The 104328-nt window shown below is 54.2% G+C and carries 100 protein-coding genes, 1 tRNA gene, 1 pseudogene and 1 riboswitch; of the genes and pseudogenes, 77 read left to right on the top strand and 25 right to left on the bottom strand.

The annotated features are described in order from the left end of the window. Nucleotides 1-305: 305 nt before the first annotated feature. The gene (locus ACQ4N8_RS12465) at nucleotides 306-1232 is read right to left on the bottom strand and encodes a hypothetical protein (RefSeq protein WP_430704683.1); all 927 of its coding nucleotides are present in this window, start codon (nucleotides 1230-1232) and stop codon (nucleotides 306-308) included. A gap of 150 nt (nucleotides 1233-1382) precedes the next feature. Here ACQ4N8_RS12465 and ACQ4N8_RS12460 point away from each other — a divergent pair, with 150 nt between their 5' ends. The 4 genes from ACQ4N8_RS12460 to ACQ4N8_RS12445 all read left to right on the top strand — a co-directional run bounded on the left by ACQ4N8_RS12460 (nucleotide 1383) and on the right by ACQ4N8_RS12445 (nucleotide 5519). Beyond that, complete coding sequence (locus ACQ4N8_RS12460; protein ID WP_430704688.1) at nucleotides 1383-2189, top strand: sulfite exporter TauE/SafE family protein; 807 nt, start codon at nucleotides 1383-1385, stop codon at nucleotides 2187-2189. A gap of 1 nt (nucleotide 2190) precedes the next feature. Further along, a complete protein-coding gene (locus ACQ4N8_RS12455) occupies nucleotides 2191-2568 on the top strand; it encodes a DUF1634 domain-containing protein (protein WP_430704682.1) in 378 nt (125 codons plus the stop codon). 261 nt (nucleotides 2569-2829) lie between these two features. After that, entirely contained in the window at nucleotides 2830-3498 is a 669-nt protein-coding gene (locus ACQ4N8_RS12450; protein ID WP_430704681.1) for an NAD(P)-dependent oxidoreductase, read from the top strand. Between the two features lie 308 nt (nucleotides 3499-3806). Then, nucleotides 3807-5519, top strand: coding sequence for an NAD(P)H-hydrate dehydratase (locus ACQ4N8_RS12445; RefSeq protein WP_430704680.1), 1713 nt, complete (start codon nucleotides 3807-3809; stop codon nucleotides 5517-5519). 24 nt (nucleotides 5520-5543) lie between these two features. Here ACQ4N8_RS12445 and ACQ4N8_RS12440 read toward each other — a convergent pair whose 3' ends face one another. Next, nucleotides 5544-6443 carry an SDR family oxidoreductase gene (locus ACQ4N8_RS12440; RefSeq protein ID WP_430704679.1) on the bottom strand — a complete coding sequence of 300 codons (900 nt, stop codon included), beginning with the start codon at nucleotides 6441-6443 and terminating at the stop codon, nucleotides 5544-5546. 211 nt (nucleotides 6444-6654) lie between these two features. Between ACQ4N8_RS12440 and ssuE the strand changes: the two genes are divergently transcribed. The 6 genes from ssuE to ACQ4N8_RS12410 all read left to right on the top strand — a co-directional run bounded on the left by ssuE (nucleotide 6655) and on the right by ACQ4N8_RS12410 (nucleotide 14060). Further along, the gene (gene ssuE / locus ACQ4N8_RS12435) at nucleotides 6655-7197 is read left to right on the top strand and encodes an NADPH-dependent FMN reductase (RefSeq protein ID WP_430704678.1); all 543 of its coding nucleotides are present in this window, start codon (nucleotides 6655-6657) and stop codon (nucleotides 7195-7197) included. Between the two features lie 225 nt (nucleotides 7198-7422). Then, on the top strand, nucleotides 7423-8025 hold the full coding sequence (locus ACQ4N8_RS12430) for an AAA family ATPase (protein ID WP_430704687.1): 603 nt from the start codon (nucleotides 7423-7425) through the stop codon (nucleotides 8023-8025). 433 nt (nucleotides 8026-8458) lie between these two features. After that, the gene (locus ACQ4N8_RS12425; protein WP_430704677.1) at nucleotides 8459-10228 is read left to right on the top strand and encodes an ABC transporter ATP-binding protein; all 1770 of its coding nucleotides are present in this window, start codon (nucleotides 8459-8461) and stop codon (nucleotides 10226-10228) included. Continuing rightward, nucleotides 10209-12143, top strand: a complete 1935-nt coding sequence (locus ACQ4N8_RS12420; protein WP_430704676.1) for an ABC transporter ATP-binding protein — start codon at nucleotides 10209-10211, stop codon at nucleotides 12141-12143. Before ACQ4N8_RS12425 ends, ACQ4N8_RS12420 begins: the two co-directional genes overlap by 20 nt. Nucleotides 12144-12241: 98 nt before the next feature. Further along, entirely contained in the window at nucleotides 12242-12994 is a 753-nt protein-coding gene (locus ACQ4N8_RS12415) for an AAA family ATPase (protein ID WP_430704675.1), read from the top strand. A gap of 199 nt (nucleotides 12995-13193) precedes the next feature. After that, entirely contained in the window at nucleotides 13194-14060 is an 867-nt protein-coding gene (locus ACQ4N8_RS12410; RefSeq protein ID WP_430704674.1) for an SDR family oxidoreductase, read from the top strand. Nucleotides 14061-14353: 293 nt separating this feature from the next. Here the strand turns inward: ACQ4N8_RS12410 and ACQ4N8_RS12405 are convergent, their stop codons facing one another. Next, entirely contained in the window at nucleotides 14354-14659 is a 306-nt protein-coding gene (locus ACQ4N8_RS12405; RefSeq protein ID WP_430704673.1) for a putative quinol monooxygenase, read from the bottom strand. 227 nt (nucleotides 14660-14886) lie between these two features. Here ACQ4N8_RS12405 and ACQ4N8_RS12400 point away from each other — a divergent pair. From ACQ4N8_RS12400 to ACQ4N8_RS12360, 9 genes and pseudogenes are all read left to right on the top strand, one after another. Then, a pseudogene (locus ACQ4N8_RS12400) lies at nucleotides 14887-15770 on the top strand (TIGR01777 family oxidoreductase). Between the two features lie 152 nt (nucleotides 15771-15922). Continuing rightward, nucleotides 15923-16699, top strand: coding sequence for a class I SAM-dependent methyltransferase (locus tag ACQ4N8_RS12395; RefSeq protein ID WP_430704672.1), 777 nt, complete (start codon nucleotides 15923-15925; stop codon nucleotides 16697-16699). Then, the gene (locus tag ACQ4N8_RS12390) at nucleotides 16696-17067 is read left to right on the top strand and encodes a VOC family protein (RefSeq protein WP_430704671.1); all 372 of its coding nucleotides are present in this window, start codon (nucleotides 16696-16698) and stop codon (nucleotides 17065-17067) included. The genes ACQ4N8_RS12395 and ACQ4N8_RS12390 overlap by 4 nt, the downstream gene beginning before the upstream one ends. Before the next feature lie 937 nt (nucleotides 17068-18004). Beyond that, on the top strand, nucleotides 18005-19324 hold the full coding sequence (locus ACQ4N8_RS12385; protein WP_430704670.1) for an extracellular solute-binding protein: 1320 nt from the start codon (nucleotides 18005-18007) through the stop codon (nucleotides 19322-19324). Between the two features lie 101 nt (nucleotides 19325-19425). Then, nucleotides 19426-20304, top strand: a complete 879-nt coding sequence (locus tag ACQ4N8_RS12380) for a carbohydrate ABC transporter permease (protein WP_430704669.1) — start codon at nucleotides 19426-19428, stop codon at nucleotides 20302-20304. Nucleotides 20305-20321: 17 nt separating this feature from the next. After that, a complete protein-coding gene (locus ACQ4N8_RS12375) occupies nucleotides 20322-21206 on the top strand; it encodes a carbohydrate ABC transporter permease (RefSeq protein WP_430704668.1) in 885 nt (294 codons plus the stop codon). A gap of 42 nt (nucleotides 21207-21248) precedes the next feature. Further along, nucleotides 21249-23075, top strand: a complete 1827-nt coding sequence (locus tag ACQ4N8_RS12370; RefSeq protein WP_430704667.1) for a cache domain-containing sensor histidine kinase — start codon at nucleotides 21249-21251, stop codon at nucleotides 23073-23075. Then, nucleotides 23072-24634 (top strand): helix-turn-helix domain-containing protein, encoded by a 1563-nt coding sequence (locus ACQ4N8_RS12365; RefSeq protein ID WP_430704666.1) that lies wholly within the window; start codon nucleotides 23072-23074, stop codon nucleotides 24632-24634. The genes ACQ4N8_RS12370 and ACQ4N8_RS12365 overlap by 4 nt, the downstream gene beginning before the upstream one ends. 603 nt (nucleotides 24635-25237) lie before the next feature. Beyond that, nucleotides 25238-27913, top strand: coding sequence for a beta-mannosidase (locus ACQ4N8_RS12360; protein WP_430704665.1), 2676 nt, complete (start codon nucleotides 25238-25240; stop codon nucleotides 27911-27913). A gap of 29 nt (nucleotides 27914-27942) precedes the next feature. Here the strand turns inward: ACQ4N8_RS12360 and ACQ4N8_RS12355 are convergent, their stop codons facing one another. The 6 genes from ACQ4N8_RS12355 to ACQ4N8_RS12330 form a co-directional block, all read right to left on the bottom strand. After that, nucleotides 27943-28983, bottom strand: a complete 1041-nt coding sequence (locus ACQ4N8_RS12355; protein WP_430704664.1) for a hypothetical protein — start codon at nucleotides 28981-28983, stop codon at nucleotides 27943-27945. A 132-nt stretch (nucleotides 28984-29115) separates the two neighbouring features. Continuing rightward, nucleotides 29116-31134: a Na+/H+ antiporter gene (locus tag ACQ4N8_RS12350; protein ID WP_430704663.1), complete on the bottom strand. Its 2019-nt coding sequence runs from the start codon at nucleotides 31132-31134 to the stop codon at nucleotides 29116-29118. Nucleotides 31135-31290: 156 nt separating this feature from the next. Next, nucleotides 31291-32322, bottom strand: a complete 1032-nt coding sequence (locus ACQ4N8_RS12345) for a ribonucleotide-diphosphate reductase subunit beta (RefSeq protein ID WP_430704662.1) — start codon at nucleotides 32320-32322, stop codon at nucleotides 31291-31293. 726 nt (nucleotides 32323-33048) lie between these two features. Then, nucleotides 33049-35382, bottom strand: coding sequence for a ribonucleoside-diphosphate reductase subunit alpha (locus ACQ4N8_RS12340; RefSeq protein WP_430704661.1), 2334 nt, complete (start codon nucleotides 35380-35382; stop codon nucleotides 33049-33051). A gap of 192 nt (nucleotides 35383-35574) precedes the next feature. Continuing rightward, entirely contained in the window at nucleotides 35575-36093 is a 519-nt protein-coding gene (gene nrdG, locus ACQ4N8_RS12335) for an anaerobic ribonucleoside-triphosphate reductase activating protein (protein WP_430704660.1), read from the bottom strand. Further along, the gene (locus ACQ4N8_RS12330) at nucleotides 36090-38069 is read right to left on the bottom strand and encodes an anaerobic ribonucleoside triphosphate reductase (protein ID WP_430704659.1); all 1980 of its coding nucleotides are present in this window, start codon (nucleotides 38067-38069) and stop codon (nucleotides 36090-36092) included. Before ACQ4N8_RS12330 ends, nrdG begins: the two co-directional genes overlap by 4 nt. A 177-nt stretch (nucleotides 38070-38246) precedes the next feature. Beyond that, a riboswitch (cobalamin riboswitch) is annotated at nucleotides 38247-38486 on the bottom strand. Between the two features lie 503 nt (nucleotides 38487-38989). Here ACQ4N8_RS12330 and ACQ4N8_RS12325 point away from each other — a divergent pair. Further along, nucleotides 38990-39289, top strand: a complete 300-nt coding sequence (locus ACQ4N8_RS12325) for an MTH1187 family thiamine-binding protein (RefSeq protein ID WP_430704658.1) — start codon at nucleotides 38990-38992, stop codon at nucleotides 39287-39289. Nucleotides 39290-39360: 71 nt separating this feature from the next. Next, a tRNA-Thr gene (locus ACQ4N8_RS12320) sits at nucleotides 39361-39433 on the top strand. Nucleotides 39434-39526: 93 nt separating this feature from the next. On the opposite strand, the gene ACQ4N8_RS12315 is transcribed toward ACQ4N8_RS12320, so the two are convergent. The 3 genes from ACQ4N8_RS12315 to ACQ4N8_RS12305 form a co-directional block, all read right to left on the bottom strand. Then, nucleotides 39527-40699, bottom strand: a complete 1173-nt coding sequence (locus ACQ4N8_RS12315; protein ID WP_430704657.1) for a tyrosine-type recombinase/integrase — start codon at nucleotides 40697-40699, stop codon at nucleotides 39527-39529. Between the two features lie 17 nt (nucleotides 40700-40716). Further along, nucleotides 40717-41595 carry an ImmA/IrrE family metallo-endopeptidase gene (locus ACQ4N8_RS12310; RefSeq protein ID WP_430704656.1) on the bottom strand — a complete coding sequence of 293 codons (879 nt, stop codon included), beginning with the start codon at nucleotides 41593-41595 and terminating at the stop codon, nucleotides 40717-40719. A 69-nt stretch (nucleotides 41596-41664) separates the two neighbouring features. Further along, nucleotides 41665-42042: a helix-turn-helix domain-containing protein gene (locus tag ACQ4N8_RS12305; protein WP_316549965.1), complete on the bottom strand. Its 378-nt coding sequence runs from the start codon at nucleotides 42040-42042 to the stop codon at nucleotides 41665-41667. A gap of 201 nt (nucleotides 42043-42243) precedes the next feature. Here ACQ4N8_RS12305 and ACQ4N8_RS12300 point away from each other — a divergent pair, with 201 nt between their 5' ends. From ACQ4N8_RS12300 to ACQ4N8_RS12110, 39 genes are all read left to right on the top strand, one after another. Next, nucleotides 42244-42471, top strand: coding sequence for a hypothetical protein (locus ACQ4N8_RS12300; protein ID WP_430704655.1), 228 nt, complete (start codon nucleotides 42244-42246; stop codon nucleotides 42469-42471). Next, complete coding sequence (locus tag ACQ4N8_RS12295) at nucleotides 42472-42681, top strand: hypothetical protein (protein ID WP_430704654.1); 210 nt, start codon at nucleotides 42472-42474, stop codon at nucleotides 42679-42681. 137 nt (nucleotides 42682-42818) lie between these two features. Continuing rightward, complete coding sequence (locus ACQ4N8_RS12290) at nucleotides 42819-43334, top strand: helix-turn-helix domain-containing protein (protein ID WP_430704653.1); 516 nt, start codon at nucleotides 42819-42821, stop codon at nucleotides 43332-43334. A gap of 12 nt (nucleotides 43335-43346) precedes the next feature. Next, the gene (locus ACQ4N8_RS12285; RefSeq protein WP_430704652.1) at nucleotides 43347-43664 is read left to right on the top strand and encodes a hypothetical protein; all 318 of its coding nucleotides are present in this window, start codon (nucleotides 43347-43349) and stop codon (nucleotides 43662-43664) included. Between the two features lie 10 nt (nucleotides 43665-43674). Then, on the top strand, nucleotides 43675-43878 hold the full coding sequence (locus ACQ4N8_RS12280) for a hypothetical protein (RefSeq protein WP_430704651.1): 204 nt from the start codon (nucleotides 43675-43677) through the stop codon (nucleotides 43876-43878). A 67-nt stretch (nucleotides 43879-43945) separates the two neighbouring features. Next, a complete protein-coding gene (locus ACQ4N8_RS12275) occupies nucleotides 43946-45055 on the top strand; it encodes a DUF4373 domain-containing protein (RefSeq protein WP_430704650.1) in 1110 nt (369 codons plus the stop codon). 623 nt (nucleotides 45056-45678) lie between these two features. Beyond that, nucleotides 45679-46038: a hypothetical protein gene (locus ACQ4N8_RS12270; protein ID WP_430704649.1), complete on the top strand. Its 360-nt coding sequence runs from the start codon at nucleotides 45679-45681 to the stop codon at nucleotides 46036-46038. A 324-nt stretch (nucleotides 46039-46362) separates the two neighbouring features. Beyond that, nucleotides 46363-46653: a hypothetical protein gene (locus ACQ4N8_RS12265; RefSeq protein WP_430704648.1), complete on the top strand. Its 291-nt coding sequence runs from the start codon at nucleotides 46363-46365 to the stop codon at nucleotides 46651-46653. Nucleotides 46654-46960: 307 nt separating this feature from the next. Next, nucleotides 46961-47332: a hypothetical protein gene (locus tag ACQ4N8_RS12260; protein WP_430704647.1), complete on the top strand. Its 372-nt coding sequence runs from the start codon at nucleotides 46961-46963 to the stop codon at nucleotides 47330-47332. Between the two features lie 470 nt (nucleotides 47333-47802). Then, complete coding sequence (locus tag ACQ4N8_RS12255; protein ID WP_430704646.1) at nucleotides 47803-49110, top strand: PIN-like domain-containing protein; 1308 nt, start codon at nucleotides 47803-47805, stop codon at nucleotides 49108-49110. 96 nt (nucleotides 49111-49206) lie between these two features. Then, nucleotides 49207-49752, top strand: a complete 546-nt coding sequence (locus tag ACQ4N8_RS12250; RefSeq protein ID WP_430704645.1) for a site-specific integrase — start codon at nucleotides 49207-49209, stop codon at nucleotides 49750-49752. A 264-nt stretch (nucleotides 49753-50016) separates the two neighbouring features. Beyond that, a complete protein-coding gene (locus tag ACQ4N8_RS12245; RefSeq protein ID WP_430704644.1) occupies nucleotides 50017-50376 on the top strand; it encodes an HNH endonuclease signature motif containing protein in 360 nt (119 codons plus the stop codon). A gap of 149 nt (nucleotides 50377-50525) precedes the next feature. Further along, nucleotides 50526-51143, top strand: a complete 618-nt coding sequence (locus ACQ4N8_RS12240; protein WP_430704643.1) for a P27 family phage terminase small subunit — start codon at nucleotides 50526-50528, stop codon at nucleotides 51141-51143. Between the two features lie 31 nt (nucleotides 51144-51174). Continuing rightward, a complete protein-coding gene (locus ACQ4N8_RS12235; RefSeq protein ID WP_430704686.1) occupies nucleotides 51175-52908 on the top strand; it encodes a terminase large subunit in 1734 nt (577 codons plus the stop codon). 14 nt (nucleotides 52909-52922) lie between these two features. Then, nucleotides 52923-54182, top strand: a complete 1260-nt coding sequence (locus ACQ4N8_RS12230; protein ID WP_430704642.1) for a phage portal protein — start codon at nucleotides 52923-52925, stop codon at nucleotides 54180-54182. After that, complete coding sequence (locus tag ACQ4N8_RS12225) at nucleotides 54182-54820, top strand: HK97 family phage prohead protease (RefSeq protein WP_430704641.1); 639 nt, start codon at nucleotides 54182-54184, stop codon at nucleotides 54818-54820. The genes ACQ4N8_RS12230 and ACQ4N8_RS12225 overlap by 1 nt, the downstream gene beginning before the upstream one ends. 46 nt (nucleotides 54821-54866) lie before the next feature. Continuing rightward, nucleotides 54867-56051: a phage major capsid protein gene (locus tag ACQ4N8_RS12220; protein ID WP_430704640.1), complete on the top strand. Its 1185-nt coding sequence runs from the start codon at nucleotides 54867-54869 to the stop codon at nucleotides 56049-56051. Between the two features lie 31 nt (nucleotides 56052-56082). Then, a complete protein-coding gene (locus ACQ4N8_RS12215) occupies nucleotides 56083-56427 on the top strand; it encodes a hypothetical protein (protein ID WP_430704639.1) in 345 nt (114 codons plus the stop codon). Next, nucleotides 56411-56965 carry a hypothetical protein gene (locus tag ACQ4N8_RS12210; RefSeq protein ID WP_430704638.1) on the top strand — a complete coding sequence of 185 codons (555 nt, stop codon included), beginning with the start codon at nucleotides 56411-56413 and terminating at the stop codon, nucleotides 56963-56965. The genes ACQ4N8_RS12215 and ACQ4N8_RS12210 overlap by 17 nt, the downstream gene beginning before the upstream one ends. A gap of 9 nt (nucleotides 56966-56974) precedes the next feature. Further along, nucleotides 56975-57457, top strand: a complete 483-nt coding sequence (locus tag ACQ4N8_RS12205; protein ID WP_430704637.1) for a hypothetical protein — start codon at nucleotides 56975-56977, stop codon at nucleotides 57455-57457. Next, nucleotides 57458-57829 carry a hypothetical protein gene (locus ACQ4N8_RS12200; protein WP_430704635.1) on the top strand — a complete coding sequence of 124 codons (372 nt, stop codon included), beginning with the start codon at nucleotides 57458-57460 and terminating at the stop codon, nucleotides 57827-57829. Then, nucleotides 57816-58289 (top strand): phage neck terminator protein, encoded by a 474-nt coding sequence (locus ACQ4N8_RS12195; protein ID WP_430704633.1) that lies wholly within the window; start codon nucleotides 57816-57818, stop codon nucleotides 58287-58289. The genes ACQ4N8_RS12200 and ACQ4N8_RS12195 overlap by 14 nt, the downstream gene beginning before the upstream one ends. Nucleotides 58290-58294: 5 nt before the next feature. Then, the gene (locus ACQ4N8_RS12190; protein ID WP_430704632.1) at nucleotides 58295-59293 is read left to right on the top strand and encodes a DUF3383 family protein; all 999 of its coding nucleotides are present in this window, start codon (nucleotides 58295-58297) and stop codon (nucleotides 59291-59293) included. Between the two features lie 16 nt (nucleotides 59294-59309). After that, complete coding sequence (locus ACQ4N8_RS12185) at nucleotides 59310-59708, top strand: phage structural protein (protein WP_430704631.1); 399 nt, start codon at nucleotides 59310-59312, stop codon at nucleotides 59706-59708. Continuing rightward, complete coding sequence (locus tag ACQ4N8_RS12180) at nucleotides 59674-60039, top strand: hypothetical protein (RefSeq protein ID WP_430704630.1); 366 nt, start codon at nucleotides 59674-59676, stop codon at nucleotides 60037-60039. Before ACQ4N8_RS12185 ends, ACQ4N8_RS12180 begins: the two co-directional genes overlap by 35 nt. After that, nucleotides 60002-60196 carry a hypothetical protein gene (locus ACQ4N8_RS12175; RefSeq protein ID WP_430704629.1) on the top strand — a complete coding sequence of 65 codons (195 nt, stop codon included), beginning with the start codon at nucleotides 60002-60004 and terminating at the stop codon, nucleotides 60194-60196. The genes ACQ4N8_RS12180 and ACQ4N8_RS12175 overlap by 38 nt, the downstream gene beginning before the upstream one ends. Nucleotides 60197-60243: 47 nt before the next feature. Further along, on the top strand, nucleotides 60244-62433 hold the full coding sequence (locus tag ACQ4N8_RS12170) for a phage tail tape measure protein (protein ID WP_430704628.1): 2190 nt from the start codon (nucleotides 60244-60246) through the stop codon (nucleotides 62431-62433). A gap of 2 nt (nucleotides 62434-62435) precedes the next feature. Continuing rightward, nucleotides 62436-62954, top strand: a complete 519-nt coding sequence (locus ACQ4N8_RS12165; RefSeq protein WP_430704627.1) for a phage baseplate protein — start codon at nucleotides 62436-62438, stop codon at nucleotides 62952-62954. Beyond that, entirely contained in the window at nucleotides 62951-63271 is a 321-nt protein-coding gene (locus ACQ4N8_RS12160) for a phage baseplate plug family protein (protein ID WP_430704626.1), read from the top strand. Before ACQ4N8_RS12165 ends, ACQ4N8_RS12160 begins: the two co-directional genes overlap by 4 nt. Further along, the gene (locus ACQ4N8_RS12155) at nucleotides 63264-64055 is read left to right on the top strand and encodes a phage protein (protein WP_430704625.1); all 792 of its coding nucleotides are present in this window, start codon (nucleotides 63264-63266) and stop codon (nucleotides 64053-64055) included. Before ACQ4N8_RS12160 ends, ACQ4N8_RS12155 begins: the two co-directional genes overlap by 8 nt. Beyond that, nucleotides 64052-64429, top strand: coding sequence for a Gp138 family membrane-puncturing spike protein (locus tag ACQ4N8_RS12150; RefSeq protein ID WP_430704624.1), 378 nt, complete (start codon nucleotides 64052-64054; stop codon nucleotides 64427-64429). Before ACQ4N8_RS12155 ends, ACQ4N8_RS12150 begins: the two co-directional genes overlap by 4 nt. Then, complete coding sequence (locus tag ACQ4N8_RS12145; RefSeq protein WP_430704623.1) at nucleotides 64426-64791, top strand: DUF2634 domain-containing protein; 366 nt, start codon at nucleotides 64426-64428, stop codon at nucleotides 64789-64791. Before ACQ4N8_RS12150 ends, ACQ4N8_RS12145 begins: the two co-directional genes overlap by 4 nt. Further along, entirely contained in the window at nucleotides 64781-65950 is a 1170-nt protein-coding gene (locus ACQ4N8_RS12140; protein ID WP_430704622.1) for a baseplate J/gp47 family protein, read from the top strand. Before ACQ4N8_RS12145 ends, ACQ4N8_RS12140 begins: the two co-directional genes overlap by 11 nt. After that, complete coding sequence (locus ACQ4N8_RS12135) at nucleotides 65943-66584, top strand: hypothetical protein (RefSeq protein WP_430704621.1); 642 nt, start codon at nucleotides 65943-65945, stop codon at nucleotides 66582-66584. Before ACQ4N8_RS12140 ends, ACQ4N8_RS12135 begins: the two co-directional genes overlap by 8 nt. An 11-nt stretch (nucleotides 66585-66595) precedes the next feature. Continuing rightward, a complete protein-coding gene (locus ACQ4N8_RS12130; RefSeq protein WP_430704620.1) occupies nucleotides 66596-67687 on the top strand; it encodes a phage tail protein in 1092 nt (363 codons plus the stop codon). Nucleotides 67688-67767: 80 nt separating this feature from the next. Further along, nucleotides 67768-68052: a hypothetical protein gene (locus tag ACQ4N8_RS12125; protein ID WP_430704619.1), complete on the top strand. Its 285-nt coding sequence runs from the start codon at nucleotides 67768-67770 to the stop codon at nucleotides 68050-68052. A gap of 72 nt (nucleotides 68053-68124) precedes the next feature. Then, on the top strand, nucleotides 68125-68427 hold the full coding sequence (locus ACQ4N8_RS12120) for a hypothetical protein (RefSeq protein ID WP_430704618.1): 303 nt from the start codon (nucleotides 68125-68127) through the stop codon (nucleotides 68425-68427). 2 nt (nucleotides 68428-68429) lie between these two features. Then, nucleotides 68430-69356 carry a peptidoglycan recognition protein family protein gene (locus tag ACQ4N8_RS12115; RefSeq protein ID WP_430704617.1) on the top strand — a complete coding sequence of 309 codons (927 nt, stop codon included), beginning with the start codon at nucleotides 68430-68432 and terminating at the stop codon, nucleotides 69354-69356. A 23-nt stretch (nucleotides 69357-69379) separates the two neighbouring features. Further along, on the top strand, nucleotides 69380-69655 hold the full coding sequence (locus ACQ4N8_RS12110; RefSeq protein WP_430704616.1) for a holin: 276 nt from the start codon (nucleotides 69380-69382) through the stop codon (nucleotides 69653-69655). Between the two features lie 39 nt (nucleotides 69656-69694). Here the strand turns inward: ACQ4N8_RS12110 and ACQ4N8_RS12105 are convergent, their stop codons facing one another. Next, on the bottom strand, nucleotides 69695-70774 hold the full coding sequence (locus ACQ4N8_RS12105; RefSeq protein WP_430704615.1) for an XRE family transcriptional regulator: 1080 nt from the start codon (nucleotides 70772-70774) through the stop codon (nucleotides 69695-69697). Then, nucleotides 70758-71375 (bottom strand): hypothetical protein, encoded by a 618-nt coding sequence (locus tag ACQ4N8_RS12100; RefSeq protein WP_430704614.1) that lies wholly within the window; start codon nucleotides 71373-71375, stop codon nucleotides 70758-70760. The genes ACQ4N8_RS12105 and ACQ4N8_RS12100 overlap by 17 nt, the downstream gene beginning before the upstream one ends. A gap of 259 nt (nucleotides 71376-71634) precedes the next feature. On the opposite strand from ACQ4N8_RS12100, the gene ACQ4N8_RS12095 reads away from it, so the two are divergent. Both ACQ4N8_RS12095 and ACQ4N8_RS12090 read left to right on the top strand, forming a co-directional pair. Further along, a complete protein-coding gene (locus ACQ4N8_RS12095) occupies nucleotides 71635-72414 on the top strand; it encodes a hypothetical protein (protein ID WP_430704613.1) in 780 nt (259 codons plus the stop codon). Nucleotides 72415-72874: 460 nt separating this feature from the next. Beyond that, nucleotides 72875-73219: a PH domain-containing protein gene (locus ACQ4N8_RS12090; protein WP_430704612.1), complete on the top strand. Its 345-nt coding sequence runs from the start codon at nucleotides 72875-72877 to the stop codon at nucleotides 73217-73219. Between the two features lie 361 nt (nucleotides 73220-73580). On the opposite strand, the gene ACQ4N8_RS12085 is transcribed toward ACQ4N8_RS12090, so the two are convergent. Continuing rightward, on the bottom strand, nucleotides 73581-74510 hold the full coding sequence (locus ACQ4N8_RS12085) for an AraC family transcriptional regulator N-terminal domain-containing protein (protein WP_430704685.1): 930 nt from the start codon (nucleotides 74508-74510) through the stop codon (nucleotides 73581-73583). 194 nt (nucleotides 74511-74704) lie between these two features. On the opposite strand from ACQ4N8_RS12085, the gene ACQ4N8_RS12080 reads away from it, so the two are divergent. After that, a complete protein-coding gene (locus tag ACQ4N8_RS12080) occupies nucleotides 74705-75577 on the top strand; it encodes an SDR family NAD(P)-dependent oxidoreductase (RefSeq protein WP_430704610.1) in 873 nt (290 codons plus the stop codon). Nucleotides 75578-75661: 84 nt separating this feature from the next. Next, nucleotides 75662-76081 carry a hypothetical protein gene (locus ACQ4N8_RS12075; RefSeq protein ID WP_430704609.1) on the top strand — a complete coding sequence of 140 codons (420 nt, stop codon included), beginning with the start codon at nucleotides 75662-75664 and terminating at the stop codon, nucleotides 76079-76081. A 56-nt stretch (nucleotides 76082-76137) separates the two neighbouring features. Here the strand turns inward: ACQ4N8_RS12075 and ACQ4N8_RS12070 are convergent, their stop codons facing one another. From ACQ4N8_RS12070 to ACQ4N8_RS12050, 5 genes are all read right to left on the bottom strand, one after another. After that, nucleotides 76138-77226: a Ger(x)C family spore germination protein gene (locus tag ACQ4N8_RS12070; protein WP_430704608.1), complete on the bottom strand. Its 1089-nt coding sequence runs from the start codon at nucleotides 77224-77226 to the stop codon at nucleotides 76138-76140. Beyond that, nucleotides 77223-78302 carry a GerAB/ArcD/ProY family transporter gene (locus tag ACQ4N8_RS12065; protein ID WP_430704607.1) on the bottom strand — a complete coding sequence of 360 codons (1080 nt, stop codon included), beginning with the start codon at nucleotides 78300-78302 and terminating at the stop codon, nucleotides 77223-77225. The genes ACQ4N8_RS12070 and ACQ4N8_RS12065 overlap by 4 nt, the downstream gene beginning before the upstream one ends. Next, nucleotides 78295-79638 carry a spore germination protein gene (locus ACQ4N8_RS12060; RefSeq protein WP_430704606.1) on the bottom strand — a complete coding sequence of 448 codons (1344 nt, stop codon included), beginning with the start codon at nucleotides 79636-79638 and terminating at the stop codon, nucleotides 78295-78297. The genes ACQ4N8_RS12065 and ACQ4N8_RS12060 overlap by 8 nt, the downstream gene beginning before the upstream one ends. A 129-nt stretch (nucleotides 79639-79767) precedes the next feature. After that, entirely contained in the window at nucleotides 79768-79926 is a 159-nt protein-coding gene (locus ACQ4N8_RS12055; protein WP_430704605.1) for an asparagine synthase, read from the bottom strand. A gap of 452 nt (nucleotides 79927-80378) precedes the next feature. Continuing rightward, entirely contained in the window at nucleotides 80379-81470 is a 1092-nt protein-coding gene (locus ACQ4N8_RS12050; RefSeq protein WP_430704604.1) for an FAD:protein FMN transferase, read from the bottom strand. A 241-nt stretch (nucleotides 81471-81711) separates the two neighbouring features. On the opposite strand from ACQ4N8_RS12050, the gene ACQ4N8_RS12045 reads away from it, so the two are divergent. The 8 genes from ACQ4N8_RS12045 (at nucleotide 81712) to ACQ4N8_RS12010 (ending at nucleotide 90318) form a co-directional block, all read left to right on the top strand. Continuing rightward, the gene (locus tag ACQ4N8_RS12045) at nucleotides 81712-82104 is read left to right on the top strand and encodes a NusG domain II-containing protein (protein ID WP_430704603.1); all 393 of its coding nucleotides are present in this window, start codon (nucleotides 81712-81714) and stop codon (nucleotides 82102-82104) included. Continuing rightward, complete coding sequence (locus ACQ4N8_RS12040; protein WP_430704602.1) at nucleotides 82088-82642, top strand: Gx transporter family protein; 555 nt, start codon at nucleotides 82088-82090, stop codon at nucleotides 82640-82642. The genes ACQ4N8_RS12045 and ACQ4N8_RS12040 overlap by 17 nt, the downstream gene beginning before the upstream one ends. 40 nt (nucleotides 82643-82682) lie before the next feature. Then, complete coding sequence (locus ACQ4N8_RS12035) at nucleotides 82683-83504, top strand: ATP-binding cassette domain-containing protein (RefSeq protein ID WP_430704601.1); 822 nt, start codon at nucleotides 82683-82685, stop codon at nucleotides 83502-83504. Beyond that, on the top strand, nucleotides 83504-84436 hold the full coding sequence (locus ACQ4N8_RS12030) for an energy-coupling factor transporter ATPase (protein WP_430704600.1): 933 nt from the start codon (nucleotides 83504-83506) through the stop codon (nucleotides 84434-84436). The genes ACQ4N8_RS12035 and ACQ4N8_RS12030 overlap by 1 nt, the downstream gene beginning before the upstream one ends. After that, on the top strand, nucleotides 84426-85226 hold the full coding sequence (locus ACQ4N8_RS12025; protein ID WP_430704599.1) for an energy-coupling factor transporter transmembrane component T family protein: 801 nt from the start codon (nucleotides 84426-84428) through the stop codon (nucleotides 85224-85226). The genes ACQ4N8_RS12030 and ACQ4N8_RS12025 overlap by 11 nt, the downstream gene beginning before the upstream one ends. Nucleotides 85227-85597: 371 nt before the next feature. Then, complete coding sequence (locus tag ACQ4N8_RS12020; protein WP_430704598.1) at nucleotides 85598-87688, top strand: peptidase U32 family protein; 2091 nt, start codon at nucleotides 85598-85600, stop codon at nucleotides 87686-87688. A 126-nt stretch (nucleotides 87689-87814) separates the two neighbouring features. Next, a complete protein-coding gene (locus ACQ4N8_RS12015) occupies nucleotides 87815-89098 on the top strand; it encodes an aspartate aminotransferase family protein (RefSeq protein ID WP_430704684.1) in 1284 nt (427 codons plus the stop codon). A gap of 347 nt (nucleotides 89099-89445) precedes the next feature. After that, entirely contained in the window at nucleotides 89446-90318 is an 873-nt protein-coding gene (locus ACQ4N8_RS12010) for a UbiA-like polyprenyltransferase (RefSeq protein WP_430704597.1), read from the top strand. Between the two features lie 249 nt (nucleotides 90319-90567). Here the strand turns inward: ACQ4N8_RS12010 and ACQ4N8_RS12005 are convergent, their stop codons facing one another. The 4 genes from ACQ4N8_RS12005 to ACQ4N8_RS11990 all read right to left on the bottom strand — a co-directional run bounded on the left by ACQ4N8_RS12005 (nucleotide 90568) and on the right by ACQ4N8_RS11990 (nucleotide 95259). Further along, nucleotides 90568-91548 carry a polyprenyl synthetase family protein gene (locus tag ACQ4N8_RS12005; protein WP_430704596.1) on the bottom strand — a complete coding sequence of 327 codons (981 nt, stop codon included), beginning with the start codon at nucleotides 91546-91548 and terminating at the stop codon, nucleotides 90568-90570. A gap of 130 nt (nucleotides 91549-91678) precedes the next feature. Next, nucleotides 91679-92131: a hypothetical protein gene (locus ACQ4N8_RS12000; protein ID WP_430704595.1), complete on the bottom strand. Its 453-nt coding sequence runs from the start codon at nucleotides 92129-92131 to the stop codon at nucleotides 91679-91681. 306 nt (nucleotides 92132-92437) lie between these two features. Then, a complete protein-coding gene (locus ACQ4N8_RS11995; protein ID WP_430704594.1) occupies nucleotides 92438-94315 on the bottom strand; it encodes an NAD(P)/FAD-dependent oxidoreductase in 1878 nt (625 codons plus the stop codon). Nucleotides 94316-94356: 41 nt separating this feature from the next. Next, complete coding sequence (locus tag ACQ4N8_RS11990; RefSeq protein WP_430704593.1) at nucleotides 94357-95259, bottom strand: FMN-binding protein; 903 nt, start codon at nucleotides 95257-95259, stop codon at nucleotides 94357-94359. A 676-nt stretch (nucleotides 95260-95935) separates the two neighbouring features. On the opposite strand from ACQ4N8_RS11990, the gene ACQ4N8_RS11985 reads away from it, so the two are divergent. The 3 genes from ACQ4N8_RS11985 to ACQ4N8_RS11975 are packed head-to-tail and all read left to right on the top strand — an operon-like array spanning nucleotide 95936 to nucleotide 99359. After that, a complete protein-coding gene (locus ACQ4N8_RS11985) occupies nucleotides 95936-97441 on the top strand; it encodes an HD-GYP domain-containing protein (protein ID WP_430704592.1) in 1506 nt (501 codons plus the stop codon). Nucleotides 97442-97481: 40 nt separating this feature from the next. Then, on the top strand, nucleotides 97482-98927 hold the full coding sequence (locus ACQ4N8_RS11980; RefSeq protein ID WP_430704591.1) for a sensor histidine kinase: 1446 nt from the start codon (nucleotides 97482-97484) through the stop codon (nucleotides 98925-98927). 54 nt (nucleotides 98928-98981) lie between these two features. After that, nucleotides 98982-99359: a RidA family protein gene (locus ACQ4N8_RS11975; protein WP_430704590.1), complete on the top strand. Its 378-nt coding sequence runs from the start codon at nucleotides 98982-98984 to the stop codon at nucleotides 99357-99359. A 475-nt stretch (nucleotides 99360-99834) separates the two neighbouring features. Here the strand turns inward: ACQ4N8_RS11975 and ACQ4N8_RS11970 are convergent, their stop codons facing one another. Beyond that, the gene (locus ACQ4N8_RS11970) at nucleotides 99835-100602 is read right to left on the bottom strand and encodes a tryptophan-rich sensory protein (protein ID WP_430704589.1); all 768 of its coding nucleotides are present in this window, start codon (nucleotides 100600-100602) and stop codon (nucleotides 99835-99837) included. 236 nt (nucleotides 100603-100838) lie between these two features. On the opposite strand from ACQ4N8_RS11970, the gene ACQ4N8_RS11965 reads away from it, so the two are divergent. Then, nucleotides 100839-104000, top strand: a complete 3162-nt coding sequence (locus ACQ4N8_RS11965) for a DEAD/DEAH box helicase (RefSeq protein ID WP_430704588.1) — start codon at nucleotides 100839-100841, stop codon at nucleotides 103998-104000. Further along, the coding region (locus tag ACQ4N8_RS11960; protein ID WP_430704689.1) for a hypothetical protein at nucleotides 103997-104328 on the top strand (332 nt) is incomplete at its 3' end. The genes ACQ4N8_RS11965 and ACQ4N8_RS11960, both read left to right, overlap by 4 nt.

Raw genomic sequence — 104328 nt, 5'->3', positions numbered from 1 at the left:
CAAAGCAGCATGCAGAGACAACAAGACTTGAACCCTATAGACCGCCACGCCTTGGCCTGCCTTTATGCACATCGGGTATCTTGTTAGTTTTATGCAATGCCTATGCTGAAAAAGATCTATTTTGATGTCTAACGAACCGTAGAGCCGCTATTTGCCCGAAAAGGGCCGGATGTGGAAGCATTAGTGGCAAATAAGGTCCGTGGTGTCCGTTAAACCTTGGCATTATGGTTGTCTCTCCCCCGATCCCGGACGGCGTCTGGCTGGAAAGCCAAGCGTCCCGCAAGGAATCGGGGGTTTTTGCGCGTTCAGGGCGACGTCTCGCTTTCTTCGGACCGGCCCTGGGCAGTGCCGGACACGGCTTCGCCAGGCGGCAACGGTGTCTGGGCGTGTCCCACGTAAGGCCGCGCTTTTCGCGGCTTGCGGCCGTTCAGGCGGAATCCGGCGAGAAACAGCAGTACTTGCGCGCCTAGTACGTAAGGGGCAAAGAGGCTGCCGGCGAAATGAACCACGGCGAGCATGGCGATCGCTGCCGCCAGCAGACGCGCCGGCGCCGTGTCGGCGTGCTTGTACGTCCCGCCCGCGGCTACCGGATAGAGCAGCAGAAGCGAGAACCACGTCGAGACCAGCTGCATCCAAGCTAACGCCAATTCCCACGAACCTCCGGTTCCCGTGCCGCCGGCGATGGAATCCTCCAGCAGACGCCACAGCCAGATCAGGGTCACGAAGAAGCCGGCGGCGAACAGCGCCGGCAATGCGTGGCGAATCGTGCGCCACAGCCATCTGCCCCAGCCCGGCCGCTCGATCTGGCGCAGCAGCTTGTCCCGTTCGGCGATGAGGCTTTCGCTTTCCCGCTCGATCGTTCGGAGCAGCAAGGACAGGCGGGTTTCATCGCCATCGGCGGCGAACGCGGTGATCTGCGCGAGGGCGTGTTCCGTTGCGTAAGGGGCAGCCCGGCAAGCCAAGAGCTTACCCAGCAATTCGCTTTTCTCCGCCGCCGTCAGCGGGGGCTTGTCCAAAGCGGACATCAGCGGCCCGGTGGCCGCGGCATACAGCTCCAGGCTGGACTTTACATAGTCAAGCCGGCTTCGTTCCTCCCGGGCGGATTTGCGGCGGGATGCCTGGTACAGCCCCAGAAACGTCGCCAGCGTCAGGAAGGCGGCTAGCGCGGAATGATCGTGCTGCTGCAGCCAAGTTACCCATTCCGGTAGTGACACGACTATCACCCTTTCCATTTTCCTCCTTCCACTATTGCACACGAGCCCGCCGGATTCAAGCTTGGGCCTTGGGGAAGTGAAAATATGATATACTTGGAAACTGGCGATGCAACGAATAGATAAAGGGGATGCGATCCACAATTGACTGCGACAGTGATTGAAATTTTCATGATCGCCATCCTGGCGGGGATCGTCGGTTCGATTCTTGGCCTGGGTGGAGGAATCATCGTTACACCGGCTTTGACGCTGCTCTTCGGCGTCGACATTAATCATGCCATCGGGGCCAGCATTATCTCCGTCATCGCGACGTCGAGCGGTTCGACGGTGGCCTATATCCGCGACCGGATCACCAATTTGCGGGTCGGCATGTTCCTGGAAATCGCCACGACCGTCGGGGCGATCACGGGCGCTTTCGTGGGGGCGCTGGTTGCCCCGAAGTTCTTATATTTCATTTTTGCTTTACTGTTGCTGTATTCCGCCTACGCGATGATCAAAAAGGGCAAGCAGGAGGTTCCGACGGATGTGCCGCTGCATCCGGCAGCCGCCAAGCTTGGCCTGCAGGGAGAGTATTACGATAAAGCGCTCGGCAAAACCGTCGCCTACAACGTCGATCGGGTATACGAGGGCTTCGGGGTGATGTACGGCGCGGGCGTCATATCCGGGCTGCTCGGCATCGGCAGCGGCAGCTTCAAGGTGATGGCGATGGACGTGTTCATGAAAATGCCGCTGAAAGTGTCCACCGCCACCAGTAACTTCATGATGGGAGTCACGGCGGCGGCCAGCGCGGGCATTTACCTGCTGCGCGGCGACATCATCCCGGTTATCTCCGCGCCGGTGGCGCTAGGCGTGCTGATCGGGGCGACCGCGGGTTCGCGCATCATGCAGCGGCTGAAGAGCAAAACGATCCGCAAGCTGTTTATCCCGGTGATGGTATACGTCGCGTTTCAAATGATCTACCAGGGATGGAGGGGTTGACATGGACGAAAATAAGGCTCCCGTCAAAAGCCGCATTATTGAAGTGGAGACGATCGTCAGCAAAATGCTGCGGATCGGCGTTATAGCGGCCGCCTCCGTCATTGTGATCGGCCTGTTGCAATATCTCGTCACCGGCGACAGCGGCTATCCGGGGGACGCGTATCCGACCAGCTTCGGTGCCATCGTGGACGGTCTGCTCGCGTTCAAGGCGGCCGCGGTCATGCAGGTCGGCCTGCTGCTGCTCATCCTGACGCCTGTGCTGCGCGTATTCGTCTCGCTATTCGTGTTCTGGGCGGAGCGGGATTACCGCTACGTGATCATCACGGCGATCGTGTTTGCGATATTGATCGTCAGCTTCACGTTGGGCAAAGCGGGATAAGCAGGTTGACCTGCTGCGGCATGTGCCCGCCTGCCCGGAGCTACCCGGCGCTTTTTTCGTCTCCTCCCGGAAGCTGCATGAAATGGTTAACATGCCGCAATCCCGGGAGAACCGGACTTGAACCTTGGCTTTCTTGGCTGCGCGGCGGCGGGGAGAGCCTTCTTCGGTTTGGATTTGCCTTGACGTGATGATTATAATGAAAACAGCAAATACTGGAATGGCACGCATCACCATGACAGCTACAGAAAGGGCGTTACATAGATGAGAATATTGTTGTTTGGCGCGACGGGCACGATTGGAAAAAGAATAGCGGCGGAAGCGCTGCGGCGAGGCCATGAAGTGACGGCGGCGGTTCGAGACCAGGCGCGTGCCGCGGAAACGGGATTGCAGGACTTCGTTCCGGCGGGCGAGAAACAAAGCGGCCGGCTTGTGTTGGCCGAAGGGGACATTCTCGTCCCCGACTCCATTACCAGGCTGGCGGAGGGACAAGACGTGCTGATTAGCGCGTACGGGCCGCGCTTCGGGGACGAAGACGAGCTGCAGGAGGCGACGCGCTGCCTGATCGAAGGCGCGAAACGCGGCCGGGTAAGCCGGCTGATCGCCGTCGGCGGGGCGGGCAGCCTTGAAGTGGAGCCTGGCGTCCGGCTGATGGATACGCCCGAGTTCCCGGAGGAGGTGCGGCCGCTGGCCCGGGCCCATCAGGAGGCGCTCGAAATTTACCGCGCTTCCGATTTGGACTGGACGGTGCTGAGCCCGCCGGCGGTCATCGAGCCGGGGAAACGCACGGGCATGTTCCGGGTCGGCTTGGATCGACTTGTGACGGATGAACGGGACAACAGCCGAATTACGGTTGAGGACTACGCGGCGGCTTTGCTCGATGAGGTGGAGAATCCGTTTTATCTCCGGGCGCGCTTTACGGTCGCGTACTAAAAGAGGTTGTTCAGATCAGGGAGGGAATCGACGTCGAATCTTGAATTCAGCCGGGCCTTCCGTTGCTCACGTAGATCTGTCTACGCTCCGCTACTCAGTCCCTGGCTTCATCCAACCTTCTCGGTCCTGAAAACCCGACTTTTTGAACATGCACTAAAATGGGAGACGGTGTAAGGGCTGGAACGGCGGATGCGGTTCGAGAGCAAACGGAAGCCGGAGCACGATGGAGTGCAAGCTGGAGAGCAAATGGAGAGCAAGCCGGAGAGTAAGCAAAAGATCAGAAGCGCGGGCAAGGGGGAGGAGAGCACATGAAATTCGTAACGTCGGAGCAAATGCGGGAGGTGGACCGTCATGCGATCGAGCAGACGGGCATCCCTGGGGTCGCATTGATGGAAAACGCCGGCCGGGCAATCGCCGAGGAGGTGCTGGCGTTTTGCCGGCTTCGCCGGGCCGGCCGGCTGGCGGAGACGCCGGTGGAGGCGATTCGCGAGCGCCCGGCCGGGGCGGGCACCGAACGCGAGTGGGACTGGAGCGGGGATCCGCGCAGGCCTGGTCACGGCGCGTCCGGCGGCGCGGGGGACTTTGCGCCGCACTGGGGGGACGGCGAGCCGCTGCGGCAGGCGGAGCATTGGCTGATCCTCGTCGGCAAAGGCAACAACGGCGGCGACGGATTGGTGTGCGCGCGCCATTTGGCGGATTCGGGCGTGCGGGTGAGTTTGTTGTACGCCGAGGCGCCGGAACGGCTCGGCGGCGAAGCCAAGCGGCAGCAGGGCATTGCTGCAGCGCTGGGACTGCCGGGCGAGGTTTATGCGCCCGGCGCGGTGGCGGCGGCGCAATCCCGGGGGGTGACCGGGATCGTCGATGCGCTGCTCGGCACCGGGGCGAAGGGAGCGCCCCGGGGGGCTTACGCCTCCCTGATCCGGGAGGCGAACGACAGCGGCCTGCCGATCGTGGCGGCCGATATCCCCAGCGGGCTGGACGCCGATACCGGCGAAACGCACGACCCGTGCATCCGGGCCCGGATCACGGTATGCCTCGCCTTCCTGAAGGCGGGGCTGACGCAGTATCCGGGGGCCAAGGCGGCGGGGGAAGCGATCGTGCGCTATATCGGCATCCCACGCGCGCTTCCGCCGAGCGTGACGGAAGCGGGCCTGCTGCTCACCGAGGAGACGCTGCGCGGCGAGCTCGGGGTGGACCCCGGCCGGCGGCGCGAGACCGACGGACATAAGGGCACGTACGGGCACGTGCTGCTCGCGGCGGGCAGCCTCACGATGAGCGGCGCCGGCCTGCTGGCCGCCAAAGCCGCGCTCCGCGCCGGCAGCGGCCTCGTCACGTGGGCGCTGCCGGCGGAGCTGCTGCCGCATGTGCTCGGGGCCGTGCCCGAGCTGATGCTGGCGCCGGCCGCCCCGGGCGAGGCCGGCGTCTGGGACGCCGCAGCCGCCGCCGAGGTGCTGCGGCTGCTGGAGGCGCGCGACGTGCTCGCCGTCGGCCCGGGGCTGGGCCGCTTCCCGGGCGAGGACGCCTTCTTGCGCGCCGTGTGGGAGGGCGCCCCGCGTCCCCTCGTGTTGGACGCGGACGCCCTGAACATCCTCGCCGCCGCGAACGGCCTGGCGGCGTGGCCGCGCCGGAATGCGGCGACGATCCTGACGCCGCATCCCGGCGAAATGGCCCGGCTGGCCGGCCTGTCCACGGCCGAGGCGCAGCGGGACCGCATCGGGCTGGCGCGGCGTTTCGCGGAGCAGCACGGCGTCACGCTCGTGCTGAAGGGCGCGCGCACCGTAGTGGCGGCCCCGGACGGCCGCGTCTTCGTCAACGTCACCGGACACCCCGCCATGGCGACCGGGGGCTCGGGGGACGTGTTGACCGGCCTGATCGCCGGGCTGCTGGCCCAGGGCCTGGACGCCGTCCAAGCGGCGGCGTTCGGCGTCTACCTGCACGGCCTGGCCGGCGAGCGCGCCGCGGCCGCCCGTACGGGCAACCCGGCCTCGCTGCTCGCCGGCGACATCGTCGAAGCGCTGTAACGAGCCGTGCCGTGGACGTCCGCCCTAAGCCGTGACCATTGCTCCGCCGTTCACGTGGATCGTTTCGCCGGTGGTGTAGATGGAGTCGCCGCTCGCCAGGTAAACGTAGGCCGGGGCGACCTCATACGGCTGCCCCGAGCGGCCCATCGGCTCATTCGTCCCGTAAGTCATGATCTGCTCGGAGGAAAAGGTCGCGGCGATCAAGGGCGTCCAGAAGGAGCCGGGCGCGACGGCGTTCACGCGGATGCCGCGGTCGATCAGGGAAAGGGCCAGGGAGCGGGTGAACGAGACGATGGCTCCTTTGGTGGAGGAGTAATCGATTAGCGCTTTGTGTCCGGTATAAGCGACGCGCGAGGCGGTGTTAATGATCGTACTGCCGCGCGGCAGGCGGGGCAAGGCGGCCTGAACGAGGAAAAAGAACGGGAAAATATTCGTTTGGAACGTTTGATAAAGCTGTTCCTCGCTGATGTCGGCGATGCTCTGCCGTTGGAACTGGATGGCATGGTTGTTGACCACGACATCCAGCCGCCCGAAAGCGGCGACGGCTTCCTGAACCACCCGCTCGCAGTTGTTTTTGCGGCGCAGGTCGGTTTCGATCGGCAGGCAGCGTTGCCCCAGCTTCTCGATATATTGCTTCGTTTCCAGCGCATCCGAGGTCTCCGACAGATAGGGGATGACGAGATCCGCGCCTTCTTTGGCGAAAGCGACGGCTACCGCCCGTCCGATCCCGCTGTCGCCTCCGGTGACGATCGCCGCCTTGCCTTGCAGTTTGCCGCTGCCGCGGTATTCCGGATTGTCGAAAATCGGCCGCGGCTTCATTTGGCTTTCCAGGCCGGGCTGCCGCGGCTGGTGCTGCGGCGGGAATGCGATCGGCTGCTCCTTGCAGACCGTCTCTTTGCCGATATACGGGTATACGGGATTCATGGTACCTCGCGGGCCCCTTCCTAAAAAGCAAAATCGAAATTTAAGATAGTTAATCGTATGCACGCGCCCATGGAGTTGTGCCCGGACCGGCGGAGCGCCCCGGCTTGGATTGACTTTTCAGGCGAATATTGATAGCATTTTTTTAAACTTTAGGGAGTTCATCGGAATTTATGGAGGGCGAACATTCGCACAGACAAGGGGAGAATCCGACATGAAGGTAACGGTCATCAACGGTAGCCCGACGCCGGGATCGCGGCTCACGGCGGTCATCGCGCTGACGGAGGAACTGCTGGTTAAAGAGGGCTTGGAAGTAAGCCATTTGAATGTAGGAGAACTGCCGCCGGAGGATTTGATCCATACCAAATTCGAAAGCGAGGCCATCGTTAAAGCGAATGCGCTGGTGGCCGGCGCGGATGCGGTGATCGTGGCCAGCCCGGTGTATCAGGCATCGTATACCGGCGTCCTCAAGACGTTTCTGGACCTGGTGCCGCAAAAAGGATTGGCCGGCAAAGTCGTGCTGCCGCTCTTTATCGGAGGCAGCCTGGCGCATTTGCTGTCGATCGATTACGCGTTGAAGCCGGTATTGTCCGTGCTGGGCGCGCGTTATATTTTAGGCGGCGTGTACACGGTCGATTCTCAAGTGGCGCGCACCGAGGCAGGCGGCTTCGAGATTGCCGGCGAGCTGAGAGGGCGGCTCGAGGAGAACGTCAAGGAGCTTGTTCGGGAAACGCGGCTGCGCCAGGGGCAATCGTAAGGCAGAACCTGTTGCCGGTCCTTGCTGCCGGCCACCCGCAACTTCGGCGGCCCCGGCCCCATGATTGCATAAACCGTCAGACCGGTCATTCGGGAGACTTCCCGGATACCGGTCTTTTTTGAGGAGGCGTTTTTTCTTAAGGTAGGGGATGGTTACAAAGTATAGTACACATAGTAAAATAGGATTAGCTGCAGGTTTATTTCCGAAGGAGGATAAATGGACATCATGTTGAAGTTGGTCTTTTTCGTAGGGGTCGCCGGAACGGGGAAAACGACGGTCGCCCGGAAGCTGGCAAGACGCATGCCGGTCGCTTTTTTGGACCGCGATACGGTCGGAGGATGTTTTGTGGAGAAAATGCTGGAGATGAACGGTCTGGACGTCAACGACCGGGACTCCGATTTCTACAAGGAGCATCTGCGCGACCTGGAGTACGACACGACGCGGGACATTTGCATCGAAAACCTGGCCGCCGGCCAAAACGTATTCATGATCTCCCCGTTCACGGCGGAACTGAAGAACAAGGACTGGATCGAAACGCTGCTGCGGGACGCGGGGTTGTCCAAAAAAGAGGTGGACGTCAAGGTCGTCGTCGTCGCGCTCAAGGATATGGAAACCCAAAAGGAACGCATCATCGACCGCTGCACCGACCGCGATACCTGGAAGCTGGAGCACTGGGACGACTTCAAGCACCGGGTGCAATTCGTGCCGGAAATGAACTGGGACATCCCGGCTTCGTCCATCCTCGTGTTCGACAACAGCGGGGAGCTGACGGAGGAGAAGGTAGAACAAGTCTACCGCTTTATCCAGGGAGAAAACGGACAAGCCTAACTGAAACGAAAAGCCCTTTCTACGGTTCAAACCGACCGGGAAGGGCTTTATTTGTATCTTAACGAACTCCAGATGCGTTATTCGCTGATTAGAGGGGCGTTTCGGGACGTAATGAATCGAGAAAACGTTATTCCCGTCAATCTCCCGGTAAAGCTGCCGGATAGGGCGAATTAGCGTTTGCCGGATTCGTTAGCTCAGGAGAGTGCCGGAGACGAGGTCAATAGCGTTATTACGGTTCGTTGGGGGGCAAAGCGACGCGGGAAGCGCGGGGCAGGCAGTCTCGTTTCGCAAACCGCGCCGTCGGTTTTAGCTCTCGGCTCCCGAGCGAAAGTCTCCGTAAATTACACAAGCCGTCTCATCTGAATTATAATAAAACCGCATATGTTTATCATTGTTGGTAAAATTCGGAATCGTGCGGACTGGAGGAATCTTGATGGCCATCATATTTTCTTTTCTTAAAAAATACCGCATCGCCGCGTTCTCCGCGCTGGCCATGCTGCTGATCGAACTGGCGGTCGAGCTGATTCAGCCGCTGATCATCTCCCGGATCATCGACCATGGAATCCGTCAGCATGACGTTTCCGTCGCCTGGCTGTGGGGCGGCGTGCTGATGGCCAGCGCCCTGGCGGCTTTTATCGCCGGGATTTCCAGTTCGTTTTTCGCCTCGCACGCGAGCCAGGGCTTTGGTTACGACTTGCGCGACAAGCTGTACGAGAAGGTGCAGTCTTTTTCCTACGAGGTGTTTAACCGTTTTGCCGCCTCGTCGCTAATTACCCGGTTGACCGGGGACATTACGGTGCTGCAGGACATGATCTTCATGAGCTTGCGCTTCGCCACGCGCGTGCCGCTGGTCGTGCTTGGCAGCGTGGCGATGGCGTTGGTCGTGCACGTGAAGCTGGGGCTACTGCTGACGGTCACCGTGCCCGTGCTGCTCTGGTTCGCGTTATGGATGATCAAAAAAGCGGCCGCCTTGTTCCGTACGGTGCAGCGCCGGACGGACAGCGTCAACGGCCTGATCCAGGAAAATCTGACCGGCATGCGGCTGATCCGCGTCTTCGTGCGCATGCCCCACGAAATCGGGCGCTTCGAGCAGCGCAACCGCGATTTGCGCCAGGGGACGGTGAAGGCTTTGCGGCTGACGGAGACGACGATGCCGTTCCTGCTGTTCATCATGAACGCCGGCATCATCGCGGTGCTGTGGTTCGGGCGGCTGGAGATCGAAAGCGGCGGCGCCAGCGTCGGGGAAGTGGTCGCGGTAATGAATTACTCGCTGCGGACGATCGGCGCGCTGTCGGCTTTGTCCTGGATCATGAGCTCTTTCTCCCGGGCTTCGGCCTCGGGGGGACGGGTACGCGAGGTGCTGGAGGCGGACGACCCGGCCGCCGATCGCGAGGCCGGCGCGGACGAAGCGGAAGCCGTGTCGGAGGTGGACGAGGGAGCCCCGATCCGCGGCAAAATCGAATTCAGCGACGTTTCCTTCCGGTATCCGGGCCGGGAAAGCGCCGTGCTGGAGCATATCTCGTTTACGGCCGAGCCCGGCCAGCGGGTCGCCATCATGGGCGCGACCGGATCGGGGAAATCGTCGCTGGTGCAGCTGATCCCCGGGATGTACGAGCCGACGGGCGGAGCGATTCGGATCGACGGCACGGACATCCGCGAGCTTGACCGGAAGCGGCTGCGCCGGGCCATCGGCTACGTGCCCCAAGAGGTATTGCTGTTCACGGGGACGATCCGGGAGAACATCGCTTGGGGACGCGAGGATGCCGGGCCGGAGCGGATTCAAGCCGCGGCGCGGCAGGCGCAGATCCACGAGACGGTTTCGCATCTGCCGCTCGGCTACGAGACGCGGCTCGGGCAGCGGGGCGTCAACCTGTCCGGCGGCCAGAAGCAGCGTTTGTCGATTGCGAGGGCGCTGGTGCGGCAGCCGGCCATCCTCATCCTGGACGACAGCACGAGCGCGCTGGACGTCCGGACGGAAGCGGCTCTGCTGGAGGAGGTATCGCGCCTGTCCTGCACGACGCTGCTGATCACGCAAAAAATCAGCTCGACCGCTTCGGCGGACTTGATCCTCCTGCTGGACGAAGGCCGGCTGATCGCCAGCGGCAAGCATGAGGAACTGCTGGAGCGGTCGGAGCTGTACCGGCGCATCTATGAGTCCCAATACGGGAAGGAGGAGCCGCATTATGTTCAAGACCTTCACTGAGCCGTTTCGGCATCCCTATCCGAAGCTGAATCCGCCGCAGGCGCAGACCGGCGCGGAGCCGCAAGGGGGACGGGAGGCGCAACAGGAACCGCGCCGCCGGCCGGGCCATAGCGGCGGCCCCGGCGGACGGCCGAAGGTGCGGGCCAAGAACTGGTCCGGCGCGCTGGGCCGGATCTGGAGTTATCTGTCCGCGCATAAAGCCCGGCTTGCGGCCGTCCTGCTCATGGTGGTGTTCAGCTCGGCGCTGGCGCTGCTCGGGCCTTATCTGGTCGGGATGGCGGTGGACGATTATCTGGAGGGCAGCGGGGGCCGCCCATGGGCGCTTTTTCTCGTCGGGCTGACGCTGGTGTACGCCGGTTCGTCGCTGACCTCCTGGCTGCAAAACATCTGGATGATCGAAATCGCGCAGGAAACGGTCTATCGGATGCGTTCCGAATTGTTTGCCCAGCTGCATCGGCTGCCGATCCCGTTTTACGGCAAACGGCAGCAAGGCGAAATCATGAGCCGGTTGACCAACGACATGGATAACGTCAGCTCGACGCTGAACAGCTCGGCGATCCAAATTTTCTCCAGCGTGCTGACGCTGGCCGGAACGCTCGCCGTCATGCTGTATCTGAGCCCGCTCCTGACCCTGCTGACGTTCCTCGTCGTGCCGCTGATGGCGGCGGGGATGCGCTGGATTACGAAGCGGACCGGGCCGCTGTACAAGAAACGCCAGCAGGATCTCGGCAGCCTGAACGGCTATATCGAGGAGACGCTATCCGGGCAGCGGATCATCAAGGCGTTCTCGCAGGAGCAGCGGGTGCTGCGCGGTTTCCGCGAACGCAACGAGGCGATCCGCAGCTCCGGCTTTTGGGCGCAAACGATTTCCGGCTTCATTCCGAAGCTGATGAACGGACTGAACAACCTCAGCTTTGCGATCGTGGCGGGGATCGGCGGGGTACTGGCGGTGCGCGGCAACGGCGCGGTGACGGTCGGGGTGATCGTCGTCTTCGTCGAGTATGCCCGTCAGTTTACCCGGCCGCTGAACGATTTGGCAAACCAGTGGAATACGCTGCTGTCGGCGATCGCCGGGGCGGAGCGGGTGTTCGAAGTGCTCGACGAAGAAGTCGAGGCAAAGGACGAGGCAGGGGCAGCGGACCTGGCTTCGGTGCAAGGGGCGGTTCGGTTTTCCGGCGTTTATTTCTCTTATGAGCCGAATAAGGCCGGGGATGGAAATGAGGACGGAGACACGCTGGAGGATATCAGCTTTGCGGCGAAGCCAGGGGAAATGGTGGCCCTGGTCGGGCCGACGGGGGCAGGCAAAACGACCCTGATCCAGTTGCTGTCGCGCTTCTACGATCCGTCCAGGGGTACGATTGAGGTAGACGGCTGCGACATCAAGACGATCCGGCGGGAAAGCCTGCGCTCGCATATGGCTTTCGTACTCCAGGATTCGTTTTTGTTCCAGGGCACGATCCGCGACAATATCCGCTTCGGGCGGCTCGATGCGACCGACGCGGAGGTGGAGGAGGCCGCGAAGCTGGCGAACGCCCACGCTTTCATCGTGCGGATGCCCGGCGGGTACGACAAGCTGCTGGGCACGGACGGGGGCGGGATCAGCCAAGGGCAGCGGCAGCTGCTGGCGATCGCCCGGGCGATCCTGGCCAATCCCTCGATCCTGGTCCTGGACGAAGCGACGAGCAGCATCGATACGGTGACGGAGATCAAGATCCAGGAAGGGCTGCAGCGGCTGATGCAGGGGAGAACGAGCTTCGTGATCGCCCACCGCCTGAACACGATTCGCCAAGCGGACAACATCCTCGTCTTGAAGGAAGGGCGCTTGATCGAGCAGGGATCGCACGACGGGCTGCTGCGGCAGCAAGGCTTCTATTACAGCCTGTATCACGGCGGGTTGGAAACGGAACATCCGTAGCCCTGGAGGAGACGTGTGTGTTATGCCGATAACCGCGCTTGCGCGCAACCCAACGGAGTTGCGGACCAGAACTTTATATGCAGGAGGCCAGGCGTTCTATGGAGATGAATGCTTATTTGCGGGGGATCGCGCTGCAGCGGGACGAGGTGCCTTCGTTTGCGGAGTATCCTTTTCAACTGCCGGCGGTCGCTACGCTGGGACAACTGAAATTCCATCCCAAAGTGACGTACATCGTCGGGGAAAACGGCATGGGCAAGTCGACGCTGCTGGAGGCGATCGCCGTCGCGCTGGGCTTCAATCCGGAGGGCGGCACGCTGAACTTCAGCTTCGCGACGGCGGAAACCCATTCCGAGCTGCACCGTTATCTCCGCACGGCGCGGGGGGCGGTGCGGCCGCGGGACGGGTTCTTTTTCCGAGCGGAAAGCTATTACAACCTGGCGACGGAGATTGATGCGCTGGACCGGGAACCGAGCTTCAGCCGGCCCATCAAGGACTCCTACGGCGGTCAATCGCTGCACACAATGTCGCATGGGGAGTCGTTCTTTGCGACCTTCCTGAACCGGTTCGGAGGCCGTGGGCTTTACATTTTGGACGAGCCGGAGGCGGCTTTGTCCCCCTACCGCCAAATGGCTATGCTGTCGCGGATCCACGAGCTGGTCGGCCGGCACTCCCAGTTCATTATATCCACGCATTCGCCGATTCTGATGGCGTACCCCGACAGCCTGATGTACCGGCTGACCCCGGAAGGCATCGAAGAGACCACCCTGGAAGAAACCGATCATTACATCATCATGAAGGAGTTCGTGAACAATCGCGAGGGTATGCTAAAGGAGCTGCTGAAGGAGGAGTAGAAGGGCGAACGTCATCCCGCTGCGAGGGCGATCCCGCTGCCTGGGGCGGTTGTCCGGGCAGGCTTCCCCTTCCGCGAATTTCAGCTAAAAAAAGGCATCGGCAAAGTTATCTTTGACTTATCGCCTACTTGCAACTACAATGGTTACAGGTTAGTTCGTTTCTCGATGGGACGCCCAAACGATAAGGAGGAATCCAGGGATGAAAATTTTAGTGACCGGGGCTACGGGTCAGCTCGGAGCCAAAGTGGTGGAGGCGCTGCTGGCTTCGCTGCCGGCGGAGCAATTGGCGGTGAGCGTGCGCGATCCGCAGAAAGCGTCCGCGCTCAGGGCGCGCGGCGTGGAAGTACGCCGGGGGGATTTCAACGATCCGGCGTCGCTGGATGCTGCTTTTGCCGGCGTGGATCGGTTGTTGATCGTGTCGACGCAAGACGACAATGATACCCGGATACGTCAGCATTCGGCGGCCGTATCGGCGGCGCAACGTGCGGGCGTTCGCTTTATCGCCTACACCAGCGTGGTCGATGCCGTGAATAGCTCGTTAGCGTTGGCGCCGGTACATAAGGCGACCGAAGAAGCGATCTTGCAGACGGGAATTCCGTACGCGTTCCTGCGTAACAATTGGTATATCGAAAACGAGATCGGCACGATCCAGGGCATTCTGGCGGGCGCACCTCTCGTAACCTCCGCGGGAGAAGGCAAGGTCGGCTGGGCCACCCGCGAGGATTACGCGTTCGCCGCCGCGGCCGTACTGGCCGGCAGCGGCCATGAAAACAAGGTTTACGAGCTGTCGGGCACGCTGCTCACGCATGATGAGTTCGCCGGCATCATCGGCGAGGTGCTGGGCCGTGAAGTCCCCGTCCATCACGTGGATGACGCTGCATACGCAGAAACGATGCGCGGCGTCGGCGTACCGGATCCGGTTATTCCGTTTCTGGTATCCATTCAAAGCGCGATCCGCGAAGGGGCACTCGACGTACCGAGCGGCGATCTGGAAACGCTGCTCGGCCGTCCGGCGACCCCGCTGGCCGAGGCGATCCGCGGAATCGTGAGCGATTTGCAGAAGTAAGCCAGCGTTAAGTGAAAGGCCATGCTCCTAAGGCGGGAGCATGGCCTTATTTTTATTTAAAGATGCCATGTGTCGGCGGGGCGGAAGACATCCGATTAGTATCAACCGCAAACCCAACTGTAATCCCAACTCAAAACAACCAACTATCAACTCAGCGGTACCAACTCAACATTGCCAAACTGCAAAAGTACACTTGATTCTCCGCAAATTTGGATATTCGGGCGAACGGAGTGCAAAAGCTTTTACGTTTCGCGGCTAGCCGCACCGAATCCGTACTAAGTCTGGGAGAATGTTTAGCAGATGCCTTTTCCGCCGACAGGCAGGATCGGGATAGACTCTACGCCGGCGATAAGCGGCATGGCACGCTGGATGGAGGCTTGCGTAGCTTCCTGCTTCAAAGAGGCGGCGTGGGCCTCCGCATCGCTCCAGACCTCCGTAACCCATACCGCATCGGGGTCCTTATCGGAAATATTCACGATGTAGAGCTCGCATTCCCGGATGGCCTCCGCTTCGGCGGCAGCCTCCAGCAAAATACGGACAAGCTCGTCACGCTGTCCGGGTTTGGTCGTAAATTTGGCGTACATTCCGAATTTTTGCATGGCGAATCCTCCAACTCTTTTGGATGAAAATGGGATAGCTTATTATCTCCTAAATTTTGAAGCATCGCAATCCTGGAGTAGGCGGAGACACGCTTTTAAGAGAGGCGGGGCGGGGCCGGTTAAGCCAAGTTGAAGCGAAATTTGGAAAAATCAGCCTCCGCGGCATGGTATAATATCGACAAAGAAGACGAAACCTTACCGATCTTGTTAGCGGAGGAGAGGATAACATGCCTAAAGTGGTGCTGGCCGGAGGCACGGGATTTGTCGGCCGGGCTTTTGCGTGCCGATTCGGGGAACTGGGATACGAAGTGATCCTGATCTCCAGGCAAGCCCCCCACGTCTCTTGGAACGACCGGGCGGGAATCGAGCGAGCGCTGGAGGGGGCGGATTTGCTGATCAATTTGGCCGGCCGATTGGTGAATTGCCGTTATACTGCGGAGAACCGCAAGCTTATCCTGGAATCCCGAACGGAAACGACGCGTTTACTCGGAGAGAGCGTGCGGGCATGCCGCCGCCCGCCCGCACTGTGGATCAATTCGAGCACGGCGACGATTTACCGGCACGCGGAGGATCGGCCGATGACGGAGGAAGGCGGCGAGATCGGCAGCGGATTCTCGGTCGAGGTAGCCAAGGCGTGGGAAAAGGCATTTTTTGCCGGCGACCTTCCGGCCACGCGACGGATCGCGCTCCGCATCGCCATTGTGCTGGACGACGGCGGGGTCATGGATCCATTGCGCAACCTGGTCCGCTTCGGGCTCGGCGGGCCGCAGGGTTCCGGGGGCCAGCGGTTCAGCTGGATTCACATGGAAGACCTGTTCCGGATCATGCTTTTCCTGCAGCAGCATTCCGAGCTGGAGGGCGTCTTCAATGCATCCGCGCCCCATCCGGTCACCAATCGGGAACTGATGGCCGGCCTCCGCCGGGCGCTCGGCATCCGTTCGGCTTGCCCGCGCCGCGCTGGATGCTGGAGCTCGGCGCGCGCCTCATCCGCACCGAAACCGAGCTGGTGCTGAAGAGCCGCTGGGTGTTGCCCGAACGGTTGCAGCATGAGGGGTTCGCGTTTCGGTACGATACGCTGGAGAAGGCGTTGGACGAGATCGTATCGCGTTAGCGCAGAACATGGCGTTCCCTGCAGTGCATCGCGGTGGCGTAAAGCGTGACGTTAGGGGCTGAGTGCATCGCGGTAGCCGTAAAGCGTGACGTTAGCTATAAGCGGGCACCCCCTTGCTTTTTTTTACCATAGTCATAGGAGGACAAGGCACGATGAATACGATGAACCGGGAAGCATGGCGGTCGATATGGAAAGCGGAAGAGGCAAAAACCTTTCAGGGCTGGGATTTTTCTTATCTCGAGAGGCGCATGGAGGAGCAGGAGTTGCCGTGGGATTATCGGGCTATGGTACAAAATGAGATGGACGGCGGGAAAGTGATGCTCGATATGGGCACCGGGGGAGGCGAGTTTCTGCTGTCGCTTTCTCCGCCGCCGGGAAACACCTATGCGACGGAAGCTTTCTTGCCAAACTATGAGCTGTGTCGTGAGAAGCTGCCCCCTCATGGTATAGAGGTAAAACTAGTAGAGGACGACGACACGTTGCCGTTTGCCGACGGCATGTTTGATCTGATTATCAATCGGCACGAAACGTTTTCTGCCGATGAGGTTAACCGTATCCTCAAACCGGGCGGGGTATTCATCACCCAGCAGGTTGGAGGCCGGAACAACCGGGAGCTGTCGAGGTTTCTGCTCGGCGAAGCGGGAATGGTCACGGCGGTTGATTTCGCTTTGGCCCACGCCGCTAATGCTCTGGCCAAAGCGGGATTGAGCGTTGAGGAGCAGCAGGAGTTTTTTCCGGAGCTGAGGTTTCGGGATATCGGCGCGCTCGTCTATTTTGCGAAAATCATCGAATGGGAATTCGCCGGCTTTTCCGTGGACCGCTGTTTCGAGAAGCTTTGCGGGCTGCAGGAAAAGGTGGAGCAAACCGGATTGGTATCGAGCCGGGAGCATCGATTCTTGGCGATAGCGCGTAAGGGGGGGAAGCGATGAAATTCGTCGATGTAGGCATTATTACGGAACAAGTGGCGGTATTGGCCGAGTTTTATGAGACGATCCTGCAAACGAAGGCCGTAGGGGACGAGGTTCATACGGAAGTGAAGATCAATGGCATAGGGTTAGCGATTTATTCGCGGCAGGCCGCTGAACGGGACATGGGCTTCGACTTTTCGCAGCATTGGGGAGCGGGGAATTTCACCTTGGGCTTTAACGTCGATGACGTCGATGCGGAATACGGGCGGTTGAAGGCTTTGAATGTAGAATTCGTGGCACTTCCTACGACGTATCCCTGGGGAGCCAGATCCATGCATTTCCGTGATCCGGACGGCAATATCGTTTGTTTTAGAAGCATGCTCTCCTGAGTTTTTCTAAGCCTAACGAAACGTAGGAGCCTTATTTTGCGGAAATAGGGCCCGATAATAATATAACGAATCTAGATACCGCTATTTGGCTCACTAGGCAGCAGAACTTGCCCGAAATCGCGAATAGCGGTTCTAAAGTTCGTTAGGTGTTGAGGCAGGCGTTTTTGGGCTCGATAACGATACTGAGGTCCGTTGCAGCAAACCCTGGTACTCTTCATGGAGATACAGAGGTTCGTTGCAGCAAGCCTGGCGTCCTCGCTGGAACCACCCGGCTGCACTCCCCGCAAACGTATTGTTTCACGAATTCATTCACAGTAATGCATTAGTGTGCACTCATCCGATCCCCCCGTCTTGTTGTACTAAGTGAATGTACTTCCTGTCGCCTCGAACGAAAGAGCTCTCCGACCGAAGAAGACTGCCCCTCCTGAATGGTGTGCAGGGCAATTCCACGCTAACGTAACGGACTGTACGGACCTTATTCGGGCCCAAAAGGGCTGAAAAAAATTCTAACGGACCCAGATGACGTTATTCGGCCTGATTTGTCCGGAATTCCGCCCAAAATCGCGAAATAAGGGCTCTCGTGTCCGTTAGATTTTGAAAAAGGTGTTTTAGACCTGAATAACGTTACTGAGGTCCGTTAGAGTAACGTCGATAACGGGGAGCGGCCGTGGCCGGACGCTGACGGCGGAGCAGATAATTAGAAGTTGGAGATGAAGGGACAGCGATGGCGAAACAGCCGTGTCGATTCATACGTGTCTTCAACCTCCGCTGCCGTGCCCTCCGCCTTCGCTCCCGCGAGCGCTGCGAAGGTGACGGCCGGCACGTCGCGCCCACCGTCCGAAATTTTTCACCCCTGGTGCCGCGATTCGTCACCTTACGATTTGGTAGCGCTAACATTACAATGGGGTTAATCAAAGCAAGGGGGGAATTACCAACGATGAAAAAATGGATATCACTGATATGCAGCGCCGCCATGCTGGCGATTCTGCTGGCCGGTTGCGGCGGGGGGGACGAGGCTTCCGGCAGCGGCGATGGCGGCGGGGAGAAGGTGAGCATCTCCATCTGGCATAACTGGACGGGCCAGGATGCCAAGGCGGTGGCGATGCGGAAGATCATCGAGGATTTCCGGGCGGCTCATCCGGAGATCGAGGTAATCGACGAAGGGCTGCCGACGGACGGGCTGAAGACCCGATTGCGGACGGTGGCCGCGGCGGACGAAATGCCGGATTTGTTCGTGATGTGGCCGGACGCCATGACGAAGGAATTCGTCAAGGGCGACCTGCTGCAGCCGATCGACGACGAGCTCGCCGCCAACCCGGAATGGAAGGACAATTTTATTCCGAACGCGCTGGACGGCTACACCGTGGACGGCAAAATCTATTCCGTGCCGATGAATCTGGCTCCGAGCTCATTTATCTTCTATAACGATGCCTTGTTCAAGAAACACAACGTCAAAGTGCCGGAAACGTGGGAAGAACTGGAGGCCGCCGTCAAAACGTTCAACGATAACGGCGTGATCCCGATCGCGCTCGGCAACAAAACGAACTGGGTGGCGCAGTCGACGTTCTTCAGCACCGTGGCGGACCGGATTACCGGCACCGACTGGTTCCTGAAGGCGGTTGAGCAGGACGGCGCCAAGTTTACGGATCCCGAGTTCGTCGAGGCGCTCGCCACGTTCCAAAAGCTTGGCGGGATCAAGGCCTTCCAGGAAGGTTTCAACAGCATCGACGAAACGCAGATGATGCAGCTGTACTTCCAGGGGAATACCGCGATGGTCGTCAACGGCGGCTGGGCGCTGGCCAATCTGGTCAACAATGCGCCGCCGGAAGTGCTGGACAATACGCACATTACGATCGTCCCGACGATCGCGGGCGGCAAGGGCGCTCCGGATACGACCTCGGGCGTCGTCGGCACCGGCCTTGGCGTCAGCAAGAAGCTGACCGGCACCAAGAAGGAAGCGGCGATGAAGCTGTTCTACGCGATGGCGGGTCCCGACGGACAAAAAGCCACCTTGGGCAGCAGCACCCTGGTCAGTTACAACATCGAGCTTGACAAAAGCAAAGCGCATCCGCTGTTCGTCGAGCTCTACGATTTGATCCAGCGCGTCAAAATCATCCCGGTCTATGACTCCAAGCTGGGCTCGGCAACGGTCGAAGTGGTCAACAACGGGCTGCAGGAGCTGCTGATGGGCGGCAATCCCGAGGATATCGCCCGCAAGATCCAGGACGCGCAAGCCGCGGCCATCGCCGCGAATTAATAGATACCCCCTTCCCCTTAGGGGAGGGGGATTATTTTTTTCCTAAGAGGTAGTTCAAAAAGTCATTTTTTGATCAATTCATTTTAAGGATGTGAGAGAGCATGAACGCTTTGCGCAGCAAAAGCTTCATCGTTACCGGGCTGCTGCCCGCGCTGGTCATTTATTCGCTGTTTGTCTTCGTGCCGGTCATCTGGTCGGCGTATTACGGTTTCTTCAACTGGTCGGGCATCGGCGAAGCGAAATATGCCGGCCTGAGCAATTATGCGGAAATCCTGCAGGATCCCGTGTTTTGGCGGGCGCTGAAAAATAACGTCGTGTTCGTGCTGGCCTCGGTGTTCGGGCAAATCCCGCTGGCCCTTGCGCTGGCGGTGCTATTGCATAAAAGCAACCTGCTGCAGCGCTTCCTGCGCTCGGCGGTGTTTCTGCCGATGGTGCTGTCCACGGTCGTGATCGGAATGATCTGGCAGTATATTTACCATCCGCAGATCGGGATCCTGAACTTTCTGCTGGACGCGTTGGGGCTGCCCGGCTGGAAGCTGCAGTGGCTGTCGGACGGCGACATCGCCATTTATTCGCTGATTCCGCCGCTGATTTGGAGTTACGTCGGGCTATATCTGATCATTTTCATGTCCGCGCTGCAAAACATTCCCGGCGAAATCCACGACGCGGCTAAAATCGACGGCGTTTCCGGGGGGCGCAAACTGCTGTCGATCTCGCTGCCGATGATCAAGAACACCTTCCAGGTGGCGGTCGTCCTTTGCATTTCGGGCAGCCTGAAGTCGTTTGATCTGGTCTACATCATGACGAAGGGCGGACCGGCCCATGCGACCGAGCTGCTGGCGACATACATGTACAACTCCACATTTTCGACTTACCGTTACGGGTTCGGCAGCGCGATTTCCACCAGCATCATGATCATCAGTTTGCTATTGATCGGCACCAGCCAATGGTTGACGAGCCGCAAAAAAGACGCCGTTTGAGGTGAAAGGAGGAGCTTATGAACATGAATACGACAACGCCCTTATCGATGGGAACCGCGAGGCCCGGCGGCAGAACGGCGCTGCGCAAACCGGGCAAGGTTTTGTTTTGGGGCCTGCTGACGCTGTATGGCGCGCTTACCTTGTACCCGTTTTTTTGGCTGGTCATCAGCGCGTTCAAAACGAACGCGGATTTTTACGCGCGGCCCTTCGGGCTGCCGCAGGTGTGGCACGGAGACAACTTCGCGCGGGCTTGGGAAAGCTCGCGGCTGGGCACGGCGTTCGGCAATTCGCTGATCGTGGCGATCGGCTCGCTGGCGCTTACTTTGTTCATCGCCGCGCTGACGTCGTTCATCCTCGCCCGCTTCCAATTCCGCTGGAAAGGCGGGGTGCTGGCCTTTTTCGTAATCGGGATGCTGATTCCCATTCACAGCACCCTGGTTCCGCTGTTCATTCTCATGAAGCAGATGTCGCTGCTGAACACGTATTGGGCGCTGATTTTGCCCTACACCGCGTTTGCGCTGCCCACGGCCGTGTTCGTGCTGACGGCGTACCTGACGAGCGTGCCGCGCGAGCTGGAGGAGGCGGCTTTTATCGATGGCACCGGGCTCTGGGGGTTGTTCTTTCGCATCATGCTGCCGATGTCGGTCCCGGCGCTGGCGACGGTGACGATCCTCAGTTTCCTGCATGCCTGGAACGACTTCTCTTTTGCGCTCGTGTTCATTAACAAGACGGCGCTCAAGACGCTGCCGCTCGCCATCGCCAATTTCGCCGACGGCTATCAGACGGATTACGGCTTGACGCTGGCAGCCATGACGCTTTCGGTCATTCCGACGATCGTCCTATATTTGCTGTTTCAGGAGCAGATGATGAAGGGGATGACCGCCGGCGCGGTGAAAGGATAAGCAGGGGAATTATCCTACACCGGATCGAAGGGGGAGCACAATATGCAGAAATGGCTGGGCACGTCGCTCCAGCGCAAGCTATCGGTCGTCGTTGCGGGCTCCATGATCGTGCCGATGCTGGCCCTGGGGTTGTTTGCCTTCGTGATCTCTTCCAACATTACCGAGGAAAAAACCAAGCTGACCGGCAGCGACATGCTGAAGCAAATGGACGCCAACCTGCGCTTTATGCTGGAGGACATCGAAACGCTGTCGATCTTCCTCATCGGGGAACGCGATTTACAGGCTTACCTGAGCCAGCCCGAAGACGACGATGCCGAACGGACCGCGCTGGTCGGGAGGATGACCAATCTGGCGGCCTCCAAGCCGTATATCGCCAATATCGCCGTCTATCCGGCGCGGTTCGAGGGGAGCCTCTCCACGGCCGCGTGGTATGAAAGCGAATTGCCCGCCGAGGCGGAGCAGGCGTTTGCCGGCGGCGGGAAAACGTGGTCCGGCGTGTACGGGATTCGCGATTACGCCGGAATGGAGCAGGTGATCACCTTGTTCCGGCCGATCCGCAGCATCTACGATTTCCGCCGGCTGGGTTGGCTGGCGATCAGCCTCGACGAACGGGAGCTGGCCCGCAACTGGGAGTCGCCGGAATTCGGCCAAGGGACGGGCAAGGTGGAGTTGGCCGGAGCGGACGGCACGATTTTGTCCTCCGCCGACAAGTCCAGGCTGGGGCAGCCGTTGGATGCCTATGCGCCCGGGTTGCTCGGGTTGATCGCGGGCGGCGGCGCGGAAGCGGACGGGAGCGATGGGCGCAGCATCAACGTTAGCGGGAGCGTCATCTACGGCGAAGGGGACGGCAAAACGACGGTTCTGTACCGCCGGGAGCCGCTGACCGGCTGGATGCTGGTCGGCAGGGTGCCATATGACCGGTATCGCGCCGAAAACCGCTACATCCTCACGTTAACCGCCGCCGTCGTGGGCGTTTCCGTGCTGGCATGCGCGCTGCTGATCTGGTTTACGGTGCGCCGGATCACCCGGCCGCTGCGCGTGTTGACCCGCCACTTGTCTCGGATCGATCCGGAGCGGCCGCTGCCGCATTTTCCGGCGACCTCGGACGATGAGATCGGCCGGCTGGGGCGAAGCTACAATAGGCTCGGCGCCCATATTGAACGGCTGAAGCGGGAGGTCATCCGCGGCGAAGCGCGCAAGAAGGAAGCCGATCTGCGGGCGCTGCAGGCGCAGATCAACCCGCATTTTTTATACAATACCTTGTCTTCGATCCATTGGATCGCCCTGATGTCGGGGGAGCGGCGGATCGCGGATATGGTCGAGGGGCTGAGCGACTTTTTGCGGATCAGCCTGAATCAGGGCAGGGACTATTGCCCGGTCGAGCAGGAGCTCGCGCATATCCGCAACTATGTGCGCGTGCAGTCGATCCGCTTTCCCGATAAATTTTCCGTCGATTATATCGTGGACGACGGGCTTCTGGATAAATGGATGCTGAAGCTGCTGCTGCAGCCTTTGGTGGAGAACGCCCTCATCCACGGGATTCAAAAACGCGACGGGGCCGGAACGATCACGATCTTGATCCAGCCGGAGGGAAAAGGCATGGGCGTGATGGTCATGGACGACGGCCTCGGCATGTCCGCGGAGCGCTTGCAAGAGGTCCGGCGGGCGCTGTCGCTTCCGGCCGACGAAGGGGCGGAGGCCTCGCAAACGACGGCGTCGGCCGCCCCGGCGGCCGGGTACGGGCTAAGCAACGTGAACGAACGCCTGCTCCTGCATTACGGGCCGGAGGCGAGGCTTGACGTGGACAGCCGGGAAGGCGAGGGTACGCAGGTTTCATTTTCTATCCCGATCATGGAGGTTTCGCCATGAACATACTGATTGTCGACGACGAGGTCATTATCCGGACCGGGCTGGCCAGCGTCATTTCCTGGAGCGAGCTGGGATTGACCCTGCTGCCGCCAGCCGCTTCCGCCGAAGAGGCGCTGGGGCGGCTTACGGCGGAACGGCCGGATATTTTGATGACCGATATCCGCATGAACGGGAAAACCGGCCTGGAGCTGGCGGAGGAAGCCGCAAGGCTGCTGCCGGGGCTGGCGGTGATCATTTTGTCGGGATATGGGGATTTTGCCTATACCCAGCAGGCGATCCGCCAGGGCGTGAGCGATTATTTGCTCAAAACGAGCAAACCGGAAGAAATCATCAAAACGGTGCTGCAAGCGAAGCAGCGGCTGCTGGAGCGCCGGGCCGAGGACTCGCGCGCGCAGATGCTGGCCCGGGAGGAGAGGCGGCGGCAGCTGCATAAATGGGTCATCGAAGGGGACACGGCCCCGGTTCTTCCCGATAACGAGGACGAAAGGGAATTGCCGGGCAAACCGGGGTATCGGCAGGTATTGATTTTATCCGCCGAAGGCTGGGGCCATGAGGACACCGCCGATGCGCTGCTGCGGTTTGCCGTGCAGAACATGCTGGAGGATCTGCTGCCCGGGGCCGCCGTCTTGATCCACCAGGGCCGAATCGTTTGCGTGGCCGGCTCCGGCGGGGGCGATGAGAACCCCATGGCCGGGCGGTTCAAAGGGGTGCTCGAACGGATTCAAAGTCTACTGAATTGCCGGCTGCGGCTTGCCGCAGGCATCGTCGTGGCCGACCCGGGGCAGGTGCATCGGAGCTATGTTACGGCGGCGGCCGCTTTTGCCTATCATGACCTGCTGCCCGGCGTGGCATTGCTGGATTATCGCCAGATCGCCGGACGCAAGGGCGGAAGGGCGGTGCTGTCCCAAGAGGAGGAGAACGGGCTCGGCTCGATTTTGCTGGAACATGATCCGATGGCCTTGAGGGCCTGGACGCACAGGCTGGCCGACGAGCTGGCCGCAGATCCCGAGTGCACGCCGGAGTCGTATAAGGCCTGCCTGCAATCGGCGGCGGTCGCCGCGCACCGTTGGCTGGAGCGGACGCTCCGGGCCATCGGGCGAGAGGGGGGAGTGCGCTTCGAGCCGTGGCTGCAGCAGCATCCCGAGGGGGCGAAGCTGAAGGATGAGCTGTTCCGCCATCTGCATGCCGTGATGACGCTGTATCACAGCCGCCTCGGCGAGGGGCAAGCCTCCCACGTGCAGCGGGCCAAGGCTTACATGGCGTCCTGCCCGGCGCAGGAGCTTAGCTTGCAGCAGGTCGCCGCCTACGTGCATCTGCATCCCGGCCATTTAAGCGAGCTGTTCAAGAAGGAGACCGGCAGCGCGTTCGGCGATTACGTGACCGGCTTGCGGATGCGCCGGGCGATGGAACTGCTGGCCGTATCTCCGGCCAAGGTGAGCGAAATTGCCGGCCTGACCGGTTATGAGGACGTGAAATATTTCAGCCGCCTGTTCAAAAGGCATACAGGCAAGACCCCCAGCGAATTTCGCGATGAAGCGCTGGACGGCGGTATTCTTTGAAAGCCCCCTCGCGGGTCGCCTCGCCGGGAAAGTGTAAGTGCGGGAGGAAAAGTGCGAGAGGGTATGGGGGCGAAAAGGTGTGTGTGTACGAGAGGTTGTAGGATGCAAGGCGTAGCTAACGGACTACGGAGCCGCTAATTAGGCAAAAACTTAGGATCCCCAATTGTAACGGACTCAGGAGTCGCTAATCCCTGCAAATCTGCAAAAATAGCCCCATTGGGAGCTAAATAGCGTCCATGGAGTCCGTTAAATCAGGAAATATCCGGGAAATGAGCGATTAGCGTCATTTCGGTCCGTTACGGAGTACAAACCTAACAAGGTACTCTGGGATCATGAATTTTGAGGCCGCACCTGAACGTACGGAATACGAGAAACTGCAAAAGTGCAGGTATTTCGGCCATTTTTTAGATCGCGGCGAAATTGATGCAAAATGCAGGTATTGGGACTGATATTCGGATTAATAGCGCCTTCTCTTTAAAGTAACTGCAGTTTTGCAGCAATTTCTATGGATCCTTCCTTGCGCAACCCGTTTCATGCATCGCCAATGGTTACAGAGATGGAATCCGGGCGTTATTTTATCATCATCGGAAAGAGGGACGTATCATGATCATATCGGGGCCATGGAAGCTGCAGCATTTTGAGGTAGGGGAGAAACCGCCCCTGGAGCTGGCCGCTCCCGGGCTGGACGACCGCTTCTGGATCGACGCCGCCGTTCCGGGCGACGTGCATTCGTCGCTGCTGGAACGCGGTATCATCGATCCACCGTATTTCGGGCATAACGATGCGAAGTGCCGCTGGATCGAACGGAAGGAATGGTGGTACCGCACGACGTTTGCGCTGGATGCCGCCCCTGGGGAAGGCGAGCGGATCGAGCTGGCGTTCGAGGGGCTGGACACGTTTGCGACCGTTTATGTCAACGGACATGAGATCGGCTCCGCGTCCAATATGTTCCGCGAATATACCTTCGACATCACGCGGATCGTTCGCGAAGGCTGGAATGCGCTTTCGGTCCGATTCGATCCGCTCTACCTGCATCACCGGGACAAAGAGCAGTTCGAATGGTCTTCCTATACGAAGGAGCGGCCGTGGATCCGCAAGGCCGCGATGAACTTCGGCTGGGACTGGGGGCCGCGGATCGTGACGGCCGGCATTTGGGGCCGGGTTCGGCTGGAGCGCAGGAAGCTGGCGAAGCTCACCGGCGTTTATGCCGCGACGCTGTCCGCAACGGCGGAGGCGGCGGCCATCCGGGTGAGCGCCGAGGCGGAAGCGTACCGTTACGGGACGCAGGCGGAGGCTGCGGTGAGGCTGCTGGACGCCGGCGGGGCCGAGGTAGCGTCCGCCGTACTGCCCGTTCTGGCCGGCGGCGCGGGGGGAGGCGGCCAGAACGGCCGGCAAGCGGAGTTTTTGCGCGATTTTCCGAATGCGGTCCGAACCAAGGGTCACGCCTCGGCCGAACTGCATATCGCCATGCCTCGGCTGTGGTGGACGCATGATTTGGGCGAGCCTTATTTGTACACGCTGGAGGTGGCGCTGCGCGCCGGCGGCGAGGTGCTCGACCGCTACGAGCAGCCCTTTGGCATTCGGACGCTGGAGCTATCCCTGCAAAATCCGGATGGCGGCCCTGCGTTTGCGTTCATTCTTAATGGCATTAAGGTTTATGCCAAAGGGGCGAACTGGATCCCGGCGGACCATCTGATCGGGGCGATCCCGGCATCCACGTATCGCGGTCTGGTCGAACTGGCCGTGGAAGGGCATATGAACATGCTGCGCGTATGGGCGGGCGGCATTTACGAAAAGGATGTTTTTTATGAGGAATGCGACCGGCGCGGCGTGCTCGTGTGGCAGGATTTCGCTTTTGCCAACGCGCTGTTCCCCGACTTTAACCATGATTTTATGGACAATGTGAGGCGGGAGATCATCGATAACGTGAAACGGCTGCGGAACCGCGCTTCGCTGGCGCTTTGGTGCGGCAACAACGAAATCGACTGGCTGTACGATATGAAGACGGCGGCCGGCGACATCACCGGACCGTTTTTCGGAGAAACGATTTACCACGAGCTGATTCCCGGGCTGCTGGCCGAGCTGGATCCGCAACGTCCGTATTGGCCTTCGTCGCCTTATGGCGCGAGCGATGGTTATGATGCCAACGATCCGGACAACGGGGACCGCCATAACTGGCAGGTTTGGCACGGTTCGGTTTACCCGCGCATGCGGGGCGAGAAGCCGCAGCTCGATTACAGCATCGAGGGCGTCACGTTCAAAAACTATAGGCAGGACTTCGCCTTGTTCAGCAGCGAATTCGGCATGCATGCCTCGGCCAACCGTTATACGCTGGACAAAAATATCCCCGCAGGCCAATTTGCCTGGGGGAGCGCCGAGATGGCTTACCGCAACAAGGATACGAACCACCGCAAAGGGATTCTGTTGATGGAGGGCTATACGGGGATTCCGCGCGATATCGAGGAATACATGAACTTCTCGATGCTGACCCAAGCCGAGGGGCTGAAGTACGGGATCGAGCATTTCCGCCGTAACCGTCGCCGCAACAGCGGCGCCCTGGTCTGGCAGTTGAACGACAGCTGGCCGGGGACGAGCTGGTCGATGATCGATTACGAGCTGCTGCCGAAGGCATCGTATTACTATGGCAAAACGTTCTTTCATCCCGTGCTCCTGTCGCTGGAGCACGACCCGGGCGGGCCGCTGCGCGCGTGGGTCGTGAACGACACGCTGGAGCCGCTGGAGGGGACGTTGACGTTGACGGTGCATGCGTTGACCCGCGGCGAATCGGCCGAGATGGAGGGCTCCCTAGGAGCCGGCGGAACGAGTGGCGGTGCGCCGGAGCCTGCGCACCGAGGCGTATACAGCACATCGTTTACGGCGAAGGTGCCGCCGCAAACGGCACTGCCGCTCGGGAGCGTGGAGGAAGCGGCGGCACTGGCCGGCTTGGCAGCGGAGGAGGTGCTGGTGGAGCTGAGCGCCGCCGGGTTTGCCGCTCCGGCGAACCGTTACTACTTGCGCGATCCGAAGGAGCTGCGCCTGCCCGAAGCCGAGCTGGACGTGCGGGTCGACGAAGCGGAGCGGACCGTCACGGTCACCGCCTCCGCCCGGGGAGCCGCCCGGCTGGTCAAGCTGGAGCTGCCGCTCGGCCGGGTTCGCTTCAGCGACAACTACTTCGACCTGCTGCCCGGCGAAAGCCGGACGGTCCGCCTTTGGCATCCCGACGGATTGCCGCTCCCGTGGCCGGAGCTGCGGGTTGGGGCCTTGAACGGTAGGCGGTAACTCGGGCCGGCTATAGGGCTGCCTCCGCGCTAAGACGCCTCGCCAGACAACACGCGGTCGCGGTAGGCTTTGACCTCCGGGATTTCGGTTTGCGCGCCCCCGACTTTGCTGTACACCTGCCAATCGGCCGCCTCCAGCACGTCAAGGAACTCTTGGACGGCTTCGGCGGTTCGGGTGCCCTTATAGGCCTTCACCGTGTTCTCGTAGCTGGCTTTTGCTTCGGCGCTCAGACGGTATGTCTCATAATCGAAGTTCGGGGTGTTGTCGAGGCCGTACAGATACGTACGGAGATAGCGGGAATAGTAGAGCATTTTGGCCTGCTCGGCTTCGGGCGTTCCTGCATACTTGTCAAAATAGCGCTCATAGGCCACGGCCCGCTCGGCCAGTTCATCCCAGGTGATGCTCAGGGCGGCGTCGCTGGCCAGCTTCGAATCGGACTCCATGGCGAGCAGGGCGATAAAGCCCTGCATTTTTTCGCTGAGGGCGGCATTGTACTTCTTCAGCGCGCCGTAATCGACGACCGGGAAGACGGAGCCTTCCGCGGTCTCCAGCTTGTAGCCGCCGGCGAGCTCCGACTCGATTTTGCCGCGCACGGCCTCATCCCTGATCTGTCTGATACGTTCGTCCGGGATCGGCCATCCAAGCTCGGACAACGCTTGAATCACCGCTTCCTCGGCGAATTCGTTTTGCGTCTTGAGCAGGTCCTCTTCATAAAAAACGAGCAGCTTTTGCATCAGCATATCCGCATCCTCCGGCGGCAGGCCGGCCAAATGCGCATCGAAGAAGGCAAACCACTCCTTGGCCTCCGGATTGCCGGCCTGGAAGCTCTTGAACTGCTCCAGAATCCGGTCCCGGTCGGCCGCGGACGGATCCTCCGGAGCTACCGCGTTATTTTCCCCGGTGTCGTTATGTTCGGGACTCCCGGGAGCCGGAGCGTCTCCAAGGCTGCCGGTCTGCTCCATGACCGGGTCGTTCGTGGCGTCATCTTTCATGCATCCCGTGAGCAGCGCCCCCGCCATAAGCGCGGCGAGCGACAGCGACAGCATGACTTTTCCAGCCGAATGCGGCATGAAATGAACACACTCCTTTCAAATTTGCGAATTATCCTTTTTGACGGACCGGAGGAAGATAAAGTTCCGCCGAGTGCAAAAAAAAGGCGTTTCCCGGCCGTTAGTCGGCCCGGAACACGCCCTTATTCGCGGTTATTCCGCATGCTCGTACAAGGTGACGCTTTCGACCTGGTTGATCATTCTTCGCAGTTCCCGGGCTTGCTCCCGATTAATGGAGCCGTCTTCGTACATGCGGCTGATTTCCGCGCGTTCGGCATCCATGACCAGCAGACGGAGCTCTTCTTTTTGCGCTTCGCTTTTCTCGCTGAAATGGGCGGATGCGCCTTTGAGCCGGGCGATGGCCCGCTTGTACTCCATGACGACGAAGTGGAGTGCGTTGTCCGGCCCGCTCCCTTGGTCCAGTCCCTGCAAGTGCCCGAGCGCCGCTTGCAGCGCTTGGAGCTGAATATCCCGGCCAACGGATTCCATGGCGTAGTCGTTATGTTTGCGTTTTGCGCGCCGGAAATCCCGCACCGCACTGCCGACCAGGAACGAAAACCGGGCGCGGCCGCTTTGGGACAACGTTTCTTCGCGGAGATCCAGCGCTTTCTCGAATAACTCGAACATTTCTTGGCTCATGCCTCCGGTCCGCATCGTTTGATGGATGACATTCCGCTCGACCTTCAGTGCGGCCAGCCGGAGTTCGGACATTTTGCCGATCATCGCCGTACGTTCGGACCGGGAAACTCCCGGCTGGTCGTAGTCCGGCCGCAGCAGCCGGGTGTACTCGTCCATGAGCTGATACGTGGCCGCTTTGTTGTCCTCGTTCATTTCTTCCTTGATTTTTTTCAGCGCGATCCGCAGCAGTCTGCTTCTGGCCTCGTTCAGACCGTTATTTTCTCCCGCTTTCTCTCCGGAAGACGTTCCTTTGCTAAGCAGCGGCAGCAGGACGGTGGCCGCGATCAACGTAAACAGAATGACGCCCGCCGCCAAAAACAAAATCAGCGACCGTTCGGGAAACGGGCCTCCGCCGGCCACCAGATAAGGGATGGACAGGACCCCGGCCATCGTTACCGCGCCGCGCACCCCCGTCAAGGTAACCACCAGGCTGTCTTTCACGGAAGGTTTGGCGGCGTCCTTCGTTTTGTCGGTCCGGTTATCGTGCGCGGCGAAGAAATGCGACCAAACGAAGCGGATGGCCAGAATGACGGCCCCGACGGCCAGAATGTACCCGACCGCCAGCCCGTTGCCGATGTTGGGGTTCTCCACGGTGGCCCGCATGGACGACGGGATGATCAGCCCGAGCAGCAGGAACACGACGCCGTTCAGGATGAACAACACGGTGGACCAGATATTTTCCGTCAACACCTGCTCCTCGGCGAGCAGCGTTTCCGTCCGTTCCCGCAGCAGGGAATGCACGATGCCGCCCACGACGACCGCAATAACGCCGGACGCATGCAGGAAATCCTCCGTCACGATGAAGATCAGAAACGGCGTCAGGATCTGCAGCAGCGAATGCAGGGTCGCATCCTGAATGCCTTGTTTGCGCAGCGAAAACCGGATCCAGGTCATGACCAGGCTAAGCACAAGCCCGAGTACGGCCCCGGTCAAAAACATATAGGTAAAATCCATCAGAGCATCCCGCAGCGAAAAATACCCGGTCACGACCGCCGCGACCGCATAGTTGAAGGCCACCAGACCCGAGGCGTCGTTGATCAGCGATTCGCCCCGGACGAGATTCAGCACTTTCTCCGGAATATGGATCCGTTTGGCAATGCCGCCCACCGCGACCGGATCGGTCGGCGACAGGATCGCAGCTAAGGCGAACGCCGCGGCCAGCGGGATGTCGGGAATGATTGCATGAATGAGATAACCTCCGCCGACCGTGGTCAGCACCACCAGAATGATGGCGTTGCCGAGGATCGCCCCCCGCATGTTCCATAGCTGGTCGCGGGGAAAATACCTGCCGTCATTGTACAGCAGCGGCGCGACGAACAGCAGCAGAAACCACTCCGTTTCGATTTCCAGCACGAGTCCGTCGAAGGTTAACGCGATGGCGATCCCCATGGCGATTTGCGTGAGCGCGGTCGGGATAAACGGAATATAGTGGCTGATGATGTTCGAGACGACGAGACAGATGAGCAGCAGAATGACCGTAATCAGTAAATCCATGGTTGCACGTTCCTTCCGAAAACAAGGCGTAAGCCGGTTATGTATTTGGTATTATCATATCCCGTTATTTTAAACCGAAGTTAAATAGGGTCCTTTTTTTGCGAAAAAAGCCCTGCCGCAGCGCTTGCGGTCAGGGCAGCATGTTACCATAGTCCATTACAGGTCGTCAAACCCGTTGTCGTCGCCGACCTTGCCATAATTGCGGGATTTCGCTTCGAAGAAGTCCGTTTTCGTCGCGTTCAACGCTTCGTCGGAGAATGGCTTGATCCACGGCATGCAGTTGATGTCGACGCCTTCGTACGCTTTGTCCAGGCCCATCAGCGACAGGCGTTTGTTGGCGATGTATTTGATGTAGTCGGCCAGCTCGTTCAGATCGATGCCGCGAACCTCCTTGAGCGTGTAGTATGCCCAGTTCGTCTCCAGCACCACGGCGCGGTCGATCATGCGGTAAGCGTAGTCGATGTTTTCCTTGGTGTTCAGCTCCGGATAATCGATCAGCAGTTGCTTGAACACTTCGGCAAAGAAGTAGCAGTGCTGGTTTTCGTCCCGCTGAATGTAGGAGATCATTTGGCTCGTCCCCATCATCTTCTGGTCGCGCGCCAGATTGTAGAAGAAGGCGAACGTGCTGTAGAAGAAAATGCCTTCGAGAATCAGGTCGGCCACCAACGCTTCGAAAAACGTTTGCGGCGTCGCGTCGTTGCGGAAGTTTTGATAGATGTCGGATATGAATTTGTTGCGATCGAGCAACACCGGATCGTGCTTCCAGTATTCGAAAATATCCTTCTGCTCCTGCTCCGAAACGATCGAGGAAAGCACGTAGGAATACGACTGGTTATGCACCACTTCCTGCTGCCCGATGATCGCCGAGATCGCCTCCAGCGAGGAATCGGTGAAGTAGCGCTTCACGTCGCCGACGAACATCGTTTGCATCGAGTCGAGCACCGCGAGCAGCGAGATGTTGATCTTGAACGTGCGCTGCTCCTCGGAATCGAGCAGGGCGAACTGCTGCGCGTCTTTGGCCATCGGGATCTCGTCGGCGATCCAGTGGTTGAGCAGCAGCACCTTGTACAGCTTGTACATATGCGGCATGCGGATGTCGTTCCAGTTCAGGATGCCCGAGCATTCGCCGCCGATGATCCGCGTCGATTTGTTGGGGGCTTCGGTGTTGAATATCGTTTGAAGTTGCATGGGATTCGCTCCTTAAGTGTTGAATTCATGCAGGAGGGGGCCGCCGTGTGAAATGTTCTTACGATCGCTGTTGTTCGCGGATTTCTTTGATTGAACTAGATTCAGAAGAGGTAGAAATCCGCTCACAAAGGCGAACGCTTCGCTTCTTCAGAATCATTTCACCCTCTGGCCCATTTTCTACATGTTTTTACAAAGCCGTGTGCGCATCCCCGCAGGGGACAGCGCCTCGCAGCACGCAGTTGCATTCAAACGCCCCTGCCGCTTAACGCAGCTACGCACAAAGCGTCTCTGCTGCTCTATCGTCAGTTAACTAGCTAATCTTTGCACAAAAGTAAGTGCATCCCGAAGGGACAACGACGCAGTACCTCGCAGTAACTCAACCCTCGCTCCGAAGCAGCAGTTCCCGCCTCCTGCAGGCGCGCCTCAAGCAGAGCGTGCCCAAAGGGCGATAAGCGGCTCCCACCGTTCACGTCACCCGGGTGCCACGAAAGCAGCAGGGATGAGCAGCGCGGTTTGCCAGGTCGCCCGGGCGCGCCCAAAGTAAGACGTACCCGAAGGGGGAAAAGCGTTCGCCGAGCCCTCGTAAGCGTATCCCCGCAGGGGAGAGCGTGCAGGAGCGCCTCAGTCACTCCCACGTTCGTCCAGTTTGCGGGAGTCCAGAGGGCAGCGGGCCCTCGGGCGCCCTCCCTTACGGTAAGGGAGGGGGGGTGGGTTGAGTTGAGTAACTCAGGATGCGCACGACTCGCACTCCTCGATCGTCAACGCCCGGCTGCGCACGTAATACGTCGACTTCAGGCCGGCCTTCCAGGCATGCAGATGCAGCTCCAGAAATTCGGTGGCCTTGATGTCCGGCCGCACGTACAGGTTGAAGCTTTGCGCCTGGTCCACGTGGCGCTGGCGGGCGCCGGCCATGTCGATCGACCAGTGCTGGTCAATCAGGAAGGCCGTCTTGTAATACCAGATCGTTTTCTCGGACAAGTCCGGCGCCGGGTTGGCGATTTTGTACGTCGTCTTCTCCTCGTAGGACAGGAGCTCATAGAGCGGATCGATGCTGGCGGTGGAGCCGGCGATGATCGAGGTCGATCCGTTCGGCGCGATCGCGAACATCCAGGCGTTGCGGACGCCGTTCTCGTGAACTTCTTGCTGCAGCTCCCGCCATTGCTCGGTCGTCACGTATTTGCCTTCGTGCGAACCGTCTACGTAGCCGCGGGATTCGAAGTAGTGTCCGTTCTCCCAATCGGAGCCGGCGAACTTCGGATATTTGCCTTTTTCCTTGGCGAGCTCCATGCTGGATTTCACCAGCAGGTAGTTGATTTTTTCGTACAAAACATCGTTATATTGAACGGCTTCCTTGGACTCCCAGCGGATGCCTTCGAGGGCCAGCAGATGATGCAGGCCGAAGGTGCCGAGCCCGATTGCGCGGTATTGGCTGTTCGTATATTGGGCCTGCAGCACTTCGATATTATTGATATCGATGACGTTGTCCAGCATGCGCGTTTGGATCGGCACCAGACGTTCCAGCACGCCGGCCGGCACGGCGCGGGCCAGGTGGATCGAGTTCAGGTTGCATACGACGAAGTCGCCCGGGATTTTGGACACGACGATGCGCGTTTGGCCGTCCTTCGTCACCAGTTCCTCTTGCTCGACGACCGTCGGCGATTGGTTTTGCATGATTTCCGTGCACAGGTTGGACGAGTAGACCATGCCGTGCGCCCGGTTCGGGTTGGCGCGGTTGACCGTATCACGGTAGAACATGTACGGCGTACCGGTTTCGAGCTGCGATTTCATGATCCGTTTCATGATATCGATCGCCGGCATCGTAATGCGCGACAGGGTCGGGTGGGCTACCGCCTCGGCGTATTTCTCGCGGAAGCTGCCGCGGCCGAATGCTTCATCGTAAAAATCCTCCAGCCCCAGCGCACGCCCGTTTTCGTCCTTCCAGCCCATCGTTTTCTTCACTTCATGCGGGCAGAAGAGATTCCATTCGCCGCGAGCCTCGACGGCTTCCATGAACAGGTCGGGCAGGCAAACGCCGTGGAACACGTCATGCGCGCGCATCCGCTCGTCGCCGTTGTTCAGCTTCAGATCGAGGAAGGCAAGGATGTCCTTGTGAAAAACGTCCAGGTAAACCGCGATCGCGCCTTTGCGCGTTCCCAGTTGGTCGACGCTGACGGCCGTATTATTCAGCTGGCGGATCCAGGGGATGACGCCGGAGCTGGTGTTCTTATGGCCGCGGATATCGGAGCCGCGGGCCCGGACCTTGCCGAGGTATACGCCGATGCCGCCGCCCATTTTGCTCAAACGGGCCACGTCGGTGTTGGAGTCGAAAATCCCCTCGAGCGAGTCGTCCACGGTATCGATAAAGCAGCTGGAAAGCTGGCCGGCTACTTTTTTGCCGGCGTTGGACATCGTTGGCGTCGCGGCGGTCATATAGATGTTGCTCATCGCCCAGTAGGCTTCTTTGACGAGGTCAAGCCGTTTTTCCTCCGGCTCTTTGTGCATCAGGTACATGGCGATGACCATGTAGCGCTCCTGAGGCAGCTCCATCGTCCGGCCGTCGAAGTCGGTGGCGAGGTAACGTTCGGTCAACGTCAGCAGCCCGATGTAGTCGAACAGCAGGTCGCAGGACGGATCGATCGTGCGGCCCAGTTCCTCGATTTGCTCTTTCGTATAGCACTCCAGCAGCTCTTCGCGGTAAATCCCCAGCTTGCACAGGTCGGTGATGAGGTGGTAGAACGACCCGTAAGGTTCTTCGGGATAGGCTTTATAACGGCGGCTCACCGCCGCTTTTTTGTACAGGGAAGTGAGGAGGGAGCGAGCGGCGGCGAATTTCCAATCCGGCTCTTCTTTCGTAACCAGCTCCAGGGCGGACATCGTAAATGCGGTGCTGATTTCGTCGCCGGCGACTTCCTCGCGCCGTAGCTTGGCGTTTACGCCGCGCAGCAGGCGCTCTTTATCGAGATTATGTAAACCCTTTAGAATACGGTCGGCGTAGACGCCGAGGCGTTCGGCATCAAACGCAAGCTGTCGATTGTTGGGTTTGGTCACTAGAGTTGGCATAGATAAATCCTCGCTTTCCATGTCTAAAAGTGGAATGATGGCTGGAACTAACGATATTGCAACAAATTATGATTTCTTAAATTGCAGATATAGTGGGAAAAAAGAGGGCGCAAAACCGCTGCGCACCAAGGTAGAATATTGCTGACCGTGACGAATATCACAGATTATCAATTATACTAGAAACTCCAATAACTAGAAAGAGTAGATTGGCTCCCACAGGACGGCTTGGCCTTGCCGCAGGCTTTGCCGGACATCGATCAGCCGCTGGTTGGAGCTGCCCCGATAGAGCAGGGCGGGGTCGCGTTTCTCAAGGACGAATCTCCCGTCGACCAACACCTCGCAGCGGCGCAGCAGCTCGTATTCGGGCGAACCGGGGCGAGCGATCAACTCTTCATAGGTATAGCCGCTGTAGATCCAGATCGAAATCGGCCCGGTCTCCAAGACCAGCCGGTCGATAAAGCCGCTGACCTCGGCAGCCGAGAAGAAGGGATCCCCGCCGAGGATCGTCAGACCGCTCAGCAAGGGATTATTGTTAATGTCATGAATGATCTCTGCTTCACGTTCCGGAGTGAAAGGTTCCCCGTAGTCGAAATTCCACGTCTTGGGGCTGAAGCAGCCTTCGCAGTAGTGCTTGCAGCCGCTGATGAACACCGCGGCCCGCAGGCCTTCGCCTTCATTAATGGATTCCGGATAATAACCGCAGATGTTCATGCCTCGTGCTTGACCCGGTCGCGGACCTCGGCTTGCTTGGCGGCATTAAACCGCGTCTGGAAATCCCCGGTCAGATAGCCGGTGACCCGGCGCAGGCGGCGGATGTGCACGTCGTTCTCATGGCTGCCGCAGGAAGGGCAGGTCGCCCCGATGATTCCCTCGAACCCGCAAGCGGAGCAGCGGTCGATCGGGTGGTTGATGCTGAAATAGCTGACTTGCTGCTGCAGCGCGTATTGCACGATTTTCAGGAACGCCGCCGGGTTGCTGCGGGCATTGCCGTTCAGCTCGATGTAGGAGATGGCCCCCGCGTTGCAAAGCCCGTGGAACTTCGACTCCAGCTCGATTTTTCGCGCGGCGCTTAAGTTATAGTACACCGGAATGTGGAACGAATTCGTATAATACTCGCGATCCACCACGCCCGGAACGGTGCCGTAAACGGCCCGGTCCCGCTTCGTGAACTTCCCGGACAAGCCTTCCGCCGGGGTGGCGAACAACGTAATGTTCAGATTGTGGATTTCGCTTTGGCGGTCGCAGTAATCGCGCATGTAGGCGATCAGCTCGTACGCTTTGTGGTAAACCGTTTCGTCTTCGCCATGGTGTTTGCCGTACATTGCCTTCATGCATTCGGCCAGCCCGATGAACCCGATGGATAAACTGCCGTGCTTGAGCAGTTCGCCGACGGCGTCGTCCGGAGCAAGCTGTTCGCCGCCTTCCCAAACGCCTTCGCGCATCATGAAATCGGAAGCCTTCGCTTTTTGGGAGGCTTGAATCTCGAAGCGGTGCAGCAATCCCTCCAGCGCGATGTCCATATAATGGGTCAGCTCGCGGTAGAAGCCGCGTTCATCGGCCTCCTTGCGCCGTCCCAGCACAATGCCGTGCTCCAGGCCCAGCTTGACGAGGTTCAGCGTATTAAAGGAAAGATTGCCTTTGCCGGACAAATGATTCCGGCCGAACCGGTCGGCCAGCACCCGGGTGCGGCAGCCCATGGTGGCGAACTCCGTATCCGGATTCGTTGGATCGTAATACATCAGGTTGAGCGGGGCGTCCAGGTTGGCGAAGTTCGGATACAGCCGTTTGGCCGAGCACTCCGCCGCTTTCAGGAACAGGGAGTAGTTCGGTTCCCCGGGATTCTGGTTCACGCCTTGCTTGCACTTGAAGATCTGGATCGGGAAAATCGGCGTTTCCCCGCTGCCCAGCCCGCGCATCGTCGCGCTCAACAGCGAGTTGATCACCAGTTGACCTTCCGGCGAGGTGCAGGTCCCGTAGTTGATGCTGGTGAACGGGATTTGTCCGCCTGCTCGGCTCGACATCGTGTTCAGGTTATGTATGAGGCTCTCGGCTGCCTGCAGCGTTTCGCTTTCGGTTTCCTTCAGCGCGTATTTGAACGATCTCGGGAACCGTTCCCGCAGGTCGCCGCGGTTCATCGTAACGTCCCCGCCAAGATCGGCTTCGCTATCGCCTTCCTCGAAGTATTCCAGGCCTTTGCGGAAGTACTTGCCGAATGATTTGGCCACGTAAGGAGCCAGGTCGAAATCGATTTTATTGGCGGATACGCCGCCGTATTGGGAGTTTTGCTGGGATTGGAAAATAATCGCTACCAGCGCCATCGCCGTCATGATCGAGGTTGGCGGACGGACACTGCCGTTGCCGGTGTTAAAGCCCTCGCGGAGCAGCTTTTCGAACGGGATGAAAATGCAGTTCGTTGCGCCTATGGCGTAATGATCCAGGTCGTGAACGTATACGACGTTATCGCGAATCGCTTGAACCACGCGTTTCGGCATGACGTAATGATTCGTGTACCACTTGACGTATTCACTGCCGAATTTGCTCATCTTGCCGGAGAAGCTTTCCCCGTTTAAATTGGCGTTCTCGCGCAACACCTCGAGATTGCGGCTTTGGATGATCTCCTCTCCCAATTGAATGACTTCATCCAGCAAGGTGTCCCGGCCGGTGTAGGTCTGGTTAAGCAATGCCATAACAAAGTTCTCCTCCCCGTAAACTAAGCTTTACTCTCATATAAAAAGGCATTTCCAACCCGGCAAGGTTGAAAATGCCCGAATGCGCTGCGAAATAGGGTAAACGAAGGCCTTGGAAAAAAGGCCGTAGGGTTCAGCGGCAAGCGGACACCATCCCTGTTCCTCGCAGGTTTTCCGTCGGTGTCTTCCAAACGGGCAGGTCTCCTGGCTTTCGGCTTGTTCGCTGGCGCCTTCCCGCAGTTAAAGTTGCCTAACCGCAGTGGCATGATGTCAGTCGAACGGCAGGGGCCTGCACGACGATGGCCGTCGGCTCCTAGCTGCCGATTACAGTGGCGGGACCGCAGCGGACTTGCACCGCACTTCCCTTTTAAGGTTCGGCGAGTTGTTCGCCGAATCACCCGTTCACACTATATTTTGTTGTGTTGTTACTAGGATATCCCAATATATTGTGTTTGTAAACGGGAATTTGAAGTGTAAACTCTATGAAAACGGAGTGAAAATCTCCGGGGCCCGTCATGATGCGGGGAGCGGGGGACGAGCAAATTTGTGAACTTTTTTGTTTAGGACCAGGGGACTAGGAGGAAGGGTATGGTTTTTTGAGGGGCTCCATCGCCATCATTTTAACGGACGGAGATGACGCTATTTCGACGAAATCAGGCGTTTATAGAATGTAACGGACACTACAGCCCTTATTGGGCTTGGAAACGCATGTTTTTGGCTATTATCAGGCAAATAAGGGCACTACGGTCCGTTAAAAAAAGAAACACTGCTTTTGGAGGCGAATAAGGGCGCTGCAGTCCGTTAGAGGTATTTGGTTTGATAATGAGGGGTGGGGACTGCTAAAATAGGTATAGCTATTAGAACGAAAAGAACCAAGGTAAAGTCTTCGACTAAATAAGTAAGGAAGAAGGGAAACAAGCATGGCCATCGCCGAAGTCACCGTGATCCCGATCGGGACAGGAAGCACCAGCCTCAGTGCCTATGTGGCCGAGTTGCATCGGGTATTGGAGAAACAGCCGGGAATCACTTTTACATTGACGTCGATGAGTACGATCATCGAAGGCCCATTGGACGACGTGTTCGCCGCCATTCGCGCCATCCATGAGGCGCCGTTCCAATCGGGCGCCGGCCGCGTGTCGACCTCGATCAAAATCGACGACCGCCGCGACAAAGCCGCCTCTTCGGAGCAAAAGCTGCGCTCCGTGCGCGAGAAATTGTAATTTCCAAACATTGGCGCTTGCATTATTTTTAAAACGCGTTATAATAATTTTTGTTCGCTAAAAACGAACTTGCTGGTGTAGCTCAGCTGGTAGAGCAACGCATTCGTAATGCGTAGGTCGGGGGTTCGAATCCCTTCACCAGCATCCTAAAAGATGCAAGCAGGACGCGGTTTCCGAGGTTTTCGGGGGCCGCGTTTTTTTGCGCATAATGCCAAACTTCTAACATTCTTCTAACCTTTAGTCGATTAAAGCGGGATCTTTTGATTTTTCAACTCCTGTTGGGTTGCCGAGTATGGAGTCCCCGATGTTATTTAGAACAGCCTCCTGAAGGTTAGGAAGAACGTGGGAATAGGTATCCAGGGTGACATTAATTGAACTGTGCCCGAGACGTTCCTGCACGATTTTTGGGTGGATACCAGCCTTGAGCAGCAGGGTGGCATGAGTATGACGAAGATCGTGGAACCTGATTCGGGGGAATTTAGGATGCTCCTTTTGAATTCGATCAAGGATGCGATAATAATTCCGCATTAAATTCCTTGGTCCGACCGGCGTGCCGATGTTCGTTTGAATCACTAGCCCGGAGTCTTGGTAGTTCGGATTTTTATTCCGTGTTTCCTCCTGCATTATAAAATGTTCTTCAAGGAGCTTAACTGTATTTGCAAATAATGCGATAGATCGGACACTGCTATCATTCTTGGTGTCATCGAAATCATGACCAACCTCGGCCAGCGTATAAGCCTGACGAACAGAGATCATCTTTGCCCGCAAATCGGTATCCACGCGCCGCAGGGCGAGAATTTCACTTTGTCGCATGCCGGTTGAGGTGGCTAGCTCGAATGCCATATAAAATTGATCATCTTTCGCTGCATCCAAAAAGATCTTCAGCTGCTGCTCATCCCAAACCTCAAATTTTGCCTTTCGACCTTTCGGAAGTTCAACAACCTGGGCGACGTTTAGGGAAACCTGACCCCAGATTACCGCTCGATTTAATGCGTCCACAATAATCACATGGGCCTTTTTGATGGAGCCAACAGATAAATTCTCGAGTAATATCTTATGGTACAAGTCATGAAGATGCTGCGGTTTCAACTTATTCACAAGAACCTTGCCCAGGTTGGGGATGATATGTGTATTAACCAACCATTCATATGATTTCCATGTTCCATGCTTAACGGAGGTTTTCTTGTCTTCGAGCCACTTTCTCATGAGTTCGCCAAAGGTGATTTTACTCGGTTCTACAAATGTACCCTTTATAAATTCGGTAAGCACGAGAGGTAGGGCCTTCTCAGCATCTTTCTTCTTTTCGTATCCCGATAGCCACTTTTGTTTTCTTTTGCCGGTTATCTCGTCACGATCCAGATCGATAACGATGTAATATTTATTTCCTTTCTTCGCGACATGTCCCTTCATAATTGATTCATTACCTCCTAAAAATTTGCTAGTTCATATTCATATTTCAAAATTTCTTCAACATCCTTCATTTGAATGACAAACCGATTCGACAATTTACCATATTTCAATCGAAGCACATCGAAGTTGATGAGAATATGGCCGTTTCGAATGTTGAGATCTGCAGCTTTTAAGGAAGTATATCTATATTTGCTTGCCTCCTCATCATCCATTTGCTCGAACGGTCCGCTTATAGCTATTTCAAAGTCGCTAAGCGAAGATAACAAAGAATTGTTTACATGAACAATAAGCTGAGATGGCCCGGATACGTCGTCCATAAAATCATAGAAGGAATAGACTATATAAGGATCATCTTGCATACATTCATCATCTATTGAGTCAAATTTCTGCGGATCTATTTTTGATAAATGATCATCCAGCATCCCTTGGGTTATTCGGCGTTCGATCTGTTCAAGCCGCTTTTTCGCAAAAGGTTTGGGCACTTTAAACATGTCGGCAATAAATTGAAGTGCTAAGTCATGGCGTTCTGGAATCTCCAAATCTCGAATCATAAAGTATGGAATGGCGGCGTACATCACGAAATGATCCGCTTCGATTTCTTGACCGTCTCTAAAGAGCGGAGGCATTAGCCTTTGATCTCCTGTATGCCTCAATAGATGGCATAACTCATGAAAGAATACGAGCCGTGATACGGAATCGCTATCTCGTTTGTTCAGGAAGATTACTTTTTTTTCACCATCTGAAAATGGTCTGCACTTTTCATAAACAATTTCGACTCCCAATTTATCCGCGATTATATGGATATCCATTGATTCAGGTGAGACAATGCCGATCCGACAGTATAATTCTTCGATCCACTCCTCCAAGGCAGTTTCCCTGTAATAAATTTTTGTCATGATTATCACCTCTAGATAGGAACGTATGTTCGGTTTTGTATTAAAAAAATAATAGCCGATAAAGGGCTCTTATTTTTTTTGATCTTTTTTGGCCTGTTCTGCTGCTCTTTTCTTCATCTGGCGATACCTTTCGAGGGCGGCCTCCATTTCAGCAATTTCATCCTCTGAATACTTCTCTGGACCACCAAAGAAAAACATTCCGTCTTCTGTTCTTTGGATATTTTCATCTATGTATCCAATAGCCTTCATTAGATCATAGTAATCCACGCCCTTCAAATGAGGAGCCAAAAGCTTCAGGTTGTCAGGTGATACCTTATGAGTCCCAGCCTCAATTCTATTTATTGTGGAGTGACTGACACCAGATATATCCGCCAATTCCCTCTGGCTTTTAAAACCACTTCTCTCGCGTAAGTTTGCAAAATAAATTCCAAACTCTTTTAGATTCATAAATATCACCCAAATATAGTGTACCAGATTGTATCAGGTATGAAACAAAAATAGTGTATCATAGATGAAATTTAATGTTGCACGCGTGATACAGAAGTGGTATATTGATTTTGTAACAAGCGTGATACACAGAAGTGAGGTGAGAAAATGCGGGTTGCACCTAAACCGGGTGAAATCGAAAAATTACAGAAGGAAAAGAACATGACGGATCAGGAATTTGCTGATTTTCTTGGGACTTCACGTTCATCGCTATGGAGGGCGAAGCTTCCTTTAGGCGACGAAAGGTTCTCTTGTGGTCAGGATGTTATGGCGAAAATTCTAATGATGTTCCCTGAAAAGAAGTTTGAAGATTTATTTTTTTTGGACCAAGTGTCTCACGAGTGTTACGAAAATATTTCCGAGACATCTGAACGAGAGGAGGCGATTTAGGTGCCCGAAACACTGTATTCGGAAACGGATGTAATCACTATCCCCGAACTGGCTAAGAGGTTGAAGGTCGATAAAGGCAAGGCCTATGATATGACGTTTCAACCAGGCTGCCCGGTGTACGATTTAGGCGGTGAAAGAGGTAAGCGAATTATTTGGGGTGATTTCCTCGGGTGGTTCCGAAGCAATTACAAGGTTGCTTCAGGGGGATAAAAGGGAGCCCGGCCAAGCGGTACCGGCTTTAGTCGGGCGGGGAATGTTTTTGGAAAGGGAATGACTTACAACTTAATTCTACATCGATCCCTGGTCCACAAGCATCCTTTAAAACGGACAAATGGGGTGGAAAATCAATGGCAATCGGACAATTTGGTCCGGCTTTGGAAGATGTGTTGAAAAAGTCAGGTCTTACTCGAGGGGATGCTGCTGGAGTTGCTCATGTGGATGCGTCCCAAATCGGCAAGATTATCAAGGGTACTCGGAAAGCTTCTGATTCTGTAATGAAAGCATCAGCTAAGCACTATGACGATGGCCAATTATTTATTGCAGCTGCCGGAGAAGTGACCGAAGGTGCAACAGTACCCTGGCTAGATAACGCAGATCTGCATCGATCAAGCGTACATCTCAAGTCTTTAGAAGAGATCGAGGAGGCAGATGAGGCATTACACCAAGCCCCGATTACAAAAAAACGCGAGCAATTGACGCATCAGGACCTGATTAAGATTAAGGCGGCAATTATGGAAAGCCTTGAAGCAATTACGGCACTCACGCACTATGTTTCGGTTCTGTGCCGAGAGTACGGATTTTCCTACTTTGGTGTTTGGAGAGAGCACCGAGCTGAGCTTCGGGCCAAAAAATATATCAGTTAAGGAGGCGAGCGAATGAACGCAGTTATGAAGTTTATACCACGAGAGCTGCAACAGGATCGGTATTGGAGGGGGGCGTTACATATTTTTTTGAACAACCCTAAACTGCAGCATTACGTTGCATCTTACATTGACTTTGAGGGCTGCACGATTAATGCCGAAGGGTTGAAACGCCTTGCCCGGCCGTGGAGTGATTCTGAAAAGTTCATGCTCAACTTGGCCCTGCACCTATTTAACGAGCGCAACAAGGTCAATTTGTCCGACATGGACTATTTGGACATGAACAATCGTCAAATCGCTCTGAAAGCCATTCAGATGCGTTTCGCGGGCTAGGAGGAGAACGATGGACCTTAATGCAGAAACCTGGACCGTCTGGCGTCATTTGCAAGACTTGATTCGTTTTCGTGAGAGCGGTAGAACGCTTGATGCAGCTAATGACTGGCTAGATAAAGAAATCAGTGATATTAAAGCAATTTTGAACTTAGAAAAAAAACAATCCTCCGGGTTAGGAGCCGGAAGATTACAGGCATTGAAAATTTCTTCTTAATCATTTTAGCAAAAAAAGCCTGGGTATGGCAATGAATTTGCTTGACCCGAAGGAAGGGAATGAGGTCATGGCTAGGCCGACCAAGGAAGGGCTTGATTACTTCCCGATAGACATCGACATTGACCAAGACGACAAACTGGTCGTGCCGATCGCCAAGTTTGGGATGTTAGGTCTTGGAATTATCGTGAAATTGATGATGGAAGTTTATCGGAACGGCTATTTCTATAACTGGAGTAAACGTGAACAATATGTTTTCTCTAACAAGGTTAATGTTGACATTAACTCAGTTATTGAAATTGTTAATGAGTGTATTGAATGGGGATTTTTCAATCACAAGGTATTTGACGAACATCAAATTCTGACTTCGAAGGGATTTCAAAAACGCTATATTGAAGCGTCCAAGAGACGCAAGGCGATAACGTTTATCCAGGAGTATACACTTATTGACCTGGGTGAGGCCAGCAAAAAGGTCAATTATCCAATTTTATTGGTTGATGTTCACGGAAACCGAATTAATGAATACATTAACCCGGATAAAGCCGACGGCATGAGTGCAGAAAGTACACAAAGTAAAGTAAAGGAAAGTAAAAAGAAATTAAAAGAAAAAGAAATAAAAGATATTCGTCCCGAACCGCCTTCGGCTGACCAGGACGATGCTCCTCATGAGCCTTCGGCTGAGGGATCGGGGAAGAGAAAAAAGAAAAGACCGGAATATTCGCCGGATAGCCATTATTACAGAATGGCCGTTTACTTCAAGCAAAAGATTGATGACATGGCTGTTAAAGAGGGGCTTACGCATTTGACCGATCGGACAAACCTCCAGACTTGGGCAGACGACTTTCGAAAGCTGGTCGAATTGGACAAGCAATCCGACACCAACCTGATTAGATCTGTGATGGATTGGGTTGTAACTGATGGATTTTGGAAGAGCAACGTGCTGAGCGCTGAGAAGTTCAGGGTGCAGTTTCCAAAGTTGGTTTTGGCGATGCGGAGAAAGCCTGTAGGAGATCAATCTAGCACCAAAAGCCGTAGCGGCAAGCCCTATATACCGATTGTCGACGGTTCGGACGCTCCACCTCCACCAACTCCGGAGGAATTTGCTGAGCTGATGAAATTGGCAGAGGAGAGGATGCAAGATAAGAAACGGAGGGCTGAAAATGGACAACCTGTGGCTTAACAAGCATTAGGTACAGGCCACCGGTAAGCCTTGTCTTATCCCTCGACAGGTTGAGATCAACGGAGAATGGGTGTGGGATGGAAAGTGGATTGGGCCACCGCCAGTATGTGACATTCTGTTGACCTATAGTCGTTGCAAACAATTGGGCTGCCCGGTTGGAGAGAATGAACGCCCGGCGGCGTACGTGTACAAGCAGTCAGAACCAACTCAATTTCGATATGTACCGTTTTGGGCAAGGTTTGCGGATCAGATTGATTTGAGTCTGACCGATGACCTGGAAGCGAAAATCATAGGCCGACGCCGTGGAGCTGGCGTCAGAAATGAGGCCATATGAACCAGCGAGCCTTACAAATGATTGAAGATGCGTTGTTACCTTTGATTCGAAGGGGACGAAGAATCGATAGGATACAGCTTCATGTTTGTCCTGATTCTCCGATTGCCGAGCAACGGCGAATTTTAACTAGATTCGGAGTTTTGCGAGTGAAGCCGGATGACATGACGAAAAAAGGCTTGGCTTTTCTACTTGAAGATCCGGGATTACGTGGTAGAGGCTTTGCCTGGGTATCAAGGCCAAAGGGAAATGATACCGGATGATTCTAATTTGCTTGGAATGTGGTGGAGACATGGAGGAGGCCAAGCCAGATTTATATCGTTGTTCGTCATGCGGCTTCAGAGCGGAGCAGTTGAATATCGGGACCATGGAAGGGGAAGGGGGGAGCGTGGAAGTGCGGCAGTTAAATCATGATGACTGCATATCGCTACTAAACAGTATCGGTAATGCGCCTGATGGGGAATGGACGCATGATCTTACCGAAATTTCATCCGGTCCTGCACGATTTGTTGAACGATTGATTTTACCAAGCGGGCTTGAGGTTGTTTATTTCCGTTCTCCTGGTGGAGCTAAGGCATGGCCAGCGGCGAATTGGGATCGGTTCGCGGTGTTGCGGGTGTCGGAGCGAGTGGAGCAGTTGACGTTGTTCTGATGGCTAATTGACACATTTAACGCAGCAGTGAATTACTTCCTTTTCCAGGCACCCCAGCGATGGAGTTACTAAAGATTGCAATGTTGACGAACAATGTGATGACTTGAAGAACTATCAGGATACCTTTGAGACTCGTAAACATTTCTTTCATAACAACCACTCCCTTTTCAATGATTTTCGCTGGGATATCACTATGGACCAAGGCCAAGACGGACTCCGGGAGCGGAGACTGGAAAAAGAAATAATTAGTAGTAATAGTATATCATATTTGATCAGATGAGTGGTATTGCGCATTTCGAAAATGTATCGAAGGGGAGATAAACGATGGAAGAATTGAAAATCGCAGAAGTAAAAGGAATACGAGATGTACGAGTATTCCAAATTTGTGAATGCGATGCTGTGGCAGCTTACTCCCTAGAGGAAGCACTAGCGTGGTACAAGGAAAACACAGGGCTTGCAGAAGATGAATTGTATAGTGTCGATGAAATGGAAGTCGTGCCAATGGATCGCGAGGTTTACGATTGTGAATCAGGAGAAAAACTCGTAAGTGTACAGGAACTAATTAAACGTTATTGGAATGGTACTCCATTTATAGCACTCTCTACAGAGTGGTGATTCCGAAAATGTGATTCATTAGGGAGGGTGGAAACCACGGGAAGAAAATCAACTCAGTCTGAGATTAGGACAAGCATATTGGATTTGCGTAGAATTTTTTCCGAGTTGTCTGACGAACGATTCGCATATTGGTACCAGCGCCGATACCGCGTACCGGCGGATACGGTGCTTCGGGTGATCAAAGAACAAGTGAAAAAAGCTCAATAAAAATAGAATCCACCGCAGCGATTTGGCCGTCACGCGGTGGATTCAAACAAACGTTCTCCTTATTCCATTATACCAGCAAAGGGGAATGAGGGGAATGGGGATGGCTGAAAAGTGGGATCAGGAGGAGTTGTTTCCAAGCGCTTCTATCCAAGAGATCAAGCATGCCAAATCTCTATTGATGCGATATAGACGCTGTAGGGCATTGGTTACTGAGATGAGAGATATGGAACTGGATCATAAACAACAAGAAACGCTGAGGAAGTTTGAAAAGATAACTCAGGATATAGAAAGAGCGGTTCGGCTTATCTTGGATCCTGAAGTCAGAAAGATTATTGAACTTAGATATATAAAGGGAGAACGTCACAAGGTAGTGATTTTACATTTCGGCTTGATGCACCCAAGTACAGTTGATCGTAAAATTAGTGAGGGAATCATTTCAGTCGCGAATAGTCTAAAGCTATTTAATTCATGAAAACGCGTGTAAATTGCGGGAGATCAGCGTCAATTCTGAGTGAAGGGTCAAGGTACAGTGATCTCAGGGAGAAATCCTTGGAAATATCTGAACCTTGACATCTTCATAAGTCGTGTGAAAAGCCTAATAGGTGAAGTAACCAGGGGAAGTAGGCGCGGTACCCGTAAGTAAATCGGGGGTTCAGATTCCTCACTCTGAAAAGCGACTCAAAATAATTTTATTTATGGCCTAATTGGTGATGTGTACAGGTTCAATTCCTGTAGAGGCCTTAAAATTGGTATTCATAACCTATCTATAGCCGCTCCTTACGGGGCGGCCCTTCTCATTTCATTATAAGCAAGGTGATTAGTTGAACAGTCGTGTTAATGATTATCGCGAAGCATCTGGGTGTTTAGTCTTTCTTAAAAGAGGATTCCCTCTTTGTTTGTCGAAATGTTGTTGTGGATGCTCGACTTTTTGGAGGTAGAAATATGAAATCAATATTCTCAGGGTTCTACACACCGTCAGAAGAGGAATTTAATAAGCTGTGGGATGAATGTACATTTGTTTTTGATACTAATACACTCCTAAATTTATACAGATACGATAAAAAAACGAGAGACCTTTTGTTTAAAGTGATGGAGCTAATTAAATCCAGAATGTGGCTTCCTCACCAAATAGCATTAGAATATCATAAACATATGTTAAATGAGATATACGACCAAGAAGATGCTTATAGAAATATTACAGATAAGGTTAAAAATGCCGTTACCTCATTAGAAAATGAACTAAATAACTTAAGGCACTCGAATATAGATGTCAAAAAAATAAAGAAGTATTTAGAAAACGTAAGAGAGGACATCGGGAAAGAGCTAGAAATGCAAAAAAAGAGTCATCCGGATTTGAGCCGGATTAAAGATAATATTACCGATTTATTTGATGAAAAAATTGGTCATGAATATTCCCAGGAAAGATTAAATGAAATTTATAGAGATGGTTCCTCGCGATATGAAAATAAGATTCCTCCGGGGTACAAGGATATAAAGGGAAAAGAAAACAAGAAAACCGTAAATAACGGTTTGATATATCAAGATATGTATGGCGACTTAATATACTGGCTACAAATATTAGATAAAGCTAAAGAGGAATCTACAAAGTCTATTATATTGGTTACTGATGATAATAAAGAGGATTGGGTCCTTACATTGAATGGGAAGAAGAAAGGTCCCCAACCTGAACTCATTAATGAATTTAAGAGAGAAACTGGAGGTAAACTATTTTATTTATACAACACTGAGCAATTTTTAAAGTTTGCGAAAAAATATTTGAAAGTACCAGACGCATCGCTCGATAACGCCGAAATTGATAAGGCTATACAGAATGTAAAAACTACCAAGGAATTACTAAATGTAATACACAAAGAAGATCAAATTGAAAATCAGAGCGTTAATGCGATGAAACATTATATTACTACTAATTTTAAGATGAAGAAGCGACCGAGTTTAAATAAGAGTTACCAATATGGGTATACCGCTATCTTGAAATTACTCGACCCGGATTTCATAGATTATGATAAAATTGTTAGTTATTTTGCTCGGGATTTCTATTTCATAACTAATAGTGAAATAGAGGTAGTTAATATATCTGTAACTAGCGAGACTGTTCAAGTCGAGTTTATTGCACCAGGTTTATTGAATGAAGAGATAGTAAGTGAGATAAACACTATTAATATTCTCTCAGGGCATAGGGCAAAACTTTACGAGGTTATAAAAATTAGTGGATTATTGCAAGACATGTAATTAATAACCAAAAAGCTACTCCGCTGAGGAGTAGCTTTTTGTGTAGAATATCTAAAACCCGAAAGCGCTTGGGAATTTGAAATGAGGTGGTGATTAATGAATTTTGTTCAGCCGATTCGCGATCAGGAGACAATTGAAGCAATTAAGGATTACCTGATGCAGCAGTCATATCGAAACTATATGCTGTTTGTGTTTGGACTTAATACCGGCCTACGCATCCAAGACATTTTGAAACTGAAAGTGAAAGATGTGATGGGTGAGCATCTTGTCATGACTGAAATGAAAACGGGCAAGCGCAAGATCATGAAGATAACGCCGATCCTTAAACGGGAGATCAAACGGTACACGGCCGACATGAAGCCGGATGACGTACTATTCCCATCTCGGCAAGGCGGTAAAAATAAGCCGATTAAACGGGACATGGCTTATAAGATCATGAAGAATGCTGCGAACGAATTCGGACTCGTTGATATTGGAACTCATACGCTTCGTAAAACATTCGGCTATCACATGTATCAAAGAACCAAGGACATTACCCTTGTCCAAAACTTGCTGAACCACTCAGACAAGAGTATCACTATGAGATACATCGGCATGGACCAGGATATGATGGACGCCGCGATGAATCGTTTTGGGTTGTAATCCCTTCATTTGACGAGTGTGGAACTCAAATCCCAAAAGGGGAGAAAAGCCTTGTGGGAGTAGGGTTATAAGGATTACGCTGAGTTATGCTCTCTAATAAGATATGCATAACTGGTGATTTATGCAAAATATGCAGTTTTGAAGGAAAATCACAGCCTAATATAAGATAATACATGCGTGAAAACCCCTTGTTTTTAAAGGGGCTTTTTGTGCTGTATTTCTCGAAAAGGACAATGAATATTTATACATGGGTGGTTGAAACGTGTGGCTCTCAAAAAATTCTGCAGATTCCCAGGCTGCAAGACCATCACAGACGGGCCTTATTGTTCGGTTCATGCCAATGCAAAAGCAGATGCCGACCGGCAACGAGGCACCTCAGCGCAGCGCGGATATGATCATAATTGGAGAGCTGAAAGGGCTGACTTCTTGGCCAAGAATCCTGTCTGCAAAACTTGTCTCGACGCCGGGAAGCTTAGTGCGGCAACTGTTGTCGATCACATCGTACCTCATAAGGGGAACAAGGAATTGTTCTGGGACCGTTCAAATTGGCAGCCGCTCTGCGCGTCATGTCACTCTGAAAAGACGGCCCGAGAGGACGGCGGTTTTGGTAACGGCAGGCGTTAACCTGTTCACCCATTATTTTTCGATGATCGTTACCCCCGGGGGGTGGGTAAAATCCTTTTTTTCGAACCACCAATTGACCGCGTCCCCCTTAATTCGCGCAAAAACTCGTTTTATGGATTTTTTATGATTTTCGGAAGGGAGGTAACATCATGGGAAGACCTGCAAAACCGGTTGGTCTGCATATCGCGGAAGGTAATCCAAATCGACTTACCAGAGAGCAACTGCAGCAACGAAAGGAAGCAGAGATTAAGCTGGGGAAAGCGGATTTAGATAAACTTAGGCCTCCTGCCTTTGTGAAATCTGATGTAATAGCACTGGCTCACTGGAAACAGGCCCTGAAGGAATATAAGGAAGCGGCGAAGCAAGGAGCTGAACTGCTTACTAGTTCCGACGTAGGGCTGCTTGCTATGTATTGCAAATCGTATTCGGAATATGAGTATCTTTTAGGACAGTATCAGCGGATCAAGGACATTGAAATTGATGCCGATATCTTTGAGGAATATTTTGCGGGTAAAGAACAAGCCATTGAATTGGAGTTGGAAGTAAAAACAGAGCTTAAAGCTATGCGGTATCTTTCCCAGCTCGCTTCTCTCGAAGGCGCGCTCAAGATTGAGACGGCGATCAATAAAAAAATGGACATGCTGCTGAAAATGCAGGATCGCTTATTCCTTAATCCGTCATCCAAAGTGAAAAATGTACCGAAGCCGAAGAAGGACGACAAGCCGCAAAGTAAATTTGCAAAATTCGGAGCTAACCGGAGTGGATAAACAAATTTATCCTTACAACACGGTTTCCGAATTGGACCGGGTTACGGCGTACGCCAAAGAGGTCGTCTCTGGCCAAATTATCGCCGGCCAAACGCAACGGCAGGCTTGCGAACGACACTTGAGGGACTTGGATCGGCAAGGAACTAAGGAGTTCCCGTTCATTTTCGATCCTAATAAGGCCCATGATATCATCGATTTCGCGGAAACTTTGACGCTTGCGGAAGGAGAAGAACCCGAACCGCTTCGGTTATGGGGCTTCCAGGATTTCATTTTTGGGAGCTGGAACGGATGGTTAACGCTTGACGGGTACCGGCGCTTCCGAACTTCCTATGTGCAAGTGGCCCGTCAAAATGGGAAATCGCTCGGGAACGCCGTGCCGGCTCTGTACTACGGAAATTTTGACGGATATAATTACCCGCAAATTTACTGTGCTGCGACAAAAGAGGATCAGGCTCGCATTGTATTGAAGGAATGCCTCAAGTTTATCAACGCCGATCCTGAACTTGGCGGAAGCAAATATGAAGAAGGGCTCTTTACTTCCAAGGAGTACAAGAGCACCATTCTTTGTAATCTTACTCACGGGGAAATCAAGGCGATCGGTCGAGACACGGAAACCATCGACGGTTTCCGTCCTTACTTTGCATCCGTCGATGAGTACCATAAGCATAAGACGAACCAAATGTACAAGCTGCTGACGGGCGGGCAGCGAAAGTTAAAACAATGCCTGACCTCGATCATCACGACGGCGGGTTTTGACCTGAATCTCCCGTGCTACGAAGAATACGAATACGGGAAGATGATCCTGGCCGGGCTGCATGAAGATGAAACCCATTTCGTGTTCATCTGTGAACTGGATAAAGGCGATGATATTTGGGACGAAACGAACTGGCCAAAGGCGAATCCGCTTTGGACCGAGGAAACCCTTACGAGCTTACGGACCGATGCTGTCAAAGCGAAGAAGAAACGCGGCGCAGACCTTCGGGATTTCATGACGAAGGGCCTGAACATTTGGGTTCAATTTGCTGATAACCAGTACATGAACATGGAGCATTGGAAGAAATGCGAGTCGGACATGACGTTAGAGGAGATGCGCGGCCGGGAATGTTATCTTGGGCTCGACCTTTCTTCCGGTGGAGACTTGACTTCCGGCTGCTTGGAATTCCCGATCGACGACGGCCAGCACCGGAAATATTACATCCATTCACACAGTTTCATGCCAGCAGGCAGAGTAGACGAGCATGTGAAATCGGACAACGCACCTTATGACATGTGGATCCAAGACGACTTGATCACCATAACCGAAACCTTGGGCGGTGTGAAGACGGACTATAAATACATCATCAGCTATTACAAAGACTTAATTGAAGAATACGACCTGAACCTTAAAGGCATTGCTTATGACCCTCATAACGCAGATGCCTTTTTGTCGGACCTAGAAGAGTTTGGCGTAGATTGCGTGGAGATCACGCAAAGTGCCCGCAGCCTAAATGATGCGACGGTAGACTTCAGGCTGGAAGTGGAAGCCGGAAACGTGATTTATGACCGCAAAAACAAGCTGCTTACCTGGTCCATGGTGAATGCCAAAACGGTCAGCAACAGCTTCGGCGAACTCAAGATCGACAAGGATCCGAATGCCAAAACCAGACGAATCGACCCGATCGACGCCGTTATCGATAGCCATAAGATCACTTTGGCGCTGGCCGAAAAGGTGATCAATGTGTCCGAATTTGCCACGGACGATTTCTTAACCAAACTATGGGGATGAAGGGAGGTGAGCATTTGAAAAGACAAGGCTTTGTCCGAAGAATTCTGAACTTCGGGCGGACCGAGCAAAGAAGCGTCGAAGAAATTGGCCTGCATGACCGAAGGCTTCTTGAATTCCTTGGCTTGGACGTACCCCCGGGCACGATCAATACCAACGGATGGAATGCCCTCAAAATCGATACGGTTTTTGCCTGCGTGCGGGTACTGTCCGACGCCATCTCAAAGCTACCGCTAAAGATTTACCAGGAGGATGAGAACGGAGTAGGCAAGGCCGTGAACCATTATCTTTACTCTCTTTTAAAGCTCCGTCCGAACCCTTACATGTCGGCGTCCGATTTTTGGAAGTGTATGGAGGCACAGCGGAGCTTTGGCAACGCCTACGCAAATATTGAATTTGATCCGAGAACGGGTAGAGTCGTTGCCTTATGGCCGATTGATGCCAACAAGGTCAAGGTCATCGTGGACGATGCCAACATTATCAATAGCGAAACGAAGCTGTGGTATGAGGTGGATATTGGCGGGCAAAAGCGAAAAATCCCTGTTCATGAAATGCTGCATTTCAAAGGCAGCATAACGTTGGACGGCCTGATTGGTATCCGTCCGTTGGATTACCTTCGCTTGACTGTAGAAAATGCGGGAGCAGCTGCTAGCTTCGTCAATAATTTCTTTAAGCAAGGGCTCCAAACCAAAGGCTTAATTCAATACACAGGAACTATGGACGAGCCTGCCAAGAAGGTATTCCGAGACAACTTTGAATCCATGTCAAGCGGGTTGAAGAATAGTCATCGTATATCCCTCCTGCCGATCGGCTATACCTACATTCCAATGTCATTGAGCATGGCCGATGCGCAGTTCCTGGAAATCAATCAGCTATCCATTCGGCAGATTGCCAACTTGTTCGGGGTGAAGATGCACCAGCTTAATGATTTGAGCCAGGGAACCTTTAATAACGTCGAACAAATGCAGCTGTCGTTTTATTCGGAGACAACTCAAGCGATCCTGGTTGGCTATGAACAGGAATTGACCTTCAAGCTCTTCTTGGATCGTGAGATCGCGGTGGGGATTTACACCAAGTTCAACGTGGACAGCATCCTTCGGACGGACTTGAAAACGAGGTATGAGGCATACCGAACGGCGATTCAAGGCGGTTTTCTTGCGCCGAATGAAGCCAGAAGGCGAGAAGACATGCCGGCCTTGCCGGGAGGTGACCGGCTCTATGCGAACGGGAACTTCATACCGCTTGAAATGGCCGGCATGCAGTACAAAAGGGGGTGATGGAACTGGAGAAGAAGACACCGAAGATGACGGAGCCGGAGAAACGGATACTAGCAACGAAGATTGAAGTCCGAGCGGCCGAAGAAGGTGGAGCTGGGAAACGGACGATTGTGGGATCGATTAAGTATGATTCCGAATCCCAAGTCATGCAGGATTGGTACGGGGATAAATTTGTGGAGGTCATTTCACCGGGGGCATTTTCGGAATACCTTCGGGAAAATCCAACCTTATCCCTTTGGTGCCATAGAACCGATCAAATCTTAGGAAACACCAAACCCGGAACGCTCCGTCTGTTCGATTCTGAAACCGAATTACGATTTGAATTGGATCTACCGAATAGCAGCTGGGGCAATGATGCCTATGAAAGTATTGATCGCGGCGATGTGGACGGAGTCTCTTTTGGTTTTAATGTTCTGCCAGGCGGGGATAAATGGTCGAAAATCGAAGCCAATGGCGAAACGATTTACAAAAGAACGGTTATGAAGGCGACGTTACCTGAAATTTCACCGACACCGTTTGCGGCTTACCCTGCGAACGAAGTCAACGTCAGAAGCCTGGAGGAATTCAAGAGCCAGGAGCAGCGTGCAGAAAGCGAATATCGCAAGAGAAAACTTCTGCTTGAACTCGATTTAATGTGATCGAGTTTTTTTGTTGTCCAAAATAATTAAACCTTGGAGGTATGACATGACCAAAGAATTGAGAGCCTTGCTTGACCAGTTGGAGGCGGGGAAGAAGGAAGTCCGCTCCCTCATGATTGAGGATAAGGTAGATGAAGCTGAAAAACGCATGAAGGATGTACGCGAGCTGCAAAAGAAAGTGGACCTGCAGCGCGAGCTGGAGGGGGACGAGCTTAGGGATAGCAATGGAACGCCGATCGATTCGAATCAGCCGCGCGATATGATCGAGCTCGAAAGCGAGTACCGTTCCATCTTTCTCATGGCCTTGCGGCGTCAACCTGTCAGCACCGAACAGCGCAGCGTCGCTCTGGAATATGCCAAACGTGCCGTTTTGGGTGAGGGTGGCGTAAATCCTTCTACTCCATCGGGGGACGCATCGCTGATCGTTCCGAAAGATATTCAAACGTCCATCAATAAGGTCGAGCGGGAAATCATGGACCTTTCGATGTACGTCAACATGCAGTACGTTACCGCCTTGAGCGGCACGCGAGTGCTGGAGTCGGTGCAAGACATCACGCCATTTGATGCGATCGAGGAATACGGCTTGTTTGGGGATATGAAAGAACCAAATTTCATCCCGGTATCGTACAGCGTCAAAAAATATGGCGGGATTTTGCCGCTGACGAATGAGCTTTTGGGAGATACCGACCAAAACCTGATCGACTATTTGTCGGGCTGGATCGGGAATAAAGCCGTGTTTACCCGAAATATGCTGATCATCAACCGCTTGAATGCGATGCAAAAGGTCCAATGGGACAGCTTCAAAGATGTGAAAAAGGCATTGAATGTAGGGCTGGACCCGGCGATCAGTCAAAACGCAAGCATCCTGACTAACCAGGACGGTTATGACTGGATGGATGAGCAAACCGATAGCACAGGTCGTCCGCTCTTGACGGACGATTTGACCCAACCTGGCCGAAAAGTCTTCAAGGGCCGGCCTATTCTCGTTGCATCGAACCGCATTTTGCCGAGCGATAACGTGAATGGCTTGGCTCCGATGGTGGTTGGCAACCTGAAACAGCTTATCGCTTGCTTCTGCCGCAAGTTTTATGAGCTGGCATCGACGAAAGAGGGCGGGAATGCCTTTTTGCGGGATACGACGGATTTGCGGGCCATTACGCGCTGTGACGTAAAATCCTGGGATGAAGCTGCCGCCGTGTTCGGGCAACTGGATATCTCGGACACTATCTAATCTGGCCGAATAACGGCAGGGAGGTATTGAAATGAGTGACGAATCAAAAATGTATACGGTCAAAAAGCCGTTTCGCGACAAAGAAACGGGGAAACGCTATATCGTTGGTTCCATTTTTCCGGTAGCGGACGAAGACCGGGCCTTGATGCTGGTAAGCCGGGGATACCTGGAAGATGTAGCCGAGGCCCAGGAGGCGGACGGCGAGGACGATGATCCGGAAAAACCTGATCATGAGGCGTCCTCCGGCGACCAGGATTCGGGTAAACAGAAAGATGAACCACCAGCTGGAGGCCCTGAAAATTCGGAGGAACACAAACCTTCGAAACGAGGAAAGCCGAAAGCAGGGGAGCAGGTAGCCCATGCTGACAACGCCTGAGAAAGCGAAATCGATGACCGGGGGGACGATCCCAGATGAGCAACTCCTTCCTCTACTGGTTGCTGCATCGGCCGCCATAGAGGAACGCTGCCGGCGAATATTTAAGCAGCAAACCTACACGGAGACCATCAATACCTTGAAGGGGCCATATCAGCACGTACGGCAATATCCCGTGCGTGCTGTTTTGGTTGTTCACGATCGCAACGGCAATTACATCCCGGGCACCGTCGAGATCGTGGAGGACTCCCCGGGTATTTTGTTCAATCGCCAGGGTTGGCCGCAGGGTGAACGGGCTGTTACCGTTTCGTACGAGGCCGGATATATCCTGCCGGAGGACGAAAAGGAAGAAATGAAGGCCAATCTTCCGGAAACGTTACAATATGCCTGTATCCTGATGGCTCAACATTTACTCCGGAACCCTGGCGTACTGTCGGAGCGAGTAGGTGATATCTCTGTTACCTATGAGGCACTGAATCCGTCCCTGCCGCTTCCAGCGGCCGTGGAAGCGTTGATTGCGCCCCATATTCGTATCCTTTGAGGTGATTGTATGGCAAAAGCCAAGCGCCGCAGTTATCGCCGGGCAAACATTGAGGTCACGGAAGTCACCTATCTACCTGGAATCCTCGATAAATTACAGGAACTTGTCCAAAGCGAGGTGCATATTGGGGTTGAGGGTGACGCCGAAGTTGGGATGATCGCCGGCATTCATGAGTTTGGTTCCATCAAAGCCGGCATTCCATCCCGTTCCTTCATCGGGTCAGGAAAGAAAAAGTCCCAAGCCGCCATCGCCAAAACCGTTCGCGCCGGAGTAAAGGATATCGTTTTAGGAAATCTGACGGCGCGGGGGCTTTACAAATCGATCGGCAAAGTTGGTCTGGACAAGGTTCTTCGCAACTTCGACCGGATCAAGCAACCGCCTTTGTCGCCGATCTACGCCCGGCGAAAAACCAATAGAAGAATCCTGCAGGATCAAGAAAAGCTGCGGGATGCGATCACGTACACGGTTGTCAAACGAAGGGGGCGGAGATAAATGCGATTTTTCTTTGCAGGTATCTTGCGAAAACATAACGTTCCTTATTTTTTGATTCGCTCTGATAACGGGGATTATGACCGTCTCGGTGAATGGAAACCGCCAGAGCCTTCCAGAACGGTTTGCTACGGTCATTTTCAACCGCTCGATGCAAAGTTACAGCAATCCGAAGGCGGGAGGTACACCAGCAAGGATAAAGCGCTATTTACCTCGGCCACCCATCAAAATGGCGACGTCATCGAGTATCAAGGTGAGCAGTACACGGTCGATGATGAAGATGACGAGCGGGCTTATAGTGACATCCACAAGTATATTTTGAAGCTGAAGTCCGCCACCCCAAAGGAAGGGGAGGTCCCCGATGATTCCGTATGACGATATCAGGGCCGTTTTTACGGAGAGCATGGCGAGTGCCTTGGAGGTTAGGGTCATCAATCTGAACGCTGGCGGTAAAATCCCGGGCGGATCATTCATGACCTACAGTTTTAGCGGTTTCGACGATAGTGCCGGCTTTCCTGTTTTCTACCAAGAGAATGATCGGCTGATCCAGCGTGAGACGGTGCCTTTTACTGTCTCCTTTCTGTCGTTTGCGGATAACCATGGGGTGAGCGTGACGAACGCGCTGCGCGCCCGTGATTGGATCAAAACGATCGGGCGGGATCTGCTGCAGGAGCTGGACGTAGTGGTCGCAAGTATAGGCTCCGTTGAAAACCGGGACGTGCAAATCGACGATGAGTGGGAGCGCCGGATGGGATTTGACATTGATTTTCGCACGACGGATACGACGGATCAACCGCTGGAATGGATTGAAAAAGTGAATTTGAAAAGGAGCTGAGGAAATTGGCAGTTGATAAGGACGTAACTGTCGTCATCGACATCCAGCGGCCAACGCCCAAAACCGGGCTTGGCCGTCCTTTAATTATCGGTGCTGCAGCGTCAGCAACCGAATTCAAGGTATACAACGATTTGCAGGAAGTCTTGGCAGATTTTCCGAGCCAAACTGAAATTTATAAGGCTGCTTACGCCATGTTCGGCCAAGGCGAGGATGCTCCAGAAACCATCGCCGTCATGCAGTACACAACGGGCGGCCTAAGTGATTTCTTGAGCAAAGTATTCACGAAGGACTGGTATTATCTCGTATCCACGGCACGGACCGTTGATGATATTACGATGATTGGTGACGCCGTTGAAATCGATGATTCCAGGCTCTTCGTCGTCGCCACCCCGTCCAAAGATGATCTATCCACGATTTTCGCCAAGAAGTATGAACGTACGGTTGCCTTTTACCATACGAACATTGCCAACTATCCCGATGCAGCAGTGATTGGTAAGGTTGGCTCGGCGGATGCCGGCTCTTTGACTTGGAAATTCAAGACGTTGGCCGGAATTGAGCCTCTGGATTTGACACAGGAAGAACTTGAAGAGATCCACGACCTCGGCGCGATTACGTACGTAACCAAGGCGGGCGATGATGTCACAAGCGAAGGGAAAACGGTAAGTGGCGAATACATCGATATCATTCAATCCAAAGACTATCTCATCATGAGCATTGAAAATGCGGTTCAAAAGCTATTCAACCGTTCTCCTAAGGTACGCTACGACAATACCGGCATCGCGCAAATCGAGGGCGAGGTCAAGACGGTGCTTCGTCAGGCGGATCTTAACGGCATGATCGCTCACGATGACGATGATTTGCCGATTTATAGTACGACCTTCAAGCCGCGTTCCCAAGTCGATCCGCTGGACCGGGAGAAGCGGATTTATAACGGCGGGGCGTTCGAATTTGAGCTGTCCGGAGCAATTCATAAATCGAAGATCAGCGGCGTGATTAAGCTGTAAGGGAGGAAAAAACATTATGCCAGAAGCTAAAACCTATGATCCGGCCAACCTTACGGTCACGGTTGGCGGTGTCTATCTGACCGGATTTTCGGAAGACATGGCGGAGTTCGAAAAAGACGAGGATGGCCAAACGGCCAAAGTCGGAAGTCAAGGGGATGTCATTACGACCAAAGTGAACAACCCGCTGGCAACTTTGACCCTGACTTTGCTTCCGAGTAGTCCACAGTGCGCTTATTTGGACAAGCTCGGAAGAACGGGGCAGCTGGTCCCTGTTTCCGTCATCTATACCGGCGATCCCAAAGAGTCGATCACGGTTACTCAGGCATTTGTGAAAAAGCCGGCAACCAGAACCTACGGGAATGAAGCAGAAGACCGCGAATATGAAATCCAATGCCTCGACCATGTCGTCGAGTAATCAAAAGGAGACGAAAACCATTATGGCACTGTTTAAACAAAAGGAATATACCTCGGAATCCGGTAAGAAATATACTTTCCAGCACCCGGGCGTCCGGGCCGTTTCCAAAATCAACGACGCGAGCAAAAATAAATTCGGCGTCGTTTTGGAAGAACGCATGGCCGAAGAGATTTTGAAACATGTCATCGTCCAACCAAAGCTCAAAATCGATGACTTCGAGGACTACAAAGAGTACAACGAGGTCATTAATGCTGCCTATAGCTTTATTGCTGGGCAAGACGAGGATGAGAGCGATGGCGATCAGCAAGCAGGAAGCCAATCGGAGGGCTAATGCGAATTGGTCACAGTGGCGCTTATTGCTTTCGGATATGAACATCACCTACCAGGACTTGTTCCTGATGGATGACGATGATATTGCCGAGGCAAACGCCGCGTTGGACATCCATATCAAGCAGCAAAAGCGGGAAATGGATAAAAATAAGAAGTGAGTACCCTTTTAGGGGTGCTCACTTTCTTTATTAGGGGAGGTGAGAAGATGGCCGGGAACGGAATTATCGGAAATCTCATGTTCGCCGTCGGATTCAAGGTGGCCGATTCTGCTTTGAAAAAAGCTGAGAAACAGACGGAATCCCTAAAAAAGAGTTGGGAAAAAGTCGGTATTGCGGCAGGCATCATTGGAACTGCCATGGCTGGAATAGGCTTCGCTGCAGTCAATGCGGCGACGGACTTCAACAACTCCATGTCATCGATCCAGACGGCTACCGGCATGACAGCCGCCCAAATGGAACAAACCAGGTCCATTGCGGAAGACCTATACAATCAGAATTTCGGTGAGAACTGGAACGACCTGGGGAGTGCGATTGCGGCGACGGCTCAAGTTACCAACGAACAAGGTAAGGCGCTGGAGAAAACCACTCGAAATGCTCTTTTACTTCGTGACTCTATGGGCTTTGAAGTACCAGAATCCGTAAAGACGGCAAATACATTGATGAAGCAGTTCGGAGTTACTTCGGATCAGGCGTTCTCGCTTATAGCTCAGGGGAAACAGAAAGGGTTAGATTTCTCCGGCGAAATGCTGGACTCTATCAATGAGTATGCCAATCAATTCAAATCCCTCGGGTTCGATGCAAACCAGATGTTCGACACATTGGCGATTGGGGCCCAAAATGGCGCGTTCAACCTCGATAAAGTAGGGGATGCGGTCAAGGAATTTAATATCCGGGCTAAAGACGGCAGCCAGACAACCGTCCAAGCATTTGAAATGCTCGGGCTTAATTCAGATAAGATGATGCAAACTTTTGCCCGAGGTGGGCCGGAGGCAAAAAAGTCTTTTACTCAGATCGTCCAAATGATAAGTGACATTGAGGATCCCGTACAGCAGAATACCGTGGCCGTTAACCTGTTCGGTACGCAGTTTGAAGACCTCGAAAAGAACGTGATCTTTGCCATGGGAAATGTCCAAAATCAATTTGATATGACCCAAAACAAAATGGAGGAGCTGAATCAAACCAAATTTAGCACTCCTGGGGAAGCGGCGGCACGGATCGGCAGGCAACTAGAAACAAATCTATTAATCCCGATCGGACAAGAGCTCATGCCTTATCTGAACCAATTCTCGCAATGGTTAACTATTGCTGGGCCTGAAATTCAGAAGTTTAGCGGGGCACTTGTAAATGGACTTGCTGCAGGTATAGGGGCTGTGAATTCGGGGCTCGATTTTCTTATCAACAATATTGATGTTATTGGACCTGCACTTGCCGGTTTTGCGGTTGTTATCGGTATAAAACTAATCCCAGTTATCAAGGCTTTTGTCCAGGCTCAATGGGCTGCGGCAAGGGCAGGCTGGGCGGCCGTTGCTCCATGGCTTCCGGTCATAGGCATCGCGGTAGCAATTGGGTTGGCCATAGCAGGGATTATTCTAATTATCAAAAATTGGGGCACCATCGGACCGTGGTTGGCCAACATCTGGAACCGAACTTGGACATGGATCAAAAATGCATTTAACGCCGGGCTGCAATTTGTAAGGACGTGGGGGCCTGTATTTCTGATCGTGCTTTCCGGACCGATCGGATGGATTGTGGCGCTCATCGTCAAGTATTGGGATCAAATTCAAACCTTTACGAGAAACGTGTTTAACGGCATCCTTTCCTTTTTCGTTGGAATTTGGGCTAGGATCGTTAATAGCGTATCTTCGGCCGGGTCAAATATCTGGAGTAAAATCACCGGAGTTTGGAACCGAGTCACTTCATTCCTGCAGGGGATCAACCTCTTTACCATCGGAAAAAACATCATTGAAGGCCTGATAAACGGGATAGGGAGCATGGCGAATGCAGTAGTGGATAAGGTCAAAGACATCGGGAATAGCATTACGGACAAAGTGAAGGGCATTCTCGGTATCCACTCCCCATCTCGGGTTATGATGGAACTTGGCTTCTACACCGGTGAAGGGCTGGCGCAAGGGATCGCCGGAACGCAAAGCCGCGTAGAAGGGGCATCGGAGAACTTGGCCGGAGGTGCTGAGGCGGCGGTTCAGTCCACTTCCCCAGCGTTACCGCCTGCACGTGCCGGCGGAGGGAATATGGTGAATGTTGAAATCACAGTCCCAATCTCAGTCCAAGGCAATGCAACGCCTGCAGTGGTGCAAAATTTACGGGAAGCCGTAAACAATGAACTGTATGAAATCATCATGAGTGCGCTTCGTCGCGCTGGATTAGAGGGGGCATAGTTATGGCCTTACTAAACGGCATGTATATCATGGTGGAGTCGGAGGAACCGGATTTCCCGATAGAAGTGACAGATCAGCCCGTTGAAAAAGGGATCGACCTAACGGATCATGTACAGCGGAAGGCTCGAACTATTTCCCTATCAGGATATATCGTAGGCGATAACGCGGTGCAAGTACGCGACTCCATCAATCAGCTGAAGGATGCCGGAGAAATCGTTACTTACAGCGGTCGGAATTTGTTTAGCGGTCTGATCGTTGGGTTTAGCGGAAAGCACGATTCCTCCGTTGCTAACGGGTTTTCGTTTACGATGGACCTTCGGGAGGTCCGGATCGCTCAAGCGTCATTTGTTCAAACCTTGCCGGCTCCGGTTAAGGCCCAGGTCGCTAAAATCGTCAATTCTGGGACGAAGCAAACCAAAGATAAGAATAACTCATCCAAGAAGACATCGAGTTCGGGAGGCAGCAAGAAGCAGCAGACCGTTCAAAAGGTCAAATTCAAGAAAGGGAGTCCTTGGGCGTGAAGTACATTGATATCGAAAAAGACCTCATCCCTTATCGTTTTGACATCTCGATTGCCGACGAAATGTTCACCTTCGAGGTCCATTACAATGCGGACTATAACTTTTTTACGATAGATCTTGAGCGTGATGGCGAGGTTCTTGTCGTTGGCGAGAAAATTGTCTACGGACAGACGCTTTTCTACGATGTCCAGGATAATCGCTTCCCCAAACTCCCGATTGTCCCATACGACGAGTCGGATCAAAATACGGTAGTTAACTGGCAGACGCTCGGGGTGAGCGTCTTTTTATATGTGATTGAAGGTGATGCCGATGAATAGAAATTTTGGACGTGTTGCCGAGGTCATGACCGGAAATTTAAAATTCACGATGGATCAGTACACCATGGAAGGGAAGGTGCCGTTTGATAACGATGCTCTTCCTAACGAAAGTGAAATTCGTATCTGGAATCTTTCGCAAACGACGCTGAACAACATCAAGAAGAATGACACTCTCATGGTGAACTTGGGCTACCGGGGAGATGTGGGAACAATCCTACACGGACGCATATCATCCTTTGGTACGAAGTGGGAAGGCGTGGACAAGGTAACCACCATACATGTATTGGACAGTGAGGACTTGAGCAAGCGAGAAATTAAGGAAATCGCCTTTGCCAAGGGTACACTGGCCAGCGCGATCATCAAGCAAATGGCCGGTTACATCGGTCTTCCGATCGGACAATTCGAGCTTAACCAGGATTACCGATATCAGGAGGGGTATACGGCCAAAGGCAAAGTGACGGACATCATTACCGCTGTGGCAAAAGACTGTGGTACATCGGCTTACATCAACAAACAAAAGCTTTACGTTCGTAACCTTCGCCGAGGCGGGGACGCTGTTTTTGACTTATCAGAAGAGACCGGTTTGATTGGCTCCCCAGAGTATTTTGAGGATGGCCGGATCAAAGGGTACAAATTGCGGTCCCAAGCGCAATACCGAATCACAACTGCTTCGGTGATCAATCTCAAGAGCCGCGTTTTTTCTGGCCAATTGCATGTCCGGAACGGAATGCACTCAATTAGTAATACTGGCGACTTTGTAACTGAAATGGAGGCGATTCTATGAGCTCAGATGCGGCCGGCGCGTTAGTCAAACTTATTGGTTCTCATACGGAAAGCAGCCAAGCCGCGATCGATGTCGCTTTCCCTTGCGAGGTTATTTCGTTTGATCCGGGCACGCTTTTGGCTGCGGTGAAGCCTCTTATCAAAACAGGGGGGGACAGCCCGGCACCCATTGATTCTGTCCCCGTTTTGGGGTACAAGGTCATGTTTAACGGAGTTGAAACGACGCTGCAGCCCACCCTGAAGAAAGGGGACAAGGTTTTTGTGGTATGCGCGGATCGAGAGCTCAAGAATTCACTTTCCGGAAAAGTTGCTGCTCCGGATACCCAGCGGATGCATAGCCGAAATGATGCTGTCATTGTGGGGGTGATACTGTGATTTCTCTTAAACTTGATGAATCCGGGGATTTGGTATTCCAAAACGGTGAACTCGTAATGATTAGCGGCGATGCCGACCTGATGCAGAGCTGCCGCTTAGCGATCGGGACAAACAAAGGGGAATGGTTTCTGGACCCGACAGCGGGAATTACGTTTTCGAAGTTTCTCGGGAAAAAGATCAGCGAGGACGAAATGCGCGATGAGCTGCGTGCAGGTCTTCTGCAGGAACCGCGTATCCGGAGCGTAGATGAAATTACATTTGATATTGACCGAAAGAGCCGAAAAATGACCGTGCGATTCACCGCTTCGGGCATGGATGGAGAACTGATTCGGTCGGAAGGGGTTGACGTCGTTGCTGGATAAGACAGGATTCAAACGACGGAGGTTTGACGACCTGTTCGCGGAAATGGAGGATAAGGCAAGAGAGGCCTTCGGCGAGACAATCAATACGTCGATCAGATCCCCGCTTGGCATCATTCTTCGCATTTTCGCATGGTTTCTTTCGTTGCTTTGGGGCACTGCAGAAGACGTTTACAACAGTGGGTACGTTGGAACGGCAGAAGGAAACAACTTGGACCGCCTGGGGCCTTATGTGGGCACCTCGCGAATTATGGAGCAATGGGCATCGGGGAGCATCACCATTACAGGCACGCCGGGTTATACGGTAGCAGCTGGATTCCGAGGGGCTACGACAACGGGGATCGCGTTTGAAACGTTAACGGATATCGTGTTGGAAGGAGGCTCAGGGACGGGGATAATTCGGGCGCTGGAACCTGGAATCTCTGGGAATGTAGCGACCAACACCATCGTTGTAGTCGTTAACCCAAATTCGGACGTATTCAGCATCACAAATCCAGCGCCAACAACAGGCGGTCGGGAAAAGGAGACTGACGCCGAATTCCGGGAAAAATGGGATCAGTCAGTCGCCGGCGGAGGAGCTGCATCTGTTGACGCTATACGAGGCGCATTGCTACGGCTGGAAGGCGTTCGTGCGGCTGCCGTCATCGAGAACAACACCATCGAGCCGGATGAAGCAGGTCGTCCGCCAAAGTCATTCCAAGCTTATATCCTTGGCGGCGATGATCAGGTGATTGCGGAGACTATCTTTTCCACCAAATCCGGCGGGATACAACCGTATGGGGATGTAACCAAAGAGGTTGTTGACTTGGGCGGACAAACCCACGCGGTTAGTTTTAGTCGGTCCGAAGAGGTTCCGATCCATGTCTCCGTCGATATCAAAAGGAATGATAGATATCCTGCAGACGGTGACGATCAGGTTCGTTCAGCTCTGATTCTCTATATCGGCGGGGAATATGGCGGTAGCTACTTCAATGGCTTGTCCATGGGAGCAGCCGTGGTTTACACGCGCCTGATCAGTGCCGTATATAGCGTGCCCGGGGTCGAAGATTTGACTTTGACCGTCGGCCCAGAGGGGAACCTTGCTCCGTCCAACGTCGTCATCCAACCTTTCCAGGTCGCACAAACACGTGCTGAGGATATCGAGGTCATCAGTCATGTTTAGTCATAAGGATATGCTCAAACGCTTTGCCGATGTCTATAACAAAAACCCAAACAGCAATTTGGGGAAGTTGATCGGTATTTTATACGGGCAACTTTCCCAATTAGACGACACATTTCAGCGCATTAGGGAATGGCGAAGTATTGACGAGGCCCAAGGGACAACGCTGGATCGGATCGGGGAAAATGTCGTACAGCCCCGGGGCGCGGCCACAGATGAAATTTACCGGGTTCTGATAAAGTCGAAGATCGCCCGTAACCTTTCAAAAACGGATATCAATACGATTATCAGGGTTTTAGCCATTGCTTTGGATTGTGCTTATTCGGACATCCGGATTCAAGAGAAATGGAACGACCCTGCTGACCCAGAGCCGGCAGCCATTTCGTTGATTCAGGTTCCAACCAAACGTCTGAACGAAGTGGGGATGTCCCCGCTGCAGTTTGGCCAGATCATACAAAAAACGGTTGCCGCCGGCGTGCGGGTTGCTCAAATCGAATTGACCGGGACGTTCCGGCTATCGTCGAAGTATGCCGAGATTGAAACGGGTCCGGATGGACTCGGTGATATCGACATGACCGCCGGGGGTACTCTCGGAACGGTTTACGTACCCGGAAATGATTATGCTTTACCAATATAGGAGGGGATACTATGGCATTTGAAAAGAATGTCCCAGAATGGCAGGCACCTGGCGTGGAACCGCCTGCATCAAAAAAGGAAGCCGGCTGGGAGGTAGGCGATCGCCCGCCGGCGGCCTGGCTGGACTGGTTCTTCCACGGTACATCCGAGGCAATTACGGAGCTGCAGATGAAGGCGGCAGAGCAAGCCTGGGTTCAGCAGCAACTTGAAGGTATCAGTGTCCCAGCCGCCTCCCTTACTCAGCCCGGCATTGTTCAGCTATCCAGCGCCACGGATAGCGACGCCGAGAACATTGCAGCGACGCCAAAGGCGGTTAAGGCAGCCTATGCCGTGGCAAACGTGGCAAAGACAACGGCGAATGCTGCAAATACGACGGCGACCACAGCAGAGTCGAAAGCGAACGATGCAATTGCGCAGTTGGCGGAAAAGGCGGCGGCGGCGGATGTGGGTAATAAGGCGGATTTGCAAACCGCTAACAAAACAAACCTGGTGGCTGCTGTAAACGAGCTTTTTACCTCTGCCGGTAATGGGAAATCGGATTGGGCATCCGTTATCGGCTCACCACTTGCTGTATCGGATACTTTTGCCCAATTAAAGTCAAAGACGCAGATCATTAAGGACACAATGGCCGCTAACTTATCGGCAAAAGGGCAAACGTCTACAGGAGCGGAAGCATTGGCACAACTTGTGTCGAAGATCGGACAAATTTTTCAAGGGAAGAAATTTGCTTCTGGAGATGCAACATGTAGCTCAATGGAGCAACAATATACTAGATACACAAGTAATCCATCAGGCGTAGCAGGATCTTGGTTGTACGATTTAACTATTACTGGATTAACATTTACACCATCTCTAATATTCATCTATACACCCGGTGCAATAGCAGGCACTAGTTACTTTACAATATACAAAGCTGAGATGAACTTTGCTGGCTTGGTTGATGCTGATATTCTTTTTATCCAGATAAATATTGGCAGCTCCATTGGTGCAGGTAACGGACAAGTAGTCAAATATATGTCGCCAGCTTTTGTGAATAGTACGGGGTTCTGCTTACCTGTATCTGGCGGTGCCTCACGCGCAGTATCATGGATTGCAATTGAATGAACTATCAACTGGACAAGTAACAGAGTAGGACGATTTTGCGCAGCAAGTAGACATGTAAAATAATATGAAGGGTGTTGACAATGATTAGAATGTTTAGGTCAAGGGACTGTGCTGAAGCAATGGAGTTCGCGGATGGAGAGCAGGCAACGGTTCGGGAGATCATTAAGTTTACAGGTCTTCCGGTAACAGTCGATTACGACACCGACGGCAATGTTAGAGCCGGAGTTATCAAAAGTCCGGAGAATCTTCTTATGGTTAAGGTTGGGCAGTTCGTTTATAAAGAAAGCAATGGGAAAATTGGCGTTTGCGACTATGAGGACCTAATTGAAAAATACGAAGAAATCACAGAAGAAACCGCATCGTAAAGATGGCGGCTATTTTTATGCCCTCGGAGCTGATCCGGGGGCTATTCCTTTTGGATGAAGGGGGAGCAGTGGATGAAGGATGTCACGCTATTAACCGCTGTCATATCCGTGCTGGCCGGATTAAGCGGTATGGCGCTGGGGTGGGCGGGCAGGGCCAGAACAGTGCGGCAGGACGTCGCACAGGACGCCGAGACGATTACGACTCTGAAAAATGATTTGGGGTATATTCGATCCGGAGTAGATGATATCCGGTTTGAGCAGCGTATGCAGAGTCAGCGCATCGATGCTTTGAGCGAGAGGGTTACGCGGAACGAGGAGTCGGCCAAGCAAGCTCATAAACGGATCGATCGATTGGAAGAAGAAGGGAGAGGATAGAATTGGATAAAGCAAAATACACGATCGAGCGCCGGTATATAACCAAACGCTCGAACACGAGACCAGGCACCCGGTTAAAAACCGGAGTGCCATTTTTTTTCGTGGCGCATGATACCGGGAATCCAGGGGCGACAGCGGACAACCACTACACATACTTTAACAACCTGACGGATCGCTCGGCTTCCGCGCACGTTTTTATTGACGACGAGAAAATCCTTGAGATTATCCCGACCGGCACCGGGACGGATTCGGCGGAAAAGGCCTGGCACGTCCTATACAACGTGACAACCGACGACGACAGATTTGGGTACGACGCCAACGACGCGGCGATCGGGGTAGAGTTGTGTTACGGGACGAGCCCCAAAGGGCATGCGATCAACTTTGCGGAAGCGTATAAGCGTTTTGTGTGGTATCTGGCCTATTGCTGTGAACGCTGGGGTAAGAATCCATCGACGCACATCGTCAGCCATAAGCAACTGGACCCTGCTCGCAAAGCCGATTGTGAGCAAGCTCTAAGGGCTGGCGGAAAGACCCTGAAGGAGCTGATCTACGACGTTGCTAATGAGCTGGCCGAACCGATCATGATACCTGACTTTACGGCAATCCCGGCGGGGGTGGCTCAATCGCTGATCGACAACTACGTATCGTCGGCATGGTTTGCGGCGCAAAAGGTTGGGGACCAGGTAGGTATGACGCACTTCCACAACTTGGCGAACAACGTGCGCCTAGTTTCCAGCTTACCACTAGAGGCGGGCAAGGCCGCGCTGCCACTGATCAAACTGCCGAAGAGTAATGCACAGGAGATCATTTTCCGATGGCTCTCTCCGGCGTGGTTTAAAGCTCGGGCAGAAAGCGACAAAACGGCGATGAAGCATTTAAATAATCTTGCCAATTACCTGCGGCGCTCCGCGGGGATTCCGGTCGAATAAAAGCGAGAGGAGAAATGATAATCATGCAAAACGAAGTACTGAATAATGTATTGGCATTCGCTTCGGTATTGGTAGTAATCGTCATTGCGTTGGTACAAGGAGTAAAGGTGTCGGTTAATGTGCCGAAAAATACTGTCCCAGTGATCGGATTGGTGATCGGGTTGCTGGTCGGTGCGGCATCAGCACCATTTACGGACCTGGATCTTGTGCTGCGATTGTGGGCCGGGGGCTTGGCAGGATTGTCCGCCACTGGATTGTTTGAATTAGGGTTCAACAAAAGAGATGGTGGAACTAAATAGTAGTTATCGTAAAATAGCCCCCTGCTAGAGGGCAGGGGGCTATTTTACGAGTCGTAAGTGTGTCGGTGATGGTGAATAGTAAAAATTGAACTCTTTTTCGGATAATGCAACAGCTGAGCTAAGCTCTCTTGACGTATATTTTAAATCATTTTGATACACCTTAATAATTTCACTTAAAGTTAAAGGCTCTTCCATTGATATAGCCAGTTCTTCAGGCTCATTCGTTCTATAACCCGATTTTCCCATTTGAGTCCACAAATAACGATACTGTCTTTCGGTGATTTTCCCCAAGTCTCGTGCTCTTACTAATAAAGCGGCCATGGAAACTTTCCAGTAAGGTTTTAACGAAGCCAATTTTGATAATGTAATATCACCTAGCATTGATGCAATATCATTTTTTGGCATTAAAAACTCGGATGCAAATCGATCTGCTTGTAATTCAATGTCTGTATCTTCACTAGGTGGCTTTCTATGCATAATGATATGGCCTAATTCATGACTTAAAGTAAATCTAACTCTGTCAGATGGTCTATTAAAATTAGTGAAAATTAATGGTGGAGAGCCAGGGTGAGATAAGCAAATTGCATCAATATTTGCACCTTCAAAATCAAAAGGTACAACAATTCCGCCAGCTTCTTCTATTACGTCAATAACATTTGCTATAGGTCCTCGGGGCAATAACCATGTTGCACGAATAGTCTGTGCTATTTGCTCAATATCTCCATTATATTTATCTGGGTCCATAAAAGGGAAATTGGGTTCTTCAATATCGACTGATTTAAGTAACTGATTTATTTCGATCCTTCGTATCTCAAGACGTGCGTAGATTTTCACTAATTGCTTCTGTGGTACTGATTGTTTCTTTCTGTGGAAAAACTCACTTAATCCAACGCCGTATATCTTTTCGTTACGCTGGAAGAAGTGAATGGGGTAACCGAGAATTTTGGAAAATTCTTCGATTTCCTCTTCGTTTACAGATAGTAAACCATTTTCAATCTTTGAGAGCTTTCCCTGTGAAATACCTAACATAACAGCCATTTCACTTTGGCTTATTCCTCTCGACTCTCTTCCAAGAATAAAAAGTTGATGGTTATAATTAAAATCATGAGTTACTTGCATGTTCATCACCAGTTTGTGTAGTATTTTCTTTAGCTTTGACCTTTCTTCTTGCAGAAGAGGCCGCAGGTGTATTCGGCAAGGTGAGTACTGGTTGAATAACAGTATTTTCGGAAGTATCCCATTCCCAAATATTAACATTAGCATATCTGTACGTTACATATATTTTTTCGATACCCGTACCCAACTTATTCATAACATATCCAACGTGGAGTAAGCCGTAAGGTGGCATCTCCTCTAACTCTAATTGTGCGGGTTGCTGTAGAACATACGCTGTAACTTGTTTTGTTTGAATATTTGAAGACATAAGGTGCTTATTAAACTTTTTGAAGCGAAGAACAACTGATCCTTGGATGTTCAAAGTAAATAAGCCACGTTTCTCTGAGTAACTTACACCAGGGGTAGATTCGAATTCTTGTTTTAGTTCAGCTTTAATATGATCATGGCATAACGAAGCGGCAGATCGAGCTGAATGAATGTGTCGTACATTAGAATATTGCCCATTCAAATAATAATTATTGATTGCACGTTTAACAGCGTCTTGGATTTGCGATATGTATGGACTTAAGATGTCTTTTGCTGTCTCTTTTTGCAACGGTTCCATATAAATTCCCTCCCCCAGTTTGGCTATAATAAAAGTATAAACTAAAGGTTTGTCAAAATCAACTCAAATTATTCCAAAAATTATTCCTGAAAGTCATGGATCAAATATAGCCACAATACATTGTGATTTTCTGGAAATTTGATATACTATAAATACAAAACGAGTATCGTTTTGCAATCCGATAGCATCGGTTGGGAACCTTGTTAGCTTCTTAAGCTAACAGGGTTTCTTTTTGATTATGATTTAGGAGAGGGTCACTATGGCGAAAAGTATTGAAGGAGTATGCCATATATGTGGGAAATACGGGAAACTTACATTTGAACATGTACCCCCTAAGGGAGCTTTTAATGATCGGCCGATTATTAGAGGGGAGTTTGAAAAACTTCAAAACATGGCTCCAGGTGATAGAATACAAGGACGTATCGAACAAAAAGGGGCAGGGGCATTTACTTTATGTGCCAAATGTAATAATGATACCGGATCATTTTATGGATCGGATTTTATTGAATGGACGTATCAAAATTTTATGTTGATGCAAATTTCTGATGGGAGTGGCTTAATCGCCTACCCATATCATATTTTTCCACTTCGAGTTATAAAGCAAATTATCACAATGTTTTTTTCAACTAATGGTGATGGATTCTTTAAAAGACATCCCGATTTAGTAAAATTCGTTCTTAATCCGACTTCCAAATATATAAAACCTTCTATAAGAATTTTTACGTTTTTAGCTGAGGGAGAATACAGTAGGCAAAGTGGGGTTGTTGCAGCCGGTAATATTGAAACTGGCAAGGTAACATATATGAGCGAGATATCATTTCCTCCTGTGGGGTATTTGATGACTATAGATTCAGATCCTCCGGACGAAAGATTAACAGAAATTACCCATTTCTCACGATATGGTTACGATGACTTCGATATTGTTTATTTGAAAATGAAGAAACTTCCCATCAATTATATATTACCAGGTGATTTTCGTACTAAAGAGCAAATAATCGATGATTACAATACGAACATTGGTTATGGAAATGGTACTTGAAAAATTGGCCGCACAAAAAAGCCTGTGCGGCCTTATGTTTGCTTGTATTTACTTATATGTATATAATACAAACAAATGTTCTTATTTTGGGGTGGTCAAAATGTTGAGCGACTTGGAGCGGAAACTACTCCGGATCCTGTTTAATTTTGCAACGCAGCGGCACCGGATGCCGACTATCGAAGAGTTAGAAATTAAAACAGGTAGGAGCAAACAGGACATATTCTCGGGATTACGCGGACTTGTCGAGCAGAGATATATATTCTGGCCGGATAATCCACGTCTAGATACCATAGTCATTCTGGAAGCGTGGGAGAGGGATCAATCAACACGTCCAAAGACCCGGACAGTGACCAGCAATATAGATTACTGGACGAAATACTGAAAGATGATACTTAAAAAGGGATTTTCGTAATGCTGGAGAATATATACAATAATATCCATAATAGAGGTTGGTGATCTCGTGGCCATATTCGGAAGTAAAAAAGATGCTGGCACGAATACTTTTGACGATTTTTTGCTTGAAGGCGAAACGGTTAAATCAGTCTATGCTTTGTTTATCGACCAAGCGGTGTTAACAGACAAAAGGATAATATTTGCTGATAATAAAGCGGGAAGCAATACTTTATCCAGTACTGTGACAATTCCGTTCACTAAAATCGATTCAATTATCCTTGAAAAAAAGTTGGTTACATTGACCAATAAGCTAACCATTGTAAGTAGAGGGAAAGAGTATGAATTGAAGTTCAACACTAATGAGGATGTATTAGGGTTTTATAAAGAAATAACCAAGTATATCTGTGATTAAGTCAAAAGCGGCTCCGTGCACTCGGTGGCCGCTTTTGATGGAGTGAAATACTAGTTATTGCAGCCACAATTCTTCTAACCGAATTTCTAACGGCATGCAAATATTAATAAAACTTTATAACCACTTAAAACTTATAAACCCCTTATTTTACTGGCTTCTAACACCGTATAAGACCCAGTAAATCACTACGGTGACGCATTCGTAATGCGTAGGTCGGGGGTTCGAATCCCTTCACCAGCATCCTTAAAGATGCAAGCAGGACGCGGTTTCCGAGGTTTTCGGGAGCCGCGTTTTTTTTGCGTGTTAAGAGATATTCTTCTACCGATCTTCTACCCATATTTGAACGGCACCTCCCTGAGGACTACTTCTCCTCCTGTCTGGGTACCGCGCGGATCGCTTTGATGTCTTTAAGGGGCGGCAGGCCGAAGAGCCGTTTATATTCGCGGTTGAATTGCGTCAAGCTTTCATAGCCGACCCGAAAGGCGGCTCGGGTCACATCGATGCCGCCTCCCAGCAGGATTCTTCGCGCTTCCTGAAGTCTCAGCTGCTTCTGGTATTGGATGGGGCTCAGTGTGGTGACGGCCTTGAATTTGTGATGCAGCGTGGAGACGCTCATGTTGCCAACGCGGGCAATCTCACCAACCGTCAGCGGGCGCTCGAAATTCGTTTTCACGTAGTGGATGGCTCGGCTGATCCCGGCAGCCTCTTGATGCAGGAGCATCTTGTTATAAAAATGGCCTCCGTCTTTACCGGTGAGCAGGCGATAGACGATTTCGCGTTTTATGGCCGGTGCGAGAAAAGACGCCGCTTGGGAATCAAAGGATAGCGGCAGCAATCTTTCGAGCACTGAAAGCGCATCATCCCCGGCATTCCCCACGAAGGCTCCTTCGCTCAGTTGCTTCGGTTCCCCGGGTTTCACGTTGGCCTCCAATACGATGGAGGCGATTTCTTCCGCAGTAAAAGCGATCCGGATCGCCATATAAGGCTTATCCTGCGAAGCTTGGATAACCTGTCCTTTTATCGGCATGTCAATGCTGGAGGATATATAGCTTCCTTCCCCGTAAAATATCGTTTTGCTGCCGACGAGCAGTTTTTTGCCGCCCTGGATGACGAAGCACACGGAGGGCTCCAGCAATCCCTGTTCGATGTCGGTTGGCTTCAGCTCTTTCAGCAAAGAGAGAAACGGAATGTCCGTCTCGAAAGTGCCTTCATCATATGGAAACCGCGACATCATGTCCAGAAGACGCTGAACTACGGTTTGCGTTGCCTCGGAATTAAAGATCCTCGTCATATTCACGTTCTCCCTTCCTTAAAGAACTTTGACTGCCGCCTTTGCATCCATTCGTCAGCGAATCGGAGTTTTAGGCAATAAACGTGCACAAACCAAACTATCAGCCTAATTATAAAGCAATTTAAAATGAAGTAAACAAGGACGTCTAGTTCAGGCGTGTTGTGTAAAATATGAAGAATGCGGGAGATGAGAACATGTCCAAAGTATGGTTAATATCGGGCAGCGGGAGCGGTCTGGGACGGAGTATCGCGGAGGCGGCGCTTGCGAAAGGCGACCGTGTGGTGGCCACGGCACGGAGGCCGGAGCAGCTTGACGATCTGGCTGGGCAATACGGCGAGCAGATTCGGGTCGCGCCGCTGGACGTGACGGATGAGAATGCAGCAAAGGCGGCCGTTCAAGTAACCCTCGACGCCTTCGGACAACTGGACGTCCTCGTCAACAATGCCGGATACGGCGATATTCGGCCATTTGAAGAGACCCGCTCCGGGGATTTCAAGGCGCTGGTGGATACCAATTTCTACGGCGTCGTTTATCTTACCCGTGCCGCATTGCCGGTCATGCGGAAGCAGCGTGGCGGTCATATCCTGCAGATCTCTTCGGCGGGCGGGCGTTTTGCAACCGCAGGCGGTACCGCTTATCACGCGGCCAAGTGGGCCGTCGGCGGCTTCACCGAAGCGTTGGCGCAAGAAACCGCGCCGTTTGGGGTTAAGGTCTGCGCCGTGGAGCCGGGGTCCATGCGAACCAATTGGGGAAAACGGGCGACGGAGGAACGACCTCGAATCCTGCCCGACTATGAGCCGTCGGTAGGCAGCGTACTCGTCTCGCTTGAGAGCCATTGGGGCCATGAGAACGGGGATCCTGAAAAGGTGGCGCAGGTTATTCTAAAGCTGGCCTATGCGGACGTACTGCCGGCGCATTTGCTGCTGGGCAGCGATGCGGTGTACATCAACGATCAGGCCGAAAAACAGCGTTCGGCAAATGCCGAGCGCTGGCATGAGATCAGCGTATCGACGGATGCGGGTTCTTCCTTGTCCGTATTGGGGACGGAAATCCCCAAGGAAAAATGAGTCAATTCTACCGATGAAATCATCTAAGAACCTATCTTTTCCTTCGCATAGAATAGAGCATACCCTAGCAAAGGAGAAGATGGTATGGCAAAAACGATTTTGGATTACAACTCCACTGTAGTTACGCCGGTGACGAATGGGGTGAGTATTCCGATCCCGGTCGTCGGGGGCGTGGAAATTGCGACGGTCTCCGTGTTCATTGATCCGGCGGACCCTGCATCCCTGACCAATCGGGTCGAATTGAAGGCTACGATCGGCGTTGAAGCGCTCACCGATACGCCGAATATCCTGGTCCGCATATGGAGAGCGGGCACGGAAATTTTTTATGGCTTGGTCGAACTGGAGAACCTCTTTAACGATTGGGGCCTCATCAGTGTGCATATGGTAGAATCCGCCCCGTTAGGGATCCAAAACTACCAGTTGATCGTAGAAAATCAAGATAACAATAGCAGCGCCAGAGTGGTAGGCCCTGTGGTCTTCTCGGCACTGGTCATCGGGGGATAGTCGAATAGTTTGAAAATAGAGGCGCGGCATCTTCCATCGGGAAGTGCCGCGTTTTTTTATCTTACCGACTCGCCGTTCACCGTCTTGAGATTGCCCTCGTTGCGTATCGTCGTTTTGACGACCAGATCCATCTTCAGCCGGGGGAGATACTCGTTCCGCCAATGGGCCAGCTTGGTGCGCGGGATTTTGGTGCGAAAATATTGGCCTACCCCGATGATGTCGGCTTCATGATGCTGCATGGTGTGAAACATCTTGTTAAATCGCCGGGTCAGCAGCTGTTCCAGCTCTTGTTTGATCATGACCAGCGACGGATCGCCTCTCGTTTCCAGAATGGTCACCTGCAGATTGATTTGGCTCCGTATATACGGCAGTCCGTCTTTTAGCGAAACGTCATGCTTCATGGAGTTGCTGAGGATCAACACGCTGGCGTGGTTCATGACCTCGATCTTGCCATGCGCGCTCTCTTCGTTGAACGCGTTCATCAGCAAGGTCTCATCGGCCGATATCCGCCCGACCATCCGTCCGTTTTTGATGATGGCTGCGCCCAGGATCTCGATGGTGGTGCTTCTCCCGGATTTGATCAACGGGATGGCGCTGTCCCGCGTATAAGAATGGATGCTGCGGAAGATCTGCCAGGTTCGCGTGACGGCAACCTCCGGGCTCCACCCGGCGTTTTTCTCGAAGAAATTGTAAAGTACCGTCTGGTTCGAAGAAGAGTTTCGCTGCAAATGGTTGAAAAACGTATCCATATCTTCGTCGCAGATAGCCACCATCGCTTTCGCCGATATTTCACGGGAGCGCATAAAGCTGGATATGCTGTCCTTCAGCCCTTCCTCGGCATATTTTCGGTCGATGACGATCACCTTCAGGTGGAGCAGGTCTACCCGAGTCTCCATATTGGAGCTAATTTCGTCGACGACATCGGTAATGGTTTGCCCGGTACGGGAAACCAGCATGGTTTTGGTTTCGTTTTGATTTGATTGCGGGATGTCGAGGTACACTTTATATTTGGAATCCACCCGGGAGATGCCCATCACGATCGGCAAGGAGCGGTGATTGATGTCGCGAGTGTCCCAGCAGCCGGCGAGCGGCAGCAGACAACAGACGAATAGCAGACCCGTCAGCAATCGCAGAGTTACCGTCATCGGGAAGCCGCCGCCTTTCGCTGGGCGATTTTGCCGAGGATGAACGTGGAAATCGGAATCGTGATATACACGTAAAATCGCAGCAGCGAGTTCCACCAGAAGAGGATGTCGACATCTTTCCAGTCCGGAATACTGATTGCGCCGATAAAAATCAAGATGGCCAACCCGGCGGCGATATAAGGCGTTTTGATCGACTTCGGCAAACAGCGTTTAACGATCTCCACCTTGATCCATAATACCAACGCGGTGAAAATCATCACGAACGTCACCGTGCTCAGCAGGAAGAACATCGTGATCCGGTCAAACATCAGCCAGGTGATGTCGATCGTATCGACGGCGACGATAAACGGGAAGTGAAACTGGGAAGCGGTATCCTCGCCGAAGGTGAGAACGGGTACATATACCGACAGGAGATAGAGGGGGAGCAACGCAAGGCTTCCCCACAATAATTTGCTGCGCTTAAAGCGGATTTGGGGCTGAATGAAGCCCAAGTACATATAACCGCCGATAAACGCAAAGAAGCTTTCCACGTAATTATGGTCGGTCAGAAAGGAGAACTCCGGTTCCCAAATCGGGTAAATATAATGCCAGTCGGCGTTTTGAAACGACATGCTCAACACGAAGATGACCAGCGGGAAGAAAATGCAGGCCATTAGTACTCCGGTCCGGAAAAGAGCTTGTATGCCCAAGGCGGCGATATAGGTGGAGATGAACAAGGTCAGCGTAATGATCGCCCACAGCGGCGTATTGGACAAAAATACGAGCGAAATGGTCTCCGCATAAGCTCGGACCGTGAGCATGTTCGTCGACAGCAAATAAATGAACAGCGGAGTTACAAGAATCACGGTCAGGATTTTGCCGGACTCGAGGTACAGATCCAGCAATCCCTGGTTTTCAAAGTAGCTGAGTCCTTTGGTGAAAAAGGCGATGATCGCGATGTGCACCATAAATCCGATCAGGATCGGCAACCAATGGACAACCGTCGTGCTATCGATGATGTTGATCGGGAAAATAAAAAAAATGAGCCCGATATGGGTCAGTATATGTACGGTTACGACCTGCAGGCTTTTATCCATGGGAATCATCCTTTGGTTTGACGATATGAAAATAAGGGATGCCGTAAGTCGTGACGCTGGCCAAATAAGCGCAAATGATGACTAGCCCGGACATCAATCCGAGTACGCCGAACAACGAAGCGAGAACCAGGACGAGATACTTGAATAAACGCACGGGCAAGGAATTTTGGAAGCCCACCACCGCCGAGTTGGCGATCGTGGTTGCCGCCAGAATGATAATGAGCAGACTGCTGACAAGCTTGGCTTCGACGACCGCTTGCCCCAGGATAATCCCGCCGACCACCGTCAGCGTCGGGCCGACGCTTTTCGGCAGCCGGACGCTGGCCACGATCACCAGCTCAAGCACGATCAGCAGCAGCAACGTTTCTACCAAGGCCGGGTAGGGAACGCCCGAACGGCTTTGGGCGATCGTCAACGCCAGCTCGATCCGCAGCACCTCCGGGTTCACGGATACCAGTGCCACGTACAGTCCGGGCATCACCAGGTTGGTCATGATGCCAATGATGCGCAAAGCCCGGATAATATGCATAAACAAGAGAGGATAGTTCCGGTCGTTCTCCATCGTAAATATATCGCCGATCAATGTCGGAATCATCAGGGCAAACGGAAAGCGGTCAAGGAATAAAACGACTCTGCCCTGCCGCAGGGTATGCGCGGCCTCGATGGGAAGCTCGGAGGTGTTGAACTTGGGCACGACTCTCCAGGGATGAAAGCCCAGCATTATGCCCAGCTTCTGCATATTGTGCAGGTTCATCCGTTTGTGGTCTTCGATCCGCCTCGTCATCTCCGCAAGGAGTCTGGGTTCGACCAGGTCGTCCATATACAGCAAGGCGAGCTTTCGGGGCTCCCTATCCCCGATGGTATAGACTTTGGTTCGCAGAACCCCGCTGTTTAACTCCTTTTTCAACAAGCCGATATTGGTCATGAGATCGTCGTTGAAGGCGCTTGCCGCACCCTCCAGGACGTTTTCGTTCAGGGGCTCTTCAATGGTGCGGGTCAACTTATTGGATACGGGGGCCACATCCAGGTAAGTATCCGGATCCTCAAAGCAAACGATCAGGTTTCCGAAGATGATCGAAGAGATAAGGGCGTCTACATCGGGGGCTTCGATGACCCGTCCGACATCCTTTAAGAGGGATAGGGAGGAAGCGACGTCCTCAACGGCATCGTTATGGGCATCTCTGGCTTGTACCTGCAGGTTCGACAACGTCTTCGGCAGATCGATCAACGATCTGAAACCCATGATCAGAACAGGTCTTTGAGCGAGAAAGATCCGTTCCATGAAAAAATCGTCATCGTGCTCAAAGCGGCTGCGCAAGAGGTCGGTCAGTTTCAAGAATTGGTCCTCCTTTCCATGTAGATTATCCCAATTATTTGTTAGGGGATTAGGGAATATACATATGCGGGTGGTACACGAAAAACCCGGAAGCTTCTTTACGCTCCCGGGCAGTCCTCCAAACGGCAGCTAGCGGTGCTCAATCAGGTCGATCGTCCCCAGCACGATGTGGGCCAGGCCAAATCCAAGCACACCGGTAGCGGCAAGCTTATACTTGCTTCCAAGCAGCGTTGCGGCAGAAGCGGATACTACGGCTCCAAGAACGGTAGGAATCAAACCTTCACGCATACATAACACCCCTTTGGATTTGTTTGGAAAGACAACGTTATTCTAAGCAAAACAGGCATTGGCTATTCACGCCAATGCCTGTTTCAAAAGTATTGCAACCCGGGTCTTCATGTACACGTAAAGACGCTAAAGGTGTTCCTGCTTAGACTACAACTAACAGCATGTTTCTAAAACAACAAAAGCCCTACCTCTCATTTGTCCTTGCGGCTCCGATGACCGCGCCAGTTTGAATCAGAAAAACATCAAAATTCTTACTTTTATTGGGTCATTCAAATAGGAATTTCATACCGGAATGGTATAAGGAGAGTTATAATCTTTTGAGGAACTACATAAAGGGTTTGACAATCTAATTAATAATTATACTATTAAAATTTGAGAAAGGCAAGGGTTTTATTAAAAAGACAAGCACGGGCGCCGAGGGGGCGCCCGTGCGAAAGAAAAGAGCGGGCGGATTAATTCGCAAACGTGTAGCTGTCGTTCGTTTTGTTCAGCAGGTCTTTGAAGCCGGAGGTAGCGTACAGCTTCTTGTCTTTAGTGATGAATAACGCTTCGGTGTCCGGCGTGTTCTCGATAAATTCGAGGCCATTCTCGATGCCAAGCACGAACAAGGTCGTGGACAAGGCGTCGGCGTCCGTCGATTTGTTGGTGACGATCGTGACGGAACTGATGCCGTTCTCGACAGGATAGCCGGTCCGCGGATTCAGGATGTGCTGGTACAGCTTGCCGTTCTCGATGAAAAAGCGTTCGTAAATGCCCGAGGTTACGACGGTCTTGTCGTTCACCTTGATACTGCCGATCGGGTTGCCCCGCTCCTGGTCCGGATCCTGGATGCCGATGGTCCAATCGTTTCCGTTCGGCTTCTGTCCCATGGCATACACATTGCCGCCGAGATCGATAATAGCGCTGCGGAAGCCTTGCTCCGCCAAATAATCGTAGATCCGGTCTGCCGCATACCCTTTGCCGATGGAGCCGAGGTCAATGGCCATGCCTTTCTCCTGCAAATAAATTTCCTGCGTATCTGCGCGCAATTCGATTTTACGGTAATCGGTAAGCCGCGTCGCTTCGGCGATGTCCTGCTTCGCCGGGACATGGGCGCCTTCGTGGCCGATGTTCCACAGGCTGACCAGGTTGCCGATGGCCGGATCGAACATGCCGCCCGTCCGGTCGGCATATTCAAGCGCTTTGGCCACCAGGTCAAACGTGTCTGCCGACACCTTTACCGGTGCAATGCCGGAGTTCCGATTCACTTTGAAAATTTCGCTCCGGTCGTCCGTCCGGCTGATCCGTTGGTCGATGTCCGTCAGGAGGGCTTCCAGTTCCTTGAAGTTTTCCGCAGTTGCGCGGGTATCGTATATTTTGACCGTAACGACGGTGTCGAAGATAAAATACGTCTCCGATTTCGGCTGGACCTCGCTGCTTTGGGCTTGCGCGACATCGGTGCTCCCGGAGGCAGGCGCATTTCCCGCATTATCGCCGCAGCCGCCCAGCAAGGCCGTCAGAAGCGCCGCCGTAAGCAGGAGGGTCGGCATTTTGGATTTGTTCATATTCGCCGCCTTCTTTCTTCCTGTCGTTTCGCCTTGATTTTAACAAAAAGGGGTGGAGCATTTAAAGTACTTTTTTTCACAAAGTAATGATTCTTCCATAATATACCTTCTAAAGTGATGATTTTGTGAAAAGCAAAGAAAGCAGAATACAAAGAGACATTTATCACATTTGAGTGAAGAAGGCACCATGTATAATGAGTTCATCTAAGATTTATATAATCAAAAAATAAGGGAGTTTGCCATGAAACGCGGAGATATCCTGTTAATCGGGTTAATCGTCGCCGTCGCCTTGGCTTTTTTGGTACCGAGATGGCTTGGCGGGGATTCAAGTGAAAAGAATCACAACAATGTGGACCGGGTGGCGAAAATCACGGTTGACGGGAAGCTGTTCAAAACGGTGCAGTTGACCGGGGAAGAGCAAAACGTGGACATCCGGACGGAGTATGGCTACAACATTCTAAAAGTGCATGATAACGGCATTGAAATGATCGACGCCGATTGTCCGGATAAATTATGCCTGACCTTCGGATTCATCGATCGCAACGGCGGGACGATCGTTTGCCTCCCGCATAAATTGATGGTCGAAGTGGTAGCCTCCGGGGAAGGGGACGATGTGGATGCGGTCGTTAAATGAACAATCCAATCTAATGCTGAAAAGAACGGTCATCGTGGCGATTTTCGCGGCGGTGGCGGTGGTGCTCAGCCTGGTGGAATCGGTGATTCCGGTCAACATGAGCGTCCCGGGCGCGAAGCTCGGGCTGGCCAATATCATGGTGCTGACCTGCCTGTATTTCCTGCGGGCCAGGGACGCGTTCATGATGGTGCTGCTGAAGACGCTGCTGACGGCGTTTATATTCGGAACGTTCTCCAGCTTTCTGTTCAGTATCATGGGAGCATTGTTCAGCTTTGCGGCGATGTGGTTCCTGCTGCTGGTCGGACGGAAGCGCCTGAGCGTGATCGGGATCAGCATCGTCGGCGGGATCGCCCACAATATCGGGCAACTCACGGCGGCCTCGCTGTATTTCAATACGACGAATATCTTCTATTATTTGCCGATGCTGCTGATCATGGGCGTCTTGACCGGCATCGCCGTCGGCATCGCGGTACGTTATTTGATCCCGTCGCTATCGAAGCTGAGCCTGTTCGACGGGTTTTTGACGGAAACGGCCTAAGCCGCCGCGAGGCTTAGCTAACCTGAAGGGGGAGAGAACAATGGGGGAAACCGGACTCGCTTTCGAACTGCAGCATGTATCCTTTGCTTATGATCCGGTTCATCCGGTGCTTCATGACGTGACGCTGAATATCCCTTCGGGCAGCTGGGTATCGCTGGTGGGACCGAACGGCAGCGGCAAATCTACATTGGCGAAGCTGCTGGGGGGCCTGCTGGCCGTGAGCGACGGCGCGATCCTCGTGGAAGGAACCAAGCTGGACCGGGATACGGTTGCTCGCCTGCGGCCGCGCATCGGGATGGTGTTCCAGAATCCGGATAACCAGTTTATCGGGGCTACTGTCGAGGAGGACATTGCCTTTGGACTGGAGGGCCGCTGCCTGCCGCGGGAGGTAATGAAAGATCGCGTGCGGGAGTATGCGGATAAGTTTCACATCGGCCATCTGCTGTCCAAACACCCTGCGGAGTTATCCGGTGGGCAAAAACAGCGGGTGGCCGTCGCTTCGATATTGGCGATGGAGCCGGGCATCGTGATTTTTGACGAGGCTTCTTCCATGCTGGACGAGAAGGCTCGCGGAGAGCTACTCTCCATCCTGCGGGACATGAAGCGAAGCGGCCGGTACACGATGGTGTCGATCACCCATGATGCCGATGAAATATTGGCTTCCGACCGGGCGGTCGTGCTCGGGGAAGGAACGCTTGCCGCCGACCTGACGCCCGGGGAGTTGTTCCGCGACGAGGCCTTGCTCAGCTCCTGCCGATTGATCGCCCCGTACGGGATCAGGCTACAGCAGGAGCTGGAACGGCGGGGCTTGGGGATTCCCGAAGGGCTGGGGCTCGCTGGCGACGAGGAGGCGGATCGGTAATGGCCATTCATTTCGAACGGGTCGGTTTTGCTTACGACGAACGCAGCTTGTGGCGCCAAGGGGCCTTGGAGGACGTAAACCTCGATCTGGCGGACGGCGTGTTTGCAGGTATTGCCGGAGCATCCGGATCGGGCAAGTCGACGCTGATGCAGCATTTCAACGGTATCCTGAAGCCGACAAGCGGCAGCGTGCGCGTGCTTGACGTAACGATGCAGGCCGGGGATAAAATGCCGCCGATGCGCGAGCTACGAAGAAGGGTCGGATTGGTGTTCCAGTTTCCCGAGCAGCAGTTGTTTGAAGATACGGTGGAGAAGGATTTATGCTTCGGGCCGCTGAATTTCGGCTGCCCGTCAAGCGAAGCGAAGGAGCGCGCCAGCCGGGCGCTCGCGCTGGTCGGGCTGGACGATTCGTTCCTGGCCCGCAACCCGTTCCACTTAAGCGGCGGACAGATGCGCAAGGTGGCGATCGCCTCGGTGCTGGCGATGGACCCGGACGTGATCGCGCTCGACGAGCCGACGGCCACGCTCGATCCGCAGAGCCGGGCCGAGTTGGCCGCGATGCTGTCGCGGCTGCACCGGGAGGAAGGCAAGTCGGTGATCGTGGTGACGCACCGGATGGAGGAAATGCTGCCTTATGCGGACCAATGGATCGTGATGAAGGACGGGCGCAAGGCGTTTCAGGGCACGGCGGCGGAACTGGCTCGGGAAGCGCCGCGGCTGGAAGCGGAAGGCCTTGCGATTCCGGCCTGCATCGGCTATTGGAACGCGGCGGCGGCCCGCTACGGCCTGGAGGGCGAAGTGCCCTGCTTGACCGTGGAGTCGCTGGCCGAGCGGCTGGCGAAGCTGCTGCTGGTGCCGGCGCAGGAGCCGGTGGCGGCGTTGCGGGCCGCTTCCGTCGCGGCCGGAGAGGGGGGCGGTCGGTATGCGGAATAAACTGCTGTTTGGGCGCAGCATCGATACCGGCTCCTGGGTGCACGGCATCGATCCCCGGGCCAAGCTGACCGGGATGGTGCTGTACCTGGTCGCCATCGTCGCCGTAGGCTCGTGGGCCGCCTTGGCGGTCGCCGCGGCGTTTTCGCTGGCGTATATGCTGTCGACGCGAATCCCGCTGAAGTATTACCTGAAGGCGGCCAAACCGTTATGGGCGCTCATGGCGTTTATTTTCGCCGTTCAGTGCTTGACCGTGAAGGATGGGGACGCGGTGTGGCGCCTCGGTTCCTGGACGCTATATTCCGGTGGGTTAAGCAGCGGGCTGATCGCCGCCTTCCGGATGGGGCTGCTCGTATCCTTTACGGCGATCCTGACCTTTACGACGACGCCGGGCTTGCTCAACCAAGGCATGAGCGGGGTGCTGAAGCCGCTGAAGCGGATCGGCATTTCGTCGGAGCGGCTGACGCTGATGATGAGCATTTCGCTGCGTTTCATCCCGACGATTCTGGACGAAACGCAAAAAATCCTCAAGGCGCAGGCGGCCCGGGGCGCGGATCTGAAGGAGTTGCCCTGGAAGGAGAAGGGCCGAATGCTGGTCTCGCTGCTCGTACCGGTCACGGTCAGCGCGTTCCGCCGGGCGGAGGAGCTCGTCATGTCCATGGAGTCCCGGGGGTACACGATCGGCGCGCCGCGTTCGGAATATCATTTGCTCGTCTGGAAGAGCCGGGATACGTGGTTCGTGTTGTCTTACATCGTACTAGCTGCGGGCGTCGCGGTATACCGTTTGTTATGAACGCTGCGCCGCATGACTTCTTTGCGTCGTTTGTCCCGTCCGCGCCGGCATGTTGTATTTTGTACAACATTTTGGACGTATTCGAAGGAAAGGGTGAAGGAATGTTGTATTTCGTGCAACATTTTTTGGCCTAAATGGCCGGATGGGGCTGAAATATTGTACGTTATGCAACAATTTGGCCGAAACCGCCTGGATATAGGCGGGATTGTTGTGCAAAATGCAGGATTTTCCGCTGGTAGATGCGTTTCATACGAGCATGGCACTTATAAAGACATAGGTTCATTGGGATAGGTTGAACGGATTTTACGAGTCGAGAGATTTGAAGGTTCGGTTCAGTCAGGATCATTCATTCAAGCGAGGGGGAAACGACTGTGGCACGTTATTTTAATGGGAAAGAAGTCGAGCTGCTGGCACCGACGGGAACATTCGAGATATTCAAGAAAGTGATCGAAGCGAACTGCGACGCGGTTTATTTCGGAGGGCCCAGCCTGAATATGCGCCTGATGCGCAAAGGGTTCAATTTTAGCCTGGAGGAAATTACGGAAGCGGTGCGAATCGCCCACGGCCTCGGCAAAAAAGTATACGTCACCGTCAACAACCTGCTGAATGAAGGCGAGTTGGATGAGGCGCGGGCGTATTTGCGTTTTCTGGATGCGGCGGGTCCGGATGCGATTATCGTGCAAGACTTTGCCGTGTTGTCGCTGATCCAGGAAATGGGACTGGGCATCAAGGTGCATTCCTCGGTCATGATGAACGTGCACAACGTGGAGATGGTCCGCGCACTGCAGGAGATGGGGGTTACCCGCGTCGTGACGTCGCGCGAAATGGACTTGATGACGACCCGCCATCTGCAGCAGGCTACCGGGATGGAGCTGGAGTATTTCATTCACGGTGACATGTGCTCGGTGCACGGGGCGAATTGCTATTTCAGCTCGATGGTGTTCGGGATGAGCAGCAACCGGGGAAAATGCCTGAAGCCGTGCCGCTGGGATTACCGCGTGAAAAAGGACGGCAACGTCTACCCGGCGGAATTTCCGCTGGCGGTCAAAGACATGTTCATGTATGAGCATATTCCGGAGCTGATCCACGGCGGCATTACCTCCTTCAAAATCGAGGGGCGCATGCGCGACGCCGAGTTCGTGCTGATGCTCGTTCAGGCGTACGGCGACGCGATCGACCGCTATATCGATGATCCGGTCGGCTTCGAGCGCAGCAAGGATACGAAGCTGCTGTACGACAACCGCAAACGCGATTTTTCGACCGGGTATGCGTTCGGGCGGCCGGGGTTGTCCAACATCAATCGCCGTTACGAAGGCACCGGCAAGTTTTACAGCACCGGCAAAGTGTTCAGCACGCCGACGGAGGAGCGGGAGTTAAGCGAGAAACGGATGGACGCGGTTCGCGAGACGCTGGCGGCCGTAGGCAGCGAGAAAGCCGCGGCTTCAGCAGATATGGACGCAGCTGGAACTCCGGCAGGGGTTTCGGTGCACGTCAATAACGTGGCGCAGGCCAAAGCCGCGTTGGAAGCGGGCGCCGACCACGTCTACCTGTCTGGCGACGTGTTTGAACCCGACCGGCCGTTTACGAAGGACGACATCCGGGGGCTTGCGGAGATCAAAGGAAACGCCAAGCTGTATCTGGGGTTGCCGCGGATGATGACCGAGCTGCACTTCGAATTGTACGACGGTTTGTTGTCCGGCGAACGGCTGCCGATCGACGGCGTGATGGTCACCAACCTTGGCGCGATCCGCAAGTTTGCCGGCAAGGGGTACCCTCTGGTCGGCGATTTCAACCTGAACGTGTACAACCGGCTGTCGGCCGATTTCTACCGCGGGTTGGGCGTGACTCGCCTGGCGGCGTCCATGGAGCTGCCGCTGAAAGACCTGGCGGCGTTGCTGGCCCACGCGCCCGGACCGCTGGAGGTCATCGTTCACGGCTCGCCGGCCATCATGTACATGGAGCATGACCTTTATGAGAATGCGGAAGCTTTCCAGGCCATCGCCGAGGAAGACAACCACTACGTCGATAACAGCATTCTCGTGCTGAAAACCGATAAAGGCGAAAATCCGGTCTATCGGGACGTTCACGGCCGCAACCATTTAATGATGGCCAAAGAGCTGTGCCTGATGCCGGCCGTGAAGGAACTGCTGGAGGCAGGCTTGTCCGTCTTCCGCATCGAAGGGGCGACCTATCGGCCGGAGCGGCTGGCCGCGATCGTGCGAGCCTATAAAGCGGCTTTGGCCGATCCGCGTGCGGCAGCGGAACAATTTGCTTCGATGACGCCGGTATACGCCGGTTACACGCTGGGTGCGCTGCAGTTTGACGGCGGCAAAGCCAGCGGGGCCGCAGGGGCCGGCGCGGAAGCAAACGCAGACGCATCCGAAGCCGGCGTAAACGCGTCGGGAACGGCCGTAGAGGCGCCGGCGGCGGCTCAAGCGGAAGTGGCAGCAGGCAAAGCATAAACGGCGTACAACGAACGGTAGGACGGTATCCAGGGGTGTTGGCGCGGGAAACGGGGCGTTAAGCACCCTAAGCTTGTCGCGGGCAAACCGCAGATCGATGGGATCGAGGAGAGGAAGCGAATGAACATGCAGAGCTATATCGGACCGGAAAATATCCTGCACAAGCGGCAGCAGTATTTTTATCCCTGCACCAGCCATTTCTACCGGAATCCGCCGCAGCTGGTCCAAGGGGAGATGCAGTATTTGTACGGCCATGACGGCAAGCGCTATACCGACTTTTTCGCCGGGGTTTCCGTCGTGGCCAGCGGCCATTGCAACCCGGAAATCGCCGAGCGGACGGCGGAGCAGCTGCGCACGCTGCAGCATACGTGCACGATTTATTTGACGCAGCCGAACGTGGATCTGGCGGAGCGGCTCGCGGGAGTCTTGCCCGGCAAGCTAAGCCGGACGTTCTTCGTCAACAGCGGCTCGGAGGCGAATGAAGGCGCTCTGCTGCTGGCCCGCCTGCATACGGGCCGGCGGGGCTTCCTCGCGCTGGAGCAGGGCTTGCACGGCCGGACTTACCTGACGATGAGCGTGACCGGCCTTAAGATGTGGCGGACCGATCCGCAGCTTGAGCAGGATGCGGACGTGACGTTTATTCCCCGGCCGTATGAACGGGGGATGAGCGCCGATGAGGCGGGCCGCCGCTCCATCGCGGCGCTCGAGGCGGCGCTGGTGGCCAAGGGCGGCGAGATCGCCGCGATGATCGCCGAGCCGATCCAGGGGAACGGCGGCATTGTGGCGCCGCCGGACTGGTATTTCGCTGAAGTGAAGCGGCTGTTGGAGCGGCACGGCGTGCTGCTCATCGCCGATGAAATTCAGACCGGGTTCGGCCGCACGGGCCGGATGTTCGCGATGGACCGTTACGGCGTCGCGCCGGACATCGTCACGATGGCCAAAGCGCTGGGCAGCGGCATCCCGGTGGCGGGCTTCGCCACCACCGACGAGATTGCGGCCAGCTTCAACCGGCCATCCGCCTCCACGTTCGGCGGCAATCCCGTCTCGTCCGTGACCGCGCTCGCGGTCCTGGACTACATCGAGGAGCACCGCCTGCCCGAGCGGGCCGAGCGCCTCGGCGAGCTGCTGCGCGGCGGCCTCGAGCGCCTCGCCGCGCGGTTTCCGCGGCTAGTCGAAGGCGTGCGCGGCGCGGGGCTGATGCTCGGCGCGGAGCTGTGCGCCGAGGATCCCGAGCGCGGCGCCGCGCTTACCGACGACGTGCTGGAAGCGATGCTGGACCGCGGCTACATCATCGGCAAGAACGGCGTAAACCGCAACGTTCTTGCCTTCCAGCCGCCGCTGGTCATCGCCGAGGACGACGTGCGCGGCATGCTGGACGCGCTGGAAGCGGTGCTGGCGGAACTGGCGTAGCGCGGCAATAGTGCCATAACCATAGCCATAGGTGCGGCTATGCCATTCGCCCGGCCCGGCCGATGCGCCCCGCCAAAATAGCGGTAAAAAATGCCCTTATTTCGCCGATCCGTCCATTATCCGGGAAAATAGCGCATAAAATGGCCTTGATTGCTGCATTTGCCGGGATAGTCCGCCGACAATTCCGAGTAAAAAACACCGCTATTTTGGCCAGACCGCCGGTTATCCGGGAGAATAGAGTCCTTTTTTACCTCTATTTGTTGATCGCGGTGGCAACGAGAGGAAACCGGAGGCTGCAATAGCCCCGCACCATCCCGAGTTTTAGGAATAAGGAGTGTGACCAACTCATGGAAGTGGCCAGAAAAATCGGTACCAAAGTCCGGTTGTACAGCGAATTGGTGATGTTTTCGCATACGTTGTTTTCCCTGCCCTTCGCCGTCATCTCGATGATTTGGGCGGCGGAAGGGTTTCCGTCCTGGCGCGTGATGCTGTGGGGGCTGATCGCCCTGATCGGCGCCCGGAACGGGGCCAACGCCTTCAACCGCGTCGTCGACCGCGTCTTTGACGCGCAAAACCCGCGCACCGCGCACCGCCATCTGCCGCAAAAGCTACTGGAGTCGAAGGAGGTGCTGCTCTTCGTCGTCGTGAACTATGCGATTTTCATTTTGGCTTCGGCCATGTTGAATCCGCTTTGCCTGATCCTGTCGCCGGTAGCGATTTTCCTGATTTCGTCCTATTCTTACACGAAACGGTTCACGTACCTCAGCCACCTGTACCTGGGCTTCACGATCGCCTCGGCGCCGATCGGCGCCTGGTTCGCCGTCACCGGGCAGTTTGCCTTTACGCCGTTTATTCTCGGTACGATCGTGATGTTGTGGATCGCCGGCTTCGATATCATTTACGGGTCCCAGGACATCGAATTCGACCGCAGCCACGGGCTCTGGTCGATTCCCAGCGCCTTTGGCCTTAAGAACGGCCTGAGAATCGCGGCGGGACTGCATTTCATCATGGTGCTGCTCTTGATCGCCCTGATCCCGATCCGGCACCTCGGCTGGATTTACATGGCGGGAATCGCCGTCTCCATTTTGCTGCTGATGACGGAGCACAAAATCATCAAACCGTCGAACCGGAAGCGGATGAACGTCGCCTCCTACAATCTGAATCAAGTCATCAGCATGGTGATTCTGTTCAGCGCGCTTTGCGACTTTTTCCTGCTGTGAGACAGAGCGGTTCAACCATGCCGAAAACCCCGCCCTTGCGAAGGGCGGGGTTTCTTTATGCGGGCGGGCTACAAGCGGATATCGATGTGCCGGCATCGGGATATCTTTCTACCATAAGCTATCGGAAAAATATGGAAGTTCGTTTAGCTCCGGCCTACCGCTTCTTCATCGGCCTGACAAACATAGGGAAGGAGGCGCAAAAAAAACGCGAGCCGCAAGGGACAACCCTCGTACTCGCGTTTTGTTATTCTACTTGTCACGACCGCCGAAATAGTCCAGCAACGCTTGAAGATCCCGATGGGCCGGATAGCGTCTCAGCCGGTCGACAATGTCCTGCGCTTCGCTTAAGTACCGGCGGCTCAACTCCTCGGTTTGCTCCAGCGCGTCGCTCGCCTGAATCGCCGCCACGACGGCGTCTACTTCCGCCGCGGGGCTATCCGCCGAGATTGCCCGGATGGCCGGGGCCAGCGCTTCGTTCCGCAGGGCGAACAGCACGGGGAGCGTGACTTGACCGCTCCGCAGGTCGCTGCCGGCCGGCTTGCCGAGCTTCTCCGCCGATTGGGTGAAGTCGAGCACGTCGTCCCGGATCTGGAACGACATGCCGAGCTTCTCCCCGAAGGCGTACAGCTGGTCGGCCGTCGCCGTATCGGCGCCGGCGGCTTGTGCGCCGATCTGCAGGCAGGTGGCCATCAGCTGCGCGGTTTTATTCCTCGATTTCTCCAAATATTGTTCTACGGTAACGCCGTAATCGAACAGGTGGGACAGCTGCTGATATTCGCCAAGGCACAGCTTCGTCGTCGCCAGGGAGGAGAGGTTGTACACGAATCTTTCCCGGTCCGCCGAGTAGACGGAGATCAGCTCGATCACCCGGGCTGACATATAGTTGCCGACATGCAGCGCCTCGGTGACGCCCAGCCTGATGTGCATCGCCTTCTGGCCGCGCCGCATCGGTGAATCGTCGATGATGTCGTCATGGATCAGGGAAGCCGCATGGATGAACTCCGCGGCAGCGGCCAACCGCCAAATCTTCCGCTGATCGGGAGCGGGGCCGAATCGGCTGCCGACGATGACCATCAAAGGGCGGACCCGCTTGCCGCCGGAGCGGACCAATTCGACGATGCTTTTGGCAAGCTGGGAGGAGCGGGAGACGTCGCGGTCGGATTTGACCAAGTTCTCAATCTCCCGGTCGACCGCTTTCAAGGAGATGTTTAAAGTTTCATCGAGCTTCATGATGATGCCCCTCCCTTTAAAATGATCATGCAACGGGACTATGGCAACGGGTCGTACCGGCGCGTTTGCAGGCTTACCGTGCCAAGACCGGCCGATTTGCCTATTTCGTCATTTCCGGGGTCTTCCGGTATTAAATGGCCCGGCTGGCGGTGCTGCGGTTGTTCTCGAGCTGCAGGAATAGCTCCCAAGCTTTGAGCAGGCGTTCGTCCTCGGGACGGCCTTCCACCCGTTTGATTTGGATCTGTTTCAGGATGGGAGCCAAATGAGACAACAGGTCGTATTCCTCCCATTTCAGGCAGAGCTCTAAATAAAAACTGTATAGGTAATCGCCGTCCAGCACTTTGCGGGTAAGTTCATCGCCGGAGGCGGTAAACTCGCATTCGCTATGCCGGTGAAGGGCGAGCTTGATTGCGACGTAAATGGTAAGCAGACGGCACTGACGGGCCGCTGTCATGTCATATTGCTCCAGCAAATTTGCCAGCGGGGCAACTTCTTCCTGCCGTAAATCCAAAACGATGCCGGCCTCGGGCGATAATTCGCCCTGCAATAAGCGATAAGCGTCTTGGATGAGCTGTTGATTCATAAGGACACACACTCCTTAAAGAGGTAGTTCAAAAAGTCATCTTTTAATCTCGAAGCAAGAACAGGGAGCGTATTCGGCATCGAATCTTGAATCCTAGCTTCATCCAACCTAAAGCGTTTTGAGAAAAACGCATTTCGGAAGCATAGGCTTCGGTGCTAAAACCTGACTTTTTGAACTCGCACTTAAAAGCAGGTAGGCTTGCAGGGACCCTGACACCGACCGGTTTCGGCAGTTGAGAAAAAGCAGAGTAATGTGCGCTAGGGCGCACATTACTCCGGTTCAAGGTTTCATAGAAGGAATATTGCTCTATTCGGTGTATAGATACCATCTTCGCACAAGCGGGATTCGTTTCCATTGTCTCTTGAGCCAAGGAAGCACGTAGTAATCCAAGCCGAACGCGCTGCCCGAGCCGCCGATCAGAGCGACGCCGGCGGTCATGTACCAGAGCATTTCCGTCGAAGCCATGCTGGAGGACCAGATCATGACGCCGAGCGCGACCGTGGCCGCCGAAGCGATGGCGGTGAAGAGACCGACGATGATCATGACGCCAAGAGCGATCTCCGCGAACACCATGAAGAATTGGAACACGGTAGCCAGTGCGGTGTAACCGCCGTCCGACGTATAGAAGAACACATCCATGAACCAGCCGACGATGCTTTTGATGAATCCGGGCACGGGGAGCGCGGTAACCGAGGTCGCAGCGCTTTCCACGGCCGATGCGGCAGCTTGAGCATCGACGGTTTTCGTTACTTCGCCTGCCGCTTCACTTGCCGCCGATACGACGTCGGCATTCGGGGAAGCCGGGATCAGGAAGATGTTCGAAGGATCCTTGAAAATCTTCGGCAGCTTGTCGAGGCCTTCCTCCAGCCATTTGTAGCCTACGAAAATCCGCAGCGGCAGGAGCCAGAAATTCGGCGAGCGTTTCGCGAAGTGTCCGCCAACGAAGCTGCGGCGATTGTTCACGTGGAAGAATTCATGCATCATATAAGTCCATACTTTGGCAAAACCGGCCACGGTGAACAGGTAATACATGTTGATCATGTGCTTGCTGAGCATCGCCATGAAGCCGCTCAGCATGAACATTTTATTCGGCAGTCCGACATTCGCTACGCCGTAGCGGCTGCCGATACATACCATCGTACCGTGGAAGCCCGGTTTGTAGGACTTCTTCGGTTTGCCGTGCACGTCCGCATGAATATTGTGCGCGATGAGCGGACCGGCTTGCTCGGCATTTTCGACCATTTGCGGTACAGGACGCGTTTCGCCTTCGGGAATGAAGAAGATGTTGTCGCCGACGATGTACACGTTCTCGTGATCGATGCTTTGCAACTTGTCGTTGGTGACGATCCGTTTGCGGCCTTCCTGTTTCACGTCGAGTTTGCCTACGAGCTCGGAGCCTTCGACCCCGGCCGTCCAGACGATCGTGTCGGCTTCGAGTTCCTTGCCTTCGCCGAGCTGCACGCTGGTTGGCGTAACGCCGGTGATCTTGGCGCTCGTAATAATTTCTACGTTCATCTTATGCAGGCGTTTCGCGGCTTTTTCGATCAATTTGTCCGGCAGGATCGGCAGGATTTTCGGAGCCATATCGGCTACGACCAGACGAACCTCGCTCGGATCGATGAAGAACTCTTTGCACAGCTCGTCGCGGAACTCGGCCAGCTCGCCGACCAATTCCACGCCGGTGAAGCCGGCGCCGACCACCACGAAGGAGAGCATTTTGCGGCGTTTGGCCGGGTTGCTCACTTTGGCCGCTTCGCTGAACATGCGGCGCACTTGCTCTTTGAGGCGTACGGCATCTTCATAGGACCATAGGGTGAGCGCATGCTCTTCAGCGCCCGGGATCCCGAAGAAAGTCGGTTTACATCCGGTGCCGATGACGAGGTAATCGTATTTATACGTATGTTGCTCGGAACGAAGCGTTTTGGCGTTAAAATCGATGGTTTCGATGGAGTCCAGGACAACGTCAACCTTTTGTCCCGCAAAAATCTTCTTCAGCTCGATTTTGACCGAATCTTCCGGCGCCCGGTTCGCTGCGACTTCGTGCAATTCCGTTAACAGCGTGTGGTAAGGATTACGGTCGATCAGTTGGATCTCCACGTCTTTGTCTTTTTTGAACAGTTTGGCCAGATGCTTGGAAGTCACAACACCGCCATAACCGCCGCCCAAAACTACTATTTTCTTCAAGAGATTCACCTTCTCATTTTAGGGTGGGGGGTATTATGCGATTATTTCGCTTGTTCAAGTGCCTTGGCAACCAGTTCGAAGAGAGGCTGCAAAGTAATCGATGCGCCGGCGATGGCGTCGGTTTTGCCTTCTTCGTTAAACGTTACGGAAGCCGGATCTTGTTTTTCCACGAGATAAGCTTCGGCTTTGGCCGCTTCTTCATGCCATTCGGCCGATGCGCCGCCGGCTTTCATGCCGTATTTGCCGTCGATCGAATACTGCTTTTTGTCTTCGCCTTTATCGTTCACGCCGCTGAGGTTGACCTTGATGATGTTGCCGGCAGCGACAACGACGTCAACCGTATCTTTCCAGCCGGAATTCGGATCGAATTCCGCGCCTTCGGCATGGTACGTGCCGTCTTTGTAAGTGCCCGGTTCAACCGGGCCGGCAGTCAGCGCTTGATCCGCCAAGGTAAAGAATTCGCCCACATGGATGGAAACGCCGGAAATCGCATCGGTTTTTCCTTCCGCGTCCAAGGTTGCGGCTTTAGGGTCTTGCTTCTCGATCAGGAAGGCTTCCGCTTTTTCGGCTTGTTCGTGCCATTCGGAAGAAGCTCCGCCTGCCTTCATACCGTATTTTCCTTCTTTGGAGTACGTCACTTTATCGACAGGAGCCTTTTCGCTAAGCCCGTTCCATTTCGCTTCGGTGATTTTCCCGCCGGAAACCGTCAAGGTTACGTAGGATTGCCAGCCGGATTCCGCATCAACTTCTCCTTTAGCAAAATAAACGCCGTCTTGGTACTTGCCTTGCTCCGCAGTAGCGTTGGCGCTATTGCCCGCATTGCTTTCAGTAGCGGCAGGTGCATTGTTTGCCGGTTCCGCCGTCTTTGCGTCGTTGTTCGATCCGCAGCCGGCCAGCAAACCTAGCAGAAGGGCGCTGCTAAGAATAATTGAAGCTTTTTTCATGATAGAAACCTCCAGTGAATGAATTATATATATTAAAATGTGAAGACATTTTAATAACGGAAAAGAGGTGGGAAAAAACGTAAAAAGGGCTTATTTTATAGGGGGTCGGGAGTCCCAAAACCTTTGTTCGTTGGAATTTTAGCATATAAAAATATGTGTTAATGTGAAAAAAATCACTTATGGTGTGATATAAAACAACCCCGAAAAACGGCTAAAGCGGCACCCTGCAAGGGATTGAGGGGCTGAAAGCGATTGACTAATTTTTGAAATATTTATTTTTTAAGATAGGGTCGGCGCGTTGCTGTGGAAAATGCGTTTGATTTGCTCCCCCTACCTCGATCACGGCGTTGTCCGCAGGGGGTTGCGATCTGCTCGCCGCGAATGCTCGCGGTCACGGGAATGTCTTCCGGCAAATGCAGCTCCCGCAGCTCTTTGCCGGCAATGCTCATTCCATTATTAATGAGGAGAACACGACAATAATGGAATCCGTCAAGATGCCTGAACTCATAGTCAACAACTCCCGGTTTTTGCACATTGTTCCGGCTGAGTATACAAAAAAGAGGCTTTTTTAAACAAAAAGTTCCAGACGGCGTATGAAAAGAGTCACGGCATTTGCCGATAATGATAGAAGCGGGCGTTACCCGACAATTCGCGAAACGGAAGGAAGGCAGCCTCCTTGACGGTGTATAAAACATTTATTTCGCGGCTGTTGCTGAATTATGCCGCCGGATCCTTGCTGGCGGTTATCGCAATTGCCAGCTTGATCGCCGCTGCACCCCTGAATATTCCCGCTGCCGAATATCTCTGGCTGCTGGGCGTCCTGGGCGTGTCGCTCTGCTGCATGCTGGGTTTGGAGTGGTTTGTGTTTTCGCGGCAAATCAAACCGATTCGCTGCGTGTTCCTGGAGGAGGTGGGCAGCTACCAAACGCTGCAGAACGTATACATACGCACGCATCGCTTGCCGTCCTTGACCGTCAAACGGATCCTCGGGCCGCATTTGTTCGGGCTCGTCATACCCGGAGCGGGGTTGTCGCTGGGGCTGATCTCCGCCGGCCGTTTGTCGATTCCCGCTTATTTCGTGCTGCTCGCCACGCTGGGCGGGATTCTCGTCAGCGGCATGCACGCGCTAATAGAATTTTATTTAACCTCCTATTCGATCCGGCCCGTGCTGGAGGAACTGAGCTCCTGGAGCCGCAAAATGTTCGGCAAGGAATTGTCGCTGGGAGGCAGGGTTATCGTGCCCGTATCGCGAAAGCTAAGATGGAGCTTTTTTCTGATGGGCACGTCGCCATTGCTGTTGTACAGCTTGTCCGTCCAGTTCCGGCTCAAAGATCTGGGGAATGGGGCCTATGCTTATTGGCAGTGGGCCGGCTATATATTGGCCGTAGGCATCGGTTTTGCTTTTATCGGCTCCCGCTTGCTCGCGCGCGAGATCATGCTGCCGATCCAGCATTTATACGAACGGATGGCCGAGGTCAAAGCCGGGCGCATGCGAACGGGGGCCAGCGATTTGTTCTCCGACGAATTTTCCCGGCTCGTCTCGGGTTTTAATCATATGCTGCGCGGCTTGCAGACGCAGGCGGCGCGGAACAGTCAACTGGCGGACAGTTATTTCGCCACGCTGGCGGCGGCGCTGGATGCCCGCGATCCTTATACGGCCGGCCATTCGCTGCGGGTAGCGGAATACGCCGTCAAAATCGGCGAGCTGGCCAAGCTGCCGGAGGAGAGCATCGATGAGCTGCGCAAATCCGCGCTGCTGCACGACATCGGTAAAATCGGCATCCGCGACGCGGTGCTGTTGAAGGAAGGCCGCTTGACGGAAGAAGAGTGGGAGCAGGTAAAGGAGCACCCCGTTCTCGGCGAGGCGATTTTAAAGCAGGTAGAACCGTCGGACGCCATGGCGCCTTTTTTGCCGGGGGTACGGTCGCATCACGAACGTTATGACGGCGGCGGCTACCCGGACGGTTTGGCCGGGGACGACATTCCGCTCTTCGGGCGGATCATCGCCGTGGCCGACGCCTTTGACGCCATGACCTCGGATCGTCCTTACCGCAAAGGCCTGGCCGAAAGCGTGGCCATCGCCATTTTGGAGCAGGGCCGGGGCAGCCAATGGGATCCTTATTTCGCCGAGCTGTTCGTCGAGGCCTACCATCGCAAAACGAACGCCGGGAAATCCGGCTGATGCTCTGCAAGAGAAGACATATCAGCGGAGGAGTGAGCATATGGGGCTTGGCAACACCTTCCTGTTAAATCTCGGCATGTTAATCTCCGTGGCCTATTTGGCTAATATCCTTTATAAATACGGATTGAATAAAACGTCGTCGCGCACCATTAATGTTTTGTCCGTCGTATTGATGATCCTGTCGGGCTGGATTTGCATGAAGTTCGGCTTTCAACTGAAAGAAGACGTTTTGTTCGACCTGCGGTTCGTACCGCTGATCGTGGCGACTTTCGTGTATTCGCAGCCGCTGACTTTGATTCTTATCGGTTTCGGCATCGGACTGGCCCGGTTGACGTTCGGCATCAGCGAGGCGGCGTTGGTCGGGCTGCTGAATTTATCGGTGCTGGGATTCGTTTGCGCCGGGCTGAACATTTGGATGAAGCGGACGGACTACCGTTTTGCCGTCAAAGGGCTCATTACGATCCTGACCGTGAATATAATCAATTGCCTGAACATTGCCGTCTTCGGGGTAATCCCGACCAAGCATTACTTGCTCGACATCATGCCGGTCACGTTTCCGCTAGGCGTTTTGCTCAGTTTGGGGTTTGCCTTGATTCTCCGCGATTTTCAGCTGGGGCACCGTCAAAACCTTGAGCTCAAGTACGCCAACGAGCTGTTGCGCAAACAAACGGATGAGCTCCATAAAGCCAAAATCGGCCTCGAGGACCGGGCGAAACAGCTGGCCCTGGCCTCGAGCTACAAGTCGGAATTTCTGGCCAACATGTCCCATGAGCTGCGGACTCCGCTGAACAGCATCATTAATTTGGCGGAAATCATCGCCGAAAGCGAGGAGGCCGGGGACGATCTGCCGGAGTATGGGCGGATTATCCACCGGTCCGGCCATGATTTGCTTCAACTGATCAACGATATTCTCGATTTGTCCAAAGTGGAGGCCGGCCGGCTGGAGATCACGGATGAGGAAGTCGTATTGGCCGAAGTGGCCGTTTGGATGCAGGTGCACTTCGAGCGTGTCGCCGCACAGAAAAACATCGAATTTGCCATCGAGCGCGAGGCGGGGCTGCCGGCCACGATGATTTCCGATCCCCGGCGGATTGCCCAGATCCTGCGCAATCTTCTGTCAAACGCGTTCAAGTTTACCCATCAAGGGCGCGTGGAGCTGGGCATCCGCCGCGCCCTGCCGGACGAGGTTCCTCACGGCGACTGGATCGTATTTACCGTTTCCGATACGGGGATCGGCGTGCCGAAGGAGAAGCAATCGGCGGTGTTCGAAGCGTTCCGGCAGGCGGACGGATCGATCAGCCGCAGGTACGGCGGGACCGGATTGGGGCTGTCGATCAGCAGCAACCTGGCCCGGTTGCTGGGCGGGTTCATCCGCATGAAGAGCAAGGAGGGACTGGGCAGCGCGTTTTCCTTCTATTTGCCCTTGAAACCGGACAAGGCGGGCGCTGAAGAGGCGGCCAAGGTTGCTCGTCATGACCGGTTATAGATACAATAGAAGCGGAGTTACCTAACCAATCGGGAAAAGGATGGATGAAGAGATATGGCAAAACAAGTGATCTCCACGACGGCGGCACCGGGGGCGATCGGCCCTTATTCGCAAGGCATTCAACTGGGGGATTTGATCTTCACCTCCGGGCAGCTTGGCCTCGTGCCGGAAACCGGGGAACTCGCCGAAGGCGTAGAGGCCCAGGCAACCCAAGCGCTGCGCAATGTCCAGGCGGTATTGGCCGCGGCCGGAAGCGGTCTGGACAAGGTCATCAAGACGACCGTGTTCCTGAAAAACATGAACGATTTCGCGAAGGTGAACGAAGTGTACGGCTCGTTTTTCGCCGAGCCGTATCCAGCCCGCAGCGCCGTCGAAGTCGCGCGCTTGCCGAAGGATGGGCTCGTCGAGATCGAGGTAATCGCCGTGAAATAACATAACGCCGGGTGGGCTGCATCAACCCGGCATGGAGCCGCCGGAAGAGGGGAATCTCTTCCGGCGGCTTTTGGTATTGCACGGGAGTTAGCCAACGAATGGACTCTCTGCTCCTGCATGACTGCCAGTAAATAGTTGTCGTTTTCCTCTGCAGTGACTGCTGGCGGCTATGGCTAACGAATCCTGGTAACGCAATTTGGGCCAATCGGCCGCCTTTTCAACGTTAACGAATCTCTATAGCCTTATTGGGCAAAAACAAGCTAAATATCGTCTCCGTCACGTCAAATAAGGTTGCTGAGATTCGCTAGTTGCCGTGCGGGAGGCCAGTCGACGGAATAACGGTTCTACGGTTCGTTAGAGGCCGACGGGGGGAGCGAAGCGAGTAAGCAAAGGGAGTAAGCAAAGCGCAGTCTGCCCTTCCGACACGACCCGATCTTGCCGGGCCGACTCCGGCTTCATGGACGGAAGGCCGAAGTCAGTCCCGCTCATGCGCCCGCAGGAAGGCGATCCGGAGGGCGTAAACGACCAGCCCGAGCGCCAAGGCGCCGGAGGCAACGGCGACGGCACGCTGTGCCTGCTGCTCGAGCATGATGGCCGCATAACCCCAGGCATAGACGAGGGGAAGCAATCCGTCGCGCGCGCGAAAGCCGATCAGGCACGCGGCGGCGAGGCCGATCGACAACAGGAGAATCGGCAGCAAGAGGCTGCCGTAACCGGCGGACGCGTAGCCGATGCGGAGAGCATGGACCAGCACCGCCTGGATGTTCACCAGGGCGGCTACGCCGATCCAGCCGAAATAAAGCGTGAACGGAAGGCGCACCAGCCAGATGTCGGCAGCTGCAGGCCGCAGCGTTCTCCGGGTGCGACGGTACATCGCCGCCAGGACGGCGAGCAGCAGCAGCATCGCCGCGAGGGAAAGCGGGAGCCGCTGGAGCTGCCACGACGCCAGCCAGGCGATATTCAGCAGGCAGGAAAGCAGAAACCATAGGGGCATCGACGGTATGGAGTACGGGTCTCGCTTGTTCCGCAGCAACGGGTACAAGACCCAGCCGGCCAATAAACCGTAGATGACGGTCCAAACCGTGAAGGTGTAATCGGCCGGCGTGATCAGCGTGTGGTATTTGTCCGATAGCTGTCCGGTGCTCAAGCCGCCCAGGGGAAAAAAAGCGACAGCCAGATGGAAGACAATGACCGCCGAATACGAGGCGAGATTGCACCATTGGGCCGTCCGGCTGCGTATCATAAGACTTACCTCCTTTCGGCCATTGCGGCTTTGATGCGCGCAAGTTCATATTTTGCAAGGAAATCTGTTCATGGTTAAGCTTATGGTATGAATATTCCCAACTTTTGTCTAAAAGATAAGGGATTTGCCGGGACGTAGGTTGGGAGTCGCCTTGGTTTCGGTTTTATATAACGCGGTTTTCGTATAAGATGTTAGTAATGAATTTGGATGGAATAGGATACCGACGGGAGATCACCATGAATCAACGCCTTTATGGAATATGGCTGGGGGATGTGCTGTTTTGCTTCTCCGGTGAAATATCTGAGTCAAAAGTGGACGCCTGGACCGCGGTGCTCAGGCGCATCGAGCTTGAACCGGGAATCCGCCCTTTTCAGCATGCCGTGCTGCGCTTGGCGGAGGTGCGGTTTCCGGTCTCTTCCGTGCGGAGATCGTTCAAGACGGGAGAGAGGAAGAGCCTGATCGGCCGGACGCTGGAAGGGCTTGCGCTCCCGGTGGCGGAGGCGTGGAACCTGCTGCTGCATTGGGATGAGGCCGGCTGGGAGGAACGGGGCATCAAGCCGGGTCCGGAAATGGCCTACTGGAGCAAGGCCGCGCGGTTTGCCCTGGAACTGATGCTTCGCGGGCGGATCGCGCCGTCCGTACGCGCGGTAGCCGCCGCAGGACGGCGACGCGGGGCGCAAGGGCAGCTTCAGGCCGCTTGGGGCCCGCTGCTGGCGGAAGCGCGGGACGAGGAGCGGTTCCGGCGGCTGGCCTCTTCGATGCCGCCCGTCTGCCTGGCCGCCGTGCAAGCCGCGGCCGCCGCGTCCGAGGAGGAAGGGACGCTGGAGAACCGGCAGATGACGGTGCTGCATTCTTTCCTCTCCGCCATGATCGATCAGGAGACGAGAGGGGCGGTCCGGGATCTGGGACGGAAGTTGAACCCCAGCCGGGCGGACTATCACCGGGGCTCTTCCCCGCTGTCCGAGCTGTGGTGGAACGGGCTGCTGACCGGCGGACCACCTTTGGACATTCAAGGCAGCGTGGCGGAGCTGGCGCAATTGACCCAGGATATCGCCAACGCCGGGGGAGGCCGTCCGCATGCCGATGAAGCGGAAGCCGACGGTCCCGGAACGGGCAACCTGCGTCTATGCTTGCGGATCGAACCGGCCCGCGAGGTTTGGGGGGATTCGGCGGCGGGTCCGGATCCGGGGACCGTTCCCGCTTGGCGGTTAACCATCTGGGGCGAAGCGGCCGAAGATGCCGGGGTGCTGCTGCCCGCACGGCTGATTTGGAGCTACCCGCACCCGGAGCTGGAAATTCGCGGGTTGGTATACCGGAACGTGCAAGAGAATTTGCTCCTGCGGCTGAATAAAGCCGCGGAGTTGTCCCGGGAGGTAGCGGCCGTTATGGAAGGCCCGCGCCCGGAAGAGCTGCTGCTGGAGCCTGACGAGGTTTACGCTTTCTTGAGCAAATCGGTGCCGGCGCTGCGCAAAAACGGGGTCACGGTACAGATGCCGTCCCGCTGGACCAAAGAGGGCCGGCGCTCCTCCGGCATCCGGATCAAGACCCGGGGCTGGGCGGGATCGCCGGGCGGGGCCGCGGCGGAGGCGCCGAAGCTGGGCGTGGACCAGTTGGTGGCCTTTGAGGCGGAGGCGCTTCTAGGCGGCCGCGAGGTGACCCGGGAGGAGCTGGCCGAGCTGGCTTCGGCGAAGTTCCCGTTCGTCTTTTTCCGCGGCGAGTGGATCGAAATCGATGTGAAGGAAATCCGCCAGGTGCTTAAATTCATCAAGCGCCATGAAGACGGGGCCTTGTCCTTCCGCGAATTCATGCACCTGGCCTCGGGGGAAGGGGACGTGCAATGGGAAGGCGTGGACATCGCCGGCGTCGAGACGTCGGGCATGCTGTCCATGCTAACCTCCGGCGGAGCGGTTCGGCATCCGCAGCCAAGGCCGGTGCCTGGCGGGTTAAACGGGACACTGCGCCCTTATCAGGAGCGAGGGTACCAGTGGCTGGCGACGATGCGCGAGCTGGGCTTTGGCGCCTTGCTGGCCGACGATATGGGTTTGGGCAAAACGGTGCAAGTGATCACCGTGCTGCTGGATAACCTGATCCAGGCCCCCGGCAAAAACCTGATCATCTGCCCAACCTCCCTCCTGGGCAATTGGCAGCGCGAGTTTGCCCGCTTTGCGCCGGAGCTGTGCCTGTACGTCCATCATGGAAGCGACCGTTATCGCGGCGATCGGTTCATGCAGGAATACCGCGATTGCGACGTCATCCTGACGACTTATCAGCTGGCCGGGCGCGATGCCAAGGAATTGCGGGCGGTGGAGTGGAGGACGGTAGTGCTGGACGAGGCGCAATACATCAAGAATTTCGGCACCAAGCAGGCGCAAAGCGTCATGAAGCTTAGCGCGCCGCATCGGATCGCCATGACGGGAACCCCGGTGGAGAATCGGCTCAGCGAATTATGGTCGATTTTTCAGTTCTTGAACCCCGGGTACTTGGGGAGCCATGCTTCTTTTCGTGCGCGGTACACCGGGGCGGGCGGCGAGCAGCAAAACGCCGAGCTGCAAAAGCTGCGGCGGCTGGTCGCGCCCTTCCTGCTGCGGCGGTTGAAGAGCGACCCGGACATCCGCAAGGATTTGCCGGAAAAAATCGAGCTGAAATCCTACTGTACGTTAACCGTGGAGCAGGCCAGGTTGTACCGGTCGGTCACGGAGGAGCTCATGGGCCGAATCGGCGAGCAGGCCGGGATCGCCCGGAAAGGCATGGTGTTGTCCTCGCTGACCCGGCTGAAGCAAATTTGCGACCATCCCGAATTGGCCGGCGGCGGCCATCGTACGGATGAGCCGGGGGCGGTCGGCCGGTCGGGCAAAATGGAAAGGCTTTACGAATTGCTCGACATGATTATGGATAGCGGGGAAGCGGTGCTGATCTTTACCCAATACGTCCGGATGGGCGAGCTGCTGCAGGCGCGTTTGGCGGAAAAGTACGGGGAGAAGCCGTTTTTTCTGCATGGCGGAGTGCCGAAGGCCGAGCGGGATGGGATGGTTCAGGCCTTTCAACAAGGCGAAGGATCGCCGATCTTCGTGCTGTCGCTGAAGGCGGGGGGAGTCGGCTTGAATCTGACGCGCGCCAACCATGTCGTCCATTATGACCGGTGGTGGAACCCGGCGGTGGAGAACCAGGCGACCGACCGGGTATTCCGGATCGGGCAGCGAAAGAACGTCGAGGTGCACAAGCTGATTTGCCAAGGAACGCTCGAGGAGCGGATCGACGAGTTAATCGAGCGGAAAAAATCGCTGTCCGAGCAAGTGGTCGGCTCCGGCGAGCAATGGTTGACGGAAATGAGCGACGAGGAGCTGCGCAGCCTGATCGTGCTGCAAGAGGGCAGCTACAGCGAGGAGGGAGTCCGATGAGCCGGACGAAGACGATCCTGCCGGAGGGCGGCAAGGCGGAAATTCGCCCGGAGGCGGATGGGCTGCGGGTTGTTATGGCGCCGATGCATGAGGTGCTGATCCCTTTTGGGCCGGCGGCCGAGCGCGAGCGGGATAAGCAGGCGCTGCTGCGGCGGATGCAGGCGCAGCCGCGGATGCTGGCGGAGCTGCTGGAGCATGGCGCTGGCGCGATCGCGAAGCTGCTGCCGGAGCGCCCGCCGTGGAATTACATCCGTTCGAACGGCACGATCAATCCGGCCGCGGACGGCAACTGGTCGCTCGCTCCGTTCGGCAAGGCCAACGTGACGTT

The organism is Paenibacillus macerans, from assembly GCF_050565405.1.
Classification (GTDB): Bacteria; Bacillota; Bacilli; order Paenibacillales; family Paenibacillaceae; genus Fontibacillus; species Fontibacillus macerans_B.
This window is presented reverse-complemented; position numbering and strand designations above follow the sequence as displayed.

Bases quoted from the DNA above. Each gene is read 5' to 3' on its own strand.
- ACQ4N8_RS12465 (WP_430704683.1), bottom strand. From the start codon at position 1,232: ATGGAAAGGGTGATAGTCGTGTCACTACCGGAATGGGTAACTTGGCTG.
- ACQ4N8_RS12460 (WP_430704688.1), top strand. From the start codon at position 1,383: ATGATCGCCATCCTGGCGGGGATCGTCGGTTCGATTCTTGGCCTGGGT.
- ACQ4N8_RS12455 (WP_430704682.1), top strand. From the start codon at position 2,191: ATGGACGAAAATAAGGCTCCCGTCAAAAGCCGCATTATTGAAGTGGAG.
- ACQ4N8_RS12450 (WP_430704681.1), top strand. From the start codon at position 2,830: ATGAGAATATTGTTGTTTGGCGCGACGGGCACGATTGGAAAAAGAATA.
- ACQ4N8_RS12445 (WP_430704680.1), top strand. From the start codon at position 3,807: ATGAAATTCGTAACGTCGGAGCAAATGCGGGAGGTGGACCGTCATGCG.
- ACQ4N8_RS12440 (WP_430704679.1), bottom strand. From the start codon at position 6,443: ATGAATCCCGTATACCCGTATATCGGCAAAGAGACGGTCTGCAAGGAG.
- ssuE (WP_430704678.1), top strand. From the start codon at position 6,655: ATGAAGGTAACGGTCATCAACGGTAGCCCGACGCCGGGATCGCGGCTC.
- ACQ4N8_RS12430 (WP_430704687.1), top strand. From the start codon at position 7,423: ATGTTGAAGTTGGTCTTTTTCGTAGGGGTCGCCGGAACGGGGAAAACG.
- ACQ4N8_RS12425 (WP_430704677.1), top strand. From the start codon at position 8,459: ATGGCCATCATATTTTCTTTTCTTAAAAAATACCGCATCGCCGCGTTC.
- ACQ4N8_RS12420 (WP_430704676.1), top strand. From the start codon at position 10,209: ATGTTCAAGACCTTCACTGAGCCGTTTCGGCATCCCTATCCGAAGCTG.
- ACQ4N8_RS12415 (WP_430704675.1), top strand. From the start codon at position 12,242: ATGGAGATGAATGCTTATTTGCGGGGGATCGCGCTGCAGCGGGACGAG.
- ACQ4N8_RS12410 (WP_430704674.1), top strand. From the start codon at position 13,194: ATGAAAATTTTAGTGACCGGGGCTACGGGTCAGCTCGGAGCCAAAGTG.
- ACQ4N8_RS12405 (WP_430704673.1), bottom strand. From the start codon at position 14,659: ATGCAAAAATTCGGAATGTACGCCAAATTTACGACCAAACCCGGACAG.
- ACQ4N8_RS12395 (WP_430704672.1), top strand. From the start codon at position 15,923: ATGAATACGATGAACCGGGAAGCATGGCGGTCGATATGGAAAGCGGAA.
- ACQ4N8_RS12390 (WP_430704671.1), top strand. From the start codon at position 16,696: ATGAAATTCGTCGATGTAGGCATTATTACGGAACAAGTGGCGGTATTG.
- ACQ4N8_RS12385 (WP_430704670.1), top strand. From the start codon at position 18,005: ATGAAAAAATGGATATCACTGATATGCAGCGCCGCCATGCTGGCGATT.
- ACQ4N8_RS12380 (WP_430704669.1), top strand. From the start codon at position 19,426: ATGAACGCTTTGCGCAGCAAAAGCTTCATCGTTACCGGGCTGCTGCCC.
- ACQ4N8_RS12375 (WP_430704668.1), top strand. From the start codon at position 20,322: ATGAACATGAATACGACAACGCCCTTATCGATGGGAACCGCGAGGCCC.
- ACQ4N8_RS12370 (WP_430704667.1), top strand. From the start codon at position 21,249: ATGCAGAAATGGCTGGGCACGTCGCTCCAGCGCAAGCTATCGGTCGTC.
- ACQ4N8_RS12365 (WP_430704666.1), top strand. From the start codon at position 23,072: ATGAACATACTGATTGTCGACGACGAGGTCATTATCCGGACCGGGCTG.
- ACQ4N8_RS12360 (WP_430704665.1), top strand. From the start codon at position 25,238: ATGATCATATCGGGGCCATGGAAGCTGCAGCATTTTGAGGTAGGGGAG.
- ACQ4N8_RS12355 (WP_430704664.1), bottom strand. From the start codon at position 28,983: ATGCCGCATTCGGCTGGAAAAGTCATGCTGTCGCTGTCGCTCGCCGCG.
- ACQ4N8_RS12350 (WP_430704663.1), bottom strand. From the start codon at position 31,134: ATGGATTTACTGATTACGGTCATTCTGCTGCTCATCTGTCTCGTCGTC.
- ACQ4N8_RS12345 (WP_430704662.1), bottom strand. From the start codon at position 32,322: ATGCAACTTCAAACGATATTCAACACCGAAGCCCCCAACAAATCGACG.
- ACQ4N8_RS12340 (WP_430704661.1), bottom strand. From the start codon at position 35,382: ATGCCAACTCTAGTGACCAAACCCAACAATCGACAGCTTGCGTTTGAT.
- nrdG (WP_430704660.1), bottom strand. From the start codon at position 36,093: ATGAACATCTGCGGTTATTATCCGGAATCCATTAATGAAGGCGAAGGC.
- ACQ4N8_RS12330 (WP_430704659.1), bottom strand. From the start codon at position 38,069: ATGGCATTGCTTAACCAGACCTACACCGGCCGGGACACCTTGCTGGAT.
- ACQ4N8_RS12325 (WP_430704658.1), top strand. From the start codon at position 38,990: ATGGCCATCGCCGAAGTCACCGTGATCCCGATCGGGACAGGAAGCACC.
- ACQ4N8_RS12315 (WP_430704657.1), bottom strand. From the start codon at position 40,699: ATGAAGGGACATGTCGCGAAGAAAGGAAATAAATATTACATCGTTATC.
- ACQ4N8_RS12310 (WP_430704656.1), bottom strand. From the start codon at position 41,595: ATGACAAAAATTTATTACAGGGAAACTGCCTTGGAGGAGTGGATCGAA.
- ACQ4N8_RS12305 (WP_316549965.1), bottom strand. From the start codon at position 42,042: ATGAATCTAAAAGAGTTTGGAATTTATTTTGCAAACTTACGCGAGAGA.
- ACQ4N8_RS12300 (WP_430704655.1), top strand. From the start codon at position 42,244: ATGACGGATCAGGAATTTGCTGATTTTCTTGGGACTTCACGTTCATCG.
- ACQ4N8_RS12290 (WP_430704653.1), top strand. From the start codon at position 42,819: ATGGCAATCGGACAATTTGGTCCGGCTTTGGAAGATGTGTTGAAAAAG.
- ACQ4N8_RS12285 (WP_430704652.1), top strand. From the start codon at position 43,347: ATGAACGCAGTTATGAAGTTTATACCACGAGAGCTGCAACAGGATCGG.
- ACQ4N8_RS12280 (WP_430704651.1), top strand. From the start codon at position 43,675: ATGGACCTTAATGCAGAAACCTGGACCGTCTGGCGTCATTTGCAAGAC.
- ACQ4N8_RS12275 (WP_430704650.1), top strand. From the start codon at position 43,946: ATGGCTAGGCCGACCAAGGAAGGGCTTGATTACTTCCCGATAGACATC.
- ACQ4N8_RS12270 (WP_430704649.1), top strand. From the start codon at position 45,679: ATGGAGGAGGCCAAGCCAGATTTATATCGTTGTTCGTCATGCGGCTTC.
- ACQ4N8_RS12265 (WP_430704648.1), top strand. From the start codon at position 46,363: ATGGAAGAATTGAAAATCGCAGAAGTAAAAGGAATACGAGATGTACGA.
- ACQ4N8_RS12260 (WP_430704647.1), top strand. From the start codon at position 46,961: ATGGCTGAAAAGTGGGATCAGGAGGAGTTGTTTCCAAGCGCTTCTATC.
- ACQ4N8_RS12255 (WP_430704646.1), top strand. From the start codon at position 47,803: ATGAAATCAATATTCTCAGGGTTCTACACACCGTCAGAAGAGGAATTT.
- ACQ4N8_RS12250 (WP_430704645.1), top strand. From the start codon at position 49,207: ATGAATTTTGTTCAGCCGATTCGCGATCAGGAGACAATTGAAGCAATT.
- ACQ4N8_RS12240 (WP_430704643.1), top strand. From the start codon at position 50,526: ATGGGAAGACCTGCAAAACCGGTTGGTCTGCATATCGCGGAAGGTAAT.
- ACQ4N8_RS12225 (WP_430704641.1), top strand. From the start codon at position 54,182: ATGGAACTGGAGAAGAAGACACCGAAGATGACGGAGCCGGAGAAACGG.
- ACQ4N8_RS12220 (WP_430704640.1), top strand. From the start codon at position 54,867: ATGACCAAAGAATTGAGAGCCTTGCTTGACCAGTTGGAGGCGGGGAAG.
- ACQ4N8_RS12215 (WP_430704639.1), top strand. From the start codon at position 56,083: ATGAGTGACGAATCAAAAATGTATACGGTCAAAAAGCCGTTTCGCGAC.
- ACQ4N8_RS12210 (WP_430704638.1), top strand. From the start codon at position 56,411: ATGCTGACAACGCCTGAGAAAGCGAAATCGATGACCGGGGGGACGATC.
- ACQ4N8_RS12205 (WP_430704637.1), top strand. From the start codon at position 56,975: ATGGCAAAAGCCAAGCGCCGCAGTTATCGCCGGGCAAACATTGAGGTC.
- ACQ4N8_RS12200 (WP_430704635.1), top strand. From the start codon at position 57,458: ATGCGATTTTTCTTTGCAGGTATCTTGCGAAAACATAACGTTCCTTAT.
- ACQ4N8_RS12195 (WP_430704633.1), top strand. From the start codon at position 57,816: ATGATTCCGTATGACGATATCAGGGCCGTTTTTACGGAGAGCATGGCG.
- ACQ4N8_RS12185 (WP_430704631.1), top strand. From the start codon at position 59,310: ATGCCAGAAGCTAAAACCTATGATCCGGCCAACCTTACGGTCACGGTT.
- ACQ4N8_RS12180 (WP_430704630.1), top strand. From the start codon at position 59,674: ATGAAATCCAATGCCTCGACCATGTCGTCGAGTAATCAAAAGGAGACG.
- ACQ4N8_RS12175 (WP_430704629.1), top strand. From the start codon at position 60,002: ATGGCGATCAGCAAGCAGGAAGCCAATCGGAGGGCTAATGCGAATTGG.
- ACQ4N8_RS12170 (WP_430704628.1), top strand. From the start codon at position 60,244: ATGGCCGGGAACGGAATTATCGGAAATCTCATGTTCGCCGTCGGATTC.
- ACQ4N8_RS12165 (WP_430704627.1), top strand. From the start codon at position 62,436: ATGGCCTTACTAAACGGCATGTATATCATGGTGGAGTCGGAGGAACCG.
- ACQ4N8_RS12155 (WP_430704625.1), top strand. From the start codon at position 63,264: ATGAATAGAAATTTTGGACGTGTTGCCGAGGTCATGACCGGAAATTTA.
- ACQ4N8_RS12150 (WP_430704624.1), top strand. From the start codon at position 64,052: ATGAGCTCAGATGCGGCCGGCGCGTTAGTCAAACTTATTGGTTCTCAT.
- ACQ4N8_RS12135 (WP_430704621.1), top strand. From the start codon at position 65,943: ATGTTTAGTCATAAGGATATGCTCAAACGCTTTGCCGATGTCTATAAC.
- ACQ4N8_RS12130 (WP_430704620.1), top strand. From the start codon at position 66,596: ATGGCATTTGAAAAGAATGTCCCAGAATGGCAGGCACCTGGCGTGGAA.
- ACQ4N8_RS12125 (WP_430704619.1), top strand. From the start codon at position 67,768: ATGATTAGAATGTTTAGGTCAAGGGACTGTGCTGAAGCAATGGAGTTC.
- ACQ4N8_RS12120 (WP_430704618.1), top strand. From the start codon at position 68,125: ATGAAGGATGTCACGCTATTAACCGCTGTCATATCCGTGCTGGCCGGA.
- ACQ4N8_RS12110 (WP_430704616.1), top strand. From the start codon at position 69,380: ATGCAAAACGAAGTACTGAATAATGTATTGGCATTCGCTTCGGTATTG.
- ACQ4N8_RS12105 (WP_430704615.1), bottom strand. From the start codon at position 70,774: ATGCAAGTAACTCATGATTTTAATTATAACCATCAACTTTTTATTCTT.
- ACQ4N8_RS12100 (WP_430704614.1), bottom strand. From the start codon at position 71,375: ATGGAACCGTTGCAAAAAGAGACAGCAAAAGACATCTTAAGTCCATAC.
- ACQ4N8_RS12095 (WP_430704613.1), top strand. From the start codon at position 71,635: ATGGCGAAAAGTATTGAAGGAGTATGCCATATATGTGGGAAATACGGG.
- ACQ4N8_RS12085 (WP_430704685.1), bottom strand. From the start codon at position 74,510: ATGACGAGGATCTTTAATTCCGAGGCAACGCAAACCGTAGTTCAGCGT.
- ACQ4N8_RS12080 (WP_430704610.1), top strand. From the start codon at position 74,705: ATGTCCAAAGTATGGTTAATATCGGGCAGCGGGAGCGGTCTGGGACGG.
- ACQ4N8_RS12075 (WP_430704609.1), top strand. From the start codon at position 75,662: ATGGCAAAAACGATTTTGGATTACAACTCCACTGTAGTTACGCCGGTG.
- ACQ4N8_RS12070 (WP_430704608.1), bottom strand. From the start codon at position 77,226: ATGACGGTAACTCTGCGATTGCTGACGGGTCTGCTATTCGTCTGTTGT.
- ACQ4N8_RS12065 (WP_430704607.1), bottom strand. From the start codon at position 78,302: ATGGATAAAAGCCTGCAGGTCGTAACCGTACATATACTGACCCATATC.
- ACQ4N8_RS12055 (WP_430704605.1), bottom strand. From the start codon at position 79,926: ATGCGTGAAGGTTTGATTCCTACCGTTCTTGGAGCCGTAGTATCCGCT.
- ACQ4N8_RS12050 (WP_430704604.1), bottom strand. From the start codon at position 81,470: ATGAACAAATCCAAAATGCCGACCCTCCTGCTTACGGCGGCGCTTCTG.
- ACQ4N8_RS12045 (WP_430704603.1), top strand. From the start codon at position 81,712: ATGAAACGCGGAGATATCCTGTTAATCGGGTTAATCGTCGCCGTCGCC.
- ACQ4N8_RS12040 (WP_430704602.1), top strand. From the start codon at position 82,088: ATGCGGTCGTTAAATGAACAATCCAATCTAATGCTGAAAAGAACGGTC.
- ACQ4N8_RS12035 (WP_430704601.1), top strand. From the start codon at position 82,683: ATGGGGGAAACCGGACTCGCTTTCGAACTGCAGCATGTATCCTTTGCT.
- ACQ4N8_RS12030 (WP_430704600.1), top strand. From the start codon at position 83,504: ATGGCCATTCATTTCGAACGGGTCGGTTTTGCTTACGACGAACGCAGC.
- ACQ4N8_RS12025 (WP_430704599.1), top strand. From the start codon at position 84,426: ATGCGGAATAAACTGCTGTTTGGGCGCAGCATCGATACCGGCTCCTGG.
- ACQ4N8_RS12015 (WP_430704684.1), top strand. From the start codon at position 87,815: ATGCAGAGCTATATCGGACCGGAAAATATCCTGCACAAGCGGCAGCAG.
- ACQ4N8_RS12010 (WP_430704597.1), top strand. From the start codon at position 89,446: ATGGAAGTGGCCAGAAAAATCGGTACCAAAGTCCGGTTGTACAGCGAA.
- ACQ4N8_RS12005 (WP_430704596.1), bottom strand. From the start codon at position 91,548: ATGAAGCTCGATGAAACTTTAAACATCTCCTTGAAAGCGGTCGACCGG.
- ACQ4N8_RS12000 (WP_430704595.1), bottom strand. From the start codon at position 92,131: ATGAATCAACAGCTCATCCAAGACGCTTATCGCTTATTGCAGGGCGAA.
- ACQ4N8_RS11990 (WP_430704593.1), bottom strand. From the start codon at position 95,259: ATGAAAAAAGCTTCAATTATTCTTAGCAGCGCCCTTCTGCTAGGTTTG.
- ACQ4N8_RS11980 (WP_430704591.1), top strand. From the start codon at position 97,482: ATGGGGCTTGGCAACACCTTCCTGTTAAATCTCGGCATGTTAATCTCC.
- ACQ4N8_RS11975 (WP_430704590.1), top strand. From the start codon at position 98,982: ATGGCAAAACAAGTGATCTCCACGACGGCGGCACCGGGGGCGATCGGC.
- ACQ4N8_RS11970 (WP_430704589.1), bottom strand. From the start codon at position 100,602: ATGATACGCAGCCGGACGGCCCAATGGTGCAATCTCGCCTCGTATTCG.
- ACQ4N8_RS11965 (WP_430704588.1), top strand. From the start codon at position 100,839: ATGAATCAACGCCTTTATGGAATATGGCTGGGGGATGTGCTGTTTTGC.